The organism is Streptomyces sp. NBC_01618 (assembly GCF_045209435.1).
Lineage (GTDB): Bacteria > Actinomycetota > Actinomycetes > Streptomycetales > Streptomycetaceae > Streptomyces.
Genome location: NZ_CP109297.1, coordinates 3,662,747 through 3,776,522, shown reverse-complemented (window position 1 = coordinate 3,776,522; position 113,776 = coordinate 3,662,747). Strand labels below are relative to the sequence as shown.

The window sequence follows — 113,776 nt, the reverse complement described above, 5'->3', positions numbered from 1 at the left end:
CCTTCTCCAGCCGGGCCAGCAGCGCGTCGAGCGTGTCGCCGAGCTCCTTCAGTTCGTCGTCGGGGCCACTGGACGCGATCCGTTCGTGCAGGGTGTGCTCGGAGAGCCGGCGTGCCTTCGCGGTCATGGCGTGGACGGGCCGCAGGACCCGCCCCGCGGTCCACCACCCCACCGCGACCGCGCAGGCCGTCATGACGAGCAGCGCGGCCACGGACCACACGAGCAGCTGATGGCCGGCCGCGTCGCTGACGTGGTCGGTGAGGTCGTAGACGGTGGGCGGGCCGAGAGTCCGCCGGGTGACGAGGGGGCCGTTCACCGCGTAGCCGGGCTGGACGACCGCGGCGGTGCGGGCGATGTCGCGCGCCTGGGAGTCCGTACCGGCGCGGGAGGCGAGGTTGACGGTGGCGAGCAGCGCCGTCCCGAGCACCAGGAACACCCCGCCGTACACGAGCGCGATCCGCGTCCGGATCGTGGAGTGCTGGACGTGCGGGACACGAGCGGCGCGCAGAATGACCGGAAGGCGTGACGGGCGCTTCACAGGGCGTACCCCACGTCCTGCACGGTACGGATCAGGGCCGGTTCCCCGAGTTTCCCCCGCAGCTTGCTCACGCAGACGCGTACGGCGCCGGAGTGGGGTGTCTCCCTGCTCGAACGGAGTTGAGAACTCGGGGAAGGATCGGCGTTGGCGTCCCAGGCCCGCTCCAGCAGCTCCTCCGCGCTGACGGTCCCGCCGTCCGCCTCCAGCAGCAGCTGGAGCACCGAGAACTCCTTCGGCGAGAGGTCGAGCTCCCGCCCCTCACGGGAAGCGGTGCGCCGCACGGTGTCGAGCCGGATGCCGTGCCGCTCCAGCTGCGGCGGTACGGGGCGGGCGCTGCGCCGCCGCAGCGCCCGTACCCGCGACACCAGCTCGGGGAACTCGAACGGCTTGCCCAGATAGTCGTCGGCGCCGAGATCGAGCCCGGCGACCCGGTCCTCCATGGAACCGGCGGCGGTGAGCATCAGGATCCTGGTCCGGGAGCCGGAGGCGACCAGTCCGCGCGCCACGTCGTCACCGTGCACCCGCGGCAGATCGCGGTCGAGGACGACGACGTCGTAGTCGTGCAGCCCCAGGTAGGCGAGGGCGGCGTCGCCGCTGTACACCGTGTCGACGGCGAACCCGGCACGCCGCAGCCCGGTGGCGACCAGCTCCGCCAGCATCTCCTCGTCCTCGGCGACCAGTACCCGCATCGTGATGTCCCCTTCCTCGTGTCTACGCGTCCACTCTCTCCCAGGGTGCGTCCTTGTTGTGGGAAAGGGCGTTTCGTAGGTCTGCGCACAGCCCGTCACCGGGTTCCCGGAACCAACTCCGGCCTCAAGAGCGTTACATGTTCAAGGTGTTGGACCCTTATATGAACGGAGGCGTGCGGTGACCGGTTCCACGGACGGCGACGACTGGCTCGACCTGGCGGACGCCCTCGATCTGCTGCGCTCCCAGGTGGCCGAGTCGCAGCGCAGGGCCCAGCACGCCGAGGTCCGTTTCGGCGTGGAGCAGATCACCGTCGACTTCGAGCTGGAGCTGATGCGGACCCGGGAGGGCGGCGGCGGTCTCCGCTTCGGCGTCGCCGACGCGAAGGCCCGCCAGGAGAGCGGCCGGAGGTCGGTGCAGCGGGTGAGCCTGACGCTGAAACCGGAGCGGCCGGGCGGTGGGGACGTACAGATCGGCGACTGGGAGTAGGCGACTGGGAGTAGGTGACCCGGATTCCGGGCAGGACGCGCCGGGCACGGCGGACGAGACGTACGGGGGTGGGGTGCCGTGGACGAACACCGTGTGGTCCGCATCCATGTCCGCCACCGTGACGGACGTACCCGCACCGGCTCGGGCTATCTGGTCGCACCCCGGCTGGTGCTGACCGCCGCACACCTGCTGGCCGAGGGCGCCGAGCCGATGGTCGCCGTCCCCTCGGACCTCTCCGCGCAGCCGGACGCCCCCACGGCCCCGGGCCCCGCCGCACCCCCGATCCCCGCCGCGCCGTCCGCCACTGACGCTCCGGCCTTCACCGCCACGCCGGCCTGCACCGAGTGGCCGGCCCCGCCCGTATGGTCCCGGCTCGACGACACGGTCGACGCGGCGCTGCTGCACATCACCGCGGCCGCCTGGCGCCCGCCCCCCTGCTCGCACGGGTCCGGGGACTTCCGCATCCAGCGCTGGGGACGGCTGGTCACCGACACCACCGGGCACACCGTCTCCTGCGTCGGCCACCCCCGCATGCAGCGCGACGCCTCCGGCAACGGCGTCGAGCAGCTGTCGGCCACCGTCAACCCGCTGACCGGCAGGGCCAAGGGCCGCTACGAGCTGCTGGGGACGGCCTCCACGTTCGGCGGCCCCGGCGGCGACACGCCGCACGACGGCGTGTCCCCGTGGTCCGGGATGTCGGGCGCCGCGGTGTTCAGCGGCCCCCTGCTGCTCGGCGTTGTCCGGCACGACAGGGGAGCCCGCACCGGCGCCCGGCTCTCCGCCACCCGCAGCCATGAGCTGCTGCGGGACGACGCCTTCGTCCGCACGCTCACCGCCCACACCGGTCTGCGCCCCGAGGCCGAGGCCGCCGACCTGGCCGCCCTGCTCTCGCCCGCGCCCCCGCAGCGCGCCCTCGTCTCCCCCGCGACGCTGCTGCGGGCAGATGTCGAGGCGGTGTCGTTCCGCGGCCGGACGGACCAGCGCGAGGAGCTCCGCGCCTGGTGCGAGGCGCCGGCCCGGCAGCTCGCCGTGCAGGTCCTGGTGGCGCCCGGCGGGCAGGGCAAGACCCGGCTCGCCAGGTGGCTGGTGACCACGATGCGCTCGCTCGGCTGGGCCGCCGGATTCATCCGGAGCGAGCTGCCGGACACCGCCGCGGCGCTGCTCCCGCACATCGGCGGGTTCGCCCGGATCCAGCACCCCGCCCTGTTCGTCGTCGACTACGCCGAGTCCCGGCCGAACCTCATACGGGAGCTGATCCGCCAGTCGCTGGAGTGCGCCCACCCCGTCCGGGTCCTGCTGCTGTCCCGCTCGATCGGCACGTGGAAGACGGAGGCGAGGGACGCCCCCGCCGCAGTGCACGAACTCCTGGACCTTGCCCCGTTCACCCTGCTGCCCGCCCTCGACGACTCGGTCGTCGACCGGGACTCCGCCTTCGTCCAGGCGGCGAAGGACCTGGCGGAACTACTGGGGCAGGTGCCGGACCACCACGGCGTGGACTGGCCGGCGGTGGCCCGCTCGGTGGCTCCGCCGCCCACGGCGGACCGGCCCGTGTTCGAGGCGGCGCTCACCATTCAGATGGGCGCCCTGCTCGCCCTGCTCCGGCACGACCGGGCACAGTCCGCCCCCGCTACCGAGCCGCTGCCGATGGCGCTCCTGAGACACGAGAAGCGTTACTGGGTACGGTCCGCCGCCGCCGTGGGCATCCCGCTTGGAGAGGCCGACCTGTCCCGGGCCGTCACTGCCGCGACCCTGTGCGGCGCGTCCGGCCCGGCGGAGGCGGTGGCCACGGCCGGCCGCATCCCGGGCATCCCGTCCGGTCTGCGCAGCCGCGTCGCCGACTGGCTGCGGGCCCTGTACCCGTCACCGCAGAGCACCCTCTACTGGGGCCAGCTGCACCCTGACCGGATCGCGGAGTACCACGCGAGCCGCACCCTCATCGAAACGGACGGCCTGCTGACCGCGCTGTTCCGGGACGGCTCGCCGGAACAGCAGATCCGTACGCTGGACGTGCTCACCCGGGCGGTGGTCGGCCATGCCAACGCGGGCCGCTCCACCATGGCGGAGCAGCTCCTGTCCCAGCTGAACGGCACCCTCGACGAGGTACGGGTCGCCGCGCCCGTGTTCCGGGCGTGCGCCGCCGCGCTGCCCGACAGCTCCCATGTGCTGGGCCCGCTGGCCCTGCGGATCGCGCGGATGCTCCTGGACCGGTACGCCACCGAGCCCGGCACGCCCGCGACGGTGCTGGCGTGGGCGTACCGCAATCTGGCCACACGCAGCCTCGACATGGCGGACGAGCCGACCGCCCTGGCGGCCGGCAGCAAGGCCGTGGAGCTCTGCCTCGGCCCGGTCGAGGACGAACCGGGCGACCACGAGGCCGATCTGGCCCACGCGCTGTACCTGTACGCGATGACCCTCTCCGACGACGACCTGGAGGGCCAGTTCCGAGCCGCCCATCACGCGCTGCGGCTGCGGCTGCGGCTCGCCGCCCAGGACCCGGCGCCGCACCGGCGAGACCTCATCCAGTCGGAACGCCAGGTGGCCTCCGTCCTGTGGCGGATGGACCGGCGGGAGGAGTCGGACGAGCACACCCGGAGGGCGGGGGAGGAGAGCGAACGGCTGAACGAGGAGCAGCCGGGACGGCATCAGGACCTGCTGGCCTACAGCCTGCGGGATCTGAGCGTCGGGCACTGGCACGACGAGGAGTACGACCAGGCCATCGCCGCCGACGAACAGTCGGTGGCCCTGCTACGGCGGCTGACCGCGACCAACCGTGACGGCTTCGCGACCCGCCTGGCGCACTCGCTGCAGTCCCTCTTCGTCACCTACAACACGGCGGGCCGGCTGGCGGAGGCCATGGCCGTGGCGGACGAGGTCCTGGGCATCCTCGAGCCGCTGGCGGCCGAGCGCCCCGCCGTCCACAAGGCGGCGTTCGCGGAGGTCCTGCACAACCTCAGCTTCGTGCAGGAGGATCTGGGCGACGGGGTTGCGGCGCTGGAGACCGTACGCAGAGCCGCCTCGCTGCGCGAGGAACTGCTCGCCGCGTCACCGCGGCGGCGCCGACGCACCGCGCTGGCCGGCTCCTTCGTCCGCATCGCGTACCTGCTCCGGACCGAGGAGCGATGGGACGAGGCCCTGGACTTCACGTCGCGCGCCCTGGAGCTGCGACGCCTCGTCCCGAACCCGCTCGGTCAGGAACGGGCCCGTACCGCGGACACCCTGTCCGATCTGGGCTGGACCCTTTCGCGGGTCGGCAGGTACCCGGAGGCGATCACGGCCCTGCGCGAATGCGTCGCTCTGCAGCGTGTGCTCGTCCAGGAAGCCGTCGGTGTTCCCAGGAAGCACGACGAACGCGAAGGGGGGCTGATCTACGCCCTCGCCGAACTCGCCCACGCCTACAGCCGGGACGACCGGACCGCGGCCGAGCGCATCCTGCTGCGGGAGGCGTTGGTCCTGCTGCGCCGCAGACACCGGGCGGACCCCGACAACTGGGCCGAATCGCTCGCCCGGTGCCTGAGCCTGCTCGGCGAGGATCCGACGGACGTCCGTCAGGTGATCCCGCTCCTCGAAGAGGCCGTCGACCTGTACGCCGACATGCTCGGCGCCGGGGGCGGCGAGGCTGCGCGTGACGGACTCCTCGCCGCGCTCGCCCGTCTTCGCAACGCCCAGAGCACCGCGGGCCGCCACCGGGCGGCGGTGCGCACGGGGCTGCGTCTGCTGGAGACGGCCGCACGGGCGGAGGCCCGGCCGGCCGCCTACCGTGCCACGGACCACACCCGTCTCGCCTCGGCCTACGCACGGACGGGGGCGTACACCGAGGCGCGGGCCCATTCCCGACGCGCGGTCGCCCTCTGCCGGGCCGCCCTCGCGGAGGGTGCCTGCGGCCTCGGCGATCTGGCCTGGCACCTCCTGGAACAGGCCCAGATCCTGGACCGCGGCGACTTCGGGGGTAACTGGCACGCCACGGCCGCGGCTCTCGTACCGGCTCGCGAGTCGCTCGCGCTCCACCGGTACCTGGCCCGCAGCGACCCCGCCGGGTACACCACGGCGCAGCGGGAGGCGGTCACCGTCGTCGCCGGAATTCTGCTGCGACTGGGCCGCGTCGCCGAGTCCGAAGCCGTCCGGCACCGCCACGCCGCATGAGCCACCCGAAAAACGCCCGCCGAAAAACGCCCGCCGAGAAGTGTCCGCCGAGAAGTGTCCGACGAGAAGTGTCCGACGAGGAGCGCCCATGACCACCGAGAACCCGTACGACTCCTTCGAGGCCGACGAGGTCACCCGTCAGGAACAGCAGCGCAACCTGGTCTTCCCGACCCTCGACGCCTTCGTCACCCAGTACCTCGCACCGCTGCTCCGGGACCGTGACGTCACCGGGGTGGGCGCCTGGTGCCCGAACTGGTGGACGCATCCGGAGGTCATCGCCAGGTTCGGGGCGATGTGGCGCGCCTTCGAATATCTGCGGCACGACACGGGGCTCGGCCTGTCGCACTGGTGGCTGCACCATCTGGACCCGCACATGACCGTGCTGCTGCATCCGGTGACCGGCCCGTTCAGGAACTGCCGCTCGGGTCATGGCGACAGCCCCGACCTCCCGGTCGTGCCTGCCCCGGCGGAGTTGCTGGACATGCCCGCCTTCTCCGCCTACGCCGAGGACCCCTTCGGCCCCGGGTCTGAGGGCGGCCGACCGTAATCGGTGTGAGTGGATCTTCCGCAGGCCGTTAGGATTTCGACCATGGCGGCCACTGGATCCGAGAAGCAGGGGGCGACGGCGTACTACGTCTCGACCCCCATTTACTACGTCAACGACGCTCCTCACCTGGGCCACGCCTACACGACCGTCGCAGGCGACGTGCTCACGCGCTGGCATCGCCAGCGCGGCGAGAAGGTGTGGTACCTCACCGGCACGGACGAGCACGGTCAGAAGATCATGCGCACTGCCGAGGCGAACAACGTCACCCCGCAGGAGTGGTGCGACAAGCTCGTGGAGGAGGCCTGGAAGCCCCTCTGGGAGCACCTGAACATCAGACACGACGACTTCATCCGTACGACGGAGAAGCGGCACACCGACCGGGTGCAGGAGTTCGTGCAGGACCTGTACGACAAGGGCGAGATCTACAAGGGCGGCTACGAGGGCCCGTACTGCGTGGGCTGCGAGGAGTACAAGCTCCCCGGCGACCTCATCGAGGACGAGAACGGCGTCAAGCTGTGCCCGATCCACAAGAAGCCGGTGGAGATCCTCAAGGAGGAGAACTACTTCTTCAAGCTGAGCGCCTACGGCCCGAAGCTGATGGAGTTCTACGCGAACAACCCCGGCTTCATCCAGCCCGAGTCCGCCCGCAACGAGGTCGTGAACTTCGTCAAGCAGGGCCTGCAGGACCTCTCCATCTCCCGCTCGACCTTCGACTGGGGCGTCCCGGTGCCGTGGGACGAGAAGCACGTCATCTACGTGTGGGTCGACGCCCTGCTGAACTACGCCACGGCGGTCGGCTACGGCGCCAACCAGGAGAAGTTCGACGGAACGTTCCCGGCCGACGTGCACCTGGTCGGCAAGGACATCCTGCGCTTCCACGCGGTGATCTGGCCGGCGATGCTGATGGCGCAGGGTCTGCCGCTGCCGGGCCGGGTCGCGGCCAACGGCTGGCTGATGGTCGGCGGCGAGAAGATGTCGAAGTCGAACCTGACCGGCATCAAGCCGCAGGACCTGACCTCGCACTTCGGCGTGGACGCGTACCGCTGGTACTTCCTGCGCGCCATCGCGTTCGGCAGCGACGGCTCGTTCTCCTGGGAGGACTTCTCCGCCCGTTACACCTCCGAGCTCGCCAACGACTACGGCAACCTCGCCTCGCGCGTCGCCGCCATGGTCGGCAAGTACTTCGGCGGGGCACTCCCCGAAGCCACGGCCGCGGGTGACGCCGAGAAGGCGGTCCAGGAGGGGCTGGCGAAGGCCGTCGCGACGGCCGACGAGAAGATCGGCGAGGAGCTGGACTTCCAGGCCGGCATCCTGGCGATCTTCGACTTCGTGAAGCAGGTCAACGGCTACATCACGGAGCAGGAGCCCTGGAAGGTCGCCAAGGACACGTCCCCGGAGGGCCAGGCCCGCCTCGCGACGATCCTGTACACGGCCGCCGAGTCGCTGCGCGGCGTCGCGGTCCTGCTGAACGCCGTGATGCCGGAGACCTCGCAGAAGCTCTGGGACTCCCTCGGCGCCGAGGCGTCCCTGGGCGCGCTGTCCGACCAGCGCGTACAGGACGCGGGCACCTGGGGCCGGCTCCCGGTGGGCGCGACGGTGACGAAGGGCGCGGTGCTGTTCCCCCGCCTGGAGGAGAAGCCGGCCTAAGCACGTACGCACGACGAGGATCCAGGATCCGGACAAGCGCTCGGCCGGGGTTTCCCGGCCGAGCGTTCTGCGGTCGAGGCACAGGACCAGACCCCGCTGTGCACAGGGGCCTGTTGGGCTGCCGACCTGGGCCGACCTGGGCGGACAACAACGCCGGATCAGGGTATGGGCGCCACCGACGCGGCTTCCCAGGCAAACCCGTCCGGGTCGGTGAAGGACCCGGCATCGTTGCCCAGCACGAGCCGGTGCGAGCCGCTGCCGTCGATGGGGACGCCGAGGTCCTTGGCCAGGGCGCGGCGCCCGTACAGCGCCAGCTTGACGGAACTCGCCGGCGAGGCGAACTCGACGTACTTGCGGCCGAAGCTCTTCGCCACGGTGAGGCCGCGTTCGACGTAGAACTGCTTGCTGGCGGCCACGTCCGTGGCCCCCAGCAGAAGCACGGTCTGCTCGATCTGCCCGGTGGCCGGGCCGGTGTCCTTCTTCGCGGAGGTCGCGACTTTCCAGATCGTCCCGTCCGGAGCCTGTACGACACCGCCGTAGCCCCAGAACGACTTCGAGACGGGCTTCAGCGGCGTGGCACCGGCGTCGAGGGCGGCATCGATGAAGCCGCGGACGTCGGCCGGCCGGGACACCGTGAGCGACAGCGCGAACCCACGGAACCCGGTCGTCGGCGCCTGCGAGGCTCGCAGGCGCACCTGGGCCCCCGAACCGAAGGCGGTGTAGAAGCGGTCGGCGGCCGTGGGATCGGCCACCTCAAGGGTGACGGACTCGAAGGAGGTCATGACGATCACGCTAGTTACGGCTGGTCGCCGGCGCTTCTCGATTCCTGACCGGTCTGGTCACCTGTTTCGCCACACACGACGGCATCCCCGCCGCACCGCCCGCCTCCCGGCGCCGGTAGACGCTCGGAGACACACCGACCAGCTCGGTGAAGCGGCTGCTGAAGGTGCCCAGCGACGAGCAGCCGACCGCGAAACAGACCTCGGTGACGCTGAGGTCGCCACGGCGCAGGAGCGCCATCGCGCGCTCGATGCGCCGCGTCATCAGGTAGGCGTACGGCGACTCGCCGTACGCCAGCCGGAACTGGCGACTGAGGTGTCCGGCCGACATGTTCGCGCCGCGGGCGAGCGCCTCGACGTCCAACGGCTGCTCGTACTCCCGGTCGATCCGATCGCGCACCCGGCGCAGCCGCGCGAGGTCGCTCAGGCGCTGCGCCGCGGTAAGTGCGCTCATCCAGGCAGGATGACACACGAGGGAACTCCCTTCACCGATGTTCGTGAGCACGTGGGTTGCCCCCCGAGGCAGGCGGCGCGGTGGTCGTGGCGCCTGCCTCGGGAGGCCGGACCGACGACGACGGCCGAACGCCTCAGCGAACCTCTTGGATACGGACCAGGTTGCCCGCGGGATCGCGGAAGGCGCAGTCGCGGACGCCGTACGGCTGCTCGGTCGGCTCCTGGACGACCTCGGCGTCGCCGGCCTGCACCTTCTCGAACGTGCCGTCGAGGTCCCGGGTGGCCAGCAGGATCCAGCCGTAGGTGCCCTTGGCCATCATCTCGACGATGGTGCGCCGCTCGTCCTCGGTGACCCCGGGGTCGGCGGCCGGTGGCGCCAGGAGGATGGAGGTGCCGGGCTGGCCGACGGGGCCGACCGTGATCCAGCGCATCCTGCCCTGCCCGACGTCGGTGCGGATCTCGAAGCCGAGGGTGTCGCGGTAGAAGGCCACGGCGGCGTCCGGGTCGTCGTGCGGGAGGATGGTCGTGTGAATGGTGAGGTCCATGACCATCACGCTAGTTGCGGTCCGGTGACCGATGCTTCTCGATTCCTGACCGGTTCGGCCACCCGCCCCGGACCGGCACAAGACGAACCCGCCCAGATCTGGACAACGCCGAAGCCCACGGCCACCTACGGTGCTGCCACGCCCAGTTGCTCACCGGTTCCCCCCGCTCACTCGTATGCAACTGCCGCACCGGTGTGCCCATCCCTCCCCGGTCACCAACCGACCGGCTCCGAACCGGCCGACCGTCAGCCGACCGTCAGCCGAGCGCACCCAGCAGCCGCCGCCGGGTGCGCAGCGTGCTGCCGGTAGATCCAGCCCGGATCCGGCGCCCTCCACCCGCCGAATCTGCGCAGCGACGCGCTGAACGGAGTCCACGGAACTGAGGAGGGAACGCGTCCTGGGCCCTGGCCGACCGCGGGAGATTCCGAGAGCGACAATTATGAGTGGGTGCCGTGCTGGTCGGTTCATTCAGTCGGGTCGCGAGGTCCTGCCCGGTGGACCGGGTGCCGAGCCCGGCGGGAGACGACGATGAACGGCTCGGTCCGTGTCGGACAAGTTGTCGGGGTACCACTGCGGATGCACTGGAGCGTGCCGCTGCTGGTGGTCCTGTTCGCGTACGGTCTTGGCCGCCAGACCCTCCCCGCATGGACTCCAGGGCGCTCGGATGCGGTTTACACCTTCGCCAGTGCCGTGGGAGCCGTACTGCTCATGGGCAGCCTCCTGCTCCACGAGACGGCACACGCTGCGACTGCCCGCAGGAAGAAGATCGCGGTACAGGATGTGACGCTGTGGGCGCTGGGCGGGATGACCCGGATGGGGCGACCGCCGACGGCCGCGGTGGCTTTCGCAGTGGCCGTCAGCGGGCCGCTCACCAGCCTGGCCATCGGAGGCGCCGCGCTCGGAGCGGGAATCGGGCTGCACGCGATGTCCGGCTGGGCGGTGCCCGCCGCCGTTCTGGTGTGGCTCGGCTGGGCGAACCTGTTCCTGGGCGCGTTCAACCTCCTTCCCGCTGCGCCGCTCGACGGCGGAAGGGTGGTGCAGGCGCTGTTGTGGTGGCGTACCGGAGACCGGGAACGTGCGGATCGGGCGGCCTCCCGAAGTGGGCAGGTCGTGGGCGGGCTGCTGATGGCCTTCGGCTGGATCTCCTTCCTGCGCGGGGCTCCGGGCGGGCTGTGGCTCGTCTTCGTCGGCCTCTTCATCACGGTCGTCGCCGGCGCCGAACGGCAGCGCGCCGTGATCCACACATCACTGCGGGGCGTCAAGGTCGCCGATGCCATGTCCAGCCCGGTGACCACCGGCGCCGACTGGCTCACCATCCGGCATTTCATCGACGAGGTGGCAGTGAACTCCCGCCATTCCGTCGTCCCGCTGCTCGATTTCGAAGGCCGTCCCAGCGGGATCGTATCGATACGCAAGCTTGCCCGGATACCGGGAGCGCGCCGGGAGGCGCTGCGCGTGCGCGAGGTGGCGATCCCGCTGTCACAGTGCGCGGTTGCCGCCCCGAGTGATCTTCTGAGTGAGGCTCTCGACAAGCTCCGCCCGGGTGCCGGCATGCGCATTCTCGTCGTGGACGGGAACCATCTGGTGGGGATCGTCACCGCCAAGGACATTTCACGGCTGATCCAGCGGCACACACTGGGGGGCCGAGGGCCCGACTGAGCCCGGGGCCCACAGCGTCGACGGCGATGTGCACCCGGCCCGAAGCGGCAGTCTTCCTGCCGCCGATGCTGATCGCCACTTTCCAGGGCATGAACTTCACCGACATGCCCGAACTCTCCTGGCGGCACGGCTTCCTGGTAACCATGCTGCTGACGCTCGTCACGGCGCTGAATCACCTTCAGGTACTCAGTGGACGAGCCGCACCACGGGACGCACTCGCGAGGCGAGGTCGGCCAGCAGCCGGTCGGCCTGCGGCAGTACGCGGGGCCCGAGGGCGGCGGCACCGACGGCGACGGCCACGCCGGCCCACGCCAGTGGGCCCAGCGGCGTGCACCCGAAGAAATGGCTGATGACCGGCGTCTGGACGAGGGTGATGAGCACGGCGGCGGTGCCGAGGACGGTGGCCAGGACCAGTGGGCTGTGGCGGCGTCCGACGACGGTCTGGGTGAGCTGGGCGCCGACCACACCGCACAGGGCCATCGTGCTGGTACGCCGCGCCGAGCCCGGAGTGAGTCTGCCGAGCAGCCATGCGATGGCCGCGCCGATTCCGGTGATCAGGCCACGATGACGGATCTGGCGGTTCAGTGGCGTGCCGAGGACGGCGAGGCCCACGGGTGCGCCGTCGGCTGCGGTGGGCTCACCGGTGGGTTCCGGATCGTGGGGGGTGACCGCGACCGCCATCGCCGGGAACATGTCGGTGAGCAGGTTGACCAGCAGCAGCTGACGCGTCGACAGTGGCGAGGTACCGGACAGCAAGGTGCCCAGTACGGAGAAGCCGACCTCGCCGGCGTTCCCTCCGAGCAGAATGCTGATCGCGTCGGCCACGCTGCGCCACAGGGCACGGCCCTCGCCGATGGCGTCGATAAGAACCGACAGTTCGTCGTTGGTGATCACGAGGTCCGCCGCGTTGCGCGCGGCGGCCGATCCGCGTGCCGCGATGCCGATCCCGACATCGGCGGCGCGGATGGCGGCGGCGTCGTTGGCGCCGTCCCCGACCATGCCCACGACGCGTCCCGCCTCCCGGAGCGCCTCGACCACCTGCAGCTTCTGCTCGGGTGCGACGCGAGCCACGACACCGCAGTCCCGGAGCAGGCATGCCCGTCCCGCCCGGTCGAGTGCGGCCAGCTCGTCGCCCGTGACGACCGTGACATCCGATGGCCAGCCCAGAGCCACCGCGACGGAACGGGCGGTCTGAGGGTGGTCGCCGGTGAGCATGACGGGTCGTACGCCGATCTCGCCGAGACCGGCCACGAGCGGGGCCGAACTGGCGCGAGGGCTGTCGGCAAGTGCCACGAACCCGATGAGCTCCAGCAGTTCAAGGGGCTTGTCCAGGGCCTCCGCCGCCTCGTCCGCCGCAAGGCGGCGCTGGGCGACGGCCAGCAGCCGCAGGCCCTGGGCGGCAAGAGCATGTGCCGTGTCGACGGTTGCCGGATCCGCATCGAGGCAGCACGGCAGCATGACTTCAGGCGCCCCCTTGACGACCATCATGTCCTCGCCGTCGGCGTCCCGTCCGATGGCTGCCGCGTAGCCCCGGCTCGCCTCGAAGGGCTGGGTCCGCACGGTAATCCACCCGGTCTCGCGCGGGGCGGCTACCAGGACGGCCTCGTCGGTGGCGTGGGCGTGGACGCCCGGCTGCTCGGCGACGCGGGGGCAGGCTCGGGCGGCGACGCGAAGGATCTGTTCCGCTTCGGGGCCGGACGCCGGGTGCTCGGCGCCGGCGGCAGTGACCAGGCGGACGACCCGCAGCCGGTTCTCGGTGAGGGTCCCGGTCTTGTCGAAGCACATGGTGTCCACGCGTCCCAGGGCCTCCAGGCTGCGCGGCGTGCGGACCAGGACACCCAGCCTGCTGAGCCGCCGTGCCGCGGCCATCTGCGCCACCGTCGCCACCAAGGGCATGCCTTCGGGGACGGCGGCCACCGCGACTGCCAGCCCGCCCTGGAGCGCGGTGCGCACCGGGCGGCCGCGCAGCAGGGAGAGCCCGGCCACCGCGGCGCCGCCGGCGAGGGTGAGGGGCAGGACCCGGCGGGTCAGCTGGTGCAGTCGTGCCTGGACCCCTGCCGAGGTGGGGACCCGGGTGGCGAGAGACGCCGCGCGGCCGGCTTCGGTCTGGTCGCCGGTGCCCACCACCACGGCACGGGCGCGACCGGCCACCACAGTGGTGCCCTCGAACGCCATGGAACTGCGGTCGGCGACGGACGCCTCCGGTACGGCGGCCACTTGTTTGCGGGCGGGCAGTGACTCGCCGGTCAACGAGGACTCGTCGACCTCGAAGCCGTTGACCTCCAGCAGGCGCACGTCGGCCGGCACGACGTCGTTGGTGCGCAGCTCGATCACCTCGCCGGGCGTCAGTCGTTCGGCCTCGACGACGGACGCCTCATCTGCTGACACGTCGGGCAGGCGTCGGGCTGTTCGCCGTTGCCCTGTGACGAGCTCGGACAGCGCCTGCTCCGCGCGCAGCCGCTGTACTCCGCCGACCACGGCGTTCCCCGCGACGGCGCCGACGACGAGGAACGCGTCCACGGCGGATCCCAGCAGTGCGGACGCGGTGGCACCGATCAGCAGGATGGGGGTGAACGGATCGTCGAGTTCGGCCCACGTGGCGCCTGCCAGACGTGCGCCGAGCCGAGCCGGCGCGAAGGCCGGGTGAGTAACTGCGGCGCCCACGACGTGGTCGGCCCGGGTCCGCACCGCCGCCCATGCGGTGGGCGCGGCTCGCGGCGCCGTCGCCAGCCGGGCCATGACCTCCTGCGGATGCAGGGCGTGCCAAGGCACCCGCGGCCTGGGGTGCGGGGGCGTACCGGCGGCAGCACCCAGCGCGGCGCACCAGCCCGACACCAGAGCCGCGGCGGTGGCAATGTTGACCGGGCTGATCCGTAGTTCGAGGGGGAAGGGGACCCGTTGCGTCCGGGTCCCGCGGGTGAGCACCAGGAGCTCGGAGAGCGTGGCGCCCGCCTCGGCGAGGAACTTGGCTCGTCGGCTCACCGCCCGTGCTGCGGGCACGGCGGACAGCAACCGCCACGTACCCTCCAGCCCGCGCAGGGGCAGAATGTCCGCATCCCAGACGACAGCGCTGCGCTCGTCGGCGACGGCGACGGCGATGTCACTGCGGAGCAGCCCTTTGAGTACGTCGCGGGCGGCAGCGGGCAACGACCTTTCCGCTGCCGCTCGGTCGGCCGGCACGCGCGCCACCGTGAGGACCGTCCGCCCGTCGCTCTGCAGACCGGCCACCACCTCGGCCAACGAGAGCTCGACAGGTGCGAGTTGGTCGGCCAGGGTCCCGAACTCGCCGAGCGAGTGGTCGTCCAGTACAACAACGTGCAGGCTGGCCCGGCGCGCCGCGTCCAACACGGCCTCGGCCATCGGGTCTACCTCCCGGCCGACGAGGACGGTGCCGACATCCGTGCCGCGTACCGACGCGATCATCAGTCCCGTGTCCGGCAGTCCCGTGTCCGAAAGTCCTGTGCTCGACGCCATCTCGTCGGGCACCGGTCGCAGGCCGAGTCTCGGCTCCCCGGACGGCATTGCCCAGTCCCCGGGCGCACTCAGGGCTGCGGTGGACTCCCGCCACAGTCGGCGGTGATCCCAGCCGGTCATGCTGGGATGGACCTCGAGCACGGTGCGCCGAGTGCTGCGCAGCGCTTCAGGATGCAGGACCACGGTGTCCACAAGCTCCAGTCTCCGCAGCCGCTCCGGGCTGCGGACCAGCACGTCCTCGCGAGCCAGGGCACTGCCGAGCGCCGCAGTGAAGGCTGCTGGACCGTAGCGCGCAGCTTTGGGTGAACCGGCCAATACGGTCTCGGCCGCCCCATCGAGGTTGCGGGTGAACAGGAGCGTGGTGATGGCGCCGCCCAGCATCCCGTTGATCGCGGCGTCGGCATACTCCTCGCCGGGGCACGAACGCAGCGGCGGACGTACGACATCGTCTCCGGCCACGGTCAGCCTGTCCGGGACGCACAGCGTGTCGTGCAGGGCGTCGAACGTCGCGAGCTGGGCAACCGACTCCACCAACTGGGCGCTCCGCAATGCCGCGTCGAGCAGGAGCGGACTCGGCGACTGCCCGATCCCACAGACAGCCGCATGGGCCACGGCGAGCACCAGATCGGCCTGGTCCGAGCCCAGCGCGCGGCTCAGCACTCTCCGTACCCGGGAGTCCTCGCGCATCACGACGACCGCGGCCACGACCACCTCCGGCACGGGCTTCAGAAAGGCCGTCCTTGCCGCGAGGGCAGTGGCGATGCCCGCCGCGTCGCACGCCACGGCGACGGCATTGGCGCGCACGCCCCCGGCTGCGCCCGGGTGCGTGTGTTCCAGTGTCTGGTCGGCGACGTGCACCAGCCCGTGTTCGGCGGCAAGTTCGGACACCCGGTCCACCAACTGCTCTTCGACCGCAGCCTCGGTGGTCTGCATGACCAGACGCCCCAGGCCGTCGTCCCAGTAGGCGATCAGCACATCAGGGTGCTCGGCCAGCTCGACGGCCACCTTCTCGGAGGCGGCTTTGAGCCGCTCCATGGTGGATTCCTGCGCGTCCGGATGCTGCCGCAGTGCGAGGTGCATGCGGGACCCGGCACGCCAGTAACCGACCTGAGGGGTCACGGCGTTGCGAGCGACCCTGCCGACCCGCAGTGCGGTCGCCGACACCGCCGACGCGCCGCTTGCAACGCCACGCGCACCGGCGCTCACAAGCTCAGCGACCATCCGCGCCGTGTCGGTGGTCGGCGGGACGATCCGACGTGTGGCCTCGACGGGGGCAGCCAAGGCGTTCTGGAGGACCACGGCGGGCAGCCCGGTCAGCAAGCGGAGCAGCATGTCTCACCTTCGCGGGCTTGCCGCACGGGCTGGGGACAAAACGGTCGTCAGAGCGGGTGGAAGGCCGGCGTCAAGGCTTCTTCCGCCCGCCTGCCTTGGTGCGCGAGGTGCTCGTGGCGGCGCGTTTGGACGAGCGGGCCTTCGCCGTGCCCGAGGGGCTCGTCGACTTGGGCGCGCGGGTTTTCGCCGTCCCCGACGTGGCCTTGCCCGGACGGGTCTTCGCCTTCCCGGTGGCGGTCGACGCCTTGGCCGACTTGCCGGCGCGCTTCGCCTGCGACCCTTCGGTGCGAGCCTCGTCGGCTGCCTGCGCCGCCGCGGCATCCTTGGGACGCGGCTGCGTGAGCCACACCACGGCGGCGCCCGCCGCGGCCACTGGCCACTCGACCACACCGGCCACGCCGAGCAGCCCGGCACCGGTGTACGCCGCGACACGCCGTGCGTGCGGCGAGACGATCCCGACGGAGTCCAGAACACCGTCGAAGATCACCTTGGCCCTCTCGGCGCCAGGGACCTTCTCCACTGCCGTCGTCACCATCTGCACGGGGTGCGCCAGCGTCTCCTGGACGGGATGCCGCACCTTTGTGTCCCCTGAGCCATGCGCATGGGAACTGCCAGTCATGGTCGCTCTCCCTCTGTAGGGCAGGTGAGGCATGCAAGAGAGGTCGTGACGCATCTCACCTTTCCGACAACCTTGACCAGATCCGGCAACTTCGGCAAGTCTGGATATGTCCATTGCCGCCGAATGATGTAGTCGGCGGTGACGTCCTTTGCGCGCTGAATCTCTCCCGCCGAGACAAGTCGGGGGAGATCAACGTCCCGGTTCGGCTCGCGGTCCCAGCAGAGGACACTGCGGACCGCTTACCGACACCCCGCGCGTGTCCCGGCCGTGAGGAGGTGACGCCGTGCGGACCGCAGCCGTCAAGTCCTACTTCCTGTGGAGGCCGCTTCATGCGCATCGAGCTCACCTGGCCACGCCCCGACACAGACGACCGGACCCTGACCCTCGCGCTCCCGGACCTGCCCGCCCTGCGGCACGCGAGCCGACTGTGGCCCCCTGCCGTCCTTCTGCGCGCCGTCTCGTACGCAGAGCCCGTGGTTGCAGCCACAGCCATCGCTGTCGGCGCCGGCCCGCTCACCCGGGCCGCGCTGCCGTACGTCCTCCGGTTTGCCCGGCAGGCACTGGACACCGGCGAACCCGCCGCCCTCGCGAGCCCCATACCCCATGGATCGTCGTCCTCGTCGACTCCTCGGCCGCCTGCGCCCTGAGCGACGTCCGCGGAGCGGCCGTACGGGCCGAGTCGCGGCAAACGAGCCGGAGATTGTCCGCCGAGGACGCGCGCCCCACCCGGCCCGGCGCCCCCTAGCACCCGGCCGAGCTGGTCCGCTGACCGGCGCCGCGAGCGCCACGCCCCTGGGTAGCGTCCGGCGCGCGCAGCGGCCGGAGCTACTTCGTCCCGACTCGGGAAGTCGGGACGCCGTGCCGGCCGGGCATGTCGAAGTGGTGCCGCGCGGCCGCCGTCCTCCTCGTACCAACTGCTGTGGGCAGTTCGCCAGGACGGTCCACTCCGGGCATGTGTGCCTTCGGACCGCGAATGCGCACACATGGGAGGAGTCCGAGTGATCCACGTCATGGAAACGTGTCTCGCGATCCGAACCGTCTGTCCCCCACGTGGTTCATATGGTGCGCCGCAGGGGCTCCGGCCAGGGCATTCGCGCAACCCAGGGTCATGTGGCATTCGTCATAGCGAAAGCGCGGGCAGTGAAAGCAACTGCACCATTTCGTCTTTTCTTTCTGTCCCGGTGTTGTGGTGTTGGCGCCATCTGTCTGCTTGTTTCCATTCGGCTAACTTTGCTCGCATTCCACATCAGGACTGACTTGATTGCCGAAAAGATCGTTGAAGCGAGTAGGTAACCTCTTGAATCTCGCAGCATTTCTCTAAGCTTGCCGCGTTTCGCAGGTGACATGGGCGGATTCTTCCACTGTTCTCCCGGGAGAAAATAAACGGGAACTGAGTGATCGTTTTCGTGGTAGAGTTTCAGTGAATTCACAGGACGCCACGAAAAAAGGGGAATGGCGTGAATACCGAGAAGGTTACGGCTCGACGTCTTACGGCCGAAGAGGTTTCGGAGTTGGGTCTCCAGGACGGAATCTTCGTCTCGGCAGAGATGGATGGCCTTCCTCTCGACTGCTACGCCCCGGCTTTCCTTACGGAGCCGGGTAAGAAATTTGAAGGAGGGTCCTTCATTGCGAGGACGACCTTCGGTGAGGAAATTCGTGTCCTCCCGGATAATGCTGAAGAAAGTGGGATCTGGATTTCCGACAAGGCTGGGGAGGAAATCGAGGTTCTTCAGAGTGCTGGCGTCCTCCTGAATCTCGCCCTCTTCGTACCCAACGGGAGCAAGGAATCTCTGGAGTCGCTCTACTCCGCCGCCCGGGACGCCTTCGGCGCGGGGATCGTTCAGCGCTGGAGCGAGGAAGTCGTCGCGGTGCCGGATGTCAAGGTCGACCTGTTCGAGGAGCCGGCCCGGGGGCGGAAGAACGCGAGCAGCCAGAACCGTGACCGCCGCGCCTTGGACATCTACCCGACCCGAGTGCGATTCCTGGAGCCCAGCGATGGCTGGAGGTTCATTGTCGAACCACACAAGGAGGTCGTCGATGACACACCGACGATCTGACCTGATGGCAGGTTAGCCTCGGTCTTTCGCGGGAGCCCGTCAGCTTGCTGACGGGCTCTTCTTCGTTTGCCGGGGCGTGTGGGCAGGCCGCTGGCCGTCGGCGTCGGTGAAGCGCGACTGGGCGCCGCGCCGCCCGTTCTGCCGGCCCACCCGGGCGCAGATTGCCCGCACCGCGTATGTGACGCAGACCATTTGAAGTGGATCTCGAGATATGGGACTGAACGGCGGGGCTCTCGCCCTCAGGGGCGCCATGTATGCCATTGGTGCAGGTCGGAAAGGCCCTTATGGCACGCGAATGGCACGCGCCAGGAAAATGGTCTAGACAACAAACAAGGCCCTGGTCTCTGACCAGGGCCTTCATCATGGAGCGGGTGACGAGAATCGAACTCGCGCTCCGAGCTTGGGAATCAACGGTTCTTGGACAGCCAGAGTGGCTCTGGCCTGCATGTTTGGTCGGGGAGTGCGAGGTTGGCGTGGTCTCTGGGAGCCGTGCTTGACCGCTGTTGTCCGCTCCGAAGGGCACGGATGGGGCATGACACTGGCGGATGGGCGGCGCGCGACGCTTGTCGCAGAGGCGGCCCCAGCCGGCTGTATCGGGGTCACGGCCACCGTCTGGTTATGCCCGGAGGTTGTCAGCATCAGGTGACAGGATGCCGTGCCATGACAGCATCGATCAGTGAGTCGTGGACGCGAATCGAGAACTGGCTGGCCGAGCATGCGTCGGCGACCTACGCTGCGCTGGCGCCGCCCGCGGATCCGGCGGAAATCGCCGCGACCGAACGCGTCATCGGCCGGCCGCTCCTCAAGCCCTTGGTGATGTCACTGCTGCGGCACGACGGTCTCCTCGACCAGCAGAGCTCGCTGCTACCTGGGATCTACAGACCGATGAGCGCAAGTCAGATAGCGGCTGATTGGCAACTCTTCACCGACTTCTACGACAAGCGCACGGCGGATGAGAAAGGAGACGAGGTGGACTATGACTTCATGAAGATCGGATTCAGCAACGTCCTGTACGGACATCCGCAGTTGATCCCCATCGCGCGGAACCTCGGCGGGGGTTACCTCGTACTGGACCACCGTCCCGAGATCGACCGGGGGCGGGTCCACGACGCCGAGGCCACGCAAGGCGTTATGCGCGGATCACACGAGATGTGGACATCCCTGCCGGTGCTCATGGAGGCGGTCGCTACGTCTCTCGAGACCAACCAGCCCCTCAACGACAACATGCCCGTAGTGGACGACGAGCAGAGGCTGGGCTGGGACTTCATACCGCTGCGTGACCGGACCCTGTATCGGACATGACGCAGCAGCGGATAGTGAGCTCTGTGTAGCCGACCGCCCCAGCCGCGACGTGTTGTGACCTCGCATGGCAGGTAGACGGTTCCGCCCCCGTTTCTGAGCTTGGCGACCTGCGCGCCCACTGCTCCAGCAGGCGCGAAAGCCTGAGGCCGAGGACGCATGAAGCGGTCGGAGACGGTTCTCAATGATCCACTGCGAACGGGCGATCTTCGCGATGCGCTCGGGGGAGGCTTCTCGGCTGGTCAGGTCCGTGATGACGTAGACCGTCTCGCGGCTGCGCTTGCCGGTCTTGCGCTGGATGCGGTGCCGGACGATCTTCGCGACCTGGACCGCGTGGGGGAAGTCGACGCCCAGCTCACCGATGGTCAGGGCCTTCACGACGCGGGTCTCCAGGCGTCCGTGTGCGTTGGTGTGGTCATAGAACTTCGCACTCGCTTTCTCCCAGGGCAGAGCGGCGAGTTGGCGGTGCAGGTTCTTCTGGTTGCGTTTCACGGTGAAGGCGTAGTGCGCCTTCTTCACCTCGACAAGGAACCGTGCGTGATCGCGCTGGCGGTGCAGGGCATCCGCGGTGACCGTGATGCCGGTCAGGTCGTAGGGCGCCAGCAAGGCGTCGAAGCAGGTGATTTCGTTCGTCTTGCCTGGTACCCGCAGCTGGGTGACGGTCAGGCCGGCGCCGGTGATCGCGGCCAGCAGATGGGCGGCGGGGATTTCGCCGTGGCGCGAGCCGCGGGCGCTCTTGCCGTCTACCGCGAGGGTGTCTGCCCCGGCCGGGTCGTGGCCGAGCAGGTCGGCAAGCCCGCCGGGGCAGGCGGCGTTCAGGACCCGGTGAATGGTTGCCGCACTCGGCGCGATGCGCACGTTAAAGACCGTCGCGGTGCGGGCGCTGAGCCGGGCGAGCGTGTCCTGCGGGGCGTTTTTGGCCCACTGGCCGATCGCGGCGAAGGAACGGGCCCCGGTCAGCACCGCCGAACAGGCCACCAGTAGCGCGCTCACGAACGAGTGACGCTTCCCGCGCCGGTGCCGCGGATCGGCCGGCGTCTGCAGCCGTTCCGTCAGCGGCCCGATCGCCCGGTGCTGACGGGTCGGCGACTTGATCAGGCAGATGCCGGCAGACTGACGGCACATCGAAGCTCCGGGCGGTGCAGGCGACTTGATCGGTCACCGGCATCAACCGGAGCTTCGTTGCGTACGGACCGGGCCGACCACGCATCGTCATGCCAACTGGACGGTCTCGTACGGCACCGGCTGCCGGCAGGGGATTGTCAGCCGCAGGGCCGCGCGGGTCGTGTGGTCAGCTGAGGAAAGACAGTCGGACTTGGCGTTCGGGGCTGTCCCGGTCGGTGTTCACCAGTACGACGGACTGCGAGGTCCCCAGCTCCAGCTCACCGTCGACTACGGGCAATGTGGCGTGTGGTGGGACCAGAGCCGGGAGCATGTGGGCCCTGCCGCGGCCAGGACTGCCGTGGCGTTCTTGCCAGCGGTCGTCCGCGGGAAGAATGTCGCGGAGGGCCGCCAACAGGTCATCGTCACTGCCCGCGCCGGTCTCGATGATGGCCAGGCCGGACGTCGCGTGGAGGGTGAAGATGTTCAGCAGTCCGTTTCGCCCGTGAGCGGCCTCTCGGAGGAACGCGGAGCATGCGTTCGTGAGGTCGTGCAGGGTCTCCGTGGAGCCGGTTGTGATGTTGATCGTGCGGGTGGTGAAGGTGCCAGCCATGGTTCACCGATACCCATTGCGGAGCCCGAGCACTGACGGCCGGATGGGTTGTTCCTCCGGGACTCCGCCGGTAAGGGCACGCGCTCCCGTACCTGGACAGGTCCTCATGCCGTCTCATCCGAGTCCCGCAAGCGAGACCTGGACCGCGACTTCCTCGCCTGCCCGGCCCCAGACGCATCCCTTTGCGTCCAGCCCCCGGCCAACGGCACCTGGAGTATCTGGCACCGCGTAGTCCGGGGAGCTCGGACGTCGCCCGGGCTCCGCGTCAACCGTGCTCTTCCTCTTCAGACTCCATACGTCGAATGCCTTGGTGCGTCAGCGTGATCATGAGCGGCGTATTGCCCGCGGCCCAGTCGACCGTGATCAGGCCCTCGCCGACCAGATAGGTGCAGGCGGCCGCCAGATCCTCTTGCGGGATCGCGAGTTCCTGGAGCAGCTTCGCCCCGGTGATCCCCAGAAGGCGGTTGCCTTCAGTGGCCTCGTACAGAGCCTGCATGATCTTCTCGCGGTACGCCTTCCGGTCGGCTAGTGATGCCATGACTGCCACCTCTGGGGGAAAAGGCGCCGTGCTTATCGCGGCGGAGGGGTGCCGGGATGCCCGGCGAGGAGCCGGTTCTGTCGCAGTTGCTTATCTGAGGCCCGGCTTCCTCGGACCTCGTCCGGATGCGGGCGGTCACGCGCGGCTGACTTGCTGGTCACCAGCCACGGCGCGGCCGTCGCATTGGGCTCGGGCGTGTGCGTGGTGTCCACAGTGATGTGGAGCCGGGTCCCGCCATCGTGGCCGGCGGGGTAGCTGCGCTGTTCGGTCGCGCCGAAGCAATGACGGAGAGCTTCTGCGACCTGACGGGCGACTTCGGGCCACAGCGTCTCCCGCGCGTCACGGGTGGCGTCCTCGCTCGCCATGAGAGCGCCGGCGGTCAGGAGGCCGCCGGGAGTGGCCGCGGCGGACATCAGCCGGGCGGCGGCACCAGCGTCGGTCTCCGGCGGGATCACCAGCAGGTCCCAGCGTCCCGCGGTGTAGGAGAAGAGGATCAGTTTGTTCGGGTTCTGCTCTTCGGCGAACCAGCCCACGTGCACCGTGTGCCCGGTCACCGGCACCCTTCGCGGCACCACGGGCCAGTAGGTCGGGTTCACCGTGACATGAGTGATCCGGCCCCAGTGCGCGTCCAGCGCGTCCGTCAGCGCGGGGAGTTCGCGGGAAAGATCGCGAGACCGAGGCCACCAGGCTCCGTTCAGGAGACCCGGAGGCGATCCTGCCGCACTGAAGGAAAGGCGGGCCTGTGACGAAGGTACGCGCTCGCTGATGATCATCCGGTCGAGGGTCGCGGTCATGACGCGGACCTGTCCCCGGGGCTCCTCTTCGACGTCCCGGTTTTGTTGCTCGCCGAGAACGACACCGGTAGAGAGCCAGTGCGAAGTACTCCCGGTCTCTTCACTTTACTCCGGCCGACGGTCCGTAAAGGCGCGCGTGACCAGGAACCTTCTGGGCGAACGCGGGTTCGGCTCCGCCGCCGCGCGGCGCGCCCGCCCCCGCCCCGGCACGCGGAGTACGGTGAAGTGACGAGGTGACCTCGCCGGGCGGACGCACCGCCCCGGAAGGCGGGCGAACACATGGCCGAATTCGACGCTCCCCGCGTCCCGCACCTTCTGCCGGACGCGGCCCACCAGGCCGTCAGACCCGGGACGGCCCTCTTGAGGCTGGTGACCACGCACACCCGCGAGCAGGTTCTCGACGGCGCGTGGTGGCCGCGTTCTCGCGACATCGGCGCTGAGCTCCCCGGTCTGCTCGCCGCGCTGACCGAGCACCTCGGCCCCATCCTGCGCGTCGGCCTCGACGCCGGTGCCTGGGAAGAACTGCCGACCCGTCTGGTCATCGACGACCGGGTCGTCCACATCGACTCCTTCCCGGTCGGCGACGACACCATCCTGATCACCCGAGGCGACCAGGACCACTTCACCCTGCTGGTGGTCCCACCGCACGCGACACCTGAAGCAGCCCGCGCCGCGATGGGCAGGGCCGTCCAGGCCGGCAACGTCACGCAGGCCGAGCAGATCCTCATCGATACCGGCACCCGTCGCGCACACCCGGTTCCCGCGGAGGAACCGAGGACGGGCCGCGAACGCGGTGAGCAATGAGGAAGCCGTCGAGGCTTCGGCGCTCCTTCGGTGAGAGGGATGGGGGTTGCCGCGAAGGTGCAGCTGGGAGAGGCACCCATAGGGGACACTGCGCTATGCGACGTATATGCAGAGCGATGGTGGTGAGGGTCGGTGGGGCGCGCTGAGCACGTCGGCCGTCCTGCCGGGGCTCGACAAGGAGCAGCTGCGGCTGCTGCGTCGGGTGGGGCGTGAGGTCCGCGCCGGGCAGTCGTCGGAGAAGGCCGCGCTGATCTGTCAGCACTCCGACCTTGAGCGACAGCAGGCGGTCGCGAGCGGGCTGGATGACCTCGTGCGGTCCGCCCGTGAGAAGGCCGTGGAGAAGCCTTCTGGTGCGGATCTGGTGCGGGACACCTGAACTGGTCTAGACAACAAAGAAGCCCCGGGCACCTGGCCTGGGGCTTTTTCATGGAGCGGGTGACGAGAATCGAACTCGCGCTCTGAGCTTGGGAATCAACGGTTCCTACAAAGGTTGAATGCCCTCTGACCTGGTAAGACGCTACTTTGGGCGAACTCCCGCCGCGGTCTCTCAGCGCCCCTGTTCACCGCTCTTGACCGTTCGGCTGGGCACGGTTGGGGCACGGGCAGCGGCGGTGCGGTGGCTTCCTTCCAGGCTGCACGCATGGTCCGTCCCGGCAGAGAGGCGCCGTGGCGCACCTGCTCGTGAAGGAGGTTGGTGAGTCAGACGGGGATGATCCGGACCTGTTTGCCGCAGAGCTTGGTCATGTCGTCGCTGTCGGACGTCAGGAGCGCGACCGGCTTTGGCTGGCGCAGTGCCACCTCGGCTACGGTGGCGTCGATGGCGTACTTGTGACCGTGCAGTCCGGCTCCTTTGAGGAGCTCCGCGGCTGCCTTCGCCGCCTGCTCGGTGACCGATTCCACCTTGATCCGTGACAGCGCCCAGTTGAGGCGCGGAAGGTTGGTGCGGGAGTGGCTGACCTCCACGATGGTGTTCGCCCCGATGACAAGGTCGGCACCCATATCGTGGAACACCTTCACCATCGCGAGGAACTTGCGGTCCTGCGAGACCCAGGCCGAAAGCCCTTCCGAGTCCAGGACAACGGTTTCGATGCGCTCACTCATGCTGCGTCCGCGTCCTTGGAGGGGTCGGCGGCACCGAAGATCTTCGACTGGGCCTCCGCCAGTTCCGCGTCGCTGAATTCCCCGTGTTCTTCTTCATGGCGTCGCAGGTCTTCACCCAGCAGCTGGTGTCGGATCTGGCGGGCGACCGCTTCCGCCACGTAGCCGGAAACGTTGTCCGTGAGCTTGCGGAGCTCCTCCACCTGGTCGCTGGGCAGCGTAACGGTGATGCGAGTCGTTGAGGACATACGGCAAGCATACTGGAGTATGCGCGAAGTGGTGGTGATAGCTGGAGATCGCGATGCCCGGCGGTGGTGCGGCTCTGGAAAGTTCACCCCCGCGGGTGTGAGCTCGGTATGCCGCCGCTCAGGGACCCCTCCACGCGATCGGGTTTTCGTTCGCGACATCGAGGTCCTGGGCTCGTGGTGTTCCCGGCCTTGCAATCGTGCGGTCTGGGCACCTTCCTCATCCGGGCCGCGGAGGACCGCATCAGGTCACGCGGCCTGCGGCGTGCGGAGCTCGGGGTGGAAGGAGAGCAATCCACGGGCCCGGGCACTGTACGAGCGGCTGGGGTACGTGGCCTACGGCCGTCGGCCGGATGCCTGGGACGTGGAGGCGCCGGACGGCTCGCTCCGCCGGTACGAAACCATGTGCACCCTGATGCACAAGGACTTGTCGTAAGGAGGACGGTCATGGCCCTCGGAGGTGTGGACTTCGGTCCTCTCGCTCACGGGTGTCGCGCTCGGCGGTGGTCTGACGGCGTTCTCCCAGCGCGCCACCCAGCGATCCGCTGAACGGTCGGAGGAACAACGGCGGAGGGCGGCCACCGACGAGGCGCGCCGGGCCGAACAGCTCCAGGCGATCAAGGAATTCATCGCATGCGCCCAGGAAGCCGAACGAGCGGCCTACAGCCGCCCTGAATCATGGAGCGGTGATGACGGCTGGAGCGGACCTGCTGCCGCCACCATGACCATGCTCTGGGTCGCTGAGCGACACCTCGTGCTGCTTTGTGATCCGGACCTGCACGCCCCTGTCCACGCCTATGGTCGCGCGCTCAATCAGGCGGTGTGGCGTGAGATCGGCGACACCGAGGTCAACGAGCACTTGGAGGAGCACAAGACCGCTTTTATGACCGCGGCCCGCGCAAGCCTGTCTTCCCCGTCAGGCCAAGTGCCAGGAGCTTCGAGCCGATGGTGATCCCCACAGGACTTGTCGTACTCGTCGGACCGCCGGCCTCGGGCAAGACCGCCTTCGTTCGTGAGTTGGTCGCGCAGGGGAAGCTCGCCCCGGAAGCCGTCGTCTCCAGTGACGAAATCCGTGCGGAGTTCTTCGGGGTCGAGGCGGCGGATGTCGCCTCCGACAGGGCCGATGCGCGGGTCTTCGACGAGCGCGACCGCCGGATCACCGTCAGACTCGCTGGGGGCCGGATCGCGGTCGCCGAGTCGACGAACGTCACATCGCAAGCACGTGCACGCCTCGCGGCCATTGCAGCACGATTCGGTGCGCCGGTGACTGTGCTGCGCTTCCCCCAGGACGAGGCGGACCTACTCAGGCAGAACGAGGAGCGGGGGAGGGGCGACGTCTCCGCTGCGGATGTCAGGGCCTACGCCGCCACTATGACGCGAGGCGCGCATGGTGCCCAGCTGCGGGCGGAAGGCGCTGCGTTCGTCTACGACGTCCCCGGGCGAGGGCAGGGGGTTACCCCTACGGAGGCTGCCCGGCGATTCGCGTTCTCCACATCCTGAGCACGTCACCGGGGACGTCAGCCGTCATGGGACAGGGGGAACAGGCCGCGCAGGTGGTCGGTGCCCAGGCCGAACCGGGGCAGGTTGTTCACTGGGTGATCGGCCGCTGCCTCTTCCGGCACGGCCGGGGGCCATGTGTACAGCTCGCGGACGGTGTGGGCGAGCTGGTAGAGCCACAGGCGATGGATCAGATCGGGATGGGCGAAGAGCTGCGGGTAATCTGACGGCCAGCCGGCCGAAGATCCGCGTCATCTCCCGAGACGGTACGAGTTCGGCATCGCCGGAACCGGCCCAGTCGACCGAGCGGAGAAGGGGCAACAGGTCGAGATCGGGCGGTCCGATCCGGACCCATTCGAAGTCGAGGACCGCGGTGATCCGCCCCTTGTCCCAGAGCAGGTTCGCGAAGTGCAGGTCGCCGTGCACGATGCTCCGCGGCTCTTCCCTGTACGGGTCCAGGCCGGCCAGCTCGCCGAGTCTGGATTCGACCAGGTCGAGGCCGGGCGACTCGGCATGGGCGACCAGTGCCTGGGCGCGTTCCACCGGCAGCGGACACAGGTCGGCGCCCACGATGGCCTCCGGGGCGGTCGGCTGGGCGCGCAGATGCCCCAGCAGCAGGCTCCGGACCCGCTCCGGCGGCTGCCAGGCGTGCAGTGCCCGCAGTACGTCGGCCAGCTGGGCGATGGCCTTGCGGCGCTCGCCGTCGTCCAGCGTGGGCCAGATCGCTCCGAACGACACGATGCTGGTCATCCGCCGTACCCGGCCCGGCATCCCCGTCTACTGGGTCCTGCCCGGAGGCGGCGTCGAGGTCACCGACGAGTCCCGGGAAGCCGCCCTCCACCGGGAGATCCACGAGGAGATCGCCGGCAAGGCCGACATCGTCCGCCTCCTGCACACGCTGGAGACCGACGAAGAGCGACAGCTCTTCTACCTCGCCCGCATCGAGGCATGGTCCTTCGATGACCGAACCGGACCCGAGTTCAGCGCCGAAGGCCGGGGCGAATACGCCCTGGAGGAGATCCCGCTGACCGCGGCCGGGATCGGCAGCATCAACCTCAAGCCCGAAGAGATCGCACACATCCTGCGGGACGCCGTCGATGACGGGTTCTTTGCCGAGGCGAGGGTCATCCCGAACTAGGCGGACAGAAGCGGGGAATGGACTGTCTCAACGGGCGAGGTCCTCCATTCGGGAACCCGGCACGGCGACGGCCGCGGACGCTCGCAGACTCGCCGTGGCGTGTCCTGGTCGAGGGGCCTCGCCGACGCACCGTCTCGTCCGCCTGGGCTGCCGTCACACTCCATCGGGTGATGCTTCCGGGCTCTGCCCCGGCCCGACTTGGGCTGGGGCAGACTCGCGCGCCCAAGTCATTGATCACGTGCATTTCACGGTTAAAAAATAACCGGCATGGCCACACCTGAGGACGCCTCCTAGGCAGCCCGATCCCATGGACTGGTACTTTCCGACTGGCCAGGCCACCATCATGGGCCGGGAGCAGGCAACCAGGTGACTTCTTCAGGCACGTCAACGGGTGAGGCACGGCGAGCGCTTGGTGCTGTCTTGGCAGCCGAGGCGGTGTCGGTCGCGGGAAACCGGATCGCCCTGATCGCGATTCCCTGGTTCGTGCTGGAGACCACCGGTGATCCCGCACGGGCTGGGCTGAGCGGGGTCGCCTACTTCGTTCCCGTGGTGCTGGCCGGGCTCTTCGGCGGCCCCCTGGTGGACCGCATGGGGTTCATCCGCAGCAGTGTCCAAGCCGACCTGGCCAGCGGCATGACGGTGGCCGCGATCCCGGTCCTGTACATGCTGGGCCACCTGCCGTTCTGGCTGTTGCTGGTCCTCACGTTCGCCGGCTCGATGCTCGACGTTCCAGGCACAACAGCCCGCCGCTCCCTCGTGCCCGACCTGGCCGAAGCCGGCGGTATGCGGCTGGAACGGGCGATGAGCGCGCACGAGACAGTGATGCGTGTCGCCCAGCTCACCGGCGGACTACTCGGCGGCGTGCTCGTCGCAGCTCTCGGGCCAATCCTTGTGCTGTACATGGATGCGGCCAGCTTCCTGGTATCGGCCCTGCTCGTGGGACTTACTGTGCCCCGAGCGTCGCTTCGCAAGGCTCCGCACCTGTCGAAAGGCACGTCACGGTACTTCGCGGAGCTCAGGGAAGGGCTGCGGTTCATCCGCGAGGACACGTTGCTGCCCCGGATCCTCGTGGTGTTCATGTTCGCCAACATGGCCGACAACGCCCTGTTCACCGTGCTGCTGCCCACCTTGGCCGAGCAGGTGCTCGACAACCCGCTCGCCCTGGGGCTTTCGGTCGCTGCCTTCGGCGCCGGCGCCCTGGCGGGCGCGGTCCTGTTTGGTGCAGTTGGGCATCGGTTCCCGCGGCACGTAATTCTGACCGGCGCGTTGCTGATTTCCGGGGCCCCGAAGTTCTTCGTCATCGCTGCGATGCCCGGAACTCCCACGCTTGTCGTCACCATGGCTCTCGCCGGCATCGCTGCTGGACCAGTGAACCCGCTGTTGGCCGCCGTCCAGTTCGGCCGTATTCCCTCGGAGCTCCGGGGACGCGTGTCCGGAGCGATCATGGCCGCGGTTGTGGCCGCGGTGCCGGTGGGCATTTTCGGCGCTGGCCTGCTGGTCGCCATGACCAGCCTCACCACGGCTTTGCTCGTGATCGCGGCTGGTTATCTCCTGGTCAGCTTCTATCCCGCATTGCATCCCGCGTGGCGAGCCGCCATCCCATGACCTCCAGATCGATCGACCTGCCAGATCGGCGGTGGCCGGGCCGCCGCCGACCGCCACCACAGCCCCGTTCTCGTATAGCTACCGCCAGGTGGTGTGGAGCGCTGAGTAACTACTTGGGGCTGCGGTCGCGCTGCTGGAGGGCGGCGAAGTCGGCGTGCGCCGTCTCGACGGCCTTCGGGCACGCCTGGGTCTTCTCGTGCTCGGCCAGCGCCCGGTAGATGCTGGAGAGGCCGGGGCTCTGGCCCTTGCGGCGGCCGGTGGGGATGAGCAGGTCCCTGACCAGGGCGGGTGCCAAGCCCTGTGGGCGCCGCGCTGCTCGGCGGTGGCCCACAGGCGTGAGGATTCATACCGGTGCAGATCGCCCACTCCCGCCGGATTCTCTGTGGCCGGAGTCCCCCGGCAGGCTTCTCCTTCCTCGCTCCGCAGCATGCTTCGCCCGTACCGCGGCCATGCGCTCACATGGCGTGTACGTGCAGTAGGGGCAGCCACCAACATCCTCGAAGGTCTCTCGTGCGGCCACGTGTCCAAGATGGCAGCGAACGATCGCTGCCGTCCGGCCCTCAGCACTTCAGAAGATGGGGATGTTGTCAGGACCGCTTTCCATGCGATCACTTCCGTCCGAGCTGGGCTGCCGTGGCGCCATCAGCCGCCGCACCTCGAACCTACGCCGACGAGTCCCCGGTGTGCCATAAGCCGGGGCCACACGGGAGCAGGGAGACCTCCCCGATCAGCGGATGCGTGTCGCAGAGGAGCCAGTGGGGCCCTGAGGGCGACAGGGCTCAGCTGTTGGGTGACCATGCCGCTGTGTGGCGGACATATTGCTGCGGGCCTGGGCGGCCAGGGCTCGGGCGCTGGGGGCCGGCCTCTGTCCGAGGCGGATCACGCGCCACGTGAGGATCTGGGCGGACGATCGGGCGTCGTCCAGGTGCCTCTGGGCGAGGGCTTGTTGGAGGATCCGTTCCGGCTGGTGGCCGGCGGTGGCGGCGTCGATGAGTGCGGCGGTCAGGGCACCCCAGGCCGGGTCGTCGAGGATCTGCTGGGCGTGGGTGGGTGCGGCCTGGTGCCACGGGTTGGGCCTGCTGTGACCGCTCGGCTGCGGTTCGGTGGCGGTCAGCCGCTCGCGGATCTGGGGGAAGGACAAGTCGGGGGCGAGCTTGGAGCTGGAGAACCAGACGGGTTCGCCAGCGGCGTTGGTATCGCCTGCGGCGGCGATCTTGTAGCCGCGTATGTCGCCGGAGGGGAAGCGCTGGATCTCGATCAGTACGCCGACGGTGCCGGAGAGGATACCGAGGAACTCCTCGGGGCTGGTGGCGACCGAGACCGCGGTACGGACTGTGACGCGCAGACGTTCGCGCGCCGTCGTCTGGTGGTCGGTGCGGTGGGCTTTCTCCTGTTCGGCACGGGTGGGCCGCTTGGCGGCGGTTCGGTCACCGCGCAGGACTTGGCGCAGGCCGTATTCCTTCTCGATGGCGGCGAGTTCCTTGTCGGCGCGTAGGTAGTCGTTCCAGTTTCGGGGTGGGCGGAGGTCGCCTCGGACCTTGGTGGCGACGATGTGGATGTGGTCGTCTGCGTGGCGGACGGCGACCCAGCGGCAGGCATCGGGGTCGTCAGCCGGGGCGACGCCGGTGGCGTTCAGGACCCGGCGGGCGATGGTGGCCCACTTGTCGTCGGACAGGGGGCGGTCTTCGGGCGCGGCCCGGATCGAGCAGTGCCACACGTGGTCCTTCGGCGCCTTGTCGCCAGCCTGCTTGACGCGCAGGTCGAGGACGGCGGTGAGCTGGGCGAGGGTGGCGTCGGGGTCGCGGCCGGGGTAGGGGGCGAAGCTGTCCCACGATGCGACGAGGTGGGGGTCGGTGTGTTCGTTGGTCCGGCCGGGCCCGTACAGGTAGTTCAGTACGCCCCTCGTTTTGTGGCCGGGCTTGACGATGTTCGCGATCAATCTGGCCGCCCGACGGTTTGTGGCGGCCTCATCGGCGAAGGTGTCGATGGCGGCAGCCGCCTGCTTGACCAAGGCCACGATCCTCCGGCCTCGGCGAGCACGGCCGTGTCCCCAGGGTGTGGATCGCCGCCGGCGTTGAGGCGGTGTGCGATCTGGTTCACGTTCGTGCCGATCCTGGCGACCTGCGTGCGCAGGGCCGCGAGCTCGTCGATCAGGTCATCGACAGCGGTGCGCTGTCCCGGCAGTACGATCTCGCGCCGGAAGGCGCCGCGCCGCACATTCGGCGCGATACGACAACTGCCTTCGGGGCGTTACCAGGCCCGGTACCCGGGCACGGACGACACCCTGCGGCCTGCCCCGGACACCTTCGAGACCAAGCGGGACGCGGAGGCGTTCCTCGTCCAGGTCCAAGCGGAACAGATGCGGGGCGACTGGCTCGACCCGACCGCCGGCGAGGTCCTGTTCGCCGAGTACGCCACGCGCTGGATCGTGGAACGAGGCGTCGCCCCGACCACGGCCGAGCTGTACCGCCGTCTGTTCCGGCTCCACCTGGAGCCGACGTTCGGGAACCTGCACGTCAACGTGATCAGTCCTGCTCGTGTCAGGGCTTGGCGAGCGGAGCGGTTGTCGGTCACCGGCGCGACCACGGTGGCCAAGTCGTACCGGCTGCTCAAGGCCGTGATGGAGACCGCGGTCGAGGACGACATGATTCGCAAGAACCCGTGCCGGATTCGCGGGGCGGGCCGTGAGGACGCCGACGAGTGGCCGGTGGCGACGGTCGAGCAGGTCTTCGCGGCGGAGGTGATCGGTCTGCGCTGGCACCTCATGGTTTTTGCTCGGCGCCTTCGCCTCGATGCGGCCCGAGGAACTCGCCGAGCTCCGCCGGCGGGACGTGGACCTCGACGCCGGCACGCTCTGGGTTCGCCGTGCTGCACCGGAACTCAACACGGGGTACCGCGTGGTCGGCGCTCCCAAGTCCCGGGCGGGCCGACGAGAGATCGTGCTGCCGTCATTCCTCCACGAGGACGTGCGCCGGCACCTGGAGTGGTTCGCCCAGCCGGGGCCGGACGGACTCGTCTTCGTCGGTGAGAGGGGAGCGGTGCTGCGCGGTACCACCTTCGGCCGCAAGTGGCGCAGGGCCCGGGACAAGGTCGGGCTGCCCGAGGGCTTCCGCTTCTACGACCTGCGGCACACGGGCAACACGCTCGCGGCTGACACCGGCGCCAAGCTCAAGGACCTCATGGTCCGAGCCGGCCAGTCGTCCGAGCGCGCGCAACTGATCTACCAGCACTCCACCAAGGAGCACCAGCGCAGGCTCGCCGCCGACATCGATCTCGATGTACGCCGCCAGCAGTCGTCCGCAGCCTCGGGAAGGGGTGGCGCGACCGTTCACCCGCTGATGCCGCGCCCGGCCGGATCACCCGCCCCACGGGCTGCGCGGCGTTGATCGCGCAGGGGAGCAGATTGCCCGCACCGCTTACGTGACGCAGGCCACTTGAAATGGATCTCGAGATATGGGACTGAACGGCGGGGCTCTCGCCATCAGGGGCGCCGTGTACGCCATTGATGCAGGTCGGAAGGGCCCTTATGGCACGCGAATGGCACGCGCCGTGAAAGTGGTCTAGACAACAAGGCCCTGGTCTCTGACCAGGGCCTTCATCGTGGAGCGGGTGACGAGAATCGAACTCGCGCTCTGAGCTCGGGAATCAACCGGCACTCGGCTGCCGTAAGGCCTCTGAGCTGCTGAAACAGTCGATCCAAGAGTAGTTTGGGTTGCCTTGTAGGTGCTGCTGGTGACCGCTGTTTACCGCTCCGACTGGCACGTCATGGCACGGTCGGGTTGTTTGCCGCGGACGACAAATGGCCCGCACCACGGGGCCGGGCAAATGTGCGTTGTGCGCGTCCGGTCCGCCACTGTGCAGGGCTCGGGCTCGGCCGCTGCTCTTTCCTTCCATGCCGGTCCGCGCTGTCCGTAACGGGCGGCGAGGGCGGTACTCGCCACGCGACTGCGGGAGTTGCGGCATGCGTCGAGGAAGGTCGACGGGCGGTCGAGCGGGACTGACAGATCCTCATCGTGGTGCTTATGATGCCGGGGATGAAGAACTACTCCTCGTACGGATCGGGGGAATCGTTCGCGCAAGGTGAGTGCTGATGGCACATCACTTCGCGAATCGGATTCCGGCCCACCTGTTGATGTGGCATCGCGTGCGTGAGTACGCCGTGCCACCGTCCATGATCGAGACTGCGACCGCACGGCGTGCGGTTGGCGACTGGGCCGGGGCATGCGCCGCCGCCCGGGTCGACATCGATATCGATCTGCGCGCCGTGCGTGACCGCCACGGCACCGATCTTGTCACCCACCTTCGTGCAGATTTGCGCCGCCTGGCTCCGGATCTGCTCCGCTGGCACATGCCCCGGATCGCCCCCGACGGGCGGCTCCGCGCCGGCCTCACCATCTCCCTGGCCCGTTACCGGAGTTCCGGCGCCACGCCGCTGCAGCTGGTGGTGCGGACACCGCCGGCCTGGGCGGACGCCGGACAGAGGATATCCCTGGCCCTGTGGGAGGAGTCCGGGAACGGCCCAGGGTGCCTTCCGCATCCGCATCCGCATCCCAACCCGCGTTTCCGGCTCGACCTGCACCGGCATCTCTGGGACTCCGAGCGGAGCGGCGAACTGGCGGTGCGGAGCGGTGCGGGCGGGGCACCATCCCTGGTGCCGCCCGACCGGCCCCAAGCACCCGCTCGGCCAGACGTGCCGGACTTGCCGGATCGGCCCGCCGTCCACGATTCCTCGTGGGAGTGGGCAAGTTGGGCTGCCGAGGCGGAGTTGCTGTTGCAGGCCGAGGGTTGCCCTCGCGGAGCCTTCACCGTGCGGCTCGGTACGCGGAGCCGAGCCGTGCTCGAACTCGTCGCCCCCGACGACAGCCATGCCCCGACGTTCCGGCCGCTGCGGGAGGTGCTGCCGCCGCAGGAGGTTGCGGCGCTTCCGGTGCTGCCGGAGGTGGCGGCCCGGGTCCTTCCGGATCTGGAGCTGCTGCGGGCCGGGCTGGTCGCGACCGATCGGCTGCATCCGCTCGTCGCCACAGCACTGGCGGCGTTCGGCTCAGCGGCGTCGTCCAGCTCGGGACCGGCGACCGGCCCCGTCCCCCGGCCCGGTGATCCACACCGGGTGGAGTGCCGGGGTGAGGTCCACCGGATAGCGCTGCGGGACGGGACACTTACGGCGATCGATCACGACCCGGCACAACTGCGCCGGGAGGAGCTGCTGGTGGCGCTCGGCGGGCCCGCGCTGCCCTGCCTGCGTGCCATCGACGAGGTGCACCGTGACCCGGAGGCACTGCCTGCGGTCCGGGAGCGGCTGGGCCATGGCGACATCGCTGGGGCCCTGGCCGTGGTCGAGAGGCTGCTCGGTCCCGGTGCGGTCCTGCGCGATGGGCCGCTGCGGGAGGAGCTGGAGTCGGCTGCGGCCCGCCGCATCGACCACGGGCTCTTCCGCTCGGGGTTGGTCGCCGTGCACCCCGGTGCCGGTTCGGTAGCGGGCGGAAAGGCATCGGACCTGAGGCACGCGGAGGCGGGCCACCGCCCCCGACTCGACCGCCGTACGCCTCCCGCAATGCGCCTCAAGCAGAGCAGCCGGGCCCGGCCCCGTACCGGTTTGAACCTGAGTACCAGCTGACCGGCTGCTTTACCTGAGTCCCGTGCTCGCACTGCGCATTGCGCGCGGCACGCCCACGACATCCGGGACGGGTCGTCCCGTTCCCTTATCCCACCCAAGGTGATGCCCATGACCTCCAGTACCCTCCTGCCCGCCTCGGTCCAGGCCGTCGGTGTGCCCGCCCCTGCCCCTGTCGGTGTGCCCGCGCCCACCCCCGCCGGCGCATCCGGAACCGGCACCCAACTCGCCGTCGCCGACGATCTCCTGGCCCTCCTGCGCACGACCACTACCGAGCCGCGCCCCGACGAGCAGCTCGAAGCCCTCACCCTGGCCGTCGCGGCCGACCTGCCCGTGCTGCTCTGGGGTGAGCCGGGCATCGGTAAGACCGCGGCCCTGACGCAGCTCGCCGCGTCCCTCAACTTGCCGCTGACGACCGTGATCGCCAGCGTCCACGAGCCGACCGACTTCTCAGGGCTGCCCATCGTCGGCGACGACCCGGCGGTGCAGGGGGTGCCGATGGCGCCGCCGCAGTGGGCCGTGGAACTGGTGCGGGCCGGGCAGGGGCTGCTCTTCCTGGACGAACTCTCCACCGCCACACCAGCCGTCCAGGCCGCGCTGCTCCGGGTCGTCCTGGAGCGGAGGGTCGGTGCACTGCAACTGCCGCCGGAGGTACGGATCGTGGCCGCGGCCAATCCGAGCGCGTCGGCGGCGGACGGGTGGGAGCTGAGCCCGCCGCTGGCCAACCGGTTCGTGCATCTGTACTGGGTGCACGACCGGGAGGTGGTGGTGCGCGGGCTGGGCGGGGTCTGGCCCCGGGCGGAGCTGCCCCGGCTGGTGCCGGAGCGGTTGCCGGAGGCGGTGGCTTTCGCCCGGCGCGCAGTCTGCGGATTCCTGGAAGCCCGGCCGACGCTGATCCACCGGCTGCCGAGTACGGAGGCACGGCGCGGCGGTGCCTGGCCCTCGCCCCGGAGTTGGGAGGCCGCGTTGGCCCTGCTCGCCTTCGGCACGGCGGCCTCCGTCTCCCGGGAGGTGCTGGCGCTGCTGGTGCGGGGCACCGTGGGGGACGGGCCGGGGCTCGAACTCCTCGCCCATCTGGACCGGATGGACCTGCCGGACCCGGAGTCGCTGCTCGCCGATCCGGCCTCCGCAGAGCTGCCGGTGCGGGGCGATCTGCGTCAGGCTGCGCTGGAGGCGGTGGTGGCCGCCGTCGGGGCGCGGCCCGAGCGGGCGCGGTGGGAGGCGGGCTGGGCGGTGCTGGTCCGGGCGCTGGAGACCGGCGCCCCGGACCTGCTGGTCGCCCCCGCGACGGCGCTGGCCGCACTGCGGCGCGACGACTGGGAGGTGCCGGAGGCGGTGGAGCGGCTGGCCGGGGTGATCGGTCTCGCCCGACAGGCGGACCGGTCGGTGGGGCGGGTCGCAGCGGCGGCCGAGGCCCGGCGTGCGACGAGGGTACGCCGATGACGGGGGGCGCGAAGCACCCTCTGCCGCGCCCGATGGCCCGGCCCGCGCCGCCGCGCCCGGTGCGGGCCACCGTGCTGACGCCACCGGCCGGCTCCGGCACGCCGTACGGCCCGCCCGGACTACCGCTGGACATGGAGAAACTGCTGGCCGCCCGGCTGCACGCGGTAAAGGTCCGTCCTTACCTGGCAAGCGCACTCTTCGCGCTGCACGTGGTGGAGGACCGGTCGGTGCCGACGATGGCGGTGGACGCACACTGGCGCTGCTACGTCTCCCCCGGCTTCGTGGCGCGCACCCCGGTGGAGGAACTGGCGGGCGTCTGGGTGCACGAGGTCTCCCATCTGCTCCGGGACCACCACGGGCGGGGCGAGCGGTATGCGCGGGAGCACGAGGAGTACGGGCCGGGCGCGCGGCTGCGGCGGAACATCGCCGCCGACTTCGAGATCAACGACGACATCTACGGTGACGGTCTGCCCCTGCCTGCTGGGGCGGTGCTGCCCTCTCTGCTGCGGCTGCCCGACGGGCTGTTGATGGAGGAGTACCTGCGGACGGCGTCGATGTCAGGGCTCACTGGGGACCTGGCCTGGCTGGACTGCGGCAGTGGTGCCGACGGGCAGGGCCGACCGTGGGAGCTGGGGCCCGACGGGGCACACGGGCTGAGCAAGCAGCAGCGGGACGCGGTCCGCTTCCGGGTCGCCGAGGGGATCAGGGGCCGGCCGGGCGACGCTTCGGAGGGTTGGCGCCGGTGGGCCGACGAGGCGTTCCATCCACCGCAGCCGTGGCGGCGGTTGCTGGGGGCGGCGATCCGCTCCGCGGCAAGCGCCCCGGGGGTGGGCGAGGACCATAGCTACCGGCGTCCGTCCCGGCGCTCGGCCAGTGTCCCCGGAGTGCTGCTGCCGAGCCTGCGCCATACGCCGCCCCGGGTCTGTGTTGTGATCGACACTTCCGGGTCGGTGAGCGATGCCGAGCTGGGCAGCGCGCTGCTGGAGGTGGCGGCGATCTCGCGGGCGGTGGGCGGGCGGCGTGACCTGGTCTCGGTGATCTCGTGCGACGCGGCGGCCGGGGTCGCCGTCCCGCTCTGCCGCGCCGAGAACATCGAACTGGTCGGCGGTGGGGGAACGGATCTGCGCTCCGGCTTCGCCCGGGCTCTCCGCTCCCGGCCCCGCCCGGACGTGATCGTTGCCCTGACGGACAATCAGACACCGTGGCCCGCCGGGCAGCCGCCCTGCCGCACCGTTGTCGGTCTCTTCCCCCGTCCCGTCCGCGTTGCGGAAGAAGAGAACCCCGACTACGTCCCGGACACCCCGCCGCCCTGGGCGCGTGTCGTCACCATCACCTGAGAAAACGCGGCGGCGCGGTGTCGCCGGCCGGGCTGCTGTTCGTTGGGGAGCGCGGAGCCGCGCCGAGGGGTCTCGGACGGCTTTTCCGCCCATACGACGGCGGGGTCGACGTCATCACCGCGACCGCTGCCGAACGGGATGCACTGCGCGTGCCACCCGGATTGGCTCTCGCAGCACCCCGGGGGCCTGTAACACCGCTGTCAGCCGCGTACGGTCTTGTCCGTCAATCGTTGCCGAGTGACCGCCGGCCGGCCAACAACAAATAAGGCCGGGTGGGGCGGCGCCGGAGAGGCGTAGAACGACGCGTCCAGGGTCATGTGGCATTCCTCACAGCGAAAGCGCAGGCAGTGAAAGCAACTGCACCCTTTCGTCTTTTCTGTCTGTCCCGGTGTTGTGGTGTTGGCCGGAACAGGTGAAAAACTCGTGACGGGTCGACCGTTGCCCCGGCCATACGATCACCTCAAGTCGCATCTGCGTGTCCCATTCCGCTGCGACCCCTTCTTCTCTTTTTCGGACCCCGAAGGGCTCTTGTGAAGATTCGCCGGATTCTTGCCACAGCTGTTGCCGCCGCAGTGACCACGCCTGCCCTCCTGCTGTCGGTTACCCCCGCGTTCGCCGACGACAAGCCGGTAGCGCAGACGCAGGAGAAGCCGTCCATCGCGGAGTTGGAAAAGGCCGCCGCCGCAGCGAAGGCGGCGTACGACGACGCCGTAGCGGCCGAGAGTGCCGCCTACGCGGCTCTGGAAGCGCTTCTGTCCGACACCTCTCCGCTGGCCGTGGCGGCCAAGGCCGCCCAGGCCGCGGCGGCCGACGCCGCCACCGCGAAGACCAATGCCGACCAGGCGGTCGTCGACGCCAAGGCGGCGGTCGACGCCCTCCCGGAGACGGCCACCGAGGAGGAGAAGACCGCGGCGGCGACGACTCTCACCGAGGCGGAAGCCGCCGCCGCAGCCGCTGCCGATGCCAAGGCCGCCGCCGATGCCGCGGTCGTGGAAGCCCTGGACGCGCGGGACGACGAGCGGGTCGCCGCGGCCCGGAAGCTGGACCAGGCGCAGAAGGCCACCAAGGCGGCCCTCGCTGACAAGACCGCCGCCGACGAGGCTCTGGCCAAGGCGAAGGAGGAGGGTGGCGAGGACGGTGAGGACGGTGAGGACGGTGAGGACGGTGAGGACGGTGAGGACGGTGAGGACGGTGAGGACGGTGAGGACGGTGAGGACGGTGAGGACGGTGAGGACGGTGAGGACGGTGAGGACGGTGAGGACTGCGTCCCGGAGGCCAGGCTCACCACGGTCGTCACGGGTCTGCCGTCCACCGTCGTCGCCGGCACGAAGGTCGACTTCAAGCTCCGGGTGACCAACGGCACCGACAAGACCATGGACGAGGTGCTTCCGTTCGCCTACGTCCACGCGACCGACCGGAGCGGGCTCAACACCATCGACGACCTGGTGCACCTGCAGTGGTCCTCCGCCTCGTCCGCGAAGTGGAAGACCGTCGACAACAAGCACTACATGGACGCCATCAGCCCGCTGAAGGCGGGTGCCCACGCCGACATCAAGATGCGCCTCACGGTCGACGCCTCGGCCCCCGCGGGCAACGGCGTCACCTTCGTCGCCGGTGACTACTTCAACGACAACGGCACCTGCGGCGGGAACCCGGACCTCGAGGGCTACGAGTTCCTGATCGCCGCCGCGGGAAGCAAGCCCGGCAAGGTCGACGACGCCAAGCCCAGCACGACCAAGCCGAACACCTCGGACCTCAAGCCGCAGAGCGGCGCGTCGGCCGGTCCCGTGAACGGCAGCCTCGCCGCCACGGGCTCGTCCTCCGCGACGTCGCAGCTCGCCCTCGCGAGCGGCGCGGCCCTGGCGATCGGCGCGGGCGCGGTGTTCGTCGCACGCCGTCGCAAGGCCGGCTCCCACGCCTGACGCATGAGGCGGGGTGCCGACCAGGCACCCCGGCCCACGCGCTGACCGCCCAGCGGGCCCGACACCGAGCGGCGTCGGGCCCGCTGTGGTGACACGGCCGCCCCGGCGCGTAGGACTCACTCGCGAATAAAGCCATACGGGCCGAGGGCACATCGCTGGCCGATGTCGCCCGTGACCTCCAGTTGAGACCCGCTGATCTCAGCGGCCTCATCTTCGGCCTGGGGGTCGCCGCGCAGGATGGTGGACGCAGCGGCATCCGCTCTGATGCCGCGCATCGACCGCAGTTGTCGGTGGTTTGATGGCCCAGCACTTTGCGGACGAAACGAAACGCTTCCCCACAATGGAGTGACGGAGGCCACACGAAACGGATCTCAATATGCGAGGCTCGCCGCCGCCGCGCCACCGATGTGGTGCGGCGGCGGCCGCTTAACCTGCGCATTTCTCGGAGTTGGGGCACGCGGAGGGCATGGCGAGGTCGGACAGGTCCAGACAACAAAGAAGCCCCCGGCCGATGGCCTGGGGCTTTTTCATGGAGCGGGTGACGAGAATCGAACTCGCGCTCTGAGCTTGGGAAGCTCATGTTCTACCATTAAACTACACCCGCAAAGCGCACCGCTGATCCGTCGCGCAGCGTTGCACACTCTACCCCATGCCAGGTCCCCGGCGTTTGAGCCGTGGGGCCTTTTTGTTGTGCGGGAGGGTGGATGCGGGTGCCGGGGGCGGGAGTTGGGGGCGTAGCGTGGGGGTCGGAGTGCCGCCTGGAGTGGCGTCCTGTTCATCCCCTAATGTGGCGTTCTCGTCCACGGTTTGTTGGGGAAGGGACTTGATGGACTCCATGGAGCGCACCGTCGTCCGCTGTGCCGAAGGGCACGTTTTCGCTACCGCTTCGTTCCCGATGCAGCAGCTCGGGTCCGGGCGGATCGGTCCCGGGCGGCTCATTCGCTGTCCTCGTTGTGCGCGGCTTCGGCATGCCGTGCCTGTGGTGTTCGAGCAGCGGTAGGAGCGGTGTCAGGCGCGCGGGGCGGTCCCGGATTGGGGTGGGCCCGCGCGTTCTGCGTATCCTCGGGGCGTGCTTCTCTCAGACAAGGACATCCGGGCCGAGATCGACGCCGGACGTGTACGCATTGATCCATTCGATGCGTCGATGGTGCAGCCGTCGAGCATCGATGTGCGGCTCGACCGCTACTTCCGGGTGTTCGAGAACCACCGCTATCCGCATATTGATCCAGCCGTCGAGCAGGCCGATCTGACGCGCATGGTCGAGCCGGACGGGGACGAGGCGTTCATCCTGCACCCCGGTGAGTTCGTGCTCGCTTCGACGTACGAGGTCATCTCGCTGCCCGACGATCTTGCGTCGCGGCTGGAGGGCAAGAGTTCGCTGGGGCGGCTCGGCCTTGTGACGCATTCGACCGCCGGGTTCATCGACCCCGGTTTCTCCGGGCACGTGACCCTGGAACTGTCGAATCTCGCGACGCTGCCGATAAAGCTGTGGCCGGGGATGAAGATCGGCCAGCTGTGCATGTTCCGGCTCAGTTCACCCTCGGAGTTCCCGTACGGCTCCGAGCGGTACGGATCGCGGTACCAGGGCCAGCGCGGGCCGACCGCGTCGCGCTCGTTCATGAATTTCCACCGGACGCAGGTGTGATGCCGGATGAGCGGCGAGATGCGGGAGAACCTGACGTACGAGGGTTTCGGCCATGCCGTGCGTGAGCTGGCGCAGACCGTTGCCGACGACGGGTTCGAGCCCGACGTCGTGCTGAGCATCGCGCGGGGCGGGGTGTTCGTCGCAGGCGGGCTCGCTTATGCCCAACTTGCTCATATTTGTTCGAATAGGCTTAATCGGGCGCTCTGCTGAGTTTCTACTGAGTGTGGCAACCACTGTGGCCCCGCAGAAGCGGCGTCACGCTACGAACCGGTAGCTCTCAAGCGTCAATCCCGTATCTGTGGGGCAGCGACTCCGTCCGTCCTTACCGGGATATCCAGGGGGCTTCACGCGGTGCTTGCGGCAGTCCACCCGCAAGGGTGCCCGCCGTGCCTGAGCCGACTCGTGCCAGCGCCTTGGTGGTGGCGCTCTCTGAATCTGGCCAGGTGCCGCTCGCTCGTTCCCCAGACCTGCTCGCCGTGATTCCTCAGTCTGGCGGCGAACCACCAATCAGCCGACCCACGGGCCTGGCAGGTCGGCGCGGATCATCTCAAGGTCAGCAGCCGTCCTTCCGCGCGCGTGGATCCAGCACTGGTCGAGCAGGCCGTCACGGCGCAGCAGTCGGCCGGGGGCTGCGTACCAGTGCAGGGGTGAGTCGTCCGCGCTGGCCCACATCGGATGGTCAGGCAGGTCGACTCGTGTGTAGTGCGCTTGCAGGCTCGGCAGGAGCTTGTTCGGCAGCTCACAGGCGTCGTAGAGCCTTCCCGGCCCGAACAGCGACTCGCTCAGTACCAGCTCCACCCAGGCCACGGACATGCGGTCGAGGAAGGGGAGCCAGCCTTCGTGCGACTCCACGACCACAGGTGGATCCTCCTGCTCGATTTCGTCCAAGGGGATCCCCCATGACGCGCAGTCCTGGTTCTCGCGATGGAAGACCAAGACGCCGCCGAGGCCCTCGTCGACGTAGAGCCCTACCGGCGTGACCAAGGGATCCTGCTGTCTGGTCAAGTCGTTCCGACGACCGAAGAGCGTGTATCCCTCCCGCAACGTGGTGGGGAGTTCGAATCCCAGCTCGGCCTCCGCAGCGTCCAGTTCGGCCGTGGTGCAGCCGTCCTCGGACTGCAATGGGCGGCCCATCCATTCGTCGGCGAAGCGTCGCACGAAATCCCAGGCGCAGGAGCGGCCATCCACTCCGCCTCGCAGCGCCACAGACACGTCAAGAGCGTCCGGCATGGTGTAGACGCTACCGCCTCCGTTGAACGCGCAACGGTCCGGGGAAACGCGAGCAGCCCTGGCCGTTTTTGATGAGCCTCATCATTGGTCGCGGATGGGAACTTGTGCTGAGTTTCTGCTGAGTTTCAGGGCCTCTCGCTTGCGTTTTCGCAGGTGGGAGGTGTTTCCGGTTTTGATGTGGAGTTCTGTACCGGGGTGGGTACCACCCTGGAAATGCCGGTGATGCTGGCTCCCGTTCCGAATGTCATCGACTTCTCGGACAAGAAGGTTCTGATCGCCGACGACGTCGCCGACACCGGGAAGACGCTGAAGCTGGTGCGCGATTTCTGTATCGATCACGTCGCCGAGGTGCGCAGCGGGCAGGTTCTCGACGCGTGACATGTGACGTGTGACGTGTGACGCGTGGCGTGTGACGTGTGACGCGTCGCGTGTGTGCGTGCTTCTGGCTTCTGAAGATGAAGATATGGAGGAACCCCTGGTCTCGAGACCAGGGGTTCCTCCATATCTTTGCGGGTGGGGGCGTCAGATCGTGCCCAGCTTGATGATCGACAACAGCGCGATCAGCTGGATCGCGGACGCGCCCAGGGCCTTCGGCCACGGCAGGTCGTGCGACTTGCTCACCATCGAGGTGAAGAGCGCGGCCGAGGCCATCCAGGTGATCCAGCCGAGGACCTGGACCAGGGAGTTCTCGCCGCCGAGGAAGAGCGCGAATATCAGGCGCGGGGCGTCCGTGATCGACATGATCAGCATGGAGAGGCCCACGGTCGGCTGCCAGGAGCCGTCGCCCCCGAGCTGGCGGGCGAGGGTATGCGTGACCGCGCCCAGAACCAGGCCGCCGATGACGAAGCAGATGCCGGTGACGACGACGTAGGGGACCGCCGTGGAGATCGTCGCGTGGATCGCGTCGTCCCGGGCCTGGTCGAAGCCGAAGAGGGCGAGCAGACCGTACAGGAACGTGACGACGAGCGCCGGGCCCCAGACCGGGTAGTCGCGCATCTGCCAGAACGTCGGTCCCGGGCGCAGCACGATGCCGGCGAGCAGGTCCTTCCACGGCAGCCGCGGGCCGGCGGGCTGGGCGGGGGCCTGGCCGGCGCGGTAGGTGTTGCCGTCGCCGTACGGGTCCTCGCCGATGCTGAACGCCTGGGTGTGGCCGGGGGAGTTGGCGTACGGGTCGCCCTGCTGGGGTGATCCGTGGGGGTGGTGGGGCTGCTGGTACGGGTCGCCGAAGTACTCCGGTTCCCCGTGGCCGCCGCCGTTGCCGTTGCCGTAGCCGCCGTTGTTGTACGGGGGCGGGGCGCCGTTGCCTCCCGTCGGCGGCCATGGCTGCTGCGCGTACGGCGGTGGTGCCTGTGTGCCGTACGGCTGTTGCCGCGGTTGCTGCTGCGCTTGCTGCGGGGTGCGGTTGTCCCGGCCGCGTCCGATCCTGAATCCAGCCACGTCATCGAACGTACCTGGTCCGCGCGGGTGCGGTGAGAGGGCCGGGGAATCTCGCCCGCCATTGCGGCCGAGCTGTGACATCCCTTAGGGGATGCCCAGGGGGATGCGCAGAGGGATGTCCAGGGGGTGGAAGCAGAAGCGGCCGGTCCTGCCCCCGAGGCAGGTCCGGCCGCTTCTGTCGCACGACAGCCCGAGCTACTTCACCGGCTCCGGCTCAGGTGCGTCCGCCGTCTCCGTCTCCCCGGCTGGGTCGGCCGGGGTCTTCACGGAGTCCAGCAGCAGCTGCGATACGTCGACCACCTGGATCGACTCCTTCGCCTTGCCGTCGTTCTTCTTGCCGTTGACCGAGTCGGTCAGCATGACCAGGCAGAACGGGCAGGCGGTGGAGACGATGTCGGGGTTGAGTGAGAGAGCTTCGTCGACTCGCTCATTGTTGATGCGCTTGCCGATCCGCTCCTCCATCCACATCCGGGCACCACCGGCGCCGCAGCAGAAACCGCGCTCCTTGTGGCGGTGCATCTCCTCGTTCCTGAGGCCCGGGACCTTCGCGATGATCTCGCGCGGCGGGGTGTAGATCTTGTTGTGACGGCCCAGGTAGCACGGGTCGTGGTACGTGATCAGGCCCTCGACCGGCGTCACCGGGATCAGCTTGCCCTCGTCGATGAGGTGCTGGAGCAGCTGGGTGTGGTGGATGACCTCGTACTCGCCACCGAGCTGCGGGTACTCGTTCGCGATGGTGTTGAAGCAGTGCGGGCAGGTCGCGACGATCTTCTTCGACGACTTCGGCTTCTTCGTCTCCGGGTCGTCGTCATCCTCGCCGAACGCCATGTTCAGCATCGCGACGTTCTCCTGGCCGAGCTGCTGGAACAGCGGCTCGTTGCCCAGGCGGCGGGCCGAGTCACCGGTGCACTTCTCGTCGCCGCCCATGATCGCGAACTTGACGCCCGCGATGTGGAGGAGCTCCGCGAAAGCCTTCGTGGTCTTCTTGGCCCGGTCCTCCAGAGCGCCCGCGCAGCCGACCCAGTACAGGTAGTCGATCTCGGACAGGTCCTCGACGTCCTTGCCGACGATCGGGACCTCGAAGTCGACCTCCTTGGTCCACTCGACGCGCTGCTTCTTCGCGAGCCCCCAGGGGTTGCCCTTCTTCTCCAGGTTCTTGAGCATCGTGCCCGCCTCGGACGGGAACGCGGACTCGATCATCACCTGGTAGCGGCGCATGTCGACGATGTGGTCGATGTGCTCGATGTCGACCGGGCACTGCTCCACGCACGCACCGCAGGTGGTGCAGGACCACAGCACGTCCGGGTCGATGACACCGTTCTCCTCGACCGTGCCGATCAGCGGCCGCTCGGCCTCGGCGAGAGCCGCGGCCGGGACGTCCTTCAGCTGCTCCTCGGACGCCTTCTCGTTGCCCTCCATGTCCTTGCCGCCGCCGGCCAGCAGATACGGGGCCTTGGCGTGCGCGTGGTCGCGCAGGGACATGATCAGGAGCTTCGGGGAGAGCGGCTTGCCCGTGTTCCAGGCCGGGCACTGCGACTGGCAGCGACCGCACTCCGTACACGTGGAGAAGTCGAGGATGCCCTTCCAGGAGAACTGCTCGACCTGGGAGACACCGAAGACCGCGTCCTCGGCCGGGTCCTCCCAGTCGATCTCCTTGCCGCCGGACGTCATCGGCTGGAGCGCGCCGAGCGCGACCGCGCCGTCCGCGTTCCGCTTGAACCAGATGTTCGGGAAGCCGAGGAAACGGTGCCAGGCGACACCCATATTGGTGTTGAGCGAGACCGTGATCATCCAGATCAGCGAGGTGCCGATCTTGATCATCGCGGTGAAGTAGATGAGGTTCTGCAGCGTGCCGAGCGCGAGGCCCTTGAACGCGAGGACCAGGGGGTACGAGATGAAGTACGACGCCTCGTAGCCGTCCACGTGGTGGATCGCGCCCTCAAGCCCGCGCAGGGTCAGGATCGCCAGGCCGATGACGAGGATGACGTACTCGACGAAGTACGCCTGCCAGGCCTTGGAGCCCGCGAAGCGGGACTTGCGACCGGCCCGCGAGGGCAGGTTCAGCAGCCGGATCGCGATCAGCACGAGGATGCCGACCGTCGTCATCAGACCGATGAACTCGGTGTACATCTCGAACGGCGGCCAGTCGCCGATGATCGGCAGGACCCAGTCGGCCTTGAAGAGCTGTCCGTACGCCTGGAGCAGCGTCGGCGGCAGGGTCAGGAAGCCGATGGCGACGAACCAGTGCGCGAAGCCGACGATCCCCCACCGGTTCATCCGGGTGTGGCCGAGGAACTCCTTGACCAGGGTGATCGTGCGCTGCTTCGGATTGTCGGTGCGGCTGCCCGCCGGGACCGGCTGTCCGAGCGTGACGAACCGGTAGATCTGCGCGACGGCTCGGGCGATGAGCGCAACGCCGACCACAGTCAGCACCAGCGACACGATGATCGCGGCGAGTTGCATTTGGGGGCTCCTCGGGCCTGCGAGGGTGGGATCCAGCGTCTACAAGGGAATACTGGCGATTACTAAGCAGTAACTTAATCAGTCTGTGCTGACACTATCCACTTATTCCGCCGCGCTGTAGCCACACCGGCGGTGATCTGTGTCGCTCAGGTGCGCCTTGCCACGCCGGGTGAGTCCGTGGACCGCCCGGTACAGGGGAGATTGCACGGCTCTCGCCAGGATGGCCAGGTCGAGTCCCACCCAGTGGTGCTCGGCATAGTGCTGGTCGAGCAGGGCGGGTTCGTCCCACGGCATTCCGGAACGGGAACGTACCTGCGCCAGGCCGGTGAGGCCCGGTTTCAGTTCCTGCCGCCAGTGTCTCGCAGTGGGGGCGGTGGCGGTGGCGGATGCGGTGGCGGGTGCGGGGGTGTCGGCTGTGCTCGGGCCGACAGTTTCGGCGGCCCGTTCGTCGTCCGGCGTCAGGGGTTCCGGCCCGACCAGGGAGAGGTCTCCCCGTACGACGTGCGGCAGCCGGGAGAGCAGATCCAGCCGCAGTCGCCGGGTGCGCAGCGAGCGCAGTACGAAGAGGTGGCCGTTCAGGCCGATCCGGGGCGACCGGGTCAGCACCCCGCCGGGGGCTCGCCGTGCCGCGAGGGCGAGGGCGCCCGCGGCGAGCAGAGGGGCGGCCAGTGCCAGCAGGATCGAGCCGAGGGTCAGATCCAGTACGCGCTTGGCCGACGGGCGCTCCCATCGGCGTGCCGACGCCCATCGCCGTACCGGTGCCCATCGTCGTGCCTGCGTCCGCGCCCGCAGCCACCGCCGTACCCGCTCTGTCTGCCTCTGCCCCTGCCTCCGCCCCTGCCTCCGCCCCTGCCTCCGCCCCTGCCCCCGCCCCTGCCTCAGTTGTCTCTGTCTCTGCATCGTTCGCACCTGCCTGGGGGTCGGGCGGATCGAGCGCATCGATTGCCGGTTTTGCCTGACTCGCGACATTTTGTGACAGAACGATCCCATGGCGCGATGATGGGCGGGGTTGCCCGGCCCGCGGAGCGGGTGGGTGTCGTTGGTGATCTCTCGGTGCGCGCGAGGTGCGTGCACGATAGTTGAGTCCACTCGACTCAACTCTGTTGACACTGGGGCGGCTGTCGTGCATTCTTGAGTCAGTTGCACTCAAGTAGTCAAGTTGGAGGAACTGAAATGGCACGTGCGGTCGGCATCGACCTGGGCACGACTAACTCCGTCGTCAGCGTTCTCGAAGGCGGCGAGCCCACCGTCATCACCAACGCAGAGGGCGCCAGGACCACGCCGTCCGTCGTCGCCTTTGCGAAGAACGGCGAGGTGCTGGTCGGTGAGGTCGCCAAGCGTCAGGCAGTGACCAACGTCGACAGGACCATCCGCTCCGTCAAGCGCCACATGGGCACTGACTGGAAGATCGACCTGGACGGCAAGAGCTTCAACCCGCAGCAGATGAGCGCCTTCGTGCTGCAGAAGCTGAAGCGGGACGCCGAGTCGTACCTGGGCGAGAAGGTGACCGACGCGGTCATCACCGTTCCCGCGTACTTCAACGACTCCGAGCGTCAGGCGACGAAGGAGGCCGGCGAGATCGCGGGCCTGAACGTCCTGCGTATCGTCAACGAGCCGACGGCCGCCGCGCTGGCGTACGGGCTCGACAAGGACGACCAGACGATCCTCGTCTTCGACCTCGGTGGTGGCACGTTCGACGTATCGCTGCTGGAGATCGGCGACGGAGTCGTCGAGGTGAAGGCCACCAACGGTGACAACCACCTCGGTGGTGACGACTGGGACCAGCGCGTCGTCGACTACCTGGTGAAGCAGTTCGCCAACGGGCACGGCGTCGACCTGTCCAAGGACAAGATGGCGATCCAGCGTCTGCGCGAGGCCGCCGAGAAGGCGAAGATCGAGCTCTCGTCCTCGACCGAGACGTCGATCAACCTGCCCTACATCACGGCGTCCGCCGAGGGCCCGCTGCACCTGGACGAGAAGCTCACGCGCTCGCAGTTCCAGCAGCTCACCGCCGACCTTCTGGACCGCTGCAAGACGCCGTTCCACAACGTCATCAAGGACGCGGGCATCCAGCTCACCGAGATCGACCACGTCGTTCTCGTCGGTGGCTCGACCCGTATGCCGGCCGTCGCCGAGCTCGTCAAGGAGATGACCGGTGGCCAGGAGGCCAACAAGGGTGTGAACCCGGACGAGGTCGTCGCGATCGGTGCCTCGCTCCAGGCCGGTGTCCTCAAGGGCGAGGTCAAGGACGTCCTGCTGCTCGACGTCACCCCGCTGTCCCTCGGTATCGAGACCAAGGGCGGCATCATGACGAAGCTCATCGAGCGCAACACCACGATCCCGACCAAGCGTTCCGAGATCTTCACGACGGCCGAGGACAACCAGCCGTCCGTCCAGATCCAGGTCTACCAGGGCGAGCGCGAGATCGCGGCGTACAACAAGAAGCTCGGCATGTTCGAGCTGACCGGCCTGCCGCCGGCCCCGCGCGGCGTCCCGCAGATCGAGGTCGCGTTCGACATCGACGCGAACGGCATCATGCACGTCGCCGCCAAGGACCTCGGCACCGGCAAGGAGCAGAAGATGACCGTCACCGGCGGCTCCTCGCTGCCGAAGGACGAGGTCAACCGGATGCGTGAGGAGGCCGAGCAGTACGCGGAGGAGGACCACCGCCGCCGCGAGGCCGCCGAGTCCCGCAACCAGGGCGAGCAGCTCGTCTACCAGACGGAGAAGTTCCTCAAGGACAACGAGGACAAGGTCCCCGGTGACGTGAAGACGGAGGTGGAGACCGCGCTCACCGAGCTGAAGGAGAAGCTCAAGGGCGAGGACACCGCCGAGATCCGTACCGCCACCGAGAAGGTCGCGGCCATCTCCCAGAAGCTGGGCCAGGCGATGTACGCCAACGCCCAGGCCGACGGCGACCCGCAGCCGGGCGCTCAGCAGGCCAAGGCCGACGACGACGTCGTCGACGCCGAGATCGTGGACGACGAGAAGGACGCGAAGGGCGGTGCGGTGTGACCGAGGAGACTCCGGGCTTCGAGGAGAAGTCCGACGTCCCCTCCGGCGCTGCCTCCGACGGAGCTGAGCCGAAGGATGCCCCCTCCTCTCCGGAGGAGGAGGCGCCGGCGGCCGGGGACGGAGTACAGACAGTCGGTCTGACGGCCCAGCTGGACCAGGTCCGCACGGCGCTCAACGAGCGCACGGCCGACCTCCAGCGGCTCCAGGCCGAGTACCAGAACTACCGCCGTCGCGTCGAGCGGGACCGGGCCACGGTCAAGGAGATCGCAGTAGCGGGTCTCCTGTCCGAGCTCCTGCCCGTGCTCGACGACATCGGCCGGGCCCGGGATCACAACGAGCTCGTGGGCGGGTTCAAGTCGGTGGCCGAATCGGTGGAGACGGTCGTCGCCAAGCTGGGCCTGCAGCAGTTCGGCAAGGAGGGCGAGCCCTTCGACCCGACGATCCACGAAGCCCTGATGCACTCGTACGCGCCGGACGTCACCGAGACGACCTGCGTGGCGATCCTGCAGCCGGGGTATCGGATCGGCGAGCGCACCATCCGCCCCGCGCGGGTGGCGGTGGCCGAACCCCAGCCGGGTGCGACACCGGCTGCCAAGGAAGAGAAGGCAACCGACGAGGAGAGCGGTGGCACCGAGGAGGTCTGACATCCTGTCTGACCACCTCGCTGCCCACCGCCCGGCCATGCGACCGGCCAACGGGCCGGTCGTATGGCCGATCGTCCGGAAGGAGGGACGTCGATGAGCACGAAGGACTTCGTCGAGAAGGACTACTACAAGGTCCTCGGCGTCCCCAAGGACGCCACCGATGCCGAGATCAAGAAGGCGTACCGGAAGCTCGCCCGCGAGTTCCACCCGGACGCCAACAAGGGCGACGACAAGGCGGAGGAGCGCTTCAAGGAGATCTCCGAGGCGAACGACATCCTCGGCGACAGCAAGAAGCGCAAGGAGTACGACGAGGCGCGCGCCCTCTTCGGCAACGGCGGCTTCCGGGCCGGCCCCCCGGGCGCGGGAGGCAACTTCAACTTCGACCTGGGCGACCTCTTCGGAGGGGCCCAGGGCGGGGGCCAGGGCGGCGGAGCCGGCGGTTTCGGCGGCGGCGGTCTGGGCGATGTCTTCGGCGGTCTGTTCAACCGGGGCGGCACGGGGACGCGGGTGCAGCCGCGCCGCGGCCAGGACATCGAGTCCGAGGTGACGCTCAGCTTCACCGAGGCGGTCGAAGGGGCCACGGTCCCGCTGCGGATGTCCAGCCAGGCGCCGTGCAAGGCGTGTTCCGGCACCGGTGACAAGAACGGCACCCCCAGGGTCTGCCCGACCTGTCTCGGTACCGGCCAGGTGTCGCGCGGCACCGGCGGCGGCTTCTCGCTCACCGATCCCTGCGTGGACTGCAAGGGCCGGGGCCTCATCGCCCAGGACCCCTGCGATGTCTGCAAGGGCAGTGGACGGGCGAAGTCCTCCCGGACCATGCAGGTCAGGATCCCGGCGGGCGTCTTTGACGGTCAGCGGATCCGGCTGCGCGGCAAGGGCGGTCCGGGCGAGCGTGGCGGACCGGCCGGCGATCTGTACGTCGTGGTCCATGTCGACGCCCACCCGGTCTTCGGCCGCAAGGGCGACAACCTCACGGTCACCGTGCCCGTCGACTTCACGGAGGCGGCGCTCGGCGGCGAGGTGAAGGTGCCCACGCTCGGCGGCCCGCCGGTCACCCTGAAGCTGCCGGCCGGTACCCCCAACGGGCGCACGATGCGCGCCCGGGGCAAGGGCGCGGTACGCAAGGACGGCACCCGGGGCGACCTGCTGGTGACCGTCGAGGTGTCGGTGCCCGGGGAGCTGAGCGCCGAGGCCAGGGAAGCGCTGGAGGCCTACCGGAAGGCGACTGCGGGCCGTGACCCGCGGGCAGAGATCTTCCAGGCAGCGAAGGGAGCTTGAGGTGGACGGCCGACGACGTAATCCGTACGAACTGACCGATGAAACACCGGTGTACGTGATCTCGATCGCGGCCCAGCTCTCGGGCCTGCATCCGCAGACGCTGCGCCAGTACGACCGTCTCGGCCTGGTCTCGCCCGACCGGACGGCCGGGCGTGGCAGGCGTTACTCGGCCCGTGACATCGAACTGCTGCGTACCGTACAGCAGTTGTCGCAGGACGAGGGGATCAATCTCGCCGGTATCAAGCGCATCATCGAGCTGGAGAACCAGGTCGCGGCCCTCCAGCAGCGTGTCGCTGAACTCTCGGCGGCCGTGGACGGTGCGGCGGCGGCGATGCAGCAGCGTGAGGCCCAGGTGCATGCGTCGTACCGGCGCGATCTGGTGCCGTACCAGGACGTGCAGCAGACCAGCGCGTTGGTGGTCTGGCGGCCGAAACGGCCGAAGGACTGAGCGGGACCGGCGTACCCGCACGACGGACGAGGCCCGTCACCCGTGTGTTTCACGGGTGACGGGCCTTTGTCCTTTGTTCATCGAGACCATCCGGTCCATCGAGCCCTTTGGGGCGACGGGTCGATCTCGCGCCGGGTCCAATCCCCGTGCGTCGCCGTGGAGTTGTGGGAGGCTCCGGCGTGCTGAGCGCTGAGCGCCGACAGGGGCTCGAGGCTGGCGGGCGGGAGGAAGGGGCGGGGGTTGCGTTCTGTACTGGTGTGGACCGTGCGACTGAGCGGGGCTGTGGGGTGGATCGCGGCCGGTGCGCAGGTCGATGGCCGGCCGGCCTCGGCCACACCCGCGAGTTCGGACGTCAGCGAGACTCTGCGTCGACCATCCCCGACTGGACGAGGCGTGCCCCGAGTTGAGTCCGGCTGGAGGCGTTGAGCGTCCGCATGAGCCGGGAGATGTGTGCGCGGCAGGTGCGGACGCTGATGCCCAGTTTGCGGGCCACGATCTCGTCGACGTGGCCCTCGACGAGGAGGCGGGCGATGCTGAGCTGGACGGCGGTGACGGAGGCGCCGGGAGCCGTTGCCGGCAGGTTCTCGGTGAGCGGGGTGGCCTGCGCCCACAGGACTTCGTAGACCTGGACGAAGTAGCGGACCAGTGCGGGGTGGCGGATCTTCAGGGCCACGTCGCGTTCGGGGGTGGCGGGGATGAAGGCCACGGCGCGGTCGAAGACGAGGAGGCGCTCGACGGTCTGCTCCAGGGTACGCACCTGCAGAATTCCTGCGGGTATCTGGTCCACGTAGGACCTGAGTTCCGGGCTGTAGCGCGCCGAGTGCTGGTAGATGTGGCGGAGAGGGATGCCGCGGTCCAGCGTCGACCTGGCGTTCGTCAGGGCGAGTTGAAGCTGCTCGGGCGGCCGGGTGCTGCCGGGTTGCAGTGTGAGGATTTCCTGCCTGGCCTCACGCGTGGTGTCGACAATGGCCGACTCGATCAGAGGCATGCCTTCGAGCACGGTGATGGCAAGGTTGGGATCCTCGCTCGCGATGGAGGCCAGTGGCGCCAGTGCCTCGGTGAGCGAGGCGGCCATTCGTACCCGCTCGTGGATCTCCCGGGTGATGGGCTGCAGCAAATGGGCCAGGCCGGACGAGGGCGGTACGGGACGCATCCAGGCGCTGTCCTGTGGATCGGGGTGAAGCAGTGCCATCTCGGTGAGGCAGGGGGCGGGTTCCAGTGCGGCCCGCGCGATCCGTCCGGTTCTCAGTGCCTCGGCGTAGAGCCGGAGGGCCGCCTCGCACAATGCGCCGTCTCTGTGGGAGTGTGCGATTTCGTCCTCGTCTCTGCCCATCTGTGACCCCCCACTTCCGGCAATGCAACAAGATGACGGTGGTGAAAGCGTAGGTGGCGGGAGAGGCTCGTCGTACCCGGTGATGAACCTCTCCGGCGTCGGGGGCCGCGGTCGCTCTCCCCCGTATTGCGGTTGCGGTCCCCCTTGGTCCGGCTCAGTCCGGTCCCTGTTCCAGGATTCCTGACCGGGCTATCAGGTAACCGAGCTGTGCCCGGCTGTTGCTGCCGAGAGCGGCGCTGAGTTTGGCGATATGTGCGCGGCACGTTCGTACGTTCATGCCGAGGCGGCGGGCGATGGCCTCGTCGACGTGACCTTCGACGAGGAGTTTCGCGATGGAGTGCCGCACCCCGGAGATGCCTTCGAGCGTCGGGTCGTACGGGATCTGCTCCTGCAGTGGGACCGCACGCTGCCAGAACTGCTCGAAGACGCTGACGAGGTACTCCACAATGCCTGGGTGTCTCAGTTCCAGCGCCACTCTCCGATCGTCCGTGGCGGGGATGAAAGCGACGGTGTGATCGAAAATCATGAGCCGTTCTATGAGCTCTTCGAGAGTGCGGATCTCCACCTTCCCCTCTGCCATGCGTGCCGCGTACGTGAGGGTTCCGTGGCTGTGCCGGGCGGTGTGCTGATAGAGGGTGCGCATGCCGACGCCGCGTTGCGTGAGAATGTTTCCGCGTTCTATCGCGATGTTGAGCGCGTCCTCGCTGCGCCCGCCACCGGGCTGGATGGTGAGGACTTCCGACTTGCACTCGGTCAGGGCGAGTTCGATGGACGCATTGATCCGGTCAATGCCTTCGAGCACCGTGATCGCATGAGTGGTCGGCGGCGCCTGGGCGCTGATGGCCATGAAGGGTTCGAACGCATCCGTCAGTTCGACCGTGAGGCGTCGACGGTCCTGGATCTCACGCTCTATCGGGTGCAGCAGTTGAGTCAGTGCGGCGGACGGCGGCGCCGGCCGGAGCCAGGTGTCGTCGTCGGGGTCGGGGTGCAGCAGCGCGAACTCCAGCAGGCAGGGGGCCGGCGCCACCTCGGTGCGCGCTATCTTGCCTACGCTCAGCGCGCTGGCGTACAGCCGCGCTCCCTCGTCGCACAGAGCGCTGACGGAGTGGGGATGTGTCGCGTTTGCTTCATTTGTGACCATTTGCCCACCCCCCAGGAACATGCATCTGCAGGAACATGATGCATCGCTTCTGTGGCATTGACGTGCCTCAATGAGCAATCGTCTTGTCATGCGGGGGAGAGGAAACCTTGGAAGTGAGGACGAAGCCCACTATGAGTAACAAGATGCTTCGCTCGGTGCTTGCTGCGGCCTTCTCCGCCGGGCTGACATTCGGTGCGATCGGCACCCTGGACCTTGCTTGGGACAGTGCGCCGGCAGGGGCGCAGGTTCAGGCCGTGGCGCCCCCCGACCTCGCCTGGGACGCGCTCCCCGCCGACGTCACGGGCGCGCGGACATCCGACCTTGCCTGGGACATAGCTCCAGGGAAGTCGGCAAGCGCGTGACCATCCCGCCGGACGACCGGACCTTCCGGCGGGAAATGGCCACGGCCTACCGATCAGGCTGGCATTTCATCGATCTCGTCACTGCCATCCCCCGCTGTGGCGACTCGCTGATGGTCACTCTGTTCGGCGACCCCATCGTTGTCGCACGCGAGGAAGACGACGAAGTGCGTGCCTACCGTTGCCTCCGCAAGCCGCGTGGAGCCCCGCAGCCCGTTCGCTGCGCGATTCGGTACGACATGATTTTCGTCAACCTCGACCGTCGGGACCACCAGCTGTTCGAGCCAGAGACCATTTCCGCCACCTCCCGCAGTGCCTGAGCGATCCCCCGTCGTTACACGTCGCTCGGCACTCCCCCACACAACGGCGTCATCGTGACCTGAACACGATGGCGCCGTTGTGCTGTCCGGGCCCTGGGTCGCAAGCCCCGGGGGAGCCCCGGAAGTCCGCAGTCCTGCTCACGCCCTGCCGAGCGCCCGGTCCAGGGTGATCTCGATGACGACGCGGTCCGGGTTGGGTGCCGGGGTGCGTTCGTAGCGTTCCGCGTAGCGGCGTACCGCGTCGGCGACCACGTCCGGTTCCGTGCGTACCGTCGCACGGCCCTCCAGGGTCGCCCAGCGGCCGCGGTCGACCTGGCAGGCCGCGACCCGGGCGCCGGACGGGCCCGCGGCCAGGATGTTGGCGACCTTCCGGCTGCCCTTGTTGGTGATGACGCGGGCGAGCCCGGCCTCGGGGTCGTATGTCACCCCCACCGGCACCACGTGCGGCGTGCCGTCGGGGCGGGGTGTGGTCAGGGTGCACAGGTGGTACTCGCGCCAGAACGCGAGGTACTCGGGGCTCGGATTCGTCACGTCGACTGCCATGGGAAACAGGGTAGGGAGTGCGCATCCGTGGCCCGCCCCTGCGGTGGCGGAGGTCCTCTCCGGCCGGTTGACTCGGACTCGGACTCGGACTCGAAATTGCACTCGGAAGAGGCGCGATGCCGGGTTGAGTGGAATAGACTCAACTTTGTGCACGTTGACTCAGTCAGTGTTGTGGAGAGACCAGTCACCGCAAGGAGGAGAGAGCGCACGTGGACGCCGAGCTGACCAACAAGAGCCGGGACGCCATCAACGCGGCCACCAGCAGGGCCGTGAAGGACGGACACCCCGATCTGACCCCCGGGCATTTGCTGCTCGCGCTGCTCGCGGGCGAGGACAACGAGAACATCATCGACCTTCTCGCCGCCGTCGAGGCCGACCAGATCGTCGTACGCACCGAGACGGAGCGGCTCCTGGGCGCGGAGCCCAGCGTCACCGGGTCGACCGTCGCCCCGCCGCAGCCCAACCGCGAGCTGCTCGCCGTCATCGCGGACGCCGCGCAGCGCGCGAAGGAGCTCGGCGACGACTACATCTCCACCGAGCACCTGCTGATCGGGATCGCCGCCGAGGGCGGCCGCGCCGGTGAGATCCTGAGCGCTCAGGGAGCCAGTGCGAAGAGGCTGCTGGACGCGTTCGAGAAGAGCAGGGGAGGGCGCCGGGTGACCACACCCGACCCGGAGGGTCAGTACAAGGCCCTGGAGAAGTTCGGTACGGACTTCACGGCCGCCGCCAGGGAAGGCAAGCTCGACCCGGTCATCGGACGAGACCAGGAGATCCGGCGTGTCGTCCAGGTCCTGTCGCGGCGTACGAAGAACAACCCCGTACTCATCGGCGAGCCCGGAGTCGGCAAGACCGCCGTCGTCGAGGGGCTCGCCCAGCGCATCGTCAAGGGTGACGTCCCCGAGTCCCTGCGGAACAAGCGGCTCGTCTCGCTCGACCTCGGCGCGATGGTCGCGGGCGCCAAGTACCGCGGCGAGTTCGAGGAACGGCTGAAGACCGTCCTCTCCGAGATCAAGGAGAGCGACGGCCAGATCATCACGTTCATCGACGAGCTCCACACCGTCGTGGGCGCGGGCGCCGGCGGGGACTCCGCCATGGACGCGGGCAACATGCTCAAGCCGATGCTGGCCCGCGGCGAGCTCCGCATGGTCGGTGCGACGACGCTCGACGAGTACCGCGAGCGGATCGAGAAGGACCCCGCCCTGGAGCGCCGCTTCCAGCAGGTCCTGGTCGCCGAGCCGTCCGTGGAGGACACCATCGCGATCCTCCGCGGCCTCAAGGGCCGTTACGAGGCGCACCACAAGGTGCAGATCGCGGACTCCGCGCTGGTCGCCGCCGCGACCCTGTCCGACCGCTACATCACCTCCCGCTTCCTCCCCGACAAGGCGATCGACCTGGTCGACGAGTCGGCGTCCCGGCTGCGCATGGAGATCGACTCCTCGCCCGTCGAGATCGACGAACTGCAGCGTGCCGTCGACCGCCTCCGGATGGAGGAGCTGGCGCTGAAGAACGAGACCGACGCCGCTTCCGTCCAGCGTCTGGAGAAGCTCCGCCGCGACCTCGCCGACAAGGAGGAGGAGCTGCGTGGTCTCACCGCCCGCTGGGAGAAGGAGAAGCAGAGCCTCAACCGTGTCGGTGAGCTGAAGGAGCGCCTCGACGACCTGCGCGGACAGGCCGAGCGCGCCCAGCGCGACGGCGACTTCGACACCGCCTCCAAGCTGCTGTACGGGGAGATCCCCGGCCTTGAGCGGGAGCTCGCGGAGGCCGACGAGGCCGAGCAGGAGGCCGCCAAGGACACGATGGTGAAGGAGGAGGTCGGCCCGGACGACATCGCCGATGTCGTCGGCGCCTGGACCGGCATCCCGGCCGGCCGGCTGCTGGAGGGCGAGACCCAGAAGCTGCTCCGCATGGAGGACGAGCTCGGCAAGCGCCTCATCGGGCAGACCGAGGCCGTACGGGCGGTGTCGGACGCGGTACGCCGTACCCGCGCCGGAATCGCCGACCCCGACCGGCCCACCGGCTCGTTCCTCTTCCTCGGCCCGACCGGCGTCGGCAAGACGGAGCTGGCGAAGGCCCTCGCCGACTTCCTGTTCGACGACGAGCGGGCCATGGTCCGCATCGACATGAGCGAGTACGGCGAGAAGCACAGCGTGGCGCGGCTTGTCGGCGCCCCGCCCGGCTACGTCGGCTACGAGGAGGGCGGGCAGCTCACGGAGGCGGTCCGCCGCCGCCCGTACAGCGTCGTCCTGCTGGACGAGGTCGAGAAGGCCCACCCCGAGGTCTTCGACATCCTGCTCCAGGTCCTCGACGACGGCCGGCTCACCGACGGACAGGGCCGGACGGTGGACTTCCGTAACACCATCCTGATCCTGACCTCCAACCTCGGCAGCCAGTTCCTGATGGACCCGCTGACACAGCCCGAGGTGAAGAAGGAACAGGTCCTGGAGGTCGTACGGGCCTCGTTCAAGCCGGAGTTCCTCAACCGGCTCGACGACCTGGTCGTCTTCTCCGCCCTGTCCGGCGACGAGCTCTCGCACATCGCGAAGCTCCAGATCGACCGGCTCGCGGGGCGGCTGGCCGAGCGCAGGCTCACCCTGGACGTCACGCCGGACGCCCTGGCGTGGCTGGCCGAGGAGGGTAACGACCCGGCCTACGGAGCACGGCCGCTGCGCCGCCTCATCCAGACGGCGATCGGCGACCGGCTCGCGAAGGAGATCCTCGCCGGCGAGGTCAGGGACGGGGACACCGTCCGGGTGGACCGGGTCGGGGACGGCCTGCTCGTCGGCCCCGCTTCGTAGCCGCCCCGGCCCCCCGTGGTGGCCCCGTGGCAGTCACCTTGTACGGTCCCGGCGGGCCCGGTCCGCACCGGCTGCGTGTCAGCTCGTGGCGGATCGGGCCCCTCCGGGCTTGCCATCCCCCGCCCGCCATGGGAGAGGATGGCGCCAACCGCACGAAGGGAAAAACACGGTGAGCATCGATCCGTCCTCGATTCCTAATTTCGGGGGCCAGCCCGAACCGCAGGCCGCAGGACCGGAGGGCCCCGTCGTCCCTGACCAGGACCTCGTCAAGCAGCTCCTGGAACAGATGGAGCTGAAGTACGTCGTCGACGACGAGGGCGACCTCGCGGCGCCGTGGGAGGACTTCCGCACGTACTTCATGTTCCGCGGCGAGGACGAGCAGCAGGTCTTCTCGGTCCGTACGTTCTACGACCGCCCGCACGCCGCGGACCAGCGTCCGGTCCTTCTCGACGCGATCGACGACTGGAACCGCCGCACCCTGTGGCCCAAGGTCTACACGCACACCCACGAGCCCGAGGAGGGCTCCGAGGACACCGAGGTCTCGGTCCGTCTGATCGGTGAGGCGCAGATGCTCATCGGTACGGGCGTCAGCCTGGAGCACTTCGTCTCGTCGACGGTCAGCTGGGTGCGCGCCTCGATCGAGTTCGACAAGTGGCTGCAGGAGCGTCTGGGCCTGACGCCGGCCGAGGAGAAGACGGACGGCGGGGACCCGACCCCTCCGGGCGCCTGAGTCCCGCACAGCAGTGACAGTCCGGCCCGGGGCGGCGGTGCTCATGACCGCCGCCCCGGGCCGGACCGCGTTTCGCTTCAGCCGCTTCAGCCGCTTCGGCCGCTGGAGCCGCTACAGCCGTTTCAGCCTGGACGCCGCCTCGGCCAGTACGTCGTCACGCTTGCAGAAGGCGAACCGTACGAACGGCGCACCCTGCTCCCGGTGGTCGTAGAAGACCGCGTTCGGGATGGCGACGACGCCGCACCGCTCGGGCAGGGACCGGCAGAACGCGAAGCCGTCGCTCTCGCCGAGGGGACGGATGTCGGTGGTGACGAAGTACGTGCCGGCCGGGCGGTAGACCTCGAAACCGGCCTCGGTGAGCCCGTCGCTCAGCAGATCCCGCTTGGCCCGCAGCTCGGCGCGCAGCCCGTCGTAGTAGCTGTCGGGCAGCCGCAGCGCCTCGGCGACCGCGTACTGGAACGGGCCCGCGGACACGTACGTCAGGAACTGCTTCGCCGAGCGGACGGCGGTCACCAGTTCCGGGCTCGCAGTGACCCAGCCGACCTTCCAGCCCGTGAAGGAGTACGTCTTGCCGGCCGAGCCGATGGTGACGGTGCGTTCACGCATCCCGGGGAAGCCGGCGAGCGGGAGGTGTTCGCCCTCGAAGACCAGGTGTTCGTAGACCTCGTCGGTGACGACCAGAAGGTCGCGCTCGCAGGCCAGTTCGGCGATCGCGCCGAGTTCCTCACGGGTGAGGACGGTGCCGGTGGGGTTGTGCGGGGTGTTCAGCAGGATCAGCCAGGTGCGGGGGGTGACGGCGGCGCGCAGTTCGTCGAGGTCGAGGCGGTAGGTGCCGGTGGCCGCGTCGGGGTGGAGGGTGACGGGGACGCGGCTGCCGCCCGCCATGGCGATGCAGGCGGCGTACGAGTCGTAGTAGGGCTCCAGGGCGATGACCTCGTCGCCGGGCTCCAGCAGGGCCAGCAGGGCCGCGGCGATGGCCTCGGTGGCGCCCGCGGTGACCAGGACCTCGGAGTCGGGGTCGTGGGCGAGCCCGTAGCGCCGTTGCTGGTGGTCGGCGATCGCGGTGCGCAGTTCGGGGACGCCGGGGCCCGGCGGGTACTGATTGCCGTGCCCGGCGCGCAGGGCACGGATCGCGGCCTCGCGGATCTCGTCGGGGCCGTCGGTGTCGGGGAAGCCCTGGCCGAGGTTGATGGAGCCGGTCCGTACGGCGAGCGCCGACATCTCCGCGAAGATCGTCGTGCCGAACTCTGCGAGGCGGCGGTTGAGCAGCGGTCGTCCCTGTGTCATGTCCGCCATCCTGCGCGGAAGCTCTGGAGTTGCTCAAGTCTGCTTTGGCCGTACGGGGACAAGGGCATCCCCCACTCACGCAAGAAGCGGACGGAGCAGACGGAAGCGGGGGACCTCGCTTCGGGGGAACGGAAGGACGTGAGGTCGGTGGTGGGGACTTTTGTCGGAGTGGTGATCGCGGCGGCGGTGATCGGACTGATCGTCTCGCTCGTGAAGGGGGCCGGGGGCAGGAAGAAGTCGCGCGGCCGGAGCGTGCGCCGGGGTGCGGGCGATGGCAGCGCCGGGGACGGCAGCTGGTGGGCGGGCGGTGACAGCGGTGGCGGTGACAGCGGTGGCGGTGGCTCGTCCTGCGGCGGCGGCAGCCACTCGGGTGGTCACTCGGGCGGACATTTCGGTGGTCATTCGTGCGGTGGAGGTCATTCCTCGTGCGGTGGCGGCTCGTCCTGCGGCGGGGGCGGAGGCGACTGACACGGGGCAGTCGGTCCGCGGCCGGGCAGTGCCACCGTGCCCGGTGCCCGACAGGTGCCCGGCGGGTGAACTCCCGCCGGGCACCTTTTTGTTGGGCATTCCGCGAGAGGCCGGTGAACAGGTGATCCGAGAGGCACCCGAGGGGATGGAAACCACGGCAAGTTGGGTAAAAACGCTGTGGATGCGGCTTATTCGTGATTCCCTCGATGGAGAGAACATCCAGCCCTCGGACCCCAGTTGGACCTGATCGGGCGCTTCCCCCCTCCCGCGTGCAATCACGTCGGAGGCGTCCCCTGTCCATGTGTCCACGCTTGTTTGCGGAGCCGACCCATGCTCACGACCCTCCAGACGGCCTATTCCGACACCCGTGCTGCTGACCTGGCCTGGGCGCTGGGGCGCGAACCGCTCCCCGCCTTGGCCGTGCTCGACCTCGATCTCGCGGGTGCCCGGCTCCAGATGCGCCTGCTGGGCGCCTCCCACCAGGTACTCCTCGAGGAGGACCGGGGCACCTGTTCCGAAACCGTCGCGTGCATCCCCGGCAGCAGCACACCGCTGCCGCTCGGGGTCGCCAAGCGGCTCGGCGAATGGGAGTACGAGTTCGCGGCACGCGTCGAGACGCTCTCGGCGGGCTCCTTCGCCGGGCGCGCGCAGGAGCTCCTCGCGCTCGTGACCGACCATCCCCAAGGTCTCGCCGGGACGTTCCCCGGCAGCCCGCACGCCTTCACCGCCATGCTCGCCCAGCGGACCGAGGGCCAGGTGCGGTGGCGCACCTGGCATGCGTACCCGCAGGAGGGGCAGTTGGTGGTGACACGTACCCGAGTGGGGGTGCGGATGCCGGCGGCAGCGCTCTGACACGGACCCAACTCCCTTGTGGGCGCGCCACTTACACCCGTGTGGGTGACAGGCGGCCACCATCTTGTGACGTAGCGTTCGCATCATGATCAACCAGCAGGTGTCGCTGCGAGGGGGCGCGGCGCGTCTTCCCGTACGGCCGAGGACCGGTCGGTGTCTCGTGCTGGCCGCTGTCTTCGTCTGTGCCGCCTGCGGTCTGGTGTACGAGCTCGAACTGGTGGCGCTCGCGTCCTACTTGATCGGTGATTCGGTCACCCAGGCGTCCGTCGTGCTCTCCGTGATGGTGTTCGCGATGGGCGTCGGCTCGCTCCTCGCGAAACGTTTACGCGGCCGTGCCGCAGTGGGTTTCGGGCTGATCGAGGCGGCGCTCGCACTTGTCGGCGGTTCCTCCGCGGTCGTGCTGTACGCGTCGTTCGCCTGGATCGGGGAGTCGCAGTTCGCCCTGGTCGGTTTCTCGCTCACGATCGGCGTCCTGATCGGTGCGGAGATCCCGTTGCTGATGACGCTGATCCAGCGGGTCGACCGGCAGGACGCGGGCGGGACCGTCGCGGATCTGTTCGCCGCCGACTACGTGGGCGCGCTGGTCGGCGGGCTGGCGTTCCCCTTTCTGCTGCTGCCGGTGCTCGGCCAGCTCACCGGGGCGCTGTTCACCGGCGCGGTCAACGCGGTGGCGGGCGGGGCGCTGGTGCTGTGGGTGTTCCGGCGGGACCTCACTCCGCGCTCCCGGTGGCTGCTGATCCTCGTCAACGTCGCCGTGATTGCCGCGCTCGCCACCGCGACCGCGCTGGTCGACGACTTCGAGCGGGCGGCGCGGCGTGCCGTGTACGGGGACGGGGTGCGGGTCGCGGTGCAGACCGGGGTCCAGGAGGTCGTGCTGACGGGGGCGGGCCGCAGCTCCCTCGACCTGTATCTGGACGGGCGGCTGCGGGTCAGCGCGCGCGACGAGTACCGCTACCACGAGGCGCTGGTGCACCCGGCGATGAACGGGCCGCGCGCCCGCGTTCTGATCCTGGGCGGCGGCGACGGCCTCGCCGCCCGGGAGGTGCTGCGCTACCCGGACGTACGCGCCGTCACCCTCGTCGAGCTCGATTCCGGTCTCACCCGGTTGGCCCGTACCGACCGCGCTCTCTCGGCGCTGAACGCCCACGCGTTCCGTGATCCGCGGCTGACGGCCGTCGATGCGGACGCCTTCAACTGGCTGCGGGGGGCGCACGGCAGGTACGACGTAGTGATCTCCGATCTGCCCGACCCCGGGATCTCCGACAGCACGAAGCTGTACTCGGCGGAGTTCTACGGCCTGATCGCCGAGACCCTCGCCCCGGGCGGCCGGCTGGTGGTGCACGGGGGGCCGCCGGTCACCCGGCCGCGCACGTACTGGACGGTGGAGGCGTCGATGAGGGCGGCGGGCCTGCACACCCGCCCGTACCGGATCAGCGGCCGGCTCTCCGATTTCGCGGCCGGCCCCGACCGCGCCACGCACCGGGCGCAGGCCGAGGACGGCTGGGGCTTCGTCCTCGCCGGCCGGGGCAAGTCGCCCGCGCTCCGGCTCGGCCCGGAGGTGCCGAAGCTGCGGTCGCTGACACAGCCCTCGCTGGTGCGCGCGGGGCGGGACGCGGAGAGCGCCCGGCCGCGCGGACCGCTGCCGCCGTCGACGCTGGTGCATCCGCGGTACTGGGAGGAGGGGTGAACCGGGCACTGTGTGGGGAGGGGTGTCGGGCCGGGCGCGGTGTGGGAAGGGGCGGTGGGCCGGCCTCGTACGCCGTAAGCCCGGTGGCTCCGCGACGCGGAATCGCTGACGGGATGGCCGGGGCTGAGTAGGCTCGGTTTCCATGGAGCATGAGGTGTTCGTTCCGGTTCCGGTCCCGGCCCTTCGGCGGACGCTGGGCGATCCCGCCCGCGTCGCGCGCTGCGTACCAGGGCTCCAGCAGGACGCCGACGCGTCCGCGGGCCCGCTGTCCGGTCGGCTCAAGGTCCGGGTCGACGGCCACACGATCACGTACCGCGGTGCGCTGCGGTTCACCGCCTCCCCGCAGGACGGTCCGGGCGGGGCCGGGATCCTGGTGACGGGCGAGGGCGTCGAGGCCCGGGGGACCGGCTCGGCGAAGCTGGCCCTGACGATCGCCCTGACGCGGAAGGACGGCGGTACGGCGATCGGGTTCACGGGTACGGCGAGCGGCGACGGCCGCATCCTGGACCTGGACCCGGCGGCGGCCCTCGCGGCGGCCTGCCGCCTGCTGGACCGCTTTGCGCAGCAGCTGGTGACGGAGACGCTCGCGGAGGGCGGTGCGGACGGCCCCGCGGGCGGCGCGGCGGTGGGCGAGGTGCTCGACGAGGCCGAGCGGTCCGTCGGGGAAGCGGTGGAGCAGGCCATCGAGGAGGCGGCCGAAGAGGCCGACACGACCGGCGCGGCCCACGCCCGCGGCGCTGCTCCGGAAGCCGCCGACTCCGGCGCGGACATCGCCGACGCCGCCGCCACCGATGTCACCGGCGCCGCTGACGGTGACGATGTCGCCGGCGCGGAGGACGATGCCGATGTCACCGGCGCGGACGGGGCGCCCTCCGGCGAGAAGCCCCCGGGCACGGGCTCCGTCTTCGACGCCCCCGTTCCCCCGCCGTCGCTCGATCCCGAGGCGGAGGTGGAGTTCACCGTCCCCGACGGCCCCCCGGCCGAGGCCGCGCACGCCAGGCGAACCATGATCGGCCGCAGCGCCGAGGAGGTCGACCACGCGCCGCCGCGCGGCCGGTACGCGCCCGTACCGTCACCCGATTCGACCACCGCGGGCGCCACACTCCGCTGGGTCGTCCCCGCCGCTGCGCTCGCGCTCGCGTCGGCGGTCGTGGTGAGCCGGGCGCTGAGGCGGCGGAGGTAGCCACGCCAGTAATGTCGGTCGGGTGAGTAGCAGCGAGAAGGACGTCCGGCTGTCCGTCGGCGACGCAGAGTTGACCGTGAGCCCCGACAACGGCTGCCGCATCAGCAGCCTGAGGATCGGTGGCACCGAGCTGCTGCGGCAGGGGGAGCGGTACGGCTGCTTCCCGATGGTGCCGTGGTGCGGGCGCACCGAGAACGGGCTCTTCCACAACGGCGGCGTCCAGCACCGGTTGCCGCTGAACGCCCCGCCGCACGCCATCCACGGCACCGGCAGGGACACGTCCTGGAGCACCGCCAGGGTGGGCGAGCGGGAGGCCGCCTTCTATTACGACCTCGCCGACCCCTGGCCCTATCCGGGCCGGGTGACCCAGACGGTCGAGCTGGCCGAAAACTCGCTCACGCTCGCCTTCGGCATCGAGACGTACGGGGACTCGTTCCCGGCGCAGGCCGGCTGGCACCCCTGGTTCCTGCGCGATCTGGGCGGCGGTGGCAAGGACGTGCAGCTGGCCTTCGCCGCGGCCTGGCAGGAGGAGCGGGGCGAGAACCATCTGCCGACCGGCCGCCGCATTCCGCCGAGTCCCGGCCCGTGGGACGACTGCTTCGGGATGCCGGACGGCGTCGATGTGACGCTCACCTGGCCGGGGCAGCTGGAGCTGACCGTGAAGAGCAGGGCCGAGTGGGTCGTGATCTACGACGAGCAGGCCGAGGCGGTCTGCGTGGAGCCGCAGTCCGGTCCGCCGAACGGCCTGAACACCGCCCCCCAGTACGTCACCCCGATCGAACCGCTGGAGATCGCGACAACCTGGAGCTGGCGCAGGCTCTGATCCGGGGCGCGGGCTCTGGTCCGGGTGTGGGCGCGGGCCGGGCGCTCCGGCGGGAGCCGTGAGACCGGTCGGCGCGGGCCGTGAAGCGGGCGCCTTAAGCTCGTAGCCATGACTGACGTACGTGCTGAGCTGCTCCAGCAGATCAAGGACAAGGCCGTGGTACACGGCAAAGTGACCCTCTCCTCGGGTCTTGAGGCCGACTGGTACATCGACCTGCGCCGCATCACGCTGGACGGCAAGGCCGCTCCGATGGTCGGTCAGGTCATGCTCGACGCCACCGCCGAGCTGGACTACGACTGCGTGGGCGGGCTGACGCTGGGCGCCGACCCGGTGGCCACCTCGATGCTGCACGCCTCCGCCGCGCGCGGGCTGGAGCTGGACGCGTTCGTCGTCCGCAAGGCGCAGAAGGCGCACGGGATGCAGCGCCGCATCGAGGGCACGGACGTGAAGGGCCGCCGCTGTCTGGTCGTCGAGGACACCTCGACGACCGGTGGTTCGCCGCTGACGGCCGTCGAGGCGGTGCGCGAGGCCGGTGGCGAGGTCGTCGCCGTCGCCACGATCGTGGAGCGGGGCGCGGCTCCGGCCATTGCCGAGGCCGGTCTCCCGTATGTCCACGCCTACACGGTGGCGGACCTCGATCTCGCCTGACGCATGGTTTGACCTGCGGCTTTCTTCAAGGGTGGGCTGTTTCACGTGAAACAGCCCACCCTTGCCGCATGCCCGTGAATCGTCTGCCCGGGCACGGGGGCAGTAGGCCGGGTGGAGCCGGAGCGAGAGTCTGGGAAGATGGGGGCGACGATGACGTCGCCCCCAGGTCAGGGAACCAGCAACGCACACCCGCACATCCCAAGGAGCGGACAGATGCCCATCGCAACCCCCGAGGTCTACGCCGAGATGCTCGACCGGGCGAAGGCAGGCAAGTTCGCCTACCCGGCCATCAATGTGACGTCGACCCAGACCCTGCACGCTGCACTGCGCGGCTTCGCGGAGGCGGAGAGCGACGGCATCGTCCAGATCTCCACCGGTGGGGCGGAGTTCCTGGGCGGCCAGCACAACAAGGACATGGTCACGGGCGCCGTCGCCCTCGCCGAGTTCGCGCACATCGTCGCCGCCAAGTACGACGTCACGGTCGCGCTGCACACCGACCACTGCCCCAAGGACAAGCTGGACGGTTACGTACGTCCGCTGCTCGACATCTCCGCCGAGCGCGTCGCCCAGGGCCAGAACCCGCTGTTCCAGTCGCACATGTGGGACGGTTCGGCCGAGACCCTCGCCGACAACCTGGCCATCGGCCAGGAGCTGCTCGCCAAGGCCGCCGCCGCCAAGATCATTCTTGAGGTCGAGATCACCCCGACCGGTGGCGAGGAGGACGGCGTCACGCACGAGATCAACGACGAGCTGTACACGACCGTCGACGACGCGCTGCGTACCGCCGAGGCGCTCGGCCTGGGCGAGAAGGGCCGCTACCTGCTGGCCGCCTCCTTCGGCAACGTCCACGGCGTCTACAAGCCGGGCAACGTCGTGCTCCGTCCCGAGCTGCTGAAGGACCTCCAGGAGGGCGTCGCCGCCAAGTACGGCCAGGCGTCCCCGTTCGACTTCGTCTTCCACGGCGGCTCCGGCTCCACCGAGCAGGAGATCGCCACCGCGCTGGAGAACGGCGTCGTGAAGATGAACCTCGACACCGACACCCAGTACGCCTTCACCCGCCCGATCGTGGACCACGTGTTCCGCAACTACGACGGTGTGCTGAAGGTCGACGGCGAGGTCGGCAACAAGAAGGTCTACGACCCGCGCAGCTGGGGCAAGTCCGCCGAGGCGGGCATGGCCAAGCGCGTCACGGAGGCCTGCGCCAACCTGCGTTCCACCGGTACCAAGCTGAAGTAGCGGCCGGTACGACGTGTGGCCGTGGGCCCGGTACCCCTGGGGGTGCCGGGCCCACGGCATGTTCGAGAAAGATATGAGGGGCCGCCGTGAGTTCCAGTGCGCGCTTGACTTCGACACCGTCGTCGACCGCCGGGGCACCTGGTGCGTCCAGTGGGACGGGGTCGCGGACCGGTTCAGGGCGGGCGCTGGAGGCCGTGGGACAGCGGACGGCTGCCCGACCGGCGGCGAAGGCCGAGCGCGTTTCCTGCCGGGCGCCGGGCGCAGTGCGTCAGCCGAGCGGGGAGGCGTGTCCCGGCCGGCATCCGGAAGGGACGCTGTTTCCGCTGATGTCGAAGTCCCCGCAGGTGAGAAAGACGTGGTTCAACTGGCCGAGCCCGTAGGCGAGCACGCCGACGACCACGACGACGCCGATGACCGTCCTTCGCTGGCGCGCGGAGAGCTCCGACTCCCCGAACAGCAGGAGGTGCAGGAGCACCCAGACCAGCAGCGGGGTGCCGACGATGCTGAGGATGCCGCCCACCAGGAAAAGCGTCTTGTCCGGCCAGCCGTTGTGGCGGGGCACGACGGCGGCGATGACGATCCACACGCTGGGCAGGGCCAGACAGGCCCAGTACACCCAGCCGTGCCGCGGCCCGCGTTCGCGCATCAGCAGGGCGGTCAGCATCACGGCGGTCGACACGGCCCAGAGGGTGAGCAGTTGGTAGTAGAAGACGACGTTGTAGGCGCCGAGCGTGAAGGCGGGCTCCCAGATCGCCAGCGCACCGCCGCCGGCGATCACGGCGGTCCTCGGCACCACCTGGCCGATGGCGGCGCTGCGTCTGCGGTGGGGGCCGGAGCCCGTGCCCGCACCCGCGTCTGCGGAGCGGGTCTCGTCGTCATCCATGGAATCCATCTCCGGAACCGGGACATTTCCGCACACATTACTCAGCGCTCGCGACACATTACTCAGCGCTCACGCACTGCGAGCGCGGGTGACGAGCAGAGCGGCCGGACCCGGACTGGCCGGAGTGCCCCGTAGCGGCGATGCTGCTCGCATGGGCGAAACACCCGCCGGTGAGATTCGTGTCGCCTCCGCACTCGGACGCTGGGTCGTCCTCACCACCGTCCTCGGCTCCAGCATGGCCATGCTGGACTCCACCGTCATCAACGTCGCCCTGCCCCGCATCGGCAAGGACCTCGGCACCGACCTGGCCGCCCTCCAGTGGACCGTCAACGCCTACATGCTGACGCTCGCCGGGCTGATCCTCCTCGGGGGTGCCCTCGGTGACCGGTACGGGCGGCGGCGGGTCTTCGTCGTCGGCGTCGTCTGGTTCGCCACCGCGTCCGTGCTGTGCGGCATCGCGCCGAACGCCGCCGTCCTGATCGCCGCCCGCGCCCTCCAGGGCATCGGCGGGGCGCTCCTCACCCCCGGTTCGCTGGCGCTGATCCAGGCGAGCTTCCATCCGGACGACCGGGCCCGCGCCGTCGGGCTGTGGTCGGGGCTCAGCGGGGTCGGCGCCGCCGTCGGGCCGTTCGTCGGCGGATGGCTCGTCGACGGACCCGGCTGGCGGTGGGTGTTCCTGCTCAACGTGCCGCTCGCCGCGGTCTGTCTGCCGGTGGCGCTGCGCCACGTACCGGAGTCGCGTGACCCGCACGCACGCGGGCGCTTCGACGTGCTGGGCGCCGTGCTCGGCGCGCTCGCCCTCGCCCTGGTGACGTACGCGCTGATCGAGGCGCCGGGACAGGGGGCGTCCGGTGCGGTGATCGGGGCGGCCGTCGGCGGGATCGTGCTCGGGGCGGCGTTCGTGCGGGTGGAGCGGCGGCGGCCGGACCCGATGCTGCCGCCGTCGGTGTTCGCGTCCCGGCAGTTCACCGTCGTCAACATCATCACCCTCTGCGTGTACGCGGCGCTCGGCGGCTACTTCTTCCTCTCGGCGATCCAGCTCCAGGTCGTGGCCGGGTACTCGGCCCTCGGCGCGGGCACGGCCCTGCTGCCCACGACCGTGCTGATGCTGCTGTTCTCGGCGTCCTCGGGCGAGCTGGGGCAGCGCATCGGGCCCCGCATCCCGCTCACCGTCGGCCCGCTGGTCGCCGCGGCCGGAATGCTGCTGATGCTGCGGGTCGGGCCGGGAGCGAACTCCGTCTCCGGCTACTTCACCGATGTGCTCCCCGCGGTCGGGTTGCTCGGCGTCGGACTCGTCACCGTGGTGGCCCCGCTCACCGCGACCGTGCTGGCCTCCGTGGACACCGCACGCGCCGGCCTCGCCAGCGGGATCAACAACGCGGCCGCCCGCGCCGCCGGGCTGATCGCGGTGGCCGCGCTGCCGCTGCTCGCCGGAATGGGCCCGGAGGCGTACCGGAACGCCGGCGAGTTCGCCGCGACGTTCCGGCGGGCCATGCCGATGTGCGCCGGGCTGCTCGTACTGGGCTCGCTGATCGCCTGGGCGACCGTACGGAAGCCCGCCGGCACGGCGGACGAGGAGGAGAAGCCGCGGCCCGAGTGCACGGTGCACTGCGGCGTCGCCGCCCCGCCCCTGGAGCCCGTGCGGGAGGAGACGGGCGATCAGGGCGCGAACTGACCCGCTACGGGCGCCCCGGCGTGAACCAGCCTTCCGTACGGCGCCTGGGTACCCCGGCGTGAACCAGCCCTCCGTACGGCGCCCGGGTACCCCGGCGCGCAGGTGACAGGCACACTTGAACTCATGTCGATCCACGAGAACCTGCTCGGGGGACCTCCCCCGACCCACCTGCCCGACGACCCGGAGCCGCGCGAACTGCTCGCGAACGGCACGGCCCCCGCCGATGTCGCCGCGAAGTACCCGACCTCCTCCCTGGCCTGGGCACAGCTCGCCGACGAGGCGTTCGAGGGCGGCCGCGTCATCGAGTCGTACGCGTACGCCCGTACCGGCTACCACCGCGGCCTCGACGCGCTGCGCAGGGCCGGCTGGAAGGGCCACGGCCCCGTACCGTTCGAGCACGAGCCGAACCGCGGCTTCCTGCGCGCCCTGCACGCCCTGGCGCGGGCCGCCCAGGCGATCGGTGAGCAGGAGGAGTACGAGCGCTGCTCGACCTTCCTCCGCGACTCCTCGCCGACCGCCGCGGAGACCCTCGGCTAGACGCGGAGACCCCTCGGCCGGACGTTCACGGCTGAACGTTCACCGGCGGACGTACGCGACCGGTCGTATCCGGCCGGTCGCATCCATACCGGACCCCGCAGACAGAGCCCCACGTCTGCGGGGTCTGCGCACTCCCGCGGGCCCCGTCTAGTATGCCGACAGGGGACCGGAGCTCCACCACCTCACGGAAGGGGCGGACCGCTACCCGGAAGCTCGTGTCGAGGAGACAGCAATGTCGACGATCCACCCCGACCCCGAAGCCACCGGTGCGCAGACCCCGCACCTCGACTTCGCGGGAACGACTCCGTACGAGGACTATGTCCAGGCGGATGTCCTGACCCATCTCCAGCACCTTCGCTCCGACGACCCGGGCGAAATGGTCTTCCTGGTCACCACCCAGGTCATGGAGCTGTGGTTCACCGTCATCGTCCACGAGTGGGAGACCGCCGCGCACGCCCTGCGCGAGGACCGGCTGACCGTCGCACGCGACGCGCTCAAGCGGTCGGTGCGGGAACTGGAGGCGCTCAACGCCTCCTGGACGCCGCTCGCCCAGCTCACCCCCGCCCAGTTCAACTCCTACCGCGCCGCCCTCGGCGAGGGCTCCGGCTTCCAGTCGGCGATGTACCGGCGGATGGAGTTCCTGCTGGGCGACAAGTCCACGTCCATGCTCGTGCCGCACCGGGGCGCGCCCCGCGTCCACGCCGAGCTGGAGAAGGCGCTCGCCGAACCGAGCCTGTACGACGAGACGCTCGCCCTGCTCGCCCGGCGCGGCCACCCCATACCGCAGGCCGTGCTCGGCCGGGACCTCACGCAGAAGTACGAATCGTCCCCCGAGGTCGAGGCCGTTTGGGCGGCGATCTACGCCAACCCCGACCAGCACGACGAACTGGTCAGGCTCGGCGAGGCGCTGACCGACGTCGGCGAACTGGTGTGGCGCTGGCGCAACGACCATCTCGTCGCCACCCGGCGCGCGATGGGCTCGAAGACCGGTACCGGCGGTTCCGCCGGGGTCGCGTGGCTGGAGAAGCGGGCCACGAAGAACGTCTTCCCCGAGCTGTGGACGGCGCGCAGCCATGTCTGAGACCTTCGCCGCGCGGGCCGCGGCACTCGACGCCGCCGACCGGCTCGCCGATCTGCGCAAGCTGTTCGCCCTCGACGACACCGTCTACCTCGACGGCAACTCGCTGGGCGCCCTGCCCGCCCACGTACCCGCCCGGGTGCAGGAGGTCCTCACCCGCGAGTGGGGCGAGCTGCGCATCCGGTCCTGGGACGAGAGCGGCTGGTGGACCGCGCCCGAGCGGATCGGCGACCGGGTGGCCCCACTCGTCGGGGCCGCCGCCGGGCAGATCGTCGTCGGTGACTCCACCAGCGTGAACGTCTTCAAGGCCGTCGTCGCCGCGACCCGGCTGGCGCCCGAGGGACGCGACGAGATCCTCGTCGACGCGACGACGTTCCCCACGGACGGGTACATCGCCGCGTCCGCGGCCCGGATGACCGGCCACCGGCTCGTCCCGGTCGCTCCCGCCGACGTACCGGACGCCCTCGGTCCGCGTACCGCCGCCGTCCTGCTCAACCATGTCGACTACCGCATCGGCAGGCTCCACGACCTGCCCGGACTCACCGCCGCCGTGCACGCGGCGGGCGGCCTCGCCGTCTGGGACCTGTGCCACAGCGCGGGCGCCCTGCCCGTCGGGCTCGACGCGCACGGTGTGGACCTCGCGGTCGGCTGCACGTACAAGTACCTGAACGGCGGCCCCGGTTCGCCCGCCTACCTCTACGTCGCCGAGCGCCACCAGGCGGCCTTCGACTCGCCCCTGCCGGGGTGGACGTCGCACGCCGACCCGTTCGGCATGACACCCGGGTACGCCCCGGCGGACGGTGCCGTACGGGGCCGGGTCGGCACCCCCGACATCCTGTCCATGCTGGCGCTCGAAGCGTCGCTCGACGTGTGGAACGGGGTGTCGGTCGAGGCGGTACGGGCCAAGTCCCTGGCGCTGACGGACTTCTTCCTGGAGTGCGTCGCCGCGTACGTGCCCGAGGGCCGGGTCACCTCCCTCACCCCGGCCGCGCACGCGGAACGCGGCAGCCAGGTCGCGCTGCGGTGCGAGGACGCGGAGCCGGTGATGAGCGCGCTCATCGCACGGGGCGTCGTCGGGGATCTGCGACGGCCGGACGTGCTGCGGTTCGGGTTCACCCCGCTGTACGTGGGTTTCGCGGACGCGGAGCGGGCGGCGCGGGTGCTGGGCGAGGTGCTGGCGGAGAGGCAGGCAGAGGGGTAGCCGGAGGGGTAGGCGGACGCCGCTGGGGGAGCTGAGCTCCTGCCGTGATCCTCGGCGGGGACGGGAGCCTTCCGTACTGGTACCGTCCCCGCAGGTCAGGCCAGTTGGGCACAGCAACAGGACGGTTGGAGCAGCATGTCGGATTCTGCCGCGCGTGATCGTGACGCAGCCGAGACAGAGTCGGCCCTCTCGCATCCACCGGTCGCCCCCGACGCGTCCGCCGTCTACGGCAACCACCCCGACCAGCTGATCGACTTCTACGCCCCGCGCGATGGCCGGGCCGGTGCGCCGGTCGTGGTCGTCCTGCACGGCGGGGCGTGGCGGGCGCCGTACGACCGCCGGCATGCGTCGCCGTTCGCGGACTTCCTGGCCCGGCGCGGTTTCGCCGTGGCCAGTGTCGAGTACCGGCGGGGCAGCGAGATCCCGCAGCAGCGGGGTTCCGGTCCGGTCGCGGGCCGTTGGCCGGAGACCTTCGACGATGTCGCCGCGGCGATGGACGCGCTGCCGGCGCTGCTGGCCCGGGAGCTCCCGGAGGCCGACGCCCGGCGGATCGTCGTCACCGGGCACTCCGCCGGCGGGCAGCTCGCCCTGTGGGCCGCCGCCCGGCACGTACTGCCCGAAGGCTCGCCGTGGCGGCTGCCCGCACCGCCGCCGCTGCGGGGCGTCGTCGCGCTCGCGCCGATCGCCGACTTCACCACGGCCGTCGAACTGAATGTGTGCTCGGGGGCGGTCGGCCAGTTCCTCGGCCGCGAGGAGGACTTCGAGGAGCGGGCCGCGCACGCCGACCCGGCCGTGCTGCTGCCCACCGGCATCGCGACCACCGTCGTGCAGGGCACCACCGACATCGATGTGCCGCAGGCCGTCGCGGAGGCGTTCGTCGACGCGGCGGCCAAGGCGGGCGAGACGGTGGGCCTGACCCTGCTCCCCGACGTCGGCCACTACCCGCTGATCGATCCGGCGAGCGACGCGTGCGCGGTGGTGGCGGAGGAGCTCGCCCAGCTCGCCTGGTGAGCCGGGGTCCGACGGAGGTGCGGGCCCCGTAGTACTTGCGACGGACGGCGCAGGATCCGTATCACTGCTGACGACCCGCGCCGGTCCGGCCCCTACCTTGGAAACGTGACCGAGACCAAGAGCAGAAGTCCGGAGTACCGGATGGCCACGGGGGCGTTGGGCGGCCTCCGGAAGGCGCTCATCCACGATGCGTTCGCCTACCGCCCGATGTCGCCGCTGCGGACCGACGGGCCGCTGATCCGTCTGCTGCCGAAGCGGATACGGGCGCGTGCCGCATGGGCGCCGCACGGGCTGGTGGTGGCGGCGGCGCTTATTGCCTTCCTGACGGGGATCGCCGGGCTGGACTTTCCCCTCGCCAAGGTGATCGCGGTGTTCCCGGCCGTCTGTGTCGTGATGACGCTGGTCAGGCCGGTCGGGGCGTTCTGGATGTCGTTGCTGCTGACCCCGGTGACCGCGGTGGTCGTCGGCAGCGGGTGGCCGTGGGGGGCGAGCTCGTTCTTCGCGCACCTGGTCGTGCTGGTCGTCGTCGCGGCCAGGACCGGGCGGCGTACCGCCGGCTGGATGTGGGGCTTCACCGTGCTGCTCGGCACGGTCATGGAGAACGCCGTCTGGCGGCCCGGGACCACCACCGCGGGCATGGCCGTGAGCTCCGCGTTCGCGCTGCTGGTGGTGGCCGTGGTGCAGATCCGTCGCGAGGCGGAGCGCGAGGTGACCGTGCAGCGCACCGTGACCGCCGTCGAACGCGACCGGCGCACGCTCCTGGAGGAGCGCACCACCATCGCCCGCGAGCTGCACGACGTGGTCGCCCACCACATGTCGGTCGTCGCGATCCAGGCCGAGGCCGCCCCGTACCGGGTGGAGAATCCGCCGCCCGAGCTGGAGCAGGCCTTCGTCACGATCCGGGAGAACGCGGTCGCCGCCCTCACCGAACTGCGCCGGGTCCTCGGCGTCGTACGGGCCGAGGACTACCAGGCGCCGGACGCCCCGCAGCCCACCCTCGCCCAGCTCGACGGGCTCCTCGCCAATGTGCGCGAGGCGGGTCTGGAGACGGAGAAGACGATCACGGGCGCGGTGCGTGAACTGCCGCAGGGCGTCGAGCTGTCGGCGTACCGGATCATTCAGGAAGCCCTCAGCAACACGCTGCGCCACGCACCGGGCGCCACCGCGAAGGTCGAGATCGGCTATGTGCTGGGCGGACTCGGTCTGCGGGTCGTCAACGGGCCGCCGACCGGTCCGGTGAGGCCCTCGCCGGGGGCCGGCCACGGGATCACGGGGATGCGGGAGCGGGTCGCGATGCTGGACGGCGACATGACGGCCGAGCAGACGGCGGAGGGCGGTTACGAGATCACCGTGTTCATCCCCGTCCAGCTCGCCCGCGATCCGGACGAGCCGCACGAGTCGCACAAGGCGCATGAGTCGCACGAGGCGCTGGTGGAGCAGGTGGAGCAGGCATGACCTCTTCTCTCTTCTCCTCTTCTCTCTCCCCCTCCTCCGCCTCCAACTCCGCCGCTCCGTCCATCCGGGTGCTGATCGTCGACGACCAGATGATGGTCCGCGAGGGGTTCTCGGTGCTGCTCAACGCCATGCCGGGGATCGAGGTCGTCGGTGAGGCCGTCGACGGCCGGCAGGCCATCGCGCAGGTCGCGGCGCTGCGCCCCGACGTGGTGCTGATGGACATCCGGATGCCGGAACTCAACGGCATCGAGGCCACCCGTGAGATCGTCGCCGCCGACGCGGACGCCAAGGTGCTGGTGCTGACCACCTTCGACCTGGACGAGTACGTGTACCAGGCGTTGCGGGCGGGGGCGTCCGGCTTCCTGCTCAAGGATGCCTCCGCCCGTCAACTCGCCGACGGAGTAAGGGTGGTGGCCGCCGGTGAGGCGCTGCTCGCCCCGGCGGTCACCAAGCGGCTGATCAACGAGTTCTCCAAGCTCGCCGAGGTCCCGCGACCGCCCGCCTTCGCCCGGGTCGGCGACCTCACGGAGCGCGAGACGGAGGTGCTCGTGCTCATCGCCCAGGGCCGGTCCAACGCGGAGATTGCCTCCCATCTCGTGGTCGCCGAGTCCACCATCAAGACGCATGTGAGCCGCATCCTGGTGAAGTTGGGGCTGCGCGACCGCACGCAGGCGGCCGTCTTCGCGTACGAGGCCCGGCTGGTCACACCTTCCTGAGCCGCGCCGGGCCGGGCCGAGTCGCGCCGAATCGCGCCGCGCCGAGGTGGGCCGAGCCGCGCCGGGCCGAGGTGGGCCGGGCCGAGGTGGGCCGAGCCGCGCCGCGCCGGGCCGAGGCGGTCGGCGGTGGGGCGTCCGGGGAGGGTGGTCGGCGGCCGTCCCGTCCGGTTAGCGTCCGTACATGTACCCGTCTTCCAGTTCCGCGGCCGATGGCTCCTTCGATCCCTTCCGCCCCTTCGACCCCTGGTCGTCGGCGTTCGTCGCCGACCCGTACCCCGCCTACGCCGGGCTGCGTGCCACCGGCCGGGTGCATTACTTCGAGCCCACCGACCAGTGGCTCGTACCGCACCACTCCGACGTGTCCGCCCTGCTGCGCGACCGCCGCCTGGGCCGTACGTACCTGCACCGCTTCACCCACGAGGAGTTCGGCCGTACGCCACCGCCCGCCGAGCACGAGCCCTTCCACACTCTCAACGGGCAGGGGCTCCTCGACCTGGAGGCCCCCGACCACACCCGGATCCGCCGCCTGGTCTCCAAGGCGTTCACCCCGCGTACGGTCGAGCAGCTCGTCCCGACCGTGCGACGGCTCGCCGCCGGGCTGGTCGACTCGTTCGTCGAGGCGGGCGGCGGCGATCTACTCACGGCGGTCGCCGAGCCGCTGCCCGTCGCCGTCATTGCCGAGATGCTCGGCATCCCGGAGTCCGACCGCGCCCCGCTGCGGCCCTGGTCGGCGGCGATCTGCGGCATGTACGAACTCAACCCGTCCGACGACACCGCCCGCGCCGCTGTCCGCGCCTCGCTCGACTTCTCCGCGTATCTGCGCGAGCTGATCAAGGAGCGGCGCAGGAATCCGGGTACGGATCTGATCTCCGCACTCATCGCCGCCCACGACGAGGGGGAGCGGCTGAGCGAACAGGAGATGATCTCCACCTGCGTGCTGCTGCTCAACGCGGGCCACGAGGCGACCGTCAACACCACGGTGAACGGCTGGTGGGCCCTGCTGCGCCACCCCGAGCAGCTGGCCGCCCTGCGCGCCGACCACGGGCTGCTGCCGACGGCGATCGAGGAGCTGATGCGGTACGACACCCCGCTCCAGCTCTTCGAGCGCTGGGTCCTCGACGAGATCGAGATCGACGGCACGGTCATTCCGCGCGGCTCCGAGGTCGCCCTCCTCTTCGGCTCCGCGAACCGCGACCCGGCCCGCTTCCCGGCCCCCGAAACCCTGGACCTGACCCGCCGGGAGAACCCGCACGTCAGCTTCGGCGCGGGCATCCACTTCTGCCTGGGCGCCCCGCTGGCCCGGGTCGAACTTGCCGCCTCCTTCGGTGAGTTGCTGCGCCGCGCCCCGAACCTGTGCCTGACGGCCGAGCCCGAGTGGAACCCGGGCTATGTGATCAGGGGCCTGAAGGAACTGCGCGTCGAGCTGTGACGGAGGGAGCGGAGGGAGCGGAGGGAGCGAAGGGAGCGAAGGGAGCGAAGGGAGCGAAGGAACAGGGGGAGGGGCGGGGGCCGGGACTCAGCACGCCGGTCCCGGACCGCAGTTCAGCGGCGGGCCCGCCAGTACGTCGAACGCGACCCCGAAGCCGACGAGGGCCGTGAGGAACACCCCCGCCCCGAGCGCATGCCGCCACTTTCCCCGGACGAGGGCGAAGAGGGCGATTCCGGCAGCGATGCCGCCCAGAGTCATGACCGGCAGCCCGAGCCAGAGCACATCCCACTCCGACTCGCCCTCGAAGCCGTCGAAGATGCCGCGCCCGCCGTAGGGAGCCCAGGCCAGCATCCCTGCGGTCCCACCGGCGGCGACGACCATGCATCCGGCGACTCCCCGGACGGCTTCGTGTCGGTTATCCATGATCTGGGGGACGCGGGCGCACCACGGGAAGGTTGCACCTCCGAGGGAGCCCCGCCCTCATCCCGAGGCAACCCTCCCGCCCCGTCACGTGAGGACATCGCGTCTCCGCAGCGCCGTCACCCCCGCCCCCACCAGCACCACCGCAGCCGCGGTGAGTGCCAGCACCGGCCCCCATTCCATCCCCGTGCCCCCCGGCAGCTTCGGCAGATGCGTGAACGGGGACACGTCCATCACCGGCTGCGGCAGATCGATCGCCGGCCCGATCCACCCCAGCGCCAGGCATATCCCCGCCACGCCCCAGGACGCCACCGCCGCCTTCGGGAGCGCCCCGTACAGCAGGACCGCCATCCCGCCCAGCAGCCAGACCGCGGGCAGCTGCACCAGCGACGCACCCAGCACGGCCGGGAGTTCATGTCCGTAACCGGCGGCCAGGCCGAGGCCGCCCACCGCCATGATCAGGGCCGCGCCGCCGAACGCGATGACCAGATGACCGGCCGCCCACCCGATCCGGCCGACTGCGCCCGCCAGGACCGGTTCGGCTCGCCCGGCGGTCTCCTCGCCGTGCAGCCGCAGCACCGACGCGACGATGTACAGCGCCGCGATCATCCCGAGCATGGAGACCATCGCCGCGAGGAACGCGTCGGTCAGGCCTGCCTGCCCGCCCATCCGCTCGAAGATCTCCTTCGTCTTCGCGTTGTCGCCGACGAGGTCCGCCGCCCCGCCGGTCAGCCCGCCGAAGGCGACACCGACCGCGGCGAAGGACAGCGTCCAGCCGATCAGCGCACCGCGCTGGAGCCGCAGCGCCAGACCGAACGCCGTGGAGATCCGCCCCTGCGCCGGGCCGGGCCGGGTCGCCAGGAAGCTCATGCCGACATCGCGCCGCCCGGTCAGGGAGTAGGCGAGGGCGGCCTGGACGGCGACGGCGGCGACGATGACGAGCAGCACCCACCAGCGTTCGTCCGCGTACGCGCGCACGTTCTCCGCCCAGCCGATGGGGGAGAGCCAGGTCAGCACGGACGAGCCGTCGTCCGCCGCCGAGTCGCCCGCCGCCTTCAGGAAGAACGCGGCTCCGATCACCGCCGCCGTGAGCCCCTTCGCGAGCTGGGCGCTCTCGGTGAACTGCGCGGTGATCGCGGCGGTGCAGGCGAACAGCACACCGATCCCGGCGACCGCCAGGGCGAGCGCCACCGCTCCGGCGCCGCCCGCGCCGGACCCGGCCATACCGGCCGCGATCACCAGCGCCAGCGCGGCGTTGGCGACCAGCGCGGCGAGGAGCGCGGAGGTCAACGGGGCGCGGCGCCCCACCATGGCGGAGGAGAGCATCTCCTGACGGCCGGTCTCCTCTTCCTCCCGGGTGTGCCGGATGACGACGATCAGGCTCATCACGGCCGCCATCGCTCCACCGAAGCCGACCATCCGCCAGCTGACGAGCCCGCCGACGGAGTCGTTGAAGACCGGCCCGTACAGCGCACGGAGCGAGCTGTTGGCGTTCATCGACGCGGCGAGTTCGGCGCGCCCGGCGGCGGTGTCGTACAGCGAGGCGAAGGACCTGCCGACGGACGAGAAGGAGCCGCCGAGCACGATCACCCAGATCGGCATCATGATCCGGTCGCGCCGCAACGCGAGCCTCAGCAGGGTCCAGGTACCGGCGAGCTGTCCTGCCCCGGCCCTGGGCCCGGCGCCGGTCCGGCGCTCTGCACCGGTCGGCGCGGTCGTGGTCACGGCAGTCATCGCGCCGCCACCTCCGCACCCTCGCCGCCGTCCGTCGCGCCGGCCGCGTAGTGACGCAGGAAGAGCTCCTCCAGGGTGGGCGGGGTGCTGGTCAGCGTCCGTACACCCGATGCGGAGAGCGACTTGAGGACGGCGTCCAGCTTGTCCGTGTCGACCTGGAGCGTGACCCGCAGGCCCTGGATGTCGAGGTCATGGACGCCGGGCAGCCGCGCGAGCCCGTTGGGCGCACCGGCCAGCTCGGCGCTGATGTTCGTACGCGTCAGATGGCGCATGTCCGCCAGCGAACCCGTCTCCACCGTCCGCCCCTGGCGGATGATGCTGACCCGGTCGCAGAGTGATTCGACCTCGCTGAGGATGTGGCTGGACAGCAGGATCGTCCGCCCGCGCGCCCGCTCCTCGGCGACGCAGCTTTGGAAGACCTCCTCCATCAGCGGATCGAGCCCGCTCGTCGGCTCGTCGAGGATCAGCAGATCCACATCGGAGGCGAACGCGGCGACGAGGGCGACCTTCTGCCGGTTGCCCTTGGAGTACGTACGCCCCTTCTTCGTCGGATCGAGCTCGAACCGCTCGACGAGGTCGGCGCGCCGGGCCGGGTCGAGGCCGCCGCGCAGCCGCCCGTACAGGTCGATCACCTCGCCGCCGGAGAGGTTGCGCCACAGCGTGACGTCACCCGGGACGTACGCCACGCGTCTGTGGAGCTCCACCGCGTCGATCCAGGGGTCGCGGCCGAGCAGCTGGGCGGCGCCGGATTCGGCCCGCAGCAGACCCAGCAGCACCCGGATGGTGGTGGACTTCCCGGACCCGTTGGGCCCGAGGAAGCCGTGGACCTCGCCGGTCTCGACCGTGAGGTCGAGGCCGTCCAGTGCGTGTGTCCGGCCGAAGGATTTGTGTAGCCCGGCCACCGTGATCGCCTTCGTCATGTTTCTGAAGGTACGCTACTTTCACAAATTTGTGAAGTTAAGGAACCGTATAAAGTTGGGGGCACGGCGGGGGCCGGGAATCAGGGGAGACGATCGGTCGATGACCAGCGAAACCAAACAGAACACGCGCGACGAGCGCGACGCGGAGGCCGTGTCGCGGTTCGTGGAGCGGTTCGCGTCCGAGATGACCGAGGCGGGGATGCAGCGGATGGCGTCCCGTGTCTTCGCCGCGCTCCTCGCGGACGACGACGGGTCGATGACCTCCGCCGAGCTCGCCATTGCGTTGCAGATCAGCCCGGCGGCCGTGTCCGGCGCGGTCAATTACCTCACCCAGGTCAGCATGGTCGGCCGCGAACGCGACCCGGGCTCGCGCCGCGACCGCTACCGCCTGCACGACGAGGTCTGGTACACCACCTTCGCCAGCCGCGACCGGGTGCTCACCCGCTGGGAGAGCACGCTCAAGGAAGGCGCCCGCACCCTGGGCGAGCACACCCCGGCCGGTGCCCGGCTCGCCGAGACGGCGGCGTTCTTCAAGTTCGTGCACGTGGAGCTGGGCGGGATGATGGACCGCTGGCGCGAGCACCGCAAGACGCTGGATCTCCCGACGGCAGGGGAGCGTAAGCAGGGGTAGGTCCCGGGGCGCGCACGCCCGAAGCCGAACGTCCGCCGGGCGGTGCAGAGCCCCAGGACCCCGTTCAGCGCGGCGGCGCGGGCGCGGGGCCGGGTTCCACGTCGGGCGGGGCATCCGGTCGCGCGTCCGGTCCGGCGCCCGGTCGCGTGTCCGATCCGACGTCGGGGCGCGCGCCCCGACCGGCGCCCGGCCCGGCGTCGGGTCCGCTACGCACCCACGGGCGGTCGGGCAGCGCGTGCGGCGGCAGTCTCCGGCTTCGCAACGGCCCCCGTACGGCCAGCCGGACCACCCCGCCGACGGCCACGAACGCGGTCAGCGCCAGCCCGCTGAACCCGACGGCGTCCGTCACCATGAAGGCCGATGTGCCGCGCAGCTCCGAGTCGTACAGGTCGCCTTTGAACGGCGGGTACGACACGACGAAGCCGCTCTCGTAGCCCTCGACCGAGGCCCGGTACCGGGCACAGCGGAACGGCCCCGTGCGTTCCTGCCCGTCGAACGGATCGGTCCACCGCACGACACAGCGGCCGTCACCGCGCTCACCGATCACCGTCAGATCGACGTACGGGTCGTCATCGGACGTCACCGACCACCAGGTGGCGAGCGCCATGAGGAGGCAGCCGAGGACGAACACCCAGCGGAAGATCCCCCGCCACCAGGGTCGCCGCCTCCGCGCCTCCACCACCGGCGCCGACACCGCGGCCTCCGCCTCCGCCTCCGTGACAGCCTCCGCCGCCCCGACCACACCCGCATGGCCCATAGCGCCCATAGCGCCCGCAGTGATCTGCGGCTGGGGCGGGGCCGGGCGCGTGCGGAGGTCGCTGACCTGCGGGCCGGCCACGATCGAACGCGCCCGGCGGCCCCGCACGGGCTTCGCCCAGATCAGCTCCGTACCGCCGGGTGGCGCCAGCACACCTCCCTTGCGGGGATCGCCGCACCACCACAGCATCCCGCCGGGGCCGTTCAGCAGCGCGAGGCGCCATTGCGGCGTCGACGGGACCAGCGGAAGCAGCTCACCCGTTCCGGGCCCGCTCAGCACCACGGCAGCCCCACTGTTGCCGCGCTGCAGGGCGACCGAGGAGTGGGCCACCCATGGCCGGGCGCCGAGCACCCGCCGCATCCGCCGGGCCCGGTGCCTCACCACGGCCCCGCCCACCAGCAACGCCCCGCTGAAACCGCCGAGCGTCGGAGACCCGGGCCACCCGTCCAGGCACACCGCGAGGGACACCGCCGACCACAGCCCCACCGCGCCGCCACCGAGCCAGCGCCAGGCCGAGGTCCGGTACCGCTCCAGCGCCTTCGCCGTCCCCGGCAGATCCAGCGCGACCGGGCGCGACCGCACCGCCCCCGTGCCCGTCCCCGGTCTGTCCGCCTCGCCCGCACCGTCCGACATCCGCAGCCCCACCCTTCTCCCAGCCCAGCCCGGCCCCACTCGGCCCGTCCGAGCTGCCCCGCGCCGGAGACTACCCCTCGACCACCACCGGCAGCATCAGCCCCCAGGCGCCCGCCCGCACCGTCCACGTCCGCGTCCGGACCGGGCCGCCGACCTGTATGTCCGCGCGGTAGCGGAAGTCCGCGCCTGAGACCGTGACGGCCTTCGCCTCCGCCGTGACCGGGTCGGCCGAGGGAGGGCGGATCACCACCTCCGCGAGGCCGCCGTCGCCGCCCTGCGAGGTGACCGTCACCGACTCGACCGGGCGGTCCAGGTCGTTCAGCAGGACGCCGTCCGCCTCGACCCGCAGCCGGTGCGTGCGCGGCGGTGCGGGGGACGGCGGCGGCGGGGTGGGGCGCACCAGGGTGCGGACCAGGGAGCGGCAGGAGTCCCAGACCGCTGTGACCCCCGTACGGTCGGCCACCGCGCCGGGCAGCGCGCTCAGGGCAGGGATGCGCACCGCGCCCAGGACGACGCCGTCGCTGTCGTCGACCAGCAGGTCGAGCTTGCGGACGGCACCGTCCAGCGCGGTGCGCGCCGCCGCCACCGCACCCCGGGGCACGCCGAGCGAATGCGCGAGTTCCAGCGCGGCCGCGGCGCCGACCGGGATCAGCGCGAGCGCGTTCCCGGCCGGCTCCCGCTCTTGGTGCAGCAGGGCCACCGCCCGCCTCAGCGCCCGGTCGTCACCGACCACCACCGGCCGCCGACTTCCCCGGCGGGACAAGGCCCGCGCGAACTCCTCGGGCCCGTCGGGCAGGCAGATCTTGGCGTGCGAACCGGCACTGAGCACGTCCTTCGCGATGCGGACGGACTCGCCGTCGGTCCGGCGGGCTACCGGGTCGATGACCACCAGCAGCTGGTGCGCACCGTCGCCGGGGGGCTGGGCAGCCGACACCTGGGTCCTTCCTCGGGTAGCATCTTGGTGCAAGAGCCCCTTGCGCTATTGCGCCAGGGGCTTCGTCTATTCCGGGGCACCCGGTTCGACGGTTCAGGCCTTGTCGTACAACGTCGTACGGCATGTACGACGTTTACGTACGCCCCCTGACCTTGGACATGCCCCGCCCGGAAGGGGTGTACGCCTGTGCCCGCACTTGTGCTGCTCGGTGCTCAGTGGGGTGACGAGGGCAAGGGAAAGGCCACCGACCTCCTCGGTGGATCCGTGGACTATGTGGTGCGCTACCAAGGCGGCAACAATGCCGGCCACACGGTGGTCGTCGGTGACCAGAAGTACGCACTTCATCTCCTCCCCTCCGGAATCCTTTCGCCGGGGTGTACCCCGGTCATCGGAAACGGTGTCGTCGTCGACCCGGCCGTCCTGCTCTCCGAGCTGAGTGGGCTGAACGACCGCGGCGTGGACACGTCCAAGCTGCTGATCAGCGGCAATGCCCATTTGATCACCCCGTACAACGTCACGGTCGACAAGGTGACGGAACGGTTCCTCGGGAAGCGCAAGATCGGTACGACGGGCCGCGGTATCGGTCCGACGTACGCCGACAAGATCAACCGTGTGGGTATCCGCGTCCAGGACCTCTACGACGAGTCGATCCTGGAGCAGAAGGTCGAGGCCGCCCTGGAGCAGAAGAACCAGCTCCTCGCCAAGGTCTTCAACCGGCGCGCGATCGAGCCCGGCAAGATTGTCGAGGAGATGCTCCAGTACGCGGAGCAGATCAAGCCGTACGTCGCCGACACGACGCTGGTCCTGAACAACGCCATCGACGCGGGCAAGGTCGTCCTCTTCGAGGGCGGCCAGGGCACGCTGCTCGACGTCGACCACGGCACGTACCCCTTCGTCACCTCGTCGAACCCGACCGCGGGCGGTGCCTGCACCGGTGCCGGCGTGGGCCCGACGAAGATCAGCCGGGTCATCGGCATCCTCAAGGCGTACACCACCCGCGTCGGCGCGGGCCCGTTCCCGACGGAACTGCTCGACGAGGACGGCGAGGCGCTGCGCCGGATCGGCGGTGAGCGCGGTGTCACCACCGGCCGCGACCGTCGCTGCGGCTGGTTCGACGCGGTCATCGCGCGGTACGCGACCCGGGTCAACGGTCTCACCGACTTCTTCCTCACCAAGCTGGACGTGCTGACCGGCTGGGAGCAGATCCCGGTGTGCGTCGCGTACGAGATCGACGGCAAGCGCGTTGAGGAACTCCCGTACAGCCAGACCGACTTCCACCACGCGAAGCCGGTCTACGAGATGCTGCCGGGCTGGTCCGAGGACATCACGAAGGCCAAGACCTTCGACGATCTGCCGAAGAACGCGCAGGCGTACGTGAAGGCGCTGGAGGAGATGTCCGGCGCCCCGATCTCCGCGATCGGCGTCGGCCCCGGCCGCACCGAGACCATCGAGATCAACTCCTTCCTGTAAGGAGCCCCGCGGGAGCGTGAACACGTGGTGAGGGCCGGGACGGCACCGTCCCGGCCCTCACCACGTTCTGTTCAGCCCTCGGTTCTGTCTCGTTCTGTCGAGTCCCCGGTTCTGTTCAGTCCTTGCCGCAGATCCGCAGCCCCTTCGGCGTCGCGCACGGCAGATGCCCGCCGGACGCGCCCCCGTTCCGGTTCACCGGGCGGCGTCGGCCCCCGCGACATCCAGCGTCCGGAAGGCCAGCCACAGGTCGTAACGCGCACTCGGCGCCTGGAGCAGCGAGCGCCGGAGAGTCGATTCGAGGCGCGTGAGACGCTTACGGACCCCCGGCACCGAAATGCCCAACGCGGTCGCTGTCGATCCCAGTTGGGCCTCGCAGTCCAGCCAGGTGCGCAGTGTCGTCCGCGGATCGGCCGTGTTCCCGGAGGTACCCGGCGCGGCGAGCGGGCGCAGCTGCTGGGCCGCCCACTCCTGGACGGCCGGGCCGCGCAGGATGTCGTCCAGCCGGTGGGACGGCTCCGGCGGCACCTCGTCCGGGCGGACCGTCCGGGACACGGTGGGCGTGGCGCGGATGCGCAGGGCCAGGTCGAGCGCGGCCTGGTCGGCGACCCGGTTCAGGTCGAGGCCGAGCAGCTCGCCGATCAGCCGGAGCCGTGCGGTCAGGGTGTTCCGGTGGATCTTCAGGTGCTGGGTCGCATGCGAGGAGAACGCGAGCCAGGAGGTGAGGGTCGCCGCGAGTTCCTGGCTGCCTGGGTCGTGGCTGCGCCGCGGCAGATACGAGAGCAAGGGGTGCAGCAGCGCGTCCGCCCACCGCGCACCGGCCGCACCTACGACCAGGGCGGCCTCCGGCGCCGAGCCGAAGCGGGCGTGCCGGGTGGGCAGCCCGCGGGCCACGGCCAGGGCGTGGAACGCCTGCCGGTAACCGGTCGCTGTGTCGGACAGCGGTACGTCCTCGCTCGCCCCCACCACGCAATCGTCCACCGCATCGGCGACCCGGCGGCCGAGCGGTCGTTCCGCCGCGTTCGGGTCGGTCGGCACGATGAGGATCAGATGGCGTGCGTACACCGGGCACCGCACGATCCAGGACCGGCCGCCGGACAGCTTCGCGCAGATCCGCGCGACCGCGTCGCGGCGACCGCCCGAGCACTCCACGACGCACACCCGGACGGGGTCGGGCAGCGTGGGTTTCAGTGCACCCGCCACCTGATGAGCGATGGGCAGCTGACCGGTCATGAGCAGATGCAGCACCGCTTCGCGGCTGCGCGACTCCGCCAGGTCGACGCGGCACCGCTTGCGTTCCACGGCCTCCGCCGTCCAGCACCATGCGAGCGGCATCGCGACGTCGGCGAGCAGTGCGAGCAAGCCGTGCGGCAGCGGGCGCGGGGCGACGACGGCCAGGACCGGGGGAGAGGCGCCGGGCGGGCCGTCCAGCGGGAACAGCAGCGCGGTGTACGGACCGCTGTCGAACGAGAAGGACCGTGCGCCGAGCAAGGCCAGTTCTTTGGCGCCCTCGGTGGCCAGCGCGGCTGCGTCGACGCCCGTACGGTCCGGGGTTCTCGACACACCGTGCAGGACGGTGCCATCCCCGTCGAGCAGTCCGGCCCAGCCCACCGCCCGGCCGGACACCCAGCGCAACAGCTCCTGCGTTCCGCCGGATCGGGCCAGCCGGTACATCCGCAGTACGTCGTCGGCCCGTTCCCGCGCGCGCACGCACCCTCCGCTTCCGCGCTCCCGTGCCCTGCGCTCCGCCCAAAAAACCGGAGTGCATCGTACCGGTTTGACTGTGCGAACTGATACCCCTGATGGCCCACGCAGTGCGAACTGAATCTTTCTGTCGCCTACCCGACGTCCTAGAGTCCGAACACGGTTGCGGCCCCCTTCGGGGGAGGGGCACCGAGGCCCTCGGGGGAGGGGCACGGGGACGGCGGCCGCGGCTCACGGGGGTGGCCGCTGTCGTCGGCCGCAACCGGCTCGCTTCTTCTCGCGTTGTCAGTGGCGGCCCCTAGGCTCGGATCACGATCAGGACCACGTTCACGATCACGATCCGAGACAACCGGGAGAGGCCGCCGCCATGGAGTTTCGTATGGAGCGCAGCGCACTGACCGACGCCGTTGCCTGGGCGGCCCGTGTGCTGCCCACGCGCTCGCCCGTTCCCGTGCTGGGCGGGCTGCTGCTGGAGGCGGCCGACGGGCGACTGCGCATCTCGGGTCTCGATTACGAGGCGTCCGCACGCATCGAGGTGGAGGCGGAGACCATACGGGCCGGGAAGGTGCTGGTCATGGGCCGTCGGCTGCTCGATGTCTGCCGGGTGCTGCCCGAGGGTGCGGTGGAGTGCGCGGTCGAGGGCTCACGGTTCTCGCTGGCCGGTGGCAGCGCCCGGTTCGGGCTCTCGGTGCTGCCGTTCGACGACTATCCGGCGCTTCCGCCGCTGCCGGAGGTGCTCGGTGCGGTGGACGCGGAGGAGTTCGCCGCGGCCGTCGCCCATGTCGCGGTGGCGGCCGGCCGGGACGACACGCTGCCGACCCTGACCGGTATCCGGCTGGCGCTCGACGGCGACACGATGACCCTCGCCGCGACGGACCGCTACCGGTTTGCCGTACGCACGCTTTCGTGGAAGCCCGGGCAGGACGGCGTCTCGGCCGATGTCGTGATCTCCGCCCGCAGGCTGACCGAGATCGCCCGCTCCTTCAGCCGGGCCGGAATGGTCCAACTCGCGCTGGACGGCGGCTCGGTCGGTTTCGAACTGGCCGGGATGCGGACCACGGTGCGTCTGCTGGACGGCAGACTGCCGCGCCACGACAAGCTGTTCGCGATGGTGGACCCCGTCCGCCCGGTCCTGGACCGGGCGCCCCTCGTCGAGGCCGTCAAGCGGGTCGCCGTGGTCGCGGAGGGCGGCAGCCCGCTCCACCTGACGTTCTCCGGCGACTCGGTGCTGCTGCAGGCGGGTTACGAGGACGATGTCGCCTCCCAGCGTCTGCCCGCCGTGCTCGGGGGTACCGACGAGCTGACGGTCGCCTTCAACCCGTCGTATCTGATGGACGCCCTGGCCTCGTTCGACGTACCTGTGGTCCGGTTCGAGCTGCTGGGCCCCGGCCAGCGGGCGATGGTCACGGGATGGGCGTCCCATGAGGACGCGGCGGACGAGGCGGCGCGCCCGGTCCACCAGCATCTGTTGATGTCGGCCAGGCCGTTGGTCTAGCGCGGCCCGGAATTTTCCGGATGCCCCCGTGAGCGCCCAGCTCGGTTCAGTTCATCGCTGTGCGGGCGCGTTGGGCCAGATGGGCCGGGGCCTCGATGCCCGGGGGCAGCAGGGGGTCCGGTTGCAGCTCGCCCCAGGTCGTGTGCAGGGGCAGCACGCCCGCCCACAGGCCGAGTTGTGCGTCCTCGCTGTCGCCGTCGTCCGGGGCCCCGGTACGTATCTTCACCGATGCCTCGTCCAGCGGCAGAGCGAGTAGAGCCGTCGCGGCGAGTTCCTTGCGGCTGGGGCGGCGGGCGTAGTCCCACTGGCCGGGCGTCGCCTGCTCGGTCAGGCAGCGTAGGCCCGCGAGCTTCTCGTCCGGGTCCGTGATCAGGCGGGGGGTGCCGAAGACCATGGCACTGCGGTAGTTGACGCCGTGCTCGAAGACCGAACGCGCCAGGACGAGGCCGTCGACATGGGTGACGGTGACACAGACCGTCGCTTCGGGGGAGGCGATCAGGCTGCGGCTGGCGACGGAGCCGTGGAAGTAGAGGGTGGTGCCGTCGGCGCCGTAGACGGTGGGGACCACCAGAAGGTTTCCATCGACGGTGACACCGAGATGGCAGACGAAGCCGGCCCCGAGAATCGCGTCGAGTACGTCGCGGTCGAGACTCCCCTGCTCGCGGAGACGGCGGTGGCGGGTGCGTGAGGTCTCCGGCAGCTGCCGGTCATGGGGCGGGACGCTCATGGTGTCGGTCACGGTTTCGAGTCCTTTTCTTGTGTCGTGGCCGACGGGCGGCCGGTGGCCGTATCGAGCAACTCGGCCTCGTTCAGGGTACGCAGGAGAACCCAGCCGACCGCGGGCAGGACGATCAGCGGGGCGAGGGCGGTCTGCAAGGATGTGGCGACGGCGACGGCGCCGATGACCGGTCCGGCGATACCGCCGATGCTGACGGCCAGGCCCAGAGTGATGCCCCCTGCGGTGCCCACACGCCGAGGTAGGTAGTCCTGGCCAAGGGTGACGCGCAGGGAGAACGGCACATACAGATCGGCCGACACCCGGCGCCCACAACCGCCGCTCCTGACTGACCGGGTACGGGGCTGGACACCCGCCCGGCCCGCGCTGTCGGACATGGATGAGGTCGGCGAGGGCCCGTTCATGGTGAGGCCGAGGTGCAGGGGCAGTCCGGGGCGGCGCCGAGACACACGTGCAGCGTGACGCGGAGCCGCCGGTCGAGGGCCGCGCGTGAGGTGTTCGTGCGTGAGGTGTTCGTGCGTGAGGTGTCCGGGCGTGAGGTGTCCGGGCGTGAGTAGTCCGCATGTGAGGAGTCCGCGGGTCCGGAGTCCGTGTGAGGCTCCTCCGGCGGTGTGAGCGCGAAGGGAGCCGCGATGGTGAGCAGAACGTCCCGCAGCCAGTACATGGGCGGAAGAGTCCTGGCCAGCGGTTCCGGAAACAGGCCTTCCAGCCAGTACCTGGCCCGCCCGTGCAACCGGGTGTCCATATCGAGCAGGGCGTTCCGCAGCAGGTCCGGGTCGGTGCGTGCGGTCGTCCGGGTCACGGGGTGCTCGCGCACCATTCGTGCAGCACGCACGATCATTTCGGCCACCTGGCACACGCCCTCCTGCTCGGAGAGCAGATCACTCGCAACGAACAGGACGCGCTGCAACTCGCTCTCTGCGGCCTCGCGGACGAGCACCTGGCGATCGGGCCAGTTGCGGTAGAGGAGTTGGCGATCGGTTTCGGCGATTCGTGCCGCGAGGGCCATGTTCATTTTGCGGGGCCCGTGTTCGGCCATGCTCTGCACCACGGCGGAGTAGATCAGGGTCTGTGACGGCGGTGCCTTGTACGAGGAACGTGGACGCATGGGGCGAGCCTGGCGCAGAAACCGGCCTGCCCGGGCGGCTTCGCCCCGCTCCCACCCATAGGGGTTGTTACACAACGTGACAGGCGTGGGGGTGAGTGTCACGTTGTACGGAGGGGCAGCGGGTGCGGTGAAGGGTGGGGTCCGGCTATAGGGTCCGCGTGAACGTGACACGTGGAGGGCGAAGTGTCACGTTCTGCAGAAGGGGTACTGCTGCGGGCGGGCCGACGGAAGGACGGGGCGAGCGCACCGGTCAACGCCGGTGCCGACCCGCCAACTGTCAGTTCGCCCAGGTGAGAAACGCCGACCAGGCGCCGGGGGCGACGGCGAAGGTGGGCCCTTCGGGCACCTTGGAGTCCCGGACGTGGACGGCGTCGGGGCAGGCGGCGACCTCGATGCATTCGCCGCCGCTGTTGCTGCTGTACGAGGATTTGCGCCAGTCGAAGGCCACTTCGATGCACTGGCCGCCGCTGTCGCTGGACTTGAACCAGCGCAGGGTGTTGCTCATTCCTCTGCTCCTGCCAACTGCTCGATGAGGGCCAGCGATTCACGAGGACCCATGGCCTGTGATCGGATCTTCGCATAGCGCTGGGCGTATGTGCTCACCTTTGCCGGGTCGCTGATCAGCAGACTCTCGTCCTGGGGCTCCAGGTAGACGAGGTGCTCGTGTAGCGGAGTCTCCAACAGCGTAATTTCGCCACGAGCACCTGTGTACTCTCCGAACTTCCCGCAGTCCAGCGCCAGGACGTTGAATGTGACGTTACGACGGCGGGCGCACTCAGCGGGGTACCGCATCTGCGCTCGCATGATGGACGCGTTGCCGATGAACCGCGTGAGCACTGACTCTTCAAGGATTAGCTCGATCATGGGCGACGGCTCCCGGTCGAACAGCATCTTGCGGACCATGCGAGCCTCAACCAGTTGCTCCACCCGCTGCTCCGACAGCGGAGGATATCCGCCGCCGATCAGAGCCCGTGCGTAGTCCTCCGTCTGGAACAGGCCATACACAACCTGCATCGAGTACAGATGAAGGCTCAATGCCGCCTGCTCAAGAGGTGCATGGGGCTTGAACTGCGGTAGGTATGCCTCCATCCGCATGTAGATCCTCGCCTGCTCGAACAAGCCCATACCGTCCCCGAGTGCCCGCTCCAAGCCGGCCAGCATCTCGTCGCTGGCCGGTTGCGCGCAGGTCTCCATCGCGCTCACGGCCGCCGCCGAGAATCCAATGCCCTTGCCGAGCTGGTCCTGAGTCAACTTCTTCCGAACACGGGATTTCTTGGCCACATCGGCCACCAACTTCGCCGTCGGACTCGCCATTTCCTTGTTTTCCGCTCGCGCCATTGCGATCCCTTTCCGGCTCAACCGGTCTCAACCGGTCACTACTCGGCCCCGCCGAACTCAACTGGATTGCAGGGAAGTTTGCGCAGGTCAACGGGTGTGCGACGCCCCTCGTCAGTCACGTAAAACGGTAACCAACGAGGGTCAGGCTGGTCCTGTGAATGCGCCGAAAAGTGAACTGAACTGGATTCCGTACTCCGGATTTCAACTGCGCAAAGTGGGCGTGCAATTCGACGCCGTGCGCGTGGACGGCGACGAAGGGCGTCGGCTGGCCGAACTAATGGAAGCGATTACGGGCGGCGAACCCGGTCCCGTCGTCACCGAGGCGAACGGGCGGCGGGCGGTGTACTTCCTGGTCCCGGCCGGCAGCACCGTACGCAAGTCCTGGCCGAACGGGGCGACTCCGCTGAACGCGACGGGGGGCCGGCTCAGTTACGTACCGATCCCCGTGCTGTCGGGCCGTACCTGACCACTGGCGTGGCACTTTCCGCCCACCGCGCCGGACCGGTTCGTCCATGCCCTGCTGCTGCTCAACGCGGCGTGGGCACTGCTGGGCTGAACGGCCGCGGGCAGCACGAAACGGCCGACACCCGGCCGGTCCGTGAAGGGACCGGCTGGGCATCGGCCGAAACGGGAAGGCGGGGCGCCAGGGACGTTCGGGCGCCGGGAAGGGGCAGAAGCCCGGGAAGCCGATGGGCGAGGTGCGGCCCGGGATGTAGTCGAAGTTCGGGGTGAGCGTGCCGAGCCGGCTGCCGACGCGCGGACCCGGCCTGCCGGTCACCTCGGTGAACATCCTGGAAGCCTCGGCCGTGATGCGGAACGGCACCTTTTCCAGCCGGAAGCCCGTGGGGCTGGGGCGAGCGCCGAGCAGGACCTCGACGAGAGTCGTGTCCGCGATCACCAGCTCGTCGCTGATCGGCACACCGTTCACCGCTACACCCGCCGAATAGCCGGGGGTCGGCATCACGCGGATGTAGGTCGGCTTCAGCGTGATGGTCCTGTTCGAGGCGGCGTGGTGGAAGTTGAGACCACCGGGGTAGAAGATGCGGCCGCGGGAGTCGAGACCGTCACCTGCCGTCGAACCGATCGGCATGGAGAAGCCCCGGCCGTCCGGACAGGATCGAGGACACGGCCGTCCTCGACGGCGCGGAGATCCCCACCGCCCAGGACGAGGCCGCCACCGACAGGAACCGGGACGGGACGATCTCGGCACCGGAGGCCGCTGCGCGGGCCGGGGAGCGGTGCGCGGAACTGGCCGGGCGGACCCGGGCCTCGGTGGACGGCAAGCAGCTGACCTGGCACGTCGGACGCAGCGCGCTGACGTACGGGAAGGGGGCGGCGGGCCTGTCCATCGCCCGGCTGACCTGCGCGTTGCGGGCCGACGCCGATCTCTCGCGGCCGGCCGACGTGACCTTCGTCTCGGGCGTGGACGCGGCAGGACCGGCTGGAAGGAGATCACCGCGGCCGGGAACGGGCTGCGGCTCGTCAGCTCCTCCGTTCCCGAGCACAGTTGGAGCGATGTGCTGCGCAGGTACCCGACCGGTGGTGGTGCCGGACAGGCGCTGGACGTGGTCGGCGCGGACCTCCGTACGGAGCCGGATGGGGGGGTGCGGTGGGGGCCGCCGGGCCACAGGCGGTCGGAGCCGCGCCTGTCGTGGACCGGGGCGCGATCCTCGTCCCGGCGCTGGAGAACCGGCTCACCGCGCTGACCTCGGGCCGGGACCTGACCGTTCCGGTGGGGCTGCTCGCCGTCCTGCTGACGATGCTGCTGGGCGAGCGGCGGTTGCCTGCCCTGCGGCGGTACACCCCGTACGGGAGCGTCCTGACCGCGGTGGCCGTGCTCGCCGTGGGCATCGGGCTCACGGTGCGCAGCCTGCTCTGATCAGTCGGCCCTCGTGTACGTGAGCTGTTCGCCGCTGTCGGTGTTCTCGCGCCGCAGGGAACCGTCCGGGAGCAGGGTGAGCGTGGTGGCCTTGCCCGCGGTGCAGGACGACATGGGCTCGCCGACCGTGACCGTGGACGGGCCGACCTCGACGGGTCCGCTGGGGGACGGCTCCGCGGCCAGGGCCGCCTGGAAGACGCAGTGGTAGGTGCCGCCGGTGTCGAGCGGGCCGTCCGCGGTGAGCGTGAGGACGGTCTGGCCGACCGTGGCCTGCTGGATGACGAGGTTCCGGGTGGAGTGGCCCGCGGCGTTGTCGATGGAGCCCGACCAGGTGCCGAGGTAGCCGGCCGGGACGGGGCCGTCGCTGTTCTTCTGGTCGTCGGAGGAGGACGGGTCCGGGTCCGGATCGGGATCCGGGTTCACGGGCGAAGGGTCGTCGACGCCGGGCGAGTCCGACGCGGACGGGGAGGCGGTGGGGGAAGGGGCGGGCCCCGGGCCCTTGTCGTTCATGAGCGCGTAGACGGACCCGCCCGCGCCTATGGCCACGAGCACGGCGATGGCTATGAGCGCGATGGTCGACGCCCTGCCGCGACGGGCGGGCTCGGGGACGGGCTGCGGGGCGCCGGGGTAGAGGGGGCCGTACGGCGGTGTGGCGCCGAAGCCGGGCTGCGGTTGTTGCGGTTGCTGTGGGTGGTTCTGAGGCGGGTGCTGCTGCGGATACCCGTACCCGGGGTGGTTCTGCTGAGGGCCGAAGCCCTGGCCGGGGTGCGGCTGGGTGGGCAGCGGTGGATAGCCGTACGCGGGAGAGGGGGGTCCGGAGGGCGGAGGCGGGGGGCCGGTGATCGTGGGAAGTGTGTGGACGGGGCGGTCCGTGGGGGCCGGGGGTGTCGGGGGTGCCATCTCCGGCAGGGGAGCCTCCTCGGCCGCTGCTGCCGCCTCCGCGGCCGCCGCCCCCTCCGTCGCCTCCTCCGGGTCCTCGGAGTCGAGCAACTCGACCGCATGACGCCCGAGTTGGGCGATGAGCGCGCCCGGAAGCCAGGGTTCCGTCGTGTCGTCGTCGGCCAGGCGTTCCAGGATCGCGTCCGTCGTCGGGCGGGCGTCCGGGTCCTTGCTCAGGCAGTCCCTGATCAGTTCGACGAGGTCCACGGGGACGCCGGTCAGGTCCGGGTCCTCCTGGGCGATCCGGAACATCTGCGCGTGCACGCCGCTGTCGGACGAACCGAACGGAAGCCGGCCGGTGGACGCGTACGCCAGTACCGAGCCCAGGCAGAACACGTCGCACGCCGGGGTCACACGCTCGCCGCGCACCTGCTCGGGTGCCATGAAACCGGGCGAACCGACCAGGGCCCCGGTGCGGGTGAGGCCGCCGTCGGCCACGGTGTCGAGTGCCCGGGCTATGCCGAAGTCGATGACGCGCGGTCCGTCGATCGTCAGCAGGATGTTGGAGGGCTTGAGGTCGCGGTGGATGAGTCCGGCGGCGTGGATGGCCTGGAGGGCGTGGGCGAGACCGGCACCCAGGATGTGCACCGAACGCTCGGGCAGGGGACCGTACGTATCGGAAGCCGCCCCGGCGCGAGCGCCCGCGCGACCGGAGACGGTGGCCTGGAGGGAGGGGCCGGCGACGTATCCGGTCGCGACCCAGGGCACGGCGGCCTCGGTGTCGGCGTCGAGCACGGGGGCGGTCCAGACGGAGCCGACCTGGCGGGCGGCCCGCACTTCCTGGCGGAAGCGGTCGCGGAACTCCCCCTGCTCGGCGAGGTCGCCGCGTACCAGCTTGATCGCGACGGTGCGGCCGCGGTCGGAGCGGGCCAAATAGACCTGGCCCATGCCGCCTGCGCCGAGCCGGCCCAGCAGGCGGTAGGCGCCGATGCGTTGTGGGTCGGCGGGCCCGAGCTTTTCCATGGTGTGCGTCCTCCCCCGTGCGGCGATACGCCGGAACGCGTTGAGAATAGCGGCGCGGGGTGTGCCCCGGTGGGTCCGGTATTTCACGTCCGCTCGCGGGGTGTCCGGTGAATCCTCCCTCGGTTTCGTCGTCAGACGCCGGGCGGGCCGGGGGTGGTTCCGTTCTCAGGCCTCGGGCGGGCCGGGGGTGGTTCCGTCCTCAGGCCTCGGGCGGGCCGGGCGTGCCTGCTGCCTCCACCGCCTCCACCGCCGCGGACAACCGCTCCAGTACCCGTACCGTCTCCGCGAGCTCCGCCTCCCCCAGCTCCTCCGCCAGCCGCGCCGCGAACTCCGCGTGGCCGGGGCCGATCCGGGACACGGCTGCCCGGCCCGTCTCCGTGGGGCGGAGCAGCTTCGCGCGCCGGTGGGCCGGATTCGGTACGTACTCCGCAAGCCCCTTCCCCACCAGCAGATCAGCGATCCGCTGCACGCTCTGCCGCGTGATCCCCATGGCGCGGGCGATCCCGGACACGGGCAACGGCTCGGCCAGCACCGCGCCGAGGACCTGCCACCACGCCGCGGTCAGCCCGGCCGGCCTGGCCAACTTCTCCGACACCGCCAGGAATTGGCCGTTCAGGCGGAAGACGCCGAGCGCGGTCCGGCTGAGCGCGTCCTGCTGTGCGCGACTCACCCCTGCAACACCTCGTACGCGCTCGCGTCCGAGTCGTGGAAGAGCCGGTACCAGGCGTCGAGCTTCGCACCCTCGTACACCCCGAGCCGTGCGAAGACCTCACGGGCGAACGCGACCGGTTCGGTCGGCCCGGCCGTGATGAGGTCGCCGTCCGTCACCGCGTCCGCGTCGACGTACCGCTCACCACCCCCGTACCCCGTGGCCGCGAGATAGAAGGAGACCGCGCTCGTGTGGGCGCGGTCGTCGAGCAGACCCTCGCGGGCCAGCCCCGCCGTCGCACCGCAGATCGCGGCGACCGGCACCCCGGCGTCCAGGAAGGCGCGGGCCGTCCGGGCGAAGGGGGCGAGCTCGTCGCCGGAGTCCCAGAGACCGGCGCCGGTGAGGATCAGGAGCGCGCTGTCCTCGGGGCGCAGCTCCGCGAGCGCGAGATCGGGCTGGACGCGCAGCCCGCCCATGGTGGTGACGGAATCGGTGGTGGGCCCGACCGTACGCACCGTGAATCCGGCTTGGGCGAGATGGGCCGTGGTGTGCCCGGTCTCCCAGTCGGCGTAGGCGTCGTACACGGCCAGATGTACCAGGGTCCTGCGGGGCATGACGCCTCCTGGATTCGGGGAGCCGCCGGGGCGGCGATGGCAACACGTTGTCAGCATGACAGCTTGCTGTCAAACATACTGTGTGGGGCCGACGCGACACCCTGCCCACCAGAGAGCCGCACGCCATACAAGGTGGCCATATCGATCCGCTCCCGGCGCCGCCTACGCTCACGGCATGACCCCTCATGCCTCGCATGCCCCGCATGTCGACCCCGCTGCCGGTGCGGCCGTGAAGGCCGCCGACCGCGCGCACGTGTTCCACTCCTGGTCCGCCCAGGGCCTGATCGACCCGCTCGCCGTCGCCGGCGCCGAGGGGGCGTACTTCTGGGACTACGACGGCAATCGCTACCTGGACTTCACCAGCGGCCTCGTCTACACCAACATCGGCTACCAGCACCCCGCCGTCGTCGCCGCGATCCAGGAGCAGGCGGGCAAACTCGCCACCTTCGCCCCTGCGTTCGCGATCGAGGCGCGCTCCGAGGCCGCACGCCTCATCGCCGAGCGCACCCCCGGCGACCTGGACAAGATCTTCTTCACCAACGGCGGCGCGGAGGCCGTGGAGAACGCCGTCCGGATGGCCCGGCTGCACACCGGCCGTACGAAGGTGCTCTCCGCCTACCGCTCGTACCACGGCGCCACCTCCACCGCGATCAACCTGACCGGCGACCCGCGCCGCTGGCCGTCCGACAACGGCTCTGCGGGCGTCGTCCGCTTCTGGGCCCCGTTCCTCTACCGTTCGCCGTTCCACGCCGAGACCGAGGCCGAGGAATGCGCCCGCGCGCTCCAGCACCTGGAGGACACCCTCGCCTTCGAGGGCGCCGCCACCATCGCCGCGATCATCCTGGAGACGATCCCCGGCACGGCTGGCATCATGACGCCGCCGCCCGGCTACCTCGCGGGCGTGCGCGAGATCTGCGACCGGTACGGGATCGTCTTCATCCTCGACGAGGTGATGGCCGGATTCGGGCGCACCGGCAAGTGGTTCGCCGCCGACCACTTCGACGTGGTGCCGGACCTGATGACCTTCGCCAAGGGCGTCAACTCCGGTTACGTACCGCTCGGCGGCGTCGCCATCTCCGCCGAGATCGCCGCCACCTTCGAGACCCGCGCCTACCCGGGCGGACTGACCTACTCCGGCCACCCGCTGGCCTGCGCGGCCGCGGTCGCCACCATTCACGTGATGGAGGACGAGAAGGTCATCGAGAGCGCCGCCCACATCGGCGAGACGGTCCTCGGCCCCGGCCTGCGCGAACTCGCCGAGCGCCACCCGTCGGTCGGCGAGGTCCGCGGCCTCGGCGCGTTCTGGGCGCTGGACCTGGTCCGCGACAAGGAGACCCGCGAGCCGCTGGTCCCGTACAACGCGACGGGCGAGGCCAACGCGCCGATGGCGGCCTTCGGCGCGGCGGCGAAGAAGAACGGCCTGTGGCCCTTCATCAACATGAACCGCACCCACGCCGTTCCGGCCTGCAACATCACCGAGGCCGAGGCCGAGGAGGGCCTCGCGGCTCTCGACGCGGCGCTGTCGGTCGCGGACGAGTACACGGTGTAGCGGCGCGGCCCACGCGGCCGCACCCGCCACGCCCCTCCCCTCCCTCGCCCTGCCCGGATCCGGGCACGGCGACCCTGGCTTAAGGTGACCGAAAGCCGAAAAAGGGGAGGGGCGCCATGTGCGCGAGCGGAGCTGTGACCCGCAGTACGCTGCGGCAGCAGATCGCGGACGCGCTGCGTGACGAAGTGCTTGCCGGGCGTTTGCGGCCGGGGCGGGAATTCACCGTCAAGCAGATCGCCGAGCAGTACGGCGTCTCCGCGACTCCGGTGCGCGAGGCGCTCTTCGATCTCTCCGCGCAGGGCCTGCTCGAATCGGATCAGCACCGCGGCTTCCGGGTGCGGGAGTTCACCGTCGCCGACTACCGGTCGATGGTCGAGGCCCGGACCCTGGTCATCGACGCAGTCATCCGCGGCCTCATCTGCGGGCCGGTGCTGTCGGTCGCGCAGAAGGTGGCGTACCGGGACCATCTGGTCTCCGTACGCCGCAGGGCCCAGGAGGCCGCGCGGGCGGCCCGGGGCGGCGACCTCGACATCCTCATCGGGTACGACCTGCGGTTCTGGCGTGAGCTGGGCGCGCTTGTCGACAACACTTACATCACCGACTTCCTGCACCGGCTGCGCGTCCAGGCATGGGTGTTCGCGGTTCCATACCTGCGCCACGACGCGGGCGCCCGGGACTGGCTGTGGCACGGCCATCCGGAGCTCGTCGCGGCGATCACCCTCGGCGACCGCGACGCGGTGTGCGCGGTGATGGACGACTACAACACGCACGCGCTGAACTGGGCGGAGCGGCTCGCGGCCGGAGACCCGGCGCATCCGGGCCACGATCCGGAGCCGGCCGAACAGGCGCCGGCCGCCGAGGGGCCGCAGCCGGAGCCTCAGCCTCCGACTCTCTGACCCGGCAACTGTGGGCCGGTGACTGCGGGTCGGCGGCTGCGGGTCGGCAACTGCGGGACGGTGACTGCGGGTCGGCGGCTGCGGGTCGGCAACTGCGGGACGGTGACTGCGGGTCGGCGGCTGCGGGTCGGCAACTGTGGGCCGGTGACTGTGGGTCGGCAACCGTGGGTCGGCGGCTGCGGGATACCGTCGGCGCCCATCCGCGGCCGTCGGCCACTGTGCGCAATGAGCTCACCGCATTACGCTGTCCCGACCATCGTGAACAACCCGATGAACCTGATCCGATACCCGATGACTTCGATGCGCACCCGTGGGAGAGCGAGACTTCGTGGCCTGTGACCTGTGGCTGGTCCCCCTCGTCGATGTGCTGTGCCACAGCCCCGACAACCCGTTCGCCGAAGAGATAGCCGTCTACGACAAGGCGCTGAGCGAGGCCGGGCTGCCGCCCGTCCCCGTGTACGCCTACATGCCGGGCCTGACCGGCGACGTCGCTCCGGTCGCGGGCTTCGACTACGACGCCCTGCACTTCCTGCGCCGCGCCTATCTGCTCCAGGTCAGCGGCCTCGCCGTCACGCCCGTCGACGAACTGGGCGGGGACTACGAGCAGTTGCTGGAGATGTTCGAGGCGACGGCCCAGCAGTCCCACCTGGTCTGGCACTACGACCACGCGGGGGCGTACGTCCCGCTGGACTTCGCCGCTCCGCTCTCCAGCGACGACCTGCTGGCGGGCGGCGGCCCGCTCGGTTCCGCGCACGGGCTGCTGCGGGAGCTGGAGTTCGTCGCCCCGTCCGTCGGCATCGACCCGACGAACCCGCCGGCCGCCCCGCTGCCACCCGCCGCACCGACGTCCCTGGAGGAACCGGCGGGCCCGATTCCGTACGACGACAGTCCGTTCGCCCGCGAGCGGCACGTCTGGCTGGGCCTGCACGCGGCGGCCACACGCAGCCTCGCCCAAGGCTCCATGATCATCTTCAGCTGACCGGATACCGGGACCCGGCGCAGCGACGGCCACGCGCCCCGGCGTCACCGCGGCGGAGTCCCCGCGGTGATTCCGCCCCGGCGTCACCGCGGCGGAATCACCGCGGGGACTCCGGAGGCCGCTGCCGCGGCATGTTCGGCCGGGCCATCGTCTGCATCGGGAACCGGCCCGGCACCGCCCCCTGATCCGTGCGCCCCGCGCCCCCGCTGCCCGACGACAGCGCCTGCATCCCCATCGGCGCGGGCCCGGCCCGGAACTCCACCATCCAGTCCGCGGTCTCGGTCCGCACGAGTTCCGTGATGTCCTCCGAGAACCGCCGCAGCACCCCGAGGCACCGCTCGGCGGCCTCGCTGGCCGTGCCCTCGGTCGGGCCGAGCACCTCCCGTACGCACTCCGACGCCCAGTCGAACTGCAGCACTTGGAGCCGCCGCTGCACGGCCTGGGCGGTGGCGAGGTTTCTTATCCAGCCCGAGGTCAGGCCGAAGAACCGGTCGCAGGCCATGCACGCGGCGCCCAGCAGCAGCGACAGATAGCCCCATCCTGCCGCCCCGCTCAGCGCCCCGGTGAGATCGAGCAACGGCAGCGCGGCGCCCGCGACCGCCCCGGCCGCCGTACCGATCCGCAGGGCCCTGGCGCCGCGCCGCTTCCACACCCGGTCGTTCAGATACCAGTCGGCGGTGCGCAGCGCATCGGCCTCGACCCAGCGGTAGAGCTCGTCGAGGCGTTCGGCGGGCTCGCCCCAGTCGCCGAGCGGGAATGGTGTGCCGGTCAGATCCCGGCCCCGGCCGCGTGCGCCGGAGCGCGAACCGGAGGAACCGGCCGAGCCGGCCGAACCGGGCTCGTTGCGGGGCGGCCCTTCGGGCTGCATCTCCGGCTGACTCACCGGGGTACTCCTCTGCATTCTGCGTAGCGACGCCTGATGTGTGGCGGTGTGTTCGACGGTGGGCTGATCACTGCTCTCCGGCGTGGCTGACTCTCCCGCGTACGTAACCTTGCGTGACGAGTGGTGCGCCTGTGTGTCTGATGCGCATGCCCTTCCTACCGCCGAATGGTGGGCCGTGGGGTCAAAATCGCAGTATTCCCGGGTGCACGGGGCCTGTGATCAGGTATAGGAGTCTCGCCGACGTTGCCTGAAACTCACTCGAAAGAGTTGCATGCCAGTGGGTGGGGCGCGCTGCGCGGTGACCACGTAGGCTCGGCGTACCGAAACATTCTGTCGTCGAATTGCCAGGAGTGACCGTGATTCCCGGTGGTGGTCAGCCCAATATGCAGCAGCTGCTGCAGCAGGCCCAGAAGATGCAGCAGGACCTCGCCGCGGCCCAGGAGGAGCTGGCCAGGACCGAGGTCGAGGGTCAGGCGGGTGGCGGTCTGGTGAAGGCGACCGTGACCGGCTCCGGCGAGCTCCGGGCCCTGGTGATCGACCCGAAGGCCGTCGACCCGGAGGACACCGAGACGCTCGCGGACCTCGTCGTCGCCGCGGTACAGGCGGCGAACGAGAACGCGCAGCAGCTTCAGCAGCAGAAGCTCGGCCCGCTGGCCCAGGGTCTGGGCGGCATGCCCGGTCTCCCCTTCTGACCTGCGGCCAGAACTCGTACGTTGTATTCATAGCTCAGGACCAGGAAGGCGATCCCGTTGTACGAAGGCGTGGTTCAGGACCTCATCGACGAGTTGGGCAGGCTGCCCGGCGTCGGTCCCAAGAGCGCGCAGCGGATCGCTTTCCACATCCTGCAGGCCGAGCCGACCGATGTGCGCCGCCTCGCCCATGCCCTCCTGGAGGTCAAGGACAAGGTCCGGTTCTGTTCGGTCTGCGGCAACGTCGCCCAGCAGGAGCAGTGCAACATCTGCCGGGACGCGCGCCGCGACCAGACGGTCATCTGTGTGGTCGAGGAGCCGAAGGACGTCGTCGCGATCGAGCGGACCCGTGAGTTCCGGGGCCGCTACCACGTGCTCGGCGGCGCGATCAGCCCGATCGAGGGCGTCGGGCCCGACGACCTGCGCATCCGCGAGCTGCTCGCCCGTCTCGCCGACGGGTCGATCACGGAACTGATCCTGGCCACCGACCCCAACCTGGAGGGCGAGGCCACCGCGACGTACCTGGCTCGAATGATCAAGCCGATGGGTCTGCGGGTCACCAGACTGGCCAGCGGTCTGCCGGTGGGCGGCGACCTGGAGTACGCGGACGAGGTCACCCTGGGCCGCGCCTTCGAGGGGAGGCGCCTGCTCGATGTCTGACGCTTCCACGCGCGCGTCCGCGTCCGCGTTCGTTTCCACGTCCGCGTTCGTTTCCACGTCCGCGTTCGTTTCCACGTCCGCGTTCGTCTCCGCGTCCGCGTCCGCTTCCGCTTCCGCGTCTGCTTCCGTTTCTGATTCTTTGCCCCCTTCGCCCTCTTCGTCGTCTCTTTCGTCTTTTTCGTCGTCCGAAGTTCTCGTGGCGACTGTCTTTGCGACTCACGACGGCTTTACGTTCAGCGACGCTATGTTCTACTCACCGTTCGCGACCGTGCCCACGGGAGGTCCCCTCGATGTCTGACGCCACGCTGAACTCCGTCACGCAGGACCCCGACGATTTCGCTGTCCAGATCGCCGACCAGATCAAGACGTTCATCGTCGCGGTCACCGAGGTGTCCAAGGTCGCGGAGCCCGAGGAGGCCGTACCCGTCCTGCTGCTCCAGATCTCCCAGCTGCTGCTGGCGGGCGGCAGGCTCGGCGCGTACGAGGACATCGTCCCCGACGAGCGCTACGAGCCCGACCTGGGCGCGGAGCCGGACGCAGACGGCCTGCGCGAGCGGTTCGCCGACCTGCTGGAGCCGATCGACGTCTACTCCGAGGTCTTCGACCCGTACGAGCCCCGCAAGGCCCCGGTCCCGGCCCGTATCTCCGACGGCCTGGCCGACCTGGTCACCGACCTGCGCCACGGCCTGGCCCACTACGAAGAGGACCGCACGACCGAGGCCCTGTGGTGGTGGCAGTTCTCCTACTTCTCCAACTGGGGCTCCACCGCGTCCGCCACCCTGCGCGCCCTCCAGTCCCTGATCGCCCACATCCGCCTCAACCAGCCCCTCCAGGAACTGGACGGGCTGGACACGGACTCGGAGACCGCCGACGACGAGCTGGCCGAGGAAGCGGGCCGGGTGATGGCCGAGGAGATCGCCGGACCGCTGGGGCTACGGCCGGTGCAGTAGCGGGGCGCGGACCGGCCGCCGTCCCTCACCCCCGCGTCGCGCCCGCGTGGGCGGGAGACGCCGCGAGAGGGGCCGCGGCGAGGGTGAGGAGCAGGGGGAGCGCGCGGAGCGGCGTACGCATGGTGGAGGCCCCCGAAGAGCGGACCGTGGGGTTCCGGTCCACGCTGGAGGTGGACAGCTCGTACATCGTGGACCCGGCGCACCGCGCGTGTGGGCTGGACCACATACGGGAGTGCGGGCCCGATCGGCGGGCAGCAGCCCCGTACGAGCGGTTCGGAGCGACACGCCGATGATCACGTACTGAGCGGGACATCTCACCATGTGGTAGCGACGGGGTGTTTTCGGACTGCTCGTTAAACTGAGCCGACCGCAGTAATGGACCGAGCGAGGAGCGCACGTGGGCCTTGTCGTGCAGAAGTACGGAGGCTCCTCCGTATCCGATGCCGAAGGCATCAAGCGCGTCGCCAAGCGAATCGTCGATGCCAAGAAGAACGGCAACCAGGTGGTTGTCGTGGTGTCAGCGATGGGCGACACGACGGACGAGTTGATCGATCTCGCCGGGCAGGTATCCCCGATACCTGCCGGGCGCGAGTTCGACATGCTGCTGACCGCCGGAGAGCGGATCTCCATGGCCCTGCTGGCGATGGCGATCAAAAACCTGGGCCACGAGGCCCAGTCGTTCACGGGCAGCCAGGCAGGCGTCATCACCGACTCGGTCCACAACAAAGCGCGCATCATCGACGTGACGCCGGGCCGTATCCGTACGGCGCTGGACGAGGGGAACATCGCGATCGTCGCGGGGTTCCAGGGTGTGTCCCAGGACAAGAAGGACATCACCACGCTCGGCCGCGGGGGGTCCGACACCACCGCTGTCGCGCTCGCGGCGGCGCTGGATGCCGAGGTCTGTGAGATCTACACCGATGTGGACGGTGTCTTCACCGCCGACCCGCGGGTCGTGACGAAGGCCCGGAAGATCGACTGGATCTCCTTCGAGGACATGCTGGAGCTGGCCGCGTCCGGCTCCAAGGTGCTGCTGCACCGGTGCGTGGAGTACGCACGCCGTTACAACATCCCGATCCACGTCCGCTCGTCCTTCTCCGGACTGCGCGGAACCTGGGTCAGCAACGAGCCGCAAGGGGACCAGAAGGTGGAGCACGCGATCATCTCCGGAGTCGCCCATGACGTCTCCGAGGCCAAGATCACCGTCGTCGGCGTGCCCGACAAGCCGGGCGAGGCCGCCGCGATCTTCCGCACCATCGCGAACGCGGAGGTCAACATCGACATGGTGGTGCAGAACGTCTCCGCCGCGTCGACCGGTCTGACCGACATCTCGTTCACGCTGCCGAAGGCCGAGGGCCGCAAGGCCATCGACGCCCTGGAGCGCAACCGCGGCACCATCGGCTTCGAGTCGCTGCGCTACGACGACCAGATCGCGAAGATCTCCCTGGTCGGCGCGGGCATGAAGACCAACCCGGGCGTCACGGCGGCCTTCTTCGAGGCGCTCTCGGACGCCGGGGTGAACATCGAGCTGATCTCGACATCCGAGATCCGCATCTCGGTCGTCACCCGCGCCGACGACGTCATCGAGGCCGTGCGCGCCGTGCACACCGCCTTCGGCCTCGACAGCGATTCCGACGAGGCCGTCGTCTACGGGGGCACCGGCCGATGACCGCCCGCCGTCCTTCGCTCGCGGTCGTCGGAGCGACCGGGGCGATCGGCGGCGTCATGCTCCAGATCCTTTCGCAGCACGCGGATGTCTGGGGCGAGGTGAAGCTGATCGCCTCGCCGCGTTCGGCCGGCCGCAAGCTGGTCGTACGCGGCGAGGAGAGCGAGGTCCTCGAACTCACCGAGGACGTCTTCGACGGTGTCGACGTGGCGCTGTTCCTGGTGCCCGACGACGTCTCCGCGCAGTGGGCGCCGATCGCCGCCGCCAAGGGCACGGTCGTCATCGACGACTCCGCCGCGTTCCGGCTGGACGCGGACGTTCCGCTGGTCGTGCCCGAGATCAATCCGCATGCCGTACGGATCAGGCCGCGCGGCATCGTCGCGAGCCCGAACTGCACGACGCTCTCGCTGATCGTCGCGGTCGGTGCGCTGCACGCCGAATTCGGCGTGCGGGAACTGGTCGTCTCCTCGTACCAGGCGGTGAGCGGGGCGGGCCGCGACGGCGTGGCGGCGCTGCGCGAACAGCTGTCGATGGTGGCCGGTACGGAGTTGGGCACGAAGCCCGGAGACGTACGACGGGCCGTGGGCGACGCGGAAGGCAGCCCCTTTGCCGCACCGGTGGCCCTCAACGTGGTGCCCTGGGCCGGGACCGCGGCCGGCGACGGCTGGTCATCGGAGGAACTGGCGATCCGTCAGGAATGCCGCAAGATCCTGGATTTGCCGAGCCTGCGGGTGGCGGCGACGTGTGTCTACGTACCCGTGATCGCGACGCACTCGATGTCCGTGCACGCACGGTTCGAGAACGAGATCGCGGTCGACCGGGCCCACGAGATCCTTGCGACGGCCCCGGGCGTGGTGCTGTACGACAGCCCGGAGGCGGGGGACTTCCCGACACCGTCCGACGTCGTGGGCACCGATCCGACCTGGGTCGGGCGGGTGCGCAGGTCGCTGGACGATCCCCGGGGGCTGGAACTGTTCGTCTGCGGCGACAACCTCCGCAAGGGCGCGGCGCTGAACGTGGCGCAGATCGCCGAATCGGTGGCCGCCGAATTCCCTCGGTCCTGATCGGACCTGTTTATACGCATTCTGTGAACACCCTGTGAGTAAGTTGAAGGACTGAACCTCTTGAGCTGGGGTGTCAGGGTGTCCGACGATGACCTTTCGGCCTGTTGCAACCGCCGGCCGGACGTCGCGCGTCTATGCGGTCACCTCTTGCGCGGCGGGGCGCACAGTCGGGGCATTCGGGGAAGAGCAGGTACGTATGAGGGCATGTCGCACCGTGTCGAACGCGGTGCTGCGGGCGTACAACCCTGACGGGGGGAAACGTGTCCAACTGGCGTGGCAGAGGTTCTCGATATCACAGTGGTGGGCCCCCTGCGCGGCGCTTCGGTGCGGCCGCTCAGACGGCCCCGCGCGCCCGGCGGTATGCCGGTGATCGCGCCCATGCCCGCTGCGCGTCCCGCGCGGCTGCCGTCGCAGCGCGAGGGTGCTGAGGAGAGCGTGGCTGCCGGAACGACGGTCGACCATCTCACCGAGACCTATCGCGCCCACTACCGTTCGCTGCTGGGCCTCGCGGCTCTGCTCCTGGACGACACCGCCTCATGTGAGGACGTGGTGCAGGAGGCGTTCATCCGCGTGCACTCGGCGCGGAACCGGGTACGGGACCCCGAGAAGACACTCGCGTATCTGCGCCAGACCGTCGTCAACCTGTCGCGTTCGGCGCTGCGTCGACGCATCCTCGGGCTGAAGCTGCTCTCCAAGCCCATGCCGGACATGGCGAGCGCGGAGGAGGGCGCGTACGACCAACTGGAGCGGGACGCGCTGATCAAGGCGATGCGGGGGCTGCAACGGCGCCAGCGGGAGGTTCTGGTGCTGCGTTACTTCGCGGACATGACGGAGGCCCAGGTGGCCGAGACGCTCGGCATATCCCTGGGCTCGGTCAAGGCCTACGGCTCGCGCGGGATCGCGGCGCTGCGCGTCGTGATGGAGGCGCAGGTATGAGCAGGCGCGACCACACGAACGAGAACGGCCCCGAGAACAGCCGTGAGAACAGCCGTGAGAACGGCCCTGAGAACAGCCCCGAGAACGGCCCCGAGCACGGCCACGAGCGTGAGCCTTGGAATGACCCGACGGGAAACGGAATGGTGAACGACGGGTCGGAGCGCGACGGGTCGGAGAAGCGCGGGCCTGAGGAGCGTAGGTCGGAGAAGCGCGGGTCGGAGAGCGCCTCGCGGGTGAACTCGGGTGCGGACGCGGGCGTGGGTGCGGGCATCGATGCGGACATCGATGAGGTCGCGCTGCGCCGCATGCTGCGCGGGGCCGTCGAGCACATCGAGCCCGGCGACGGCACTCTCGACCTCCTGCAGCGCGCGGTGCCCGCCCGGCGCGCCAGGCGACGGCAGGCCGCCGTCGGGATGGCGGCGGCGGCGCTGCTCATCGGCACGGCCGTCCCCGCCTTCGTCCATGTGGCGAACTCCGAAGGTTCGAACGCCGCCAATCCCGCGATAGCCGGGCACGGCGAGCAGGCGCAGGGCGGCAACGGCACCGAGAGGGATTCGGGGACCGACGGGAAGAGCGACGGCGGTGGCAGCGACGGGCAGGCCGACGGCGGCCCGAACCGTCCCGCGAGCCCGAGCAGCCCGTCCGACAGCCGCGGCCAGGGCGCCGACGGCGGGCTGGTCGGCGGGGTTGCCGACCCGTCCGCGTCCGAGGCGGCGGCCGGGCCGAACTGCGATCCCGGGCAGCTCTCGGTCGACTCGGCCGAGACGGACGCGGCCGGTGCCGACGGCACGGTGTACGGCAGGTTCCGGATCGCCAACGTCTCCGGCACGGACTGTTCGGTGAGCAGCAGCGGAAGCGTGGGCTTTCAGGCGATGGGCGCGGCCGACCCGGCCGAGATCACGGTTGTCCAGCACACGGCGGGTGACGCGGCGTCCGGGCTGCCCGACCCCTCGCAGGAGCAGGGGACGGTGCTGCTGAAGCCGTCCATGGCGTACGAGGTGAAGTTCGCCTGGGTGCCGAAGGACACCTGCCCGACCGCCGGAGGCTCACCGAGCCCGACCCCGACGGGCGGCACCGACAGCACGGGCGGCGCCACCGCCACCGGTCCCGGTACGGGCAGCGGGGACGGGTCCGCCGACATGAATCCGCAGTTCGGCAGCGAGGACGGTGGCGGGTCGCTGGACGGCAGTGTCGCCGTCACACACACGCCGGAGGCGGGTGCACCGGTCGCGGAGACGAAGATCAGCAATGCCTGCGCGGGCACGATCTACCGGACCGGGGTGCTGGCCCCCACCGCGTGACGCGGGGCGAGGGCACGGCGCGGTTTGCGGCGTACGGCGTATGACGCATGCGTGAGGGGGATCACCGGCCGATTCGGCGGGCGGCCCCCCTCACGTGTGTACGTCCTCAGACGGTGCCGACGCTCACGTCGGGGTCGGCGGGATCCACCGGGCGGGAGCCCGCGCCCACCGCGGTACCCGGGCCCACCGCGGTACCCGGGCCCACAGCCGCAGCAGCGCCCGCAGCCGCAGCCGCGCCCGCAGCCGCAGCCGCGCCCGCAGCCGGGCCCGCGTTCGCGTCCGCGCCCGTATCCGCCCCCACACCCGCGTCCGCATCCGTGGCCGCGACGATGCCCAGCTTCAGGTCGCGTGCCGCTTCGGTCTCGCGGCGGACCAGCCGGAACCACATGAAGAGCACGAACCCGGCGAAGACGAACCACTCCCCGGTGTAGCCGAGGTTCTGGAAGGCCTTCAGGTCGAGTCCGGTGCCCTGCGGCACGGCGGCCGGTACGGGGCGCAGCCCGCCGGCCGCGCCGGTGTCCTGGAGCGTCACCCAGGCGTCGTAGACGTCGTACGGGACGAGGTTGACCAGGGACGCGGCGCTGATCATGCCGACCTGCCCGCGCGGGAGCCCGCCCGCCGCGTCGACGCCCGCCGTGCCGGCGTTCTCGGATGCCTGGAGGTCGCCGGTGACCGTGACCTTGCCGGTCGGTGCGGCGGGCACGGCGGTGTGGCCGGGCTCGCCGGGCAGCCAGCCGCGCACCACGGGCAGGGCCTTGCCGCTGTCCGTACGGAGCAGGTTCAGGACGTAGAAGCCGCTCTTGTCGTCCAACTCCCGGCCGGGCACCAGGAACTGGTCGGCGTACCGGCCGGTCGCGGTCGCGGGACGGCCGGACGTCACCGTGTCGACGGGCAGGAGGTCGTCGATCGGCTTGGCGGCCCTCGTGCCCGGGGCAGGCTGCTTCTCGGCGGCGTCGTGCGTCTGCACGCGGTCCTCGAAGCGGCCGAGCTGCCAGGTGCCCATGAAGACGCAGAACGGGATGGCCAGCACGACGAAGAGGTTGATCCCCCACCATCGCGGGGTCAGCAGGAACCGGTACACACCTCCACGGTACGGTCCCCGCTCCGGTCGCCTGGCGCGGGGTACCGAGCGATGCCCGATGCCGGTGGCCCGCACCGCACAGAACGGACGCCAGGGACGGAACAGAAGCCGGCCGGAACGGCAGCCCAGGACGGAACAGAAACCCAGGACGGAACGGACGCCCCTACTCGCCGGACGGGCCGGACGGGCCGGACGGGCCGGACTGCGGGGCCAGGTGGCGCCGGGCGAAGTCGAGTTCCAGGCGGACCTGCTTGATCCGCTCCTCCACGACGAGCGAACCATGCCCCGCGTCGTACCGGTAGACCTCGTGCACCGCGTCACGGCCCTTCAGCCGGTCCACGTAGTTCTCGACCTGGCGGATCGGGCAGCGCGGGTCGTTGACGCCCGCCGAGATGTAGACCGGCGCCCGGACGGCGTCGACGTACGTCAGCGGGGACGAGGCCTCGAAGCGCTCGGGAACCTCCTGTGGCGTGCCGCCCAGCAGCGTGCGGTCCATCGCCTTCAGGTCCTCCATCTCGTCGTGATACGCCGTGACGTAGTCGGCGACCGGGACCGCCGCCAGGCCCAGGGCCCAGTCGTCCGGCTGCGTACCGAGGCCGAGCAGGGTCAGATAACCGCCCCAGGAGCCACCGGCCAGGACCAGCTTCGCCGGGTCCGCGAGCCCGGACTTCACCGCCCACTCCCGCACCGCGGCGATGTCCTCCAGCTCGATCAGGCCGACCCGGTGTTTGAGCGCGTCCGTCCAGGCGCGGCCGTATCCGGTGGAGCCGCGGTAGTTGACCCGGACGACCGCGTAGCCGTGGTCCACCCAGGCGGCGGGACCGGAGGCGAAGGCGTCGCTGTCGTGCCAGGTCGGGCCGCCGTGGATCTCGAAGACGGTGGGAAACGGCCCCTCTGCCGGGGCTGCGGGCCGCTGTACGAGCGCGTGGACCCGGCCACCGGGCCCGTCCACCCACACGTCCTCCACCGGCACGGACGCCGGGGCCTTCAAGCCGGGCGGATCGAGCACCACCGCGCCCGAGGTGGACCGGATGATCGGCGGCTGCGCGGCCGACGACCACAGGTACTCCACCGTGCCGTCCGGCCGGGCCGTGGCGCCCGACACCGAACCGGTGGGAGTCTCCACCCGGACGGGAGCACCGCCGGACCCCGGCTCGAACCGCCACAGGTCACTGCGGGCCTCGAAGCCGTGCACGATGAGCAGCGCGGAAGCGTCCGGATACCACTCGGCGCTCACATCACCGGGCAGATCGATCGCGAGGTCCGTCTCCACACCCGTCAGCGGATCCCAGATCATCGGCTCCCAGCGCCCCCGGCGCTGATGCCCGACCAGCAGCCTCGTGTCCCCGGCGACGGGGGCGAAGCCCAGCACGGACAGGCCCAGCTCTCTCGTACCGCCCTCGGTGTCGTCCAGTTCGGCGACCGTCGACCCGTCCGGCCGCACCACCCGCAGCGCGGAGTGCATCGCATCGCCGTGCTCGGTGTGCTCCAGGGTGATCAGCGTCCCGTCGTACGAGAGGTCACCGACGCCCGCCGACTCCCGGTGCCGGTAGATCTCGACGGGTGCGGCCCCGGGCCGTACGACATGGATCGTCGTCCCGTCCTCGTCCGTCGAACGGCCGATCACCGCCGTACCGTCGCGCCCGATCGCGAGCCCGGCCGGGTACGAGGCACCGAGGCCTGGTGCCGCCGGTTCGTCCACCGCCTCCTCGCCTCCTCCGCCGTGGAACGGCTGACGCATCCACACCCCGAACTCGTCCCCGTCGGTGTCGCTGAACCACCAGATCGACTCGCCGTCCGGTGTCAGCACACCGTCCGTCGTCCCGTTCGGCCGGTCGGTCACCTGGCGCTGTTCGCCGGTGGCGCGGTCCCATGCGTACAGCTCGTACGTGCCCGTGGCGTTGGAGACGAACAGCGCGCGGTGCGGCGCATCTTCGGCCCAGTCGGGCAACGACACCCGCGGCGCCCGGAAACGCTGCTCCCACTCCGGCACGGAGGCGGTCGCGCCCTCCGGCACGGAGGCGGTCGCGGACATGGAAACGGTCGCCTGCGCGGACGGGGCCGTCGAGCCAGTGATCTCAGTCATGTCCCCCATTCTGCGCCGGACCGCCGACAATCCGTTCGCATCGCCCTCAGCCTGTGGATAACCTCCCGGGCATGCACGCATCGACTCCAGACAACTGGCTCCGGGCCAACCGTGCCCGCTGGGACGAGCGGGTCGCCATCCATGCCGTGAGCGACTTCTACGACCTCGACGCCTTCCGCGCCGGCAAGGACGCCCTGCGCGACTTCGAACGCGCCGAGGTCGGGGACGTCACCGGCAAGTCGCTCCTGCACCTGCAGTGCCACATCGGGGTCGACACCCTCTCCTGGGCCCGGCACGGCGCGGCACACGTCGTCGGCCTGGACTTCTCCGAACCGGCCGTCGAGACAGCGCGCGGCCTGGCCCGCGAGCTCGGGTTCACCCAGGACCGGGCGGCGTTCGTCGCTGCCGATGTCCATGACGCGGCGCAGGCCGTCCCGGACTCGTCGTACGACATCGTCTACACCGGCGTCGGCGCGCTGAACTGGCTGCCCGACACCCGGCGCTGGGCCGAGACGGCAGCTTCGCTCGTGGCGCCCGGGGGGTTCCTCTACCTCGCGGAGTTCCACCCGATCACGGACTGCCTCGACGACTCGACCGGTACGAAGGTCGTGCACGACTACTTCAGCCGCGAAGCATGGGTGGACGAGACGCCGGGCACGTACGCCGACTTCGACGCACCGACCGTCCACAACCGCAGCGTCGAATGGCAGCACCCGATCGGCGACGTGGTGTCGGCGCTGGCCGCCGCCGGGCTGCGCATCGAGTTCCTGCACGAGCACGACTTCTCGCTCTTCGCCCGTTTCTCTTCGCTGGAGCGGCAGGGCGACGGCTCCTACCGTTTCCCCGCCGATCGTCCGCGCATTCCGCTGATGTACTCGATCAAGGCGTCGCGGCCGGCCGATACCGGGTAACCGGACCTTCGCGACCGCCACGCCGCCCCGCGCGGCCCGGCTCGGCACCGCTCGGACACCACCGCCCGTGCCTGAAGCGACTCGCTGCACCTGTATCTGTACCTGTATCTGTACCTGTGTCTGTACCTGTGTCTGTACCTGCATCTGAACTCTGCACCTGAACCCAAACCGCAACAGACCTGCGGCGGGCTGCCGGAAGCACCCGCTTCCGGCAGCCCGCCGCACCTCTGCATCGCCGGCTGCACCTCCGTACCTCTGCAACTCGGTACGTCCGTGCCGCAGGTCGTACCTCCCTCGTCCGCGTCCTACGCGGCCGAGCGGAAGGCCGGAAGGTAGCCGCCCGACTGTCCGGCGGCCTTCGGGTGGTACGAGTTGTAGACGGGGATCGACACACTGTGGAGCCATGCGGTACCGGAGCACAGCTCGTGCCCGGTGAACTCGTCCACCACGCTGGAGAACGTGAACCCGGCGTTGGCCGCCTGCTTGGCGATGACGCCGTTCAGGACATCGGACGCATTGTTTATGGCCGCCCGCTCGTTCTCCGAGAGCCCGGCGATGCAGGTCCCGCTCAACTGGTAGAAGCGCGGGTAGCCCAGCACCACGACATGCGCCTGCGGAGCCCGCGACCGGATGGCACCGTAGAGCGAACCCAAGCCGGACGGCAGCGAGTTCTGCATCTGCGAGACGGCTGAGCGGACACTGCTCAGGCAGGTGGCCTCGCTGGACAGCACACAGTCCTGCATGACACTGGCGAAGCCGACGTCGTTGCCACCGGCGGTGACGCTGACCAGGCCGGTGGACGAGTTCAGCGCACCCAGCTGGCTGCCGGCCACCGAGCTCGTCGTGGCGCCCGAACAGGCGACGAAGGCAAAGGACGAAGGTGAGTTCGCAGCTGCCCAGAGGTAGGGGTAGGCGTTGGTGCTGCGGCGGCAGTCGCCGCTGTCGGACAGATAGCTCCCCGCGCCGACGCCGGACGAGTACGAGTCGCCGAGAGCGACGTACCCGCCGGCGGTGGCCGAGGAGGTTGCCGAGGCCGGCTGGGCGATGCCCAGAGCGGCCACGGCGGCGAGGACCAGAGTGGATGCGGACGCCCAGAATCTCCGTACTGACATGGCTGTCAGCCCTCCGAAGTGTGGGGGGTGGGTGGGGGGTTGATGGAGCGCCACGTTTCTAGCAGCTCTTGGTACCCGCCGGTAATAGCTGGGGAAGAACTGGTCTGATTTGCCTGAATGGTCGTTCGGGCATCCGAGCTCCGCGCGTAGATGAACCTCCGGACGCACCTGGAATGGTGTGAGCGGCGGCTCGTGCGATCTCGCCGGAGACTCGTGCTCTCGCGGCCATCGCGCCATCCGGGAAGGGCCGCCCGGCGTGTTCCGGGGAGTGCAGTGTGTCTGGGGAGTGCGGCGTGTTCGGGGGCCCGGGGAGTGCGGCCCGCCTGTGCTGCTGTCGGGCGTCGGCCCGGGGCTGGTTGTCGTCGCGCCTCGAACGGCCGGGGGTCCGCGCCGGGGGTTCCTCTGCGTCGGCGGAGGGAATTCCGTAGCAATGCGAGAGGGTTCGGCCCTGCACGCCCGAGCCCTTTGATGTGCAAAGGCGCTTGGTGTGCGGGACCGTGAACGGTGGACGAGGCTCTCCGCGCGTGCTCC

At 70.0% G+C, this 113,776-nt stretch carries 100 protein-coding genes, 1 tRNA gene and 10 pseudogenes (1 of these 111 only partly in view); 64 read left to right on the top strand and 47 right to left on the bottom strand.

Features of this window, described 5'->3' with window-relative positions:
* Positions 1-538: the 5' portion of a sensor histidine kinase gene (locus OH735_RS17650; RefSeq protein WP_406382490.1), read on the bottom strand. Its footprint begins 722 nt before the window's first position; 538 of the gene's 1,260 nt are visible here — the first part of the coding sequence; the start codon lies at positions 536-538; its stop codon lies off the left edge, out of view.
* The gene (locus OH735_RS17645; RefSeq protein ID WP_406382489.1) at positions 535-1,227 is read right to left on the bottom strand and encodes a response regulator transcription factor; all 693 of its coding nucleotides are present in this window, start codon (positions 1,225-1,227) and stop codon (positions 535-537) included. Before OH735_RS17645 ends, OH735_RS17650 begins: the two co-directional genes overlap by 4 nt.
* A 178-nt stretch (positions 1,228-1,405) precedes the next feature.
* Between OH735_RS17645 and OH735_RS17640 the strand changes: the two genes are divergently transcribed.
* The 4 genes from OH735_RS17640 to metG all read left to right on the top strand — a co-directional run bounded on the left by OH735_RS17640 (position 1,406) and on the right by metG (position 8,048).
* Positions 1,406-1,714: a trypco2 family protein gene (locus OH735_RS17640; protein WP_406382488.1), complete on the top strand. Its 309-nt coding sequence runs from the start codon at positions 1,406-1,408 to the stop codon at positions 1,712-1,714.
* A 78-nt stretch (positions 1,715-1,792) separates the two neighbouring features.
* On the top strand, positions 1,793-5,854 hold the full coding sequence (locus OH735_RS17635; RefSeq protein ID WP_406382487.1) for a tetratricopeptide repeat protein: 4,062 nt from the start codon (positions 1,793-1,795) through the stop codon (positions 5,852-5,854).
* Positions 5,855-5,942: 88 nt separating this feature from the next.
* Positions 5,943-6,401 carry a DUF4913 domain-containing protein gene (locus OH735_RS17630; RefSeq protein WP_406382486.1) on the top strand — a complete coding sequence of 153 codons (459 nt, stop codon included), beginning with the start codon at positions 5,943-5,945 and terminating at the stop codon, positions 6,399-6,401.
* 42 nt (positions 6,402-6,443) lie between these two features.
* The gene (gene metG / locus OH735_RS17625) at positions 6,444-8,048 is read left to right on the top strand and encodes a methionine--tRNA ligase (protein WP_406382485.1); all 1,605 of its coding nucleotides are present in this window, start codon (positions 6,444-6,446) and stop codon (positions 8,046-8,048) included.
* Between the two features lie 158 nt (positions 8,049-8,206).
* On the opposite strand, the gene OH735_RS17620 is transcribed toward metG, so the two are convergent.
* The 3 genes from OH735_RS17620 to OH735_RS17610 all read right to left on the bottom strand — a co-directional run bounded on the left by OH735_RS17620 (position 8,207) and on the right by OH735_RS17610 (position 9,825).
* The gene (locus OH735_RS17620; protein WP_406382484.1) at positions 8,207-8,830 is read right to left on the bottom strand and encodes a glyoxalase; all 624 of its coding nucleotides are present in this window, start codon (positions 8,828-8,830) and stop codon (positions 8,207-8,209) included.
* A 10-nt stretch (positions 8,831-8,840) separates the two neighbouring features.
* Positions 8,841-9,281 (bottom strand): helix-turn-helix transcriptional regulator, encoded by a 441-nt coding sequence (locus OH735_RS17615; RefSeq protein ID WP_406382483.1) that lies wholly within the window; start codon positions 9,279-9,281, stop codon positions 8,841-8,843.
* A 133-nt stretch (positions 9,282-9,414) separates the two neighbouring features.
* Entirely contained in the window at positions 9,415-9,825 is a 411-nt protein-coding gene (locus tag OH735_RS17610) for a VOC family protein (protein WP_406382482.1), read from the bottom strand.
* A gap of 528 nt (positions 9,826-10,353) precedes the next feature.
* Between OH735_RS17610 and OH735_RS17605 the strand changes: the two genes are divergently transcribed.
* Positions 10,354-11,484 (top strand): site-2 protease family protein, encoded by a 1,131-nt coding sequence (locus OH735_RS17605; protein WP_406382481.1) that lies wholly within the window; start codon positions 10,354-10,356, stop codon positions 11,482-11,484.
* 26 nt (positions 11,485-11,510) lie between these two features.
* A pseudogene (locus tag OH735_RS17600) lies at positions 11,511-11,639 on the top strand (CorA family divalent cation transporter); the annotation flags it as partial.
* Positions 11,640-11,670: 31 nt separating this feature from the next.
* On the opposite strand, the gene OH735_RS17595 reads toward OH735_RS17600, so the two are convergent.
* On the bottom strand, positions 11,671-16,290 hold the full coding sequence (locus tag OH735_RS17595) for an HAD-IC family P-type ATPase (protein WP_406382480.1): 4,620 nt from the start codon (positions 16,288-16,290) through the stop codon (positions 11,671-11,673).
* A 70-nt stretch (positions 16,291-16,360) separates the two neighbouring features.
* Positions 16,361-16,867, bottom strand: a complete 507-nt coding sequence (locus OH735_RS17590) for a hypothetical protein (RefSeq protein ID WP_406382479.1) — start codon at positions 16,865-16,867, stop codon at positions 16,361-16,363.
* Positions 16,868-17,238: 371 nt separating this feature from the next.
* On the opposite strand from OH735_RS17590, the gene OH735_RS17585 reads away from it, so the two are divergent.
* The 3 genes from OH735_RS17585 to OH735_RS17575 all read left to right on the top strand — a co-directional run bounded on the left by OH735_RS17585 (position 17,239) and on the right by OH735_RS17575 (position 20,268).
* Complete coding sequence (locus OH735_RS17585) at positions 17,239-17,556, top strand: hypothetical protein (RefSeq protein ID WP_406382478.1); 318 nt, start codon at positions 17,239-17,241, stop codon at positions 17,554-17,556.
* A gap of 810 nt (positions 17,557-18,366) precedes the next feature.
* Positions 18,367-18,966, top strand: coding sequence for a hypothetical protein (locus OH735_RS17580; protein ID WP_406382477.1), 600 nt, complete (start codon positions 18,367-18,369; stop codon positions 18,964-18,966).
* Between the two features lie 660 nt (positions 18,967-19,626).
* The gene (locus OH735_RS17575; RefSeq protein WP_406382476.1) at positions 19,627-20,268 is read left to right on the top strand and encodes an SMI1/KNR4 family protein; all 642 of its coding nucleotides are present in this window, start codon (positions 19,627-19,629) and stop codon (positions 20,266-20,268) included.
* Between the two features lie 204 nt (positions 20,269-20,472).
* Here the strand turns inward: OH735_RS17575 and OH735_RS17570 are convergent.
* From OH735_RS17570 to OH735_RS17555, 4 genes and pseudogenes are all read right to left on the bottom strand, one after another.
* Positions 20,473-21,390, bottom strand: a pseudogene (locus OH735_RS17570) (ISAs1 family transposase); the annotation flags it as partial.
* A gap of 166 nt (positions 21,391-21,556) precedes the next feature.
* The gene (locus tag OH735_RS17565) at positions 21,557-21,979 is read right to left on the bottom strand and encodes a YjbQ family protein (protein ID WP_406382475.1); all 423 of its coding nucleotides are present in this window, start codon (positions 21,977-21,979) and stop codon (positions 21,557-21,559) included.
* Positions 21,980-22,244: 265 nt separating this feature from the next.
* On the bottom strand, positions 22,245-22,517 hold the full coding sequence (locus tag OH735_RS17560; RefSeq protein WP_398628213.1) for a hypothetical protein: 273 nt from the start codon (positions 22,515-22,517) through the stop codon (positions 22,245-22,247).
* A 314-nt stretch (positions 22,518-22,831) separates the two neighbouring features.
* Positions 22,832-23,311, bottom strand: a pseudogene (locus tag OH735_RS17555) (DUF5994 family protein); the annotation flags it as partial.
* A gap of 279 nt (positions 23,312-23,590) precedes the next feature.
* Between OH735_RS17555 and OH735_RS17550 the strand changes: the two are divergent.
* Together OH735_RS17550 and OH735_RS17545 are read left to right on the top strand one after the other, a co-directional pair.
* Entirely contained in the window at positions 23,591-24,115 is a 525-nt protein-coding gene (locus tag OH735_RS17550; RefSeq protein ID WP_406382474.1) for a DUF5994 family protein, read from the top strand.
* 214 nt (positions 24,116-24,329) lie between these two features.
* Positions 24,330-24,491 (top strand): annotated as a pseudogene (locus tag OH735_RS17545) (site-specific integrase); the annotation flags it as partial.
* 323 nt (positions 24,492-24,814) lie between these two features.
* Here OH735_RS17545 and OH735_RS17540 read toward each other — a convergent pair.
* Entirely contained in the window at positions 24,815-25,216 is a 402-nt protein-coding gene (locus OH735_RS17540) for a PIN domain-containing protein (protein ID WP_406382473.1), read from the bottom strand.
* Entirely contained in the window at positions 25,213-25,461 is a 249-nt protein-coding gene (locus OH735_RS17535; protein ID WP_406382472.1) for a hypothetical protein, read from the bottom strand. The genes OH735_RS17540 and OH735_RS17535 overlap by 4 nt, the downstream gene beginning before the upstream one ends.
* A 171-nt stretch (positions 25,462-25,632) precedes the next feature.
* Between OH735_RS17535 and OH735_RS17530 the strand changes: the two are divergent.
* The 3 genes and pseudogenes from OH735_RS17530 to OH735_RS17520 form a co-directional block, all read left to right on the top strand.
* A pseudogene (locus tag OH735_RS17530) lies at positions 25,633-25,894 on the top strand (GNAT family N-acetyltransferase); the annotation flags it as partial.
* A 24-nt stretch (positions 25,895-25,918) separates the two neighbouring features.
* Positions 25,919-26,410, top strand: a complete 492-nt coding sequence (locus OH735_RS17525; RefSeq protein WP_406382471.1) for a hypothetical protein — start codon at positions 25,919-25,921, stop codon at positions 26,408-26,410.
* A complete protein-coding gene (locus OH735_RS17520) occupies positions 26,404-26,958 on the top strand; it encodes an AAA family ATPase (protein ID WP_406382470.1) in 555 nt (184 codons plus the stop codon). The genes OH735_RS17525 and OH735_RS17520 overlap by 7 nt, the downstream gene beginning before the upstream one ends.
* Before the next feature lie 24 nt (positions 26,959-26,982).
* On the opposite strand, the gene OH735_RS17515 is transcribed toward OH735_RS17520, so the two are convergent.
* Positions 26,983-27,705 (bottom strand): phosphotransferase family protein, encoded by a 723-nt coding sequence (locus OH735_RS17515; protein ID WP_406382469.1) that lies wholly within the window; start codon positions 27,703-27,705, stop codon positions 26,983-26,985.
* Between OH735_RS17515 and OH735_RS17510 the strand changes: the two genes are divergently transcribed.
* Positions 27,695-28,093: an NUDIX domain-containing protein gene (locus OH735_RS17510; RefSeq protein ID WP_406382468.1), complete on the top strand. Its 399-nt coding sequence runs from the start codon at positions 27,695-27,697 to the stop codon at positions 28,091-28,093. The two genes, OH735_RS17515 and OH735_RS17510, sit on opposite strands and share 11 nt — an antisense overlap.
* Before the next feature lie 420 nt (positions 28,094-28,513).
* Positions 28,514-29,698, top strand: a complete 1,185-nt coding sequence (locus tag OH735_RS17505) for an MFS transporter (RefSeq protein WP_406382466.1) — start codon at positions 28,514-28,516, stop codon at positions 29,696-29,698.
* Between the two features lie 109 nt (positions 29,699-29,807).
* Here OH735_RS17505 and OH735_RS17500 read toward each other — a convergent pair whose 3' ends face one another.
* From OH735_RS17500 to OH735_RS17490, 3 genes are all read right to left on the bottom strand, one after another.
* Complete coding sequence (locus OH735_RS17500) at positions 29,808-29,993, bottom strand: hypothetical protein (RefSeq protein ID WP_406382465.1); 186 nt, start codon at positions 29,991-29,993, stop codon at positions 29,808-29,810.
* A 432-nt stretch (positions 29,994-30,425) separates the two neighbouring features.
* Positions 30,426-31,637 (bottom strand): relaxase/mobilization nuclease domain-containing protein, encoded by a 1,212-nt coding sequence (locus OH735_RS17495; protein WP_406386612.1) that lies wholly within the window; start codon positions 31,635-31,637, stop codon positions 30,426-30,428.
* Positions 31,634-31,798: a hypothetical protein gene (locus OH735_RS17490; protein ID WP_406386610.1), complete on the bottom strand. Its 165-nt coding sequence runs from the start codon at positions 31,796-31,798 to the stop codon at positions 31,634-31,636. The genes OH735_RS17495 and OH735_RS17490 overlap by 4 nt, the downstream gene beginning before the upstream one ends.
* Positions 31,799-31,886: 88 nt before the next feature.
* Here OH735_RS17490 and OH735_RS17485 point away from each other — a divergent pair.
* The 5 genes and pseudogenes from OH735_RS17485 (at position 31,887) to OH735_RS17465 (ending at position 40,011) form a co-directional block, all read left to right on the top strand.
* Positions 31,887-33,084, top strand: a pseudogene (locus OH735_RS17485) (tyrosine-type recombinase/integrase).
* 704 nt (positions 33,085-33,788) lie between these two features.
* Positions 33,789-35,312: a hypothetical protein gene (locus OH735_RS17480; RefSeq protein WP_406382463.1), complete on the top strand. Its 1,524-nt coding sequence runs from the start codon at positions 33,789-33,791 to the stop codon at positions 35,310-35,312.
* Between the two features lie 108 nt (positions 35,313-35,420).
* Positions 35,421-36,752, top strand: a complete 1,332-nt coding sequence (locus OH735_RS17475) for an AAA family ATPase (RefSeq protein ID WP_406382462.1) — start codon at positions 35,421-35,423, stop codon at positions 36,750-36,752.
* A 131-nt stretch (positions 36,753-36,883) separates the two neighbouring features.
* A complete protein-coding gene (locus tag OH735_RS17470; protein WP_406386609.1) occupies positions 36,884-38,089 on the top strand; it encodes a DUF2201 family putative metallopeptidase in 1,206 nt (401 codons plus the stop codon).
* A 530-nt stretch (positions 38,090-38,619) separates the two neighbouring features.
* Entirely contained in the window at positions 38,620-40,011 is a 1,392-nt protein-coding gene (locus tag OH735_RS17465) for an LAETG motif-containing sortase-dependent surface protein (RefSeq protein WP_406382461.1), read from the top strand.
* 116 nt (positions 40,012-40,127) lie between these two features.
* On the opposite strand, the gene OH735_RS17460 is transcribed toward OH735_RS17465, so the two are convergent.
* Both OH735_RS17460 and OH735_RS17455 read right to left on the bottom strand, forming a co-directional pair.
* Positions 40,128-40,286 carry a hypothetical protein gene (locus tag OH735_RS17460; RefSeq protein WP_406382460.1) on the bottom strand — a complete coding sequence of 53 codons (159 nt, stop codon included), beginning with the start codon at positions 40,284-40,286 and terminating at the stop codon, positions 40,128-40,130.
* A gap of 255 nt (positions 40,287-40,541) precedes the next feature.
* A tRNA-Gly gene (locus OH735_RS17455) sits at positions 40,542-40,615 on the bottom strand.
* Between the two features lie 465 nt (positions 40,616-41,080).
* Between OH735_RS17455 and dcd the strand changes: the two genes are divergently transcribed.
* Together dcd and OH735_RS17445 are read left to right on the top strand one after the other, a co-directional pair.
* Positions 41,081-41,656, top strand: a complete 576-nt coding sequence (dcd, locus tag OH735_RS17450; RefSeq protein WP_072487843.1) for a dCTP deaminase — start codon at positions 41,081-41,083, stop codon at positions 41,654-41,656.
* Positions 41,657-41,662: 6 nt separating this feature from the next.
* A pseudogene (locus tag OH735_RS17445) lies at positions 41,663-41,818 on the top strand (phosphoribosyltransferase); the annotation flags it as partial.
* A 345-nt stretch (positions 41,819-42,163) separates the two neighbouring features.
* On the opposite strand, the gene OH735_RS17440 reads toward OH735_RS17445, so the two are convergent.
* Positions 42,164-42,886, bottom strand: a complete 723-nt coding sequence (locus tag OH735_RS17440) for an SMI1/KNR4 family protein (RefSeq protein WP_406382459.1) — start codon at positions 42,884-42,886, stop codon at positions 42,164-42,166.
* 174 nt (positions 42,887-43,060) lie between these two features.
* Between OH735_RS17440 and OH735_RS17435 the strand changes: the two are divergent.
* Positions 43,061-43,258: pseudogene (locus OH735_RS17435) on the top strand (phosphoribosyltransferase family protein); the annotation flags it as partial.
* A gap of 150 nt (positions 43,259-43,408) precedes the next feature.
* Here OH735_RS17435 and OH735_RS17430 read toward each other — a convergent pair.
* From OH735_RS17430 to OH735_RS17420, 3 genes are all read right to left on the bottom strand, one after another.
* Positions 43,409-44,323, bottom strand: coding sequence for a Yip1 family protein (locus tag OH735_RS17430; RefSeq protein ID WP_406382458.1), 915 nt, complete (start codon positions 44,321-44,323; stop codon positions 43,409-43,411).
* A 195-nt stretch (positions 44,324-44,518) separates the two neighbouring features.
* On the bottom strand, positions 44,519-46,786 hold the full coding sequence (locus OH735_RS17425) for a (Fe-S)-binding protein (protein WP_406382457.1): 2,268 nt from the start codon (positions 46,784-46,786) through the stop codon (positions 44,519-44,521).
* 102 nt (positions 46,787-46,888) lie between these two features.
* Positions 46,889-47,686 (bottom strand): sugar transferase, encoded by a 798-nt coding sequence (locus OH735_RS17420; protein ID WP_406382456.1) that lies wholly within the window; start codon positions 47,684-47,686, stop codon positions 46,889-46,891.
* A gap of 273 nt (positions 47,687-47,959) precedes the next feature.
* Here OH735_RS17420 and dnaK point away from each other — a divergent pair, with 273 nt between their 5' ends.
* The 4 genes from dnaK to OH735_RS17400 all read left to right on the top strand — a co-directional run bounded on the left by dnaK (position 47,960) and on the right by OH735_RS17400 (position 52,171).
* Positions 47,960-49,801 (top strand): molecular chaperone DnaK, encoded by a 1,842-nt coding sequence (dnaK, locus tag OH735_RS17415; RefSeq protein ID WP_406382455.1) that lies wholly within the window; start codon positions 47,960-47,962, stop codon positions 49,799-49,801.
* Complete coding sequence (gene grpE / locus OH735_RS17410) at positions 49,798-50,445, top strand: nucleotide exchange factor GrpE (RefSeq protein WP_406382454.1); 648 nt, start codon at positions 49,798-49,800, stop codon at positions 50,443-50,445. Before dnaK ends, grpE begins: the two co-directional genes overlap by 4 nt.
* 93 nt (positions 50,446-50,538) lie before the next feature.
* Complete coding sequence (gene dnaJ, locus OH735_RS17405) at positions 50,539-51,723, top strand: molecular chaperone DnaJ (RefSeq protein WP_406382453.1); 1,185 nt, start codon at positions 50,539-50,541, stop codon at positions 51,721-51,723.
* 1 nt (position 51,724) lies between these two features.
* Complete coding sequence (locus tag OH735_RS17400) at positions 51,725-52,171, top strand: heat shock protein transcriptional repressor HspR (protein ID WP_266747141.1); 447 nt, start codon at positions 51,725-51,727, stop codon at positions 52,169-52,171.
* A 352-nt stretch (positions 52,172-52,523) separates the two neighbouring features.
* Here the strand turns inward: OH735_RS17400 and OH735_RS17395 are convergent, their stop codons facing one another.
* Positions 52,524-53,504, bottom strand: a complete 981-nt coding sequence (locus OH735_RS17395) for a LuxR C-terminal-related transcriptional regulator (protein ID WP_406382452.1) — start codon at positions 53,502-53,504, stop codon at positions 52,524-52,526.
* A 154-nt stretch (positions 53,505-53,658) separates the two neighbouring features.
* Complete coding sequence (locus tag OH735_RS17390) at positions 53,659-54,645, bottom strand: helix-turn-helix transcriptional regulator (RefSeq protein ID WP_406382451.1); 987 nt, start codon at positions 54,643-54,645, stop codon at positions 53,659-53,661.
* 131 nt (positions 54,646-54,776) lie between these two features.
* On the opposite strand from OH735_RS17390, the gene OH735_RS17385 reads away from it, so the two are divergent.
* Together OH735_RS17385 and OH735_RS17380 are read left to right on the top strand one after the other, a co-directional pair.
* Positions 54,777-55,007, top strand: a complete 231-nt coding sequence (locus OH735_RS17385) for a 5'-nucleotidase (RefSeq protein ID WP_406382450.1) — start codon at positions 54,777-54,779, stop codon at positions 55,005-55,007.
* Positions 55,004-55,324 (top strand): (2Fe-2S)-binding protein, encoded by a 321-nt coding sequence (locus tag OH735_RS17380; RefSeq protein WP_406382449.1) that lies wholly within the window; start codon positions 55,004-55,006, stop codon positions 55,322-55,324. The genes OH735_RS17385 and OH735_RS17380 overlap by 4 nt, the downstream gene beginning before the upstream one ends.
* Before the next feature lie 138 nt (positions 55,325-55,462).
* On the opposite strand, the gene OH735_RS17375 is transcribed toward OH735_RS17380, so the two are convergent.
* The gene (locus OH735_RS17375) at positions 55,463-55,867 is read right to left on the bottom strand and encodes a pyridoxamine 5'-phosphate oxidase family protein (protein ID WP_406382448.1); all 405 of its coding nucleotides are present in this window, start codon (positions 55,865-55,867) and stop codon (positions 55,463-55,465) included.
* Between the two features lie 209 nt (positions 55,868-56,076).
* Here OH735_RS17375 and clpB point away from each other — a divergent pair, with 209 nt between their 5' ends.
* Positions 56,077-58,662: an ATP-dependent chaperone ClpB gene (gene clpB, locus OH735_RS17370; protein ID WP_406382447.1), complete on the top strand. Its 2,586-nt coding sequence runs from the start codon at positions 56,077-56,079 to the stop codon at positions 58,660-58,662.
* 169 nt (positions 58,663-58,831) lie between these two features.
* Positions 58,832-59,392 carry a YbjN domain-containing protein gene (locus OH735_RS17365; protein ID WP_266747137.1) on the top strand — a complete coding sequence of 187 codons (561 nt, stop codon included), beginning with the start codon at positions 58,832-58,834 and terminating at the stop codon, positions 59,390-59,392.
* A gap of 111 nt (positions 59,393-59,503) precedes the next feature.
* Here OH735_RS17365 and OH735_RS17360 read toward each other — a convergent pair whose 3' ends face one another.
* Positions 59,504-60,679, bottom strand: a complete 1,176-nt coding sequence (locus OH735_RS17360) for a pyridoxal phosphate-dependent aminotransferase (protein ID WP_406382446.1) — start codon at positions 60,677-60,679, stop codon at positions 59,504-59,506.
* Between the two features lie 147 nt (positions 60,680-60,826).
* Here OH735_RS17360 and OH735_RS17355 point away from each other — a divergent pair, with 147 nt between their 5' ends.
* From OH735_RS17355 to fbaA, 7 genes are all read left to right on the top strand, one after another.
* Positions 60,827-61,147 carry a hypothetical protein gene (locus OH735_RS17355; protein ID WP_406382445.1) on the top strand — a complete coding sequence of 107 codons (321 nt, stop codon included), beginning with the start codon at positions 60,827-60,829 and terminating at the stop codon, positions 61,145-61,147.
* Between the two features lie 330 nt (positions 61,148-61,477).
* The gene (locus OH735_RS17350) at positions 61,478-61,999 is read left to right on the top strand and encodes a DUF2617 family protein (protein ID WP_406382444.1); all 522 of its coding nucleotides are present in this window, start codon (positions 61,478-61,480) and stop codon (positions 61,997-61,999) included.
* 85 nt (positions 62,000-62,084) lie between these two features.
* Positions 62,085-63,686 carry a polyamine aminopropyltransferase gene (locus OH735_RS17345; RefSeq protein ID WP_406382443.1) on the top strand — a complete coding sequence of 534 codons (1,602 nt, stop codon included), beginning with the start codon at positions 62,085-62,087 and terminating at the stop codon, positions 63,684-63,686.
* Between the two features lie 142 nt (positions 63,687-63,828).
* Positions 63,829-64,869: a hypothetical protein gene (locus tag OH735_RS17340; protein WP_406382442.1), complete on the top strand. Its 1,041-nt coding sequence runs from the start codon at positions 63,829-63,831 to the stop codon at positions 64,867-64,869.
* Between the two features lie 22 nt (positions 64,870-64,891).
* Positions 64,892-65,692, top strand: coding sequence for an aldose 1-epimerase (locus OH735_RS17335; protein ID WP_406382440.1), 801 nt, complete (start codon positions 64,892-64,894; stop codon positions 65,690-65,692).
* A gap of 108 nt (positions 65,693-65,800) precedes the next feature.
* Positions 65,801-66,340 (top strand): orotate phosphoribosyltransferase, encoded by a 540-nt coding sequence (gene pyrE / locus OH735_RS17330; RefSeq protein ID WP_406382439.1) that lies wholly within the window; start codon positions 65,801-65,803, stop codon positions 66,338-66,340.
* A 213-nt stretch (positions 66,341-66,553) separates the two neighbouring features.
* Positions 66,554-67,576: a class II fructose-bisphosphate aldolase gene (fbaA, locus tag OH735_RS17325; protein WP_406382438.1), complete on the top strand. Its 1,023-nt coding sequence runs from the start codon at positions 66,554-66,556 to the stop codon at positions 67,574-67,576.
* A gap of 268 nt (positions 67,577-67,844) precedes the next feature.
* Here the strand turns inward: fbaA and OH735_RS17320 are convergent, their stop codons facing one another.
* Positions 67,845-68,459 (bottom strand): hypothetical protein, encoded by a 615-nt coding sequence (locus OH735_RS17320; protein ID WP_406386958.1) that lies wholly within the window; start codon positions 68,457-68,459, stop codon positions 67,845-67,847.
* 151 nt (positions 68,460-68,610) lie between these two features.
* Between OH735_RS17320 and OH735_RS17315 the strand changes: the two genes are divergently transcribed.
* From OH735_RS17315 to OH735_RS17280, 8 genes are all read left to right on the top strand, one after another.
* On the top strand, positions 68,611-70,134 hold the full coding sequence (locus tag OH735_RS17315) for an MFS transporter (RefSeq protein ID WP_406382437.1): 1,524 nt from the start codon (positions 68,611-68,613) through the stop codon (positions 70,132-70,134).
* A gap of 123 nt (positions 70,135-70,257) precedes the next feature.
* Complete coding sequence (locus OH735_RS17310) at positions 70,258-70,671, top strand: DUF3151 domain-containing protein (RefSeq protein ID WP_093899369.1); 414 nt, start codon at positions 70,258-70,260, stop codon at positions 70,669-70,671.
* 232 nt (positions 70,672-70,903) lie between these two features.
* Positions 70,904-71,752 (top strand): tryptophan 2,3-dioxygenase family protein, encoded by an 849-nt coding sequence (locus OH735_RS17305; RefSeq protein ID WP_406382436.1) that lies wholly within the window; start codon positions 70,904-70,906, stop codon positions 71,750-71,752.
* Positions 71,745-72,950, top strand: a complete 1,206-nt coding sequence (gene kynU / locus OH735_RS17300; RefSeq protein ID WP_406382435.1) for a kynureninase — start codon at positions 71,745-71,747, stop codon at positions 72,948-72,950. Before OH735_RS17305 ends, kynU begins: the two co-directional genes overlap by 8 nt.
* Positions 72,951-73,085: 135 nt before the next feature.
* Positions 73,086-73,961: an alpha/beta hydrolase family protein gene (locus OH735_RS17295; RefSeq protein ID WP_406382434.1), complete on the top strand. Its 876-nt coding sequence runs from the start codon at positions 73,086-73,088 to the stop codon at positions 73,959-73,961.
* 105 nt (positions 73,962-74,066) lie between these two features.
* On the top strand, positions 74,067-75,416 hold the full coding sequence (locus tag OH735_RS17290) for a sensor histidine kinase (RefSeq protein WP_406382433.1): 1,350 nt from the start codon (positions 74,067-74,069) through the stop codon (positions 75,414-75,416).
* Positions 75,413-76,132, top strand: coding sequence for a response regulator (locus OH735_RS17285; protein ID WP_406382432.1), 720 nt, complete (start codon positions 75,413-75,415; stop codon positions 76,130-76,132). The genes OH735_RS17290 and OH735_RS17285 overlap by 4 nt, the downstream gene beginning before the upstream one ends.
* 181 nt (positions 76,133-76,313) lie before the next feature.
* Complete coding sequence (locus OH735_RS17280) at positions 76,314-77,561, top strand: cytochrome P450 (protein WP_406382431.1); 1,248 nt, start codon at positions 76,314-76,316, stop codon at positions 77,559-77,561.
* An 87-nt stretch (positions 77,562-77,648) separates the two neighbouring features.
* Here the strand turns inward: OH735_RS17280 and OH735_RS17275 are convergent, their stop codons facing one another.
* The 3 genes from OH735_RS17275 to OH735_RS17265 form a co-directional block, all read right to left on the bottom strand.
* Positions 77,649-77,984, bottom strand: coding sequence for a hypothetical protein (locus tag OH735_RS17275; RefSeq protein WP_406382430.1), 336 nt, complete (start codon positions 77,982-77,984; stop codon positions 77,649-77,651).
* 84 nt (positions 77,985-78,068) lie between these two features.
* Positions 78,069-79,715 (bottom strand): ABC transporter permease, encoded by a 1,647-nt coding sequence (locus tag OH735_RS17270; RefSeq protein WP_406382429.1) that lies wholly within the window; start codon positions 79,713-79,715, stop codon positions 78,069-78,071.
* Entirely contained in the window at positions 79,712-80,635 is a 924-nt protein-coding gene (locus OH735_RS17265; RefSeq protein ID WP_406382428.1) for an ATP-binding cassette domain-containing protein, read from the bottom strand. The genes OH735_RS17270 and OH735_RS17265 overlap by 4 nt, the downstream gene beginning before the upstream one ends.
* 100 nt (positions 80,636-80,735) lie before the next feature.
* Here OH735_RS17265 and OH735_RS17260 point away from each other — a divergent pair, with 100 nt between their 5' ends.
* Entirely contained in the window at positions 80,736-81,266 is a 531-nt protein-coding gene (locus OH735_RS17260; protein ID WP_406382427.1) for a GbsR/MarR family transcriptional regulator, read from the top strand.
* A 64-nt stretch (positions 81,267-81,330) separates the two neighbouring features.
* Here the strand turns inward: OH735_RS17260 and OH735_RS17255 are convergent, their stop codons facing one another.
* Entirely contained in the window at positions 81,331-82,656 is a 1,326-nt protein-coding gene (locus tag OH735_RS17255; protein WP_406382426.1) for a hypothetical protein, read from the bottom strand.
* A 70-nt stretch (positions 82,657-82,726) separates the two neighbouring features.
* The gene (locus OH735_RS17250) at positions 82,727-83,590 is read right to left on the bottom strand and encodes a diacylglycerol kinase (protein WP_406382425.1); all 864 of its coding nucleotides are present in this window, start codon (positions 83,588-83,590) and stop codon (positions 82,727-82,729) included.
* Positions 83,591-83,776: 186 nt separating this feature from the next.
* Here OH735_RS17250 and OH735_RS17245 point away from each other — a divergent pair, with 186 nt between their 5' ends.
* Positions 83,777-85,060 (top strand): adenylosuccinate synthase, encoded by a 1,284-nt coding sequence (locus OH735_RS17245; protein ID WP_266906188.1) that lies wholly within the window; start codon positions 83,777-83,779, stop codon positions 85,058-85,060.
* Positions 85,061-85,252: 192 nt separating this feature from the next.
* Here OH735_RS17245 and OH735_RS17240 read toward each other — a convergent pair whose 3' ends face one another.
* Entirely contained in the window at positions 85,253-86,731 is a 1,479-nt protein-coding gene (locus OH735_RS17240) for a helix-turn-helix domain-containing protein (protein WP_406386607.1), read from the bottom strand.
* A 397-nt stretch (positions 86,732-87,128) separates the two neighbouring features.
* Here OH735_RS17240 and dnaN point away from each other — a divergent pair, with 397 nt between their 5' ends.
* Positions 87,129-88,256 carry a DNA polymerase III subunit beta gene (gene dnaN / locus OH735_RS17235; protein WP_406382424.1) on the top strand — a complete coding sequence of 376 codons (1,128 nt, stop codon included), beginning with the start codon at positions 87,129-87,131 and terminating at the stop codon, positions 88,254-88,256.
* Between the two features lie 46 nt (positions 88,257-88,302).
* On the opposite strand, the gene OH735_RS17230 is transcribed toward dnaN, so the two are convergent.
* The 5 genes and pseudogenes from OH735_RS17230 to OH735_RS17210 form a co-directional block, all read right to left on the bottom strand.
* Positions 88,303-88,983, bottom strand: coding sequence for a pyridoxamine 5'-phosphate oxidase family protein (locus tag OH735_RS17230; protein WP_406386605.1), 681 nt, complete (start codon positions 88,981-88,983; stop codon positions 88,303-88,305).
* Between the two features lie 8 nt (positions 88,984-88,991).
* Positions 88,992-89,291: pseudogene (locus tag OH735_RS17225) on the bottom strand (MFS transporter); the annotation flags it as partial.
* 101 nt (positions 89,292-89,392) lie between these two features.
* Positions 89,393-90,100, bottom strand: coding sequence for a TetR/AcrR family transcriptional regulator (locus OH735_RS17220; RefSeq protein ID WP_406382423.1), 708 nt, complete (start codon positions 90,098-90,100; stop codon positions 89,393-89,395).
* Positions 90,101-90,377: 277 nt separating this feature from the next.
* Positions 90,378-90,605: a DUF397 domain-containing protein gene (locus OH735_RS17215; protein ID WP_406382422.1), complete on the bottom strand. Its 228-nt coding sequence runs from the start codon at positions 90,603-90,605 to the stop codon at positions 90,378-90,380.
* Positions 90,602-91,438, bottom strand: a complete 837-nt coding sequence (locus tag OH735_RS17210; RefSeq protein WP_406382421.1) for a Scr1 family TA system antitoxin-like transcriptional regulator — start codon at positions 91,436-91,438, stop codon at positions 90,602-90,604. Before OH735_RS17210 ends, OH735_RS17215 begins: the two co-directional genes overlap by 4 nt.
* Before the next feature lie 220 nt (positions 91,439-91,658).
* Between OH735_RS17210 and OH735_RS17205 the strand changes: the two are divergent.
* Positions 91,659-91,994 (top strand): annotated as a pseudogene (locus tag OH735_RS17205) (hypothetical protein).
* A 172-nt stretch (positions 91,995-92,166) separates the two neighbouring features.
* On the top strand, positions 92,167-92,385 hold the full coding sequence (locus OH735_RS17200; RefSeq protein ID WP_406382420.1) for a hypothetical protein: 219 nt from the start codon (positions 92,167-92,169) through the stop codon (positions 92,383-92,385).
* A 117-nt stretch (positions 92,386-92,502) separates the two neighbouring features.
* Here the strand turns inward: OH735_RS17200 and OH735_RS17195 are convergent, their stop codons facing one another.
* Positions 92,503-92,787 (bottom strand): hypothetical protein, encoded by a 285-nt coding sequence (locus tag OH735_RS17195; RefSeq protein WP_406382419.1) that lies wholly within the window; start codon positions 92,785-92,787, stop codon positions 92,503-92,505.
* A gap of 302 nt (positions 92,788-93,089) precedes the next feature.
* Here OH735_RS17195 and OH735_RS17190 point away from each other — a divergent pair, with 302 nt between their 5' ends.
* Positions 93,090-93,317, top strand: a complete 228-nt coding sequence (locus tag OH735_RS17190; protein WP_406382418.1) for a hypothetical protein — start codon at positions 93,090-93,092, stop codon at positions 93,315-93,317.
* On the opposite strand, the gene OH735_RS17185 is transcribed toward OH735_RS17190, so the two are convergent.
* From OH735_RS17185 to OH735_RS17175, 3 genes are all read right to left on the bottom strand, one after another.
* Positions 93,318-95,219 carry a protein kinase domain-containing protein gene (locus OH735_RS17185; RefSeq protein WP_406382417.1) on the bottom strand — a complete coding sequence of 634 codons (1,902 nt, stop codon included), beginning with the start codon at positions 95,217-95,219 and terminating at the stop codon, positions 93,318-93,320.
* 199 nt (positions 95,220-95,418) lie between these two features.
* On the bottom strand, positions 95,419-95,889 hold the full coding sequence (locus OH735_RS17180) for a MarR family winged helix-turn-helix transcriptional regulator (protein WP_406382416.1): 471 nt from the start codon (positions 95,887-95,889) through the stop codon (positions 95,419-95,421).
* Entirely contained in the window at positions 95,886-96,482 is a 597-nt protein-coding gene (locus tag OH735_RS17175; RefSeq protein ID WP_406382415.1) for a type 1 glutamine amidotransferase family protein, read from the bottom strand. Before OH735_RS17175 ends, OH735_RS17180 begins: the two co-directional genes overlap by 4 nt.
* Positions 96,483-96,657: 175 nt before the next feature.
* On the opposite strand from OH735_RS17175, the gene OH735_RS17170 reads away from it, so the two are divergent.
* The 3 genes from OH735_RS17170 (at position 96,658) to OH735_RS17160 (ending at position 99,906) form a co-directional block, all read left to right on the top strand.
* The gene (locus OH735_RS17170; RefSeq protein ID WP_406382414.1) at positions 96,658-98,031 is read left to right on the top strand and encodes an aspartate aminotransferase family protein; all 1,374 of its coding nucleotides are present in this window, start codon (positions 96,658-96,660) and stop codon (positions 98,029-98,031) included.
* A 116-nt stretch (positions 98,032-98,147) separates the two neighbouring features.
* Positions 98,148-98,927, top strand: coding sequence for a GntR family transcriptional regulator (locus tag OH735_RS17165; RefSeq protein ID WP_406382413.1), 780 nt, complete (start codon positions 98,148-98,150; stop codon positions 98,925-98,927).
* 328 nt (positions 98,928-99,255) lie between these two features.
* Positions 99,256-99,906 carry a hypothetical protein gene (locus OH735_RS17160; RefSeq protein ID WP_406386604.1) on the top strand — a complete coding sequence of 217 codons (651 nt, stop codon included), beginning with the start codon at positions 99,256-99,258 and terminating at the stop codon, positions 99,904-99,906.
* 97 nt (positions 99,907-100,003) lie between these two features.
* Here OH735_RS17160 and OH735_RS17155 read toward each other — a convergent pair whose 3' ends face one another.
* Positions 100,004-100,789, bottom strand: a complete 786-nt coding sequence (locus OH735_RS17155) for an SLATT domain-containing protein (RefSeq protein ID WP_406382412.1) — start codon at positions 100,787-100,789, stop codon at positions 100,004-100,006.
* 356 nt (positions 100,790-101,145) lie between these two features.
* Between OH735_RS17155 and OH735_RS17150 the strand changes: the two genes are divergently transcribed.
* From OH735_RS17150 to OH735_RS17120, 7 genes are all read left to right on the top strand, one after another.
* Entirely contained in the window at positions 101,146-101,481 is a 336-nt protein-coding gene (locus tag OH735_RS17150; protein WP_266365457.1) for a YbaB/EbfC family nucleoid-associated protein, read from the top strand.
* Between the two features lie 57 nt (positions 101,482-101,538).
* Positions 101,539-102,138 carry a recombination mediator RecR gene (recR, locus tag OH735_RS17145; protein WP_351086039.1) on the top strand — a complete coding sequence of 200 codons (600 nt, stop codon included), beginning with the start codon at positions 101,539-101,541 and terminating at the stop codon, positions 102,136-102,138.
* 290 nt (positions 102,139-102,428) lie between these two features.
* Positions 102,429-103,088, top strand: a complete 660-nt coding sequence (locus tag OH735_RS17140) for a DUF5063 domain-containing protein (RefSeq protein WP_406382411.1) — start codon at positions 102,429-102,431, stop codon at positions 103,086-103,088.
* Positions 103,089-103,485: 397 nt separating this feature from the next.
* Complete coding sequence (locus OH735_RS17135; protein WP_406382410.1) at positions 103,486-104,757, top strand: aspartate kinase; 1,272 nt, start codon at positions 103,486-103,488, stop codon at positions 104,755-104,757.
* Positions 104,754-105,818: an aspartate-semialdehyde dehydrogenase gene (locus OH735_RS17130; RefSeq protein WP_406382409.1), complete on the top strand. Its 1,065-nt coding sequence runs from the start codon at positions 104,754-104,756 to the stop codon at positions 105,816-105,818. The genes OH735_RS17135 and OH735_RS17130 overlap by 4 nt, the downstream gene beginning before the upstream one ends.
* A gap of 360 nt (positions 105,819-106,178) precedes the next feature.
* Positions 106,179-106,754 (top strand): SigE family RNA polymerase sigma factor, encoded by a 576-nt coding sequence (locus tag OH735_RS17125; RefSeq protein WP_384453454.1) that lies wholly within the window; start codon positions 106,179-106,181, stop codon positions 106,752-106,754.
* Positions 106,751-108,055: a hypothetical protein gene (locus tag OH735_RS17120; protein ID WP_406382408.1), complete on the top strand. Its 1,305-nt coding sequence runs from the start codon at positions 106,751-106,753 to the stop codon at positions 108,053-108,055. Before OH735_RS17125 ends, OH735_RS17120 begins: the two co-directional genes overlap by 4 nt.
* Positions 108,056-108,161: 106 nt before the next feature.
* Here OH735_RS17120 and OH735_RS17115 read toward each other — a convergent pair whose 3' ends face one another.
* The gene (locus OH735_RS17115; protein WP_406382407.1) at positions 108,162-109,136 is read right to left on the bottom strand and encodes an SURF1 family protein; all 975 of its coding nucleotides are present in this window, start codon (positions 109,134-109,136) and stop codon (positions 108,162-108,164) included.
* 163 nt (positions 109,137-109,299) lie between these two features.
* Positions 109,300-111,171, bottom strand: a complete 1,872-nt coding sequence (locus OH735_RS17110; RefSeq protein WP_406386601.1) for a S9 family peptidase — start codon at positions 111,169-111,171, stop codon at positions 109,300-109,302.
* Between the two features lie 122 nt (positions 111,172-111,293).
* Here OH735_RS17110 and OH735_RS17105 point away from each other — a divergent pair, with 122 nt between their 5' ends.
* Positions 111,294-112,133 (top strand): class I SAM-dependent methyltransferase, encoded by an 840-nt coding sequence (locus tag OH735_RS17105; protein ID WP_406382406.1) that lies wholly within the window; start codon positions 111,294-111,296, stop codon positions 112,131-112,133.
* A 305-nt stretch (positions 112,134-112,438) separates the two neighbouring features.
* Here OH735_RS17105 and OH735_RS17100 read toward each other — a convergent pair whose 3' ends face one another.
* Complete coding sequence (locus OH735_RS17100; protein ID WP_406382405.1) at positions 112,439-113,245, bottom strand: SGNH/GDSL hydrolase family protein; 807 nt, start codon at positions 113,243-113,245, stop codon at positions 112,439-112,441.
* Between the last annotated feature and the right edge of the window lie 531 nt (positions 113,246-113,776).

Bases quoted from the DNA above. Each gene is read 5' to 3' on its own strand.
- OH735_RS17645 (WP_406382489.1), bottom strand. From the start codon at position 1,227: ATGCGGGTACTGGTCGCCGAGGACGAGGAGATGCTGGCGGAGCTGGTC.
- OH735_RS17630 (WP_406382486.1), top strand. From the start codon at position 5,943: ATGACCACCGAGAACCCGTACGACTCCTTCGAGGCCGACGAGGTCACC.
- metG (WP_406382485.1), top strand. From the start codon at position 6,444: ATGGCGGCCACTGGATCCGAGAAGCAGGGGGCGACGGCGTACTACGTC.
- OH735_RS17620 (WP_406382484.1), bottom strand. From the start codon at position 8,830: ATGACCTCCTTCGAGTCCGTCACCCTTGAGGTGGCCGATCCCACGGCC.
- OH735_RS17615 (WP_406382483.1), bottom strand. From the start codon at position 9,281: ATGAGCGCACTTACCGCGGCGCAGCGCCTGAGCGACCTCGCGCGGCTG.
- OH735_RS17610 (WP_406382482.1), bottom strand. From the start codon at position 9,825: ATGGACCTCACCATTCACACGACCATCCTCCCGCACGACGACCCGGAC.
- OH735_RS17605 (WP_406382481.1), top strand. From the start codon at position 10,354: ATGAACGGCTCGGTCCGTGTCGGACAAGTTGTCGGGGTACCACTGCGG.
- OH735_RS17595 (WP_406382480.1), bottom strand. From the start codon at position 16,290: ATGCTGCTCCGCTTGCTGACCGGGCTGCCCGCCGTGGTCCTCCAGAAC.
- OH735_RS17585 (WP_406382478.1), top strand. From the start codon at position 17,239: ATGCGCATCGAGCTCACCTGGCCACGCCCCGACACAGACGACCGGACC.
- OH735_RS17575 (WP_406382476.1), top strand. From the start codon at position 19,627: ATGACAGCATCGATCAGTGAGTCGTGGACGCGAATCGAGAACTGGCTG.
- OH735_RS17565 (WP_406382475.1), bottom strand. From the start codon at position 21,979: ATGGCTGGCACCTTCACCACCCGCACGATCAACATCACAACCGGCTCC.
- OH735_RS17560 (WP_398628213.1), bottom strand. From the start codon at position 22,517: ATGGCATCACTAGCCGACCGGAAGGCGTACCGCGAGAAGATCATGCAG.
- OH735_RS17550 (WP_406382474.1), top strand. From the start codon at position 23,591: ATGGCCGAATTCGACGCTCCCCGCGTCCCGCACCTTCTGCCGGACGCG.
- OH735_RS17540 (WP_406382473.1), bottom strand. From the start codon at position 25,216: ATGAGTGAGCGCATCGAAACCGTTGTCCTGGACTCGGAAGGGCTTTCG.
- OH735_RS17535 (WP_406382472.1), bottom strand. From the start codon at position 25,461: ATGTCCTCAACGACTCGCATCACCGTTACGCTGCCCAGCGACCAGGTG.
- OH735_RS17520 (WP_406382470.1), top strand. From the start codon at position 26,404: ATGGTGATCCCCACAGGACTTGTCGTACTCGTCGGACCGCCGGCCTCG.
- OH735_RS17510 (WP_406382468.1), top strand. From the start codon at position 27,695: ATGCTGGTCATCCGCCGTACCCGGCCCGGCATCCCCGTCTACTGGGTC.
- OH735_RS17515 (WP_406382469.1), bottom strand. From the start codon at position 27,705: ATGACCAGCATCGTGTCGTTCGGAGCGATCTGGCCCACGCTGGACGAC.
- OH735_RS17480 (WP_406382463.1), top strand. From the start codon at position 33,789: ATGGCACATCACTTCGCGAATCGGATTCCGGCCCACCTGTTGATGTGG.
- OH735_RS17475 (WP_406382462.1), top strand. From the start codon at position 35,421: ATGACCTCCAGTACCCTCCTGCCCGCCTCGGTCCAGGCCGTCGGTGTG.
- OH735_RS17470 (WP_406386609.1), top strand. From the start codon at position 36,884: ATGGAGAAACTGCTGGCCGCCCGGCTGCACGCGGTAAAGGTCCGTCCT.
- OH735_RS17460 (WP_406382460.1), bottom strand. From the start codon at position 40,286: ATGCGCGGCATCAGAGCGGATGCCGCTGCGTCCACCATCCTGCGCGGC.
- OH735_RS17440 (WP_406382459.1), bottom strand. From the start codon at position 42,886: ATGCCGGACGCTCTTGACGTGTCTGTGGCGCTGCGAGGCGGAGTGGAT.
- OH735_RS17425 (WP_406382457.1), bottom strand. From the start codon at position 46,786: ATGCAACTCGCCGCGATCATCGTGTCGCTGGTGCTGACTGTGGTCGGC.
- OH735_RS17420 (WP_406382456.1), bottom strand. From the start codon at position 47,686: ATGCAGAGACAGAGACAACTGAGGCAGGGGCGGGGGCAGGGGCGGAGG.
- dnaK (WP_406382455.1), top strand. From the start codon at position 47,960: ATGGCACGTGCGGTCGGCATCGACCTGGGCACGACTAACTCCGTCGTC.
- dnaJ (WP_406382453.1), top strand. From the start codon at position 50,539: ATGAGCACGAAGGACTTCGTCGAGAAGGACTACTACAAGGTCCTCGGC.
- OH735_RS17395 (WP_406382452.1), bottom strand. From the start codon at position 53,504: ATGGGCAGAGACGAGGACGAAATCGCACACTCCCACAGAGACGGCGCA.
- OH735_RS17390 (WP_406382451.1), bottom strand. From the start codon at position 54,645: ATGGTCACAAATGAAGCAAACGCGACACATCCCCACTCCGTCAGCGCT.
- OH735_RS17385 (WP_406382450.1), top strand. From the start codon at position 54,777: ATGAGTAACAAGATGCTTCGCTCGGTGCTTGCTGCGGCCTTCTCCGCC.
- OH735_RS17375 (WP_406382448.1), bottom strand. From the start codon at position 55,867: ATGGCAGTCGACGTGACGAATCCGAGCCCCGAGTACCTCGCGTTCTGG.
- OH735_RS17360 (WP_406382446.1), bottom strand. From the start codon at position 60,679: ATGACACAGGGACGACCGCTGCTCAACCGCCGCCTCGCAGAGTTCGGC.
- OH735_RS17350 (WP_406382444.1), top strand. From the start codon at position 61,478: ATGCTCACGACCCTCCAGACGGCCTATTCCGACACCCGTGCTGCTGAC.
- OH735_RS17345 (WP_406382443.1), top strand. From the start codon at position 62,085: ATGATCAACCAGCAGGTGTCGCTGCGAGGGGGCGCGGCGCGTCTTCCC.
- OH735_RS17340 (WP_406382442.1), top strand. From the start codon at position 63,829: ATGGAGCATGAGGTGTTCGTTCCGGTTCCGGTCCCGGCCCTTCGGCGG.
- pyrE (WP_406382439.1), top strand. From the start codon at position 65,801: ATGACTGACGTACGTGCTGAGCTGCTCCAGCAGATCAAGGACAAGGCC.
- fbaA (WP_406382438.1), top strand. From the start codon at position 66,554: ATGCCCATCGCAACCCCCGAGGTCTACGCCGAGATGCTCGACCGGGCG.
- OH735_RS17320 (WP_406386958.1), bottom strand. From the start codon at position 68,459: ATGGATGACGACGAGACCCGCTCCGCAGACGCGGGTGCGGGCACGGGC.
- OH735_RS17315 (WP_406382437.1), top strand. From the start codon at position 68,611: ATGGGCGAAACACCCGCCGGTGAGATTCGTGTCGCCTCCGCACTCGGA.
- OH735_RS17310 (WP_093899369.1), top strand. From the start codon at position 70,258: ATGTCGATCCACGAGAACCTGCTCGGGGGACCTCCCCCGACCCACCTG.
- OH735_RS17305 (WP_406382436.1), top strand. From the start codon at position 70,904: ATGTCGACGATCCACCCCGACCCCGAAGCCACCGGTGCGCAGACCCCG.
- kynU (WP_406382435.1), top strand. From the start codon at position 71,745: ATGTCTGAGACCTTCGCCGCGCGGGCCGCGGCACTCGACGCCGCCGAC.
- OH735_RS17295 (WP_406382434.1), top strand. From the start codon at position 73,086: ATGTCGGATTCTGCCGCGCGTGATCGTGACGCAGCCGAGACAGAGTCG.
- OH735_RS17285 (WP_406382432.1), top strand. From the start codon at position 75,413: ATGACCTCTTCTCTCTTCTCCTCTTCTCTCTCCCCCTCCTCCGCCTCC.
- OH735_RS17280 (WP_406382431.1), top strand. From the start codon at position 76,314: ATGTACCCGTCTTCCAGTTCCGCGGCCGATGGCTCCTTCGATCCCTTC.
- OH735_RS17275 (WP_406382430.1), bottom strand. From the start codon at position 77,984: ATGGATAACCGACACGAAGCCGTCCGGGGAGTCGCCGGATGCATGGTC.
- OH735_RS17270 (WP_406382429.1), bottom strand. From the start codon at position 79,715: ATGACTGCCGTGACCACGACCGCGCCGACCGGTGCAGAGCGCCGGACC.
- OH735_RS17265 (WP_406382428.1), bottom strand. From the start codon at position 80,635: ATGACGAAGGCGATCACGGTGGCCGGGCTACACAAATCCTTCGGCCGG.
- OH735_RS17260 (WP_406382427.1), top strand. From the start codon at position 80,736: ATGACCAGCGAAACCAAACAGAACACGCGCGACGAGCGCGACGCGGAG.
- OH735_RS17255 (WP_406382426.1), bottom strand. From the start codon at position 82,656: ATGTCGGACGGTGCGGGCGAGGCGGACAGACCGGGGACGGGCACGGGG.
- OH735_RS17240 (WP_406386607.1), bottom strand. From the start codon at position 86,731: ATGTACCGGCTGGCCCGATCCGGCGGAACGCAGGAGCTGTTGCGCTGG.
- dnaN (WP_406382424.1), top strand. From the start codon at position 87,129: ATGGAGTTTCGTATGGAGCGCAGCGCACTGACCGACGCCGTTGCCTGG.
- OH735_RS17230 (WP_406386605.1), bottom strand. From the start codon at position 88,983: ATGAGCGTCCCGCCCCATGACCGGCAGCTGCCGGAGACCTCACGCACC.
- OH735_RS17220 (WP_406382423.1), bottom strand. From the start codon at position 90,100: ATGCGTCCACGTTCCTCGTACAAGGCACCGCCGTCACAGACCCTGATC.
- OH735_RS17215 (WP_406382422.1), bottom strand. From the start codon at position 90,605: ATGAGCAACACCCTGCGCTGGTTCAAGTCCAGCGACAGCGGCGGCCAG.
- OH735_RS17210 (WP_406382421.1), bottom strand. From the start codon at position 91,438: ATGGCGCGAGCGGAAAACAAGGAAATGGCGAGTCCGACGGCGAAGTTG.
- OH735_RS17195 (WP_406382419.1), bottom strand. From the start codon at position 92,787: ATGGACAGGCCCGCCGCCCCCTTCCCGTACGTCAGCGCGCTGCGTCCG.
- OH735_RS17185 (WP_406382417.1), bottom strand. From the start codon at position 95,219: ATGGAAAAGCTCGGGCCCGCCGACCCACAACGCATCGGCGCCTACCGC.
- OH735_RS17175 (WP_406382415.1), bottom strand. From the start codon at position 96,482: ATGCCCCGCAGGACCCTGGTACATCTGGCCGTGTACGACGCCTACGCC.
- OH735_RS17170 (WP_406382414.1), top strand. From the start codon at position 96,658: ATGACCCCTCATGCCTCGCATGCCCCGCATGTCGACCCCGCTGCCGGT.
- OH735_RS17165 (WP_406382413.1), top strand. From the start codon at position 98,148: ATGTGCGCGAGCGGAGCTGTGACCCGCAGTACGCTGCGGCAGCAGATC.
- OH735_RS17140 (WP_406382411.1), top strand. From the start codon at position 102,429: ATGTCTGACGCCACGCTGAACTCCGTCACGCAGGACCCCGACGATTTC.
- OH735_RS17130 (WP_406382409.1), top strand. From the start codon at position 104,754: ATGACCGCCCGCCGTCCTTCGCTCGCGGTCGTCGGAGCGACCGGGGCG.
- OH735_RS17125 (WP_384453454.1), top strand. From the start codon at position 106,179: ATGCCGGTGATCGCGCCCATGCCCGCTGCGCGTCCCGCGCGGCTGCCG.
- OH735_RS17120 (WP_406382408.1), top strand. From the start codon at position 106,751: ATGAGCAGGCGCGACCACACGAACGAGAACGGCCCCGAGAACAGCCGT.
- OH735_RS17110 (WP_406386601.1), bottom strand. From the start codon at position 111,171: ATGTCCGCGACCGCCTCCGTGCCGGAGGGCGCGACCGCCTCCGTGCCG.
- OH735_RS17105 (WP_406382406.1), top strand. From the start codon at position 111,294: ATGCACGCATCGACTCCAGACAACTGGCTCCGGGCCAACCGTGCCCGC.
- OH735_RS17100 (WP_406382405.1), bottom strand. From the start codon at position 113,245: ATGTCAGTACGGAGATTCTGGGCGTCCGCATCCACTCTGGTCCTCGCC.